This is a genomic window from Paraburkholderia sp. GAS448 (genome assembly GCF_050435685.1).
Lineage (GTDB): Bacteria > Pseudomonadota > Gammaproteobacteria > Burkholderiales > Burkholderiaceae > Paraburkholderia.
Window position 1 is genome coordinate 226054 of record NZ_JBNDKT010000004.1, and the last position, 114528, is coordinate 340581.

Consider the following 114528-nt stretch of genomic DNA (forward strand, 5'->3'; position numbering starts at 1 on the left):
CTGGCTCGCGAACATTCACGCTTCACTGTTCTATAACACCTATCTGTTCCTGAAGAAGGAAGCGCGCTGCTCGCATCTGGATGCGCTGACGAAGGGTTATCGCCTGTATCTGGAGCATTGCCAGCACAGCGATACGGACCCGGTACTGGATCTGACGCGCGCCTGGACCCTCGTGCGTTTCTTCGACGCCGACATCCTGCAGCTCACGCCTTGCTGCCGTTGCAGCGGCAAGTTCGTGGCGCACCGGCACGATCTGCAGCACAACGTCGTGTGTGGCGCCTGCCAGCCGCCGTCTCGCGCTGGCAAGACGAAGAAGGCCGCGGCCGCCGCGAAGCAGGAAGCACTGCAGGTCGCCGAAGCGGCTTGAGCTTCATCGTCCGAAGCAACACCCGCGGTTGTTACTTCAGTCACTTCAGTCACTTCAGTTTGTCACCTGCGTTTGTCACATGAGCCGGCGCGACTCGCCGGCTTGCCCTCCAGACGTTCCGAACGGGACGTGTCCGCCTCTCCCCAAAATTAACTCAACAATCCGATCGTCTGCGCCACGAGCCACAGGTTCGCCGCGCTGATCACGCCGAAGAGCGTCCAGGCGAGCAGTCTTGTCGGCAGCCGGTTGGTGAAGTCGCCCATCAGGTTGCGATCGTTCGTCATACGGATCAGCGGATAGAGCGCGAACGGCAGTTGCAGGCTCAGCGCCACCTGGCTTGCCACCAGCAGCGTGCCCACCGCACCGTTGCCCAACATCGACACGCCGATCAATGCAGGAATCAGCGCCAGCGCGCGCGTGATGAAGCGGCGCTGCCAGCAGGGAATCTTCAGGTTCAGGAAGCCTTCCATGATGACCTGCCCCGCCACGGTGCCGGTGAACGTCGAACTCTGCCCCGACGCCAGCAGCGTGACGGCAAACAGCACCGCGGCGAGGCCACCACCGAGAATCGGCGTGAGCAGCTTGTAGGCGTCCTCGATCTCGGTGACCTGATTGTGGCCGGTCGCATTGAACGCCGCGGCGGCCAGAATCAGGATCGCCGCGTTGATCAGCATTGCGAGCAGCAGCGAAACGATCGTATCGATCCGCGACAGCCCGATCGCCGACGCGATGCTCGGCTTGCCGCGCTTCACCACGCGCGTCTGGACAATCGACGAATGCAGATACAGGTTGTGTGGCATGACGGTGGCGCCGAGAATGCCGATCGCCAGATACAGCGGTTCACGCTCGCTGACCGCGTGCCAGGACGGTATGAGCCCCTGCGCGACCGCCGGCCAGTGCGGCTTCACGAGAATGAGCTGGACGATATAGCCAAGGCCGATCGTGGCGATCAGGCCGAGAATGATGGCTTCGAGGGAGCGGAAATTCTTGCCCTGCAAACCGAGCACGATCAGCGTATCGAACGCCGTCAGGATCACGCCGGTGGTCAGCGAGCAACCCAGCAGCAGGTGAAACGCCAGCGCACCGCCCAGTACTTCAGCGAGATCGCACGCGACAATCGATATCTCCGCCAGAACCCATTGCACCCGCGCGACGTTGGGCGAATAACGCGCGCGCGACAGCATCGCCAGATCCTGCCCTGTCACGATGCCAAGCCGCATGCACAGGCACTGCAGCACCATGGCCGCGAGGCTCGACAGCATCACCACGAACAGCAGGTTGTAACCGTAGCGGGAGCCGGCCTCGATGTCGGTCGCCCAGTTGCCCGGGTCCATGTAGCCGATCGAAATCAGCAGGCCCGGGCCCGCGAACTGAAGGATCTTCTTCCAGAAGGGCGCGCCTTGCGGTACGAACACCGAGCCCTTGACCTCGGACGGGCAGAACGGCGCGGTAGCGGTGGTGGGTAGTTTGAATGGCAAGCCGGTCGTCTCTCGAGGGGGATGGAACGCCTGCCAGCTGGCGTTGCAGGCGACCTCAAGTGTACAAAGAAACGTCTGGCAATGTCCCGTTGAGCGCGTACCGGCCGACGTCGCGCACGCGGTAGTCGAGCGGATCGTGCAGCGTGTGGACGCGCGCATTGCGCCAGAAGCGGTCGAGCGCAAGCGGCGCGTGCGTGGCCCGCGCGCCGCAGGCGTCGAACAGGTTCTCGCTGACATCGAGCGCGGCGCGGTGCGCGAGGATTTTCGCCTCGGACGTCGCGAGCGCGACCTGCGCACGCTCTTCGGCGCTGAGCGCAGCGCCCTTTTGCCAGGCTTCGTCGAGGGCCTGCGCAGCGCGCGTGGCGAGCGCCTCCGCACTGACCGTCTTCAGGCGCATTTCGCCGAAACGCTGAACCAGATACGGGTCATCGGTGGCCGCGTCGACGCCTGAGCTGATCCACGGGCGCACATGCTGCGTCACATAGCGGCGCGCCTCTTCCAGCGCACCCTCCGCGATGCCGACGAAGAGATGCGTCAGTACAAGTTGTGACACGAGCGTGCGCAATGTCGCGTGCGGCGTCGGTGGAAATTCAGAACGGTGCAGCACTTCTTCAGGTTCGACACGGACGTTGTCGAACGACACGCTGCCGCTATCGGTCTGGCGCTGCCCGATCGGATTCCAGTCTTCCTCGACCGTGATCCCCGCACGCGCTGTCGGCACCACCGCGAAAACCGGTTTGCCGGTAGCGGGATCGTGCCCGGACACGGTCATCATCTGCGAGCCGCGCGTGCCGGAACAGAAGCCCTTCCTGCCGTCGAGCCGGTAGCCGCCGTCACTGGTTGCCGTTGCAACGAGACGCGTGTCGAGCGGGTTGACGGCGTTGCCCCACCACCAGTTCGACTCCACGGTGCCCTTGAGATACTGCGCGCGCTGCGCATCGTTGCCCCACACGTTGACGCTGACCACCTGAAGGCACTGGAATCCAAGCAGATGGGCGAGCGCGCTATCGACCCGTGCAATCGCACGGATCGTTTCGTAAATCTGCACCCAGCGCGCACCGGCACCGCCGAATTCCTTCGGCACGGCGAGCGTGAGCAGACCCGCATCGGCGATCCACTGCTTTTCCCGTGCGGCATGGCCGCCTTCGCGGTCGCGCTGTGCCGCCGTCGCCTGTAAGGCGTCGAGCAAGCCGCCGAGCTCCTCTACGGGATTCGGTTCAGATGCCGCCAGTCCTGCCGGCGTACGTGGGTCGTTCATGCCGTCTCCGCGTTCGCGAGGTTCGGGATCCCGGCGGGCTTCGCCGGCAAAGCCCGATTGCGCCCGATCAGAAATTCGGACACGTCATCGCCTCTCTCCAATTGAAGTGCAAGCGATGATAGAGGCGCGATAACGCGGGGTCTACGAAGCGATTTTCGAAAGGAAATCGCCAAACGCGATATGTGAGAGGGGTTCGGGCCGTGCGAACGACGGCCGGCAAAGCGACTGCTGCCTTTCAATGCATTGAAACGGCGGCAGGCTGGACGATCCGTCCAGCCTGCCGCTTTACCGCGTAACGCGAGGCCAGGCCTATTGCTTCGCGACCTGCTGCGTACCGTTTGCCGCCACGTCGGAGTTCGCGTCGGGCTTCACGTCGCCCCAACCGCCGCCGAGCGCGCGAATCAGATTGACCGTCGACACCGCCTGCGTGCCCGCAAGATGGCTCGCCTGCAGTTGCGACAGCAGCACCTGCCGCTCGCCGTCGATCACGTCGAGATAGCTCACCTGCCCTTCCTGATACTGCGTGCGCGACAGATGCGCCGCGCGCTCCGATGCGTTCACCGCATCGTTCTGCTCACGCATCTGGTCGTCGAGCAGCCGCAGGTCGGCCAGATTGTCCTCGACTTCGCGGAACGCCACGAGCACCTGCTGACGATACTGCGCGACATCTTCGTCATACTTCGCGCGCGCCTGATCGAGCCCGGCCTGACGACGGCCGCCGTCGAAAATCGGCAGGGTCAGCGCCGTGCCTGCAAACGGGCCGAGCAGGAACGCGCGGCTCGACCACTTGAAGAGGTCGCCAAGCGTCGCCGACTCAAACCCGAACGCGCCGGTGATATCGAGTTGCGGGAAGAACGCCGACTTCGCGAGACCGACGCGTGCATTCGCCGCCGCCATCCCCCGCTCGGCTGCCGCGATATCGGGCCGGCGTTCGAGCAGCGCGGACGGCAATCCGGCAGGCACACGCGCCGTCACGAGCGCCAGCGGCGTTTCGGGAAACGAGAAGTCCGCCGGCGCCTTGCCGAGCAGAATCGCAAGGCTGTGCTCGGACGCCGCCCGCTGACGCGCAACGCCCACTGCATCGGCACGGGCGCTCGCCAGTTCGTTCTTCGACCGCGATACGTCGAGTTCGCTGATATCGCCTTCCTTGAAGCGCTGCTCGACGAGCTTCAGCGTATCCTCGCGCAACGCCACCGTGCGACGGTACAGATCCTGATCCGTGTCGAGCTCGCGCAGCTGGAAGTAGTTCTGCGCCACATCCGCCTGCAAGGCAAGCTGCACCGAGAGGAACAGCGCCTCGCTCTGCTGCGCATCGGCACGTGCCGCATTGACGTTCGAACTGACGCGACCGAACAGATCTGCCTCGTACGACACCGTGCCCTGGGCGCGCCACAGCGTCGTCGTTACCGGTCCGCTGCCCTGCGGCTGGAACTGCGAAGCGGACGACAGCCCCTCCCGGGTCGGCCCAAAACCTGCATCGAGCGACGGGAACCACGCCGCCCTCGCAGCCTGCTGCAACGCGCGCGACTGCTGCACGCGCGCCGCTGCCGCCTTCAGGTCCTGGTTCGCCGCCGCAGCCTGCTTCTCCAGATCGTTGAGCGTCGCGTCGCCGAACACCGTCCACCATTCGCCGCGGTGCGCGTCGTCGGCGGGCTGCGCTGGCATCCACGTCCCGGCATCCTTCGCGTCGATGACCGGCGCTTCCTTGAACGCCGTCGGTACAGGTGCATCGGGACGTTTGTAGGTCGGCTCGACCGAGCAGGCCGCCAGCAACATCAGCAACAGCCCGCTCGCTGCCGCGCGGCCCCACCCGCGCATGGATTCAAACCGTTTCATTTCTTTTTCTCCCTCAGGCGTCCGTCGCCGGCATGCCAGCGCCGGTGTAATGCGGCGCGTCTTTTTGTGCCACATGTATCGTGCCGCCTGCCAGCGTGCGCAGCACGACGTAGAAGACCGGCGTCAACATCAGGCCGAACAGCGTGACGCCCAGCATCCCGAAGAACACCGCGATGCCCATGGCGTGACGCATTTCCGAACCGGCACCCGACGACAGCACCAGCGGCACCACACCCATGATGAAAGCGATCGACGTCATCAGGATCGGACGCAGCCGCATGCGGCTTGCCTCGATCGCGGCGGACAGGGGCGTGTGGCCATCGTGTTCCAGTTCACGGGCGAACTCGACGATCAGGATCGCGTTCTTCGAGGCGAGCCCCACCAGCACCATCAGGCCGATCTGCGTGAAGATGTTGTTGTCGCCCTGCGTAAGCCACACGCCGGTCAGCGCGGACAACACGCTCATCGGCACGATCAGGATCACCGCCAGCGGCAGCGTCAGGCTTTCATACAGCGCGGCCAGCACGAGGAACACGAGCAGCACGCTGATCGGGAACACCCACATGCCGGCGTTGCCCGCGAGGATCTGCTGGTACGTGAGGTCGGTCCATTCGAACTTGACGCCGCGCGGCAAGGTTTCCGCCGCGATACGTTCGGCCGCGGCCTGCGCCTGACCCGACGAGTAGCCCGGTGCCGGACCGCCGTTGATGTCGGCCGCCGTGTAGCCGTTGTAGCGCACCACCATTTCCGGGCCAAACGTCGGCGTGACCGTGACGAGCGACGACAGCGGCACCATTTCACCGGCGGCATTGCGCGTCTTCAGTTGCATGATGTCGTCCGCGCGTTGACGGAACGGCGCGTCAGCCTGCACCCGCACCTGATACACGCGGCCAAAGCGGTTGAAGTCGTTCACGTACTGCGAGCCGAGATAGATCTGCATCGTGTCGAACACATCCGTCACTGGCACGCCGAGCTGTTTCGCCTTCACGCGGTCCAGGTCGACGTTCAGTTGCGGCACGTTGATCTGGTAGCTCGAGAACGTCGGGCCGAGTTCAGGCGCGGCCGAGGCGCGTTTGATGAACGCTTCGGTTGCCTTGTTCAGTTCCGCGTAGCCGAGCGCGCCGTGGTCCTCGAGCTGGAGCTTGAACCCGCCGAGCGTGCCGAGGCCCAACACCGGCGGCGGCGGGAACACGGCGACGAACGAGTCCTTGATGGCGCCGTACTTCTGGTTCAACGCCCCCGCGATAGCGCCTGCGGAGAGTGCCTTGCTGCCGCGCTCAGGGAACGGCTTGAGCGTGACGAACACGATGCCCGCGCTCGAACTGTTCGTGAAGCCGTTCACCGACAGACCCGGGAACGCAACCGCGCTCTCGACACCTGGCTGCTTCAGCGCGATGTCGCTCATATCGCGAATCACCTTTTCGGTGCGATCGAGCGACGCGCCGTTCGGCAACTGGGCAAACGCGATCAGATACTCCTTGTCCTGCGCGGGCACGAAGCCGCCAGGCACGATGTGCGACACAAACGCCGTCGCGCCGAGCAGCACCGCATAGACCGCGAGCATCGCGCCCTTGCGGCCCAGCACGCCCTTCACACCGCGGCCATAAGCTTCAGAACCGCGATGGAACACCTTGTTGAAGCCCCTGAAGAAGGGGCCGAGCACGCGATTCATCACACGCGTCAACCAGTCTTCCTTCTCGCCATGGCCGCGCAACAGCATCGCCGACAGGGCAGGCGAAAGCGTCAGCGAGTTGAATGCCGAAATCACCGTCGAGATCGCGATGGTCATCGCGAACTGTTTGTAGAACTGGCCCGTGAGACCGCTCATGAACGCGAGCGGCACGAACACGGCGACCAGCGTCAGCGCAATTGCGATGATCGGCCCGCTCACCTCCTGCATCGCCTTGTAGGTCGCATCTCGCGCACTGAGCCCGCTTTCGATGTTCCGCTCGACGTTTTCGACGACCACAATGGCGTCGTCGACCACGATCCCGATCGCCAGCACCATTCCGAACAGCGATAGCGCGTTGATCGAGAAACCGAACGCGAGCAGCAGCGAGAACGTCCCGACGATCGACACCGGCACCGCGATCAACGGAATGATCGACGCACGCCACGTCTGCAGGAACACGATCACCACGATCACGACGAGCGCGATCGCTTCGAGCAATGTGTGCACCACTGCCTCGATACTCGAGCGCACGAACTGCGTCGGGTCATAGACGATCTTGTAGTCGACGCCCGCCGGCATGTCCTCATGCAGTTCCTTCATCTGCTTGCGGACTTCGTCCGAGATCGCGAGCGAGTTCGCCCCCGGCGCCTGGTTGATCGCGAGCGCGACCGCCGGCTTGTTGTCGAGCAGCGAACGCAGACCGTATTCGGAAGCGGCAAGCTCGATGCGTCCAAGGTCGCGCAGGTACGTGACGCCGCCATCCGGCGCGGTCTTGACGATGATGTCGCCGAATTCGCTTTCCGTCGTGAGACGCCCGCGCGCATTCACCGACAGTTGCAGCGGCGTACCCGGCACGGAAGGCGAGGCGCCGATCTGGCCGGCCGCAACCTGGATGTTCTGCTCGCGAATCGCGTTGACGACCTCGGTCGCGGTCAGGTTGCGCTGCGCCACCTTTTGCGGATCGAGCCACACGCGCATCGCATAGTCACCCGCACCCCACAGCTGCACCTGACCCACGCCCTGGATCCGCTCGAGACGGTCCTTCACGTTCAGGAGCGCGTAGTTGCGCAGGTACGTCATGTCGTACTGGTTGTTCGGCGAGATCAGGTGGACCACCATCGTCAGCGTCGGCGAACTCTTGATCGTTGTCACGCCAAGGCGCTGCACGTCTTCCGGCAGGCGCGGCAGCGCCTGGTTCACGCGGTTCTGCACCAGTTGCGTCGCGAGGTCGGGGTTGGTGCCGAGCTTGAAGGTGACCGTCAGCGTCAGATTGCCGTCGCTATTGGCCTGCGACTGCATGTACAGCATGTTTTCGACGCCGTTGATCTGCTCTTCGAGCGGCGAAGCCACCGCTTCCGCGATCACCTTCGGATTCGCGCCCGGATACTGCGCGTGCACGACGACCGATGGCGGTACGACTTCGGGGTATTCCGAGATCGGCAGCTGGAAGAGCGAGATCACGCCCGCCAGCAGGATCAGGACCGATAGCACACCCGCGAAGATGGGCCGGTCGATGAAAAACTTGGATATGTTCATTGGAGGCTCTTGAGATGTGAGCGCTTGCGCGGAGCGAAGACGTCAAGTGCGCGGAGCTTCGTCTGCATGACGGGGTTCACGAACTCTTCGCTGCTTTCGCGCGCGCCGGCGTCTGCGTCTGGGCGAGCGGTGCACCGTTTGGGTCGCTGTCGCCGGTCATCGGCACCATGTGCGCGCGGACTTCCGCACCGGGTCGCACACGCTGCGTACCGTTGACGACAATGCGATCGCCTGGTTTCAGGCCGTCCACGACGACGCGCAGATTGCCCTGTTGACCACCGACCTGCACTTCGCGATAAGCGACATGGTTGTCCTTGTCGACGACAAACACGAACTTCTTGTCCTGGTCCGTGCCGATAGCCGCGTCATCGATCAGAAGCGCCGGATGCGGCCCGCTGCCGCCGACCTTGATGCGCGCATAGAGGCCCGGTACGAGCGCGCCGTCCTCGTTGTCGAAGCGCGCCCGCACGCGGATCGTGCCCGACGACGTGTCGAGCCGGTTGTCCACCGAGTCGATCCAGCCGCTGCGCGAATAGCCGCTTTCGTTGGCAAGGCCGAGGTCGACCGGCACCTTGTGGCCATCCTTGGCGCGGCTGATGTACTGGAGATACGTCTGTTCATCGGCATCGAACGATGCGTAGATCGGCGACACGGACACGAGGGTCGTCAATGGCGCCGCACTCGCGCCCGCCGACACCACGTTGCCCACCGTGAATTCCGCGCGCGATACGCGGCCCGACACGGGCGCCACGATCTTCGTGTAGCCGAGATTGATCTTCGCGGTTTCCAGCGCCGCCTGCGCGGCCTTCTGGTTGGCGCTCGCTTCGCGGGCGGCGTTCTGCTTCTCGTCGTAGTCGCGCCTGGCGATGGCGTTATCGCCGATCAGGCGTTGCGCGCGCTCCCAGTCGCTTTGCGTGTAGCCCATCCGCGCCTGCGCGGCCGCCAGTTGCGCGTCGGCGCGGTCGACTTCCGCCGCATACGGGCGCGGGTCGATCTCGAACAGCGTATCGCCCTTCTTTACCAGCGCGCCGTCCTTGAAGTTGACCGACACGATCGTGCCTGACACCTGCGGACGGATGTCGACCTTCTCCACCGCTTCAAGCCGGCCCGAATAGGTCTGCCAGTCGGTGATCGTTTTTTCGATGACGGTCGCGACATCGACCTCAGGCACGACGGTCGGCGCCGACTGCGCCGGCGCACGTGCATCCACCCGGATCGCGCCGAGCGTACCCAGCCCGGCAACCACGATGACGGTGACCACCGCGATAGTTAGACGTGAACGAGAAAGAGGAAACATGGACATGACAGACTCCCGGATTCGTTGGTTAAAGTTAGTTTTTGAAGTCGACTAGCGTTGAGGGCGTGCGGCAAAGCGGGACTGGAAAAACCGAACAGCCTCCTCCAGCGCCGCCGTGTGTCCCGCGAGCGCCGCGTGCGACACGCTCGGATAGCGGACGACCTGCGTCGGCACGCCGGCATCGATCAGGCTGCTGGCATATTTCTCCGCCTCGACGTGCAGCACATCGTTTTGCGCGGTGATGATGAGCGTCGCCGGCAGGCCCGCGAGCCGCGCCGATTCCAGCGGTGCGGCGTACGGGTGTATCCGTTGCGACGCCTTTGGCAGGTACGCGCGATAGCAGGCCGCGCACTCGCTTGCAGTAATGTCCGAGCCAAGACGTTTCTCGTCGCCGAGCCTTGTCAGGCTTGGGTCGAGCATCGGGCCGAAGAGCGCCTGCGCGTCGATCCGCACGTCGGCGCGATCGCGGGCGATGAACGCCAGACAGTTCGCGAGCTGGCCGCCCGCATCATGGCCGGCGACACCGATCCGCTTCGTGTTGCCACCGAAGGCCCGCGCCCGCGTCTGAACCCAGAGCGCGGCCCGATGCGCGTCTTCCGGCGCGGCCGGAAACGGAAACTGCGGCGCGAGCGAATAGCCCACCGACACCACGAGCGCCGGTAAGTGTTCTGCGAAATAACGCGCGGCCGGATCGGCTTCGTCGACCGAACCGCGCACGAAACCGCCGCCGTGGAAATAAAGCAGTACCGGCAGTGCGGTTTTATTCGGCCGTCGATAGAGGCGCAGCGTGATGTCCTGCGCGTATCCTTCGATCTCCACATCCGACACGGCAAGCGTCGTCACAGCCTGTGCTGGCGCGCCATCGGAGGCGATGAAGGGGTATGACGGCTTGAAAGCATCCATAGGGGCCAGCGCAATGCGCGTAGAACTCGAATGGTGCGAATTGTGGGTTCGGCAGACTCACAAATAAATGCCTATAATCCGGCAACACAATTCGGCGCCCCTGAACAATCGATTGGCTTATTCGCCTGAGCGATTCCAGTCCAGCAGCGCCAGCCCCTATCCGGAGGTTTGCCATGGATCGGCTTCAGGCCATGCAGGTGTTCACACGGGTTGTCGATACCAACAGCTTCACGCGCGCGGCGGAAACGCTCGACATGCCGCGGGCGTCCGTCACCACGATCATCCAGAATCTCGAAGCGTTTCTCGGCGTGCGGCTCATGCACCGCACGACGCGGCGTCTGTCGCTCACACCCGACGGCGCGGCGTATTACGAGCGCTGCGTGCGCATCCTCGCGGATGTCGAGGAAACGGAGGCCAGCTTCCAGCTCGGCAACCGGAAGCCGCACGGCAAGCTGCGCATCGACATGCCCGGCTCGATCGGACGGCTGATCGTCATTCCGTCCCTGTGCGAATTCCACACGCGCTATCCGGATATCGATCTGCAACTCGGCTTGACTGACCGGCCGGTCGACCTGCTGCAGGAAGGGGTCGACTGCGTGGTGCGGGTTGGCGCGCTGCAGGATTCGTCGCTGGTCGCGCGACGCATCGGATTGTTCGAGGCCGTGTCGTGCGCGTCGCCGGAGTATCTGAAGCGACACGGCACCCCGAAGACGATCGAAGACCTCGAGAATCACCGGGCCGTGAATTATTTCTCGAGCCGTACCGGCCGTGTCCTCGACTGGGTGTTCAAGGTCGACGACAAGGAAATCGAGGTGAAGATGAAGGGCCTCGTCTCGGTGAACGATGCGGATGCCTACGTAACGTGCGGCGTCGAGGGTTTCGGCTTGATCCAGCCGCCGGTTTTCATGGCGCTGCCGCATCTTCACTCGGGCCAGCTGGTTGAAGTGTTGCCCGACCTGAGGCCGCTGCCGATGCCCATTTCGGTGGTCTATCCGCATAGCCGGCATCTGTCGTCGAAGGTGCGGGCGTTTGTCGACTGGATCGCGGAAGTATTCGATCGCTGCCCGCTTCTGAGCGGCCGGGGCAGCCTCGACAAGACCTGCACCATGCGCACACTCGAAGAGCGCGAATCCGCGCCTGCGCACGATACGCCGGTCGATTCCGAGTGGGTCGCCTGATCCGCATGGTGTGTGGCAATCGCGGCCTCGTGCCGCGATTGTTCTGAAATCACGACAATTCATTTCGCGAAACCCGGGTTTATCCCAACGCCTCCGAGGCCTACATTTCCCCCTGTCGCAGCGCTGATGACAGCGCGGCAATCGAATCGACAGGAGTGAATCATGAAGCGCAATCTCGTTGCAGGTCTTGTTCTGTCGCTGCTCGCAAGCGCTCCGGCCTTTGCCGGCGGCGGTGGTGGCATCGGTCATGCCGGCACGTACAACGATCAGTGGTGGGCAGGTTCGAGCACGAAAACCCGTGCAGAAGTTCGCGCTGAAGTTGCTGATTCGTACCGTCAAGGCACGCTGCCTTCGCTGAACAAGACCAGCTATCCCGAGCAAGGCCTGACCGGCCGCACGCAGGCCGAACGCCTGGCTGTCCAGGCTGGCGACAACACGACGCGCGTAGCCGGCTCGGCACAACAGGCAGCGCAGTAACGACGACGCCGCGCGACCCCGTTGCAGGGTCAGGCGGCGCCCTCTGAAACTGCACTTCGTCTGCGGCTCGATGCAATGCCGTTCAGGCGATGACTTTCGTGGAGTAGATCATGAGCAATGCCACCCCCTCCGAACTCGATCACTGGAATTCCGACACACCCGTATGGGTGCCGTTTCGCCCGGCGCAGCACTAAGCTGACTTGACGATTCAACGGCGCGGCACACCGCCGCGCCATTCGTTCCAGTGCGTGACGATGTCCTGCACGAGTGGATTGCCGGCACGATACAGGTTGTCGATGGCCGGCACGAAGCCGCCCTGTGCCTGGTAGTTGAGCAGGTTATCAACACTGGACTGCCCGTTATACGGACGGTCGAAATCCGAGCCTGCGCGCAATACGGCGATGCGGTTCAGGTCGACGCGATGCGCGGCTGCCGCGCGCTTTAACGCCTCGTAGGTCGCGTTGTCTTCCTGCTGCGTCGTGCAGTAGACACCTTTGCCGTCGGTCAGGATTTTCGTCCATTCGCGCGCCCGGTCGCCGAGCGCTTTACCGGACCACCATGTGTCGCCTGCCAGCGTGTCGCACTGGACGACGGTGGGCGGCTGGTTCGCTGGCGCGTAGTGGTATTTTGCGCGGGCGGCCTGCGCCTGCGGATTGTCGGAGAGCGTCACGTTGCGCGACAGCGCGTAGGCCGCATCGGCAAGTTGCGGGTTGAGCTGGAAGACCTCGGTGCGATAGTCGAGCGGCGGCTTGTCGGCCGGGCTTTTTGTATTGATGCCAAGGTAGCCCGAGTGCCATTTCGAAGGCTTTTCCCGCGCGTCGATTTCCCACTGGATACCGAAGTCCACAAGATATTTTGCCCACGCTGCCGAACCGATCGTGCCGCGTAGCGGGTCGATGCCGGCGATGCCTGCGATCATAAAGTACGTGTCGTGCAAGTCGAAGCGCGGCGAGAATGCCAGCGCCATGATCGACGCGGCCGCGTTCGTATGGCCCATGCCGGTTGTGACAACGCAGATGTCCTGGTTGTTGCAGTGGACTGCCGGGTAATCGGGTGAGAGACCCGCGACCGGGATGTCCTGCCATGGGCCGAGGTGGTCGAGCCACACCTGGCCCTCGGGTGCGAACATCGAGATGATCATCACCTTGACGTGACGCGCGTGTGGCGCGCTTTCACTGTTTTGGGCGAAGGCGTTGGTGCTCTGGGCGCCCGGCTGTGATGCTGTCATGGCTGCGCATCCTGCCAGAGACAAAGCTGTCAGCGCCGTTAAGGTTCGGGTCAACATCCGGTTTGTCCTTTCCTTTTTTGTTTGCGTACTGGTGTTTGCGCTCTGTTGCGATACACCCTGTTTTTTCTGTCGCGGTCGATGGTGAGTATAGGTTGTCACGTCGCGAATCAGGCCACCAGTAGTATGCGCAACGAATATCCCATCCAGCCAGCCGAGGTGGCTCACCGGTCGACGGCTCACGTGCGGCAAGTCGCTGCACAGGCTGACGGGACTGCCGTGAGGCTCCTGAAGGAGCCATCTCCAATGTGAGCGGTAAACCCTATTTCCAGAAAAAAAACCTGTCGACCGCGAAGGAATATGCTAGAAAATAACAATCGTTCGGGGTACCAGATCTTGTTTGTGGCTTTCAAAAATCTTAATTGGCCGCGAGGTGGATCATGAGAATAGAGACGCTTTCAGGGGTAAGGCTGTCGGCGGTGGCACTGGCGCTATCGCTACAATTTAACCCCGCGTGGGCTGGCGTCCCTGAAGCCATGGGTAGCAGCGACGACGTGCCGGCTGGCTCGCTCAGTCCTGACGAGTATCAGGTCAATGCAGACGGCATGAAGGAAGATCCGAACGCGAAGATGTCCGATGTGGCCCGGGCTTATCGCAACGGCTACATCAACCGTGGCAAGCAGGATCAGGCGGATTACAACGCCATGATCGACTCGCACAACCACGGTCAACGACAACCCGCCAGCCAGCAGGTTGCCCGGGTGGATGTCCCTCCGCTGCCGCCGGGTGTTCCGGACGACGACAACCCGAACTACACGACAGTCCAGCCGCAACGGCAACCCCAACCGCGCCCATACGTGCAACGTCAGGTACCGCAGCCACAATACAGGCAGGTGTACCAGCAGCCGCAGTATGCGCCCGCGGCGCCGATGCAGTATCAGCAGGCGCCCGAATTTGTGCAGGCACCCACATTCGACGATGATAGCCAGCCGATGTACGTGCAACAGGCGTACGCACCACCGCCTCCGCCCCCTGTCCAGTACATTCCTGTCTACACCCAGCCCCAGTACGTGGAGGCGCCTGTCGTCCAGACAGTCATCGCTCAACCCGTTCCGTATCAGGCCTACAACCCCTACTGGGGCGCACCACGCGTGTATGCCTATCGTGCACCAATGGTGAGCTATCGCATGTGGCGGTGAGCGAATCAGGAAATTGATGACCGGGCGCCGTCGCCTTAACGTCGTGCAGGCGATGCACGACTATACCGACGAGTCCGCGGTGCGCACCTGAGCGCTTACTGATTCACGGTGTCAGCGGGCTCTGAATTGTCATCGATAATTTTTTCATCGTTATCCTAATAGATTAGTTTTGAATCTGGATATTACCTGTCCAATCGAAAAGGCACTGCATTCTAGCGGACAGTACCCACCAGGCAGACATGCCGCGACAAGAATTAACAAACAATTAAGTTTGCCGCCCTTAACTCTTTTCTGCGATTTGGTGGCTGCGCCCCACTCCAGAGGTTGACATAGAGCGGGATGTCCAAGACTAAAAACGTCAGAGCTACTGAAGTTGATTGCTTCAGAAACAAGGGCGGAGTCCAGTCTGGGCACGACCGGTTGCATAAGCGTCCGACCCGACAGCAACCCGCCGGAGAGGACCTGGCTACGCCATTGCCGTTGTCGCAACGCTTCATCGTGGCGGCCGCTCTCACATAGACCCCGCCCGCCTCGCCGGATAAATCTTCATATGTGAGAAAGGGCACATAAGTCTGCGGAATGCCGGAATAGTATTCGCTGGTACACAGGAATCCGCGCGCGCTCGATGGAATTGGGGGTCGGCAATGCAAGAATTGGGACGCGAGCTCACCAGACGTGCGGAACTGCCCACATTGCCCGTGGCTGACATCAACAGACTGGCCCAGACGATCGACACGTCCGGCGTTGCGGTTCTGCGCGATGTCATTCCGGCAGCGATGCTTGACCAGGCAAGGGACTACATCAAGTGCAAATTGCACCAGCATGACAACCAGTACTTCGGACTGGCAGGCCGTGAGTGGATCGTTGCGAGCCCGCTCGCTGAACTGGCCCGCTCGTCCGCGTTCCATGACATCCTCGCCGCATTGTGGGAACACGCGATGCGGCGTGCAGCCCCTGACGTCGAGGTCACCTCGTCTCTCAGAGTGCTGGCCGGAACAGTCGGCCTCAAGCACTCCGGTCTTTTTCATTACGATTCGTACGTCGTCACGGCGCTCGTGCCGCTCATCATTCCAGACGGCGCAGACGAACCGCGTGGTGATCTCGTCCTGTACCCGAACCTGCGTCGCGTGCGCCGCCACGCGATAGTCAACGTTCTCGAGAAGGCGGTGGTCGAGAACGCGTTGTCCCGTGCGATCTGGCGCCTGCCGCTTGTTCAGCGCTGGCTGTCCGCACGCGCCATTCCGATGCAGCCGGGGAACATCTATTTCTTCTGGGGCATGCGATCGTTGCATGCCAACCGGGCTTGCCTGCCGGAAAGCTTGCGCTGCACCGCGCTGTTTCATTTCGGCGACCCGCACGCCGCCAGTGTGCTCAAGCGATTCAGCGCACGACATCATCAGGCGAGGCTCAGGAGCCTGAACCGCGCCCCACACACTCGTGCTCCACACACTCGTGCTCCACACTGATCCTGTGAAGCGGGTCCGGCTGCCAACAGGCTGCGCGCACAAAAAGGCAATGACAACTGACCCCCAGCAAACCAGCAAAGCGCAAAACCTTCAACGCGCCACATCAGGCTCGAAAAAAACCCACTTGACCTGCGGAAACCGCGCCTGCAAATCGGCCTCGATCACATTGATCGCATCGACCATCGCGCGCCCGCTTGCATACTCGACCATCTCTGCCTGCACGGCGACCACCACATCCTTACCCCACTGCAGCGTAATCAGGCTAATCACGCCGCGAACCTCGGGCCTCCCACGAACAAACGCTTCAACCTCGCGCCGGACCTCCGGACTCGCCGACTCTCCGACGATCATCGACTTCACTTCTCTCGCGACAAGCCACGCGATCACCATCAACAGCACGCCGACTCCAATCGAACCCAGCGCATCATAGACCGGGTTACCGGTGACCATCGTCAACAGCACGGCGATAAAAGCCATCGCCAACCCGAGGAGTGCGGCCACATCCTCACCAGCGACAACCAGCAGCTCCGACTCACGCGTTTCGCGAAACCACCGCCACATCGACTTGCCGGGATTGCCCTTACGTATTTCCTTGACGGCGCCCGCCAGCGACAACGACTCCAGCACCACCGACACACCCAGCACGCCCAGCGCGATATACGCATGCGAGAGCGGCTCACGCACAAACAATCGGTGCACGCCCTCATAAACCGAAAACGCACCGCCGACAAAAAACAGCAGCAACGCCACCAGCAGAGAGTAAAAATAGATCTCGCGCCCTGCCCCCAGCGGATGCAGCGGGCTTGCCGGCCTGCGTGCCTGGCGCAGGCCAAACAGCAAAAGAATCTGATTCCCGCAATCGGCGGTCGAATGGATCGCTTCGGCGAACATCGCACCCGAGCCGGTGAAGGCGGCCGCAGCGAACTTGCACAGCGCAATCCCGAGATTGGCGGCAAGCGCGTAGAAGATAGCTTTCGGCGATTCTTCTTTCATCGACGCAGGAAGGTAGGGTCAGTGAACTGGACATGCGGTGAAACGGGAACCCGCGCGAAGCTCACCCCACCACGACCCGCGGCGCGCCGTCACGCATCTCGCCAATCACCGTCGCACGATCGAAGCCATCGGCATGGAACAGCGCCAGCACCTCGTCGACCGTATCGGGCACGCATGCGACAAGCAGACCGCCGGACGTCTGCGGATCGGTCAGCAACGGACGTGCGATTTCCGGCAAGCCGTCGCCAAGCGACACGCTCTCGCCATACGAAGCCCAGTTGCGTCCGGAGGCGCCCGTGAACACACCCGCCGACGCAAACGCCTCCACACCCGCGAGCCACGGCAGATCCGCATAGCGCAGGTGGGCGCTCAAGCCCGCCCCGCGGGCCAGTTCCAGCGTATGACCGAGCAGGCCGAAGCCCGTCACGTCGGTCAACGCATGCACGCCCGGCAGCGCGGCGAGGCCCGTGCCGGGACGGTTGAGCTTTGTCGTCGTGGCGATCATCGCGGCGTAGCCGGCGTCGTCCAGCAGGTCTTTCTTCAGCGCCGCCGACAGCACACCGACGCCGAGCGGCTTGCCAAGCACGAGCACATCGCCGGCACGCGCCGCCGCGTTGCGCTTCACGCGCTGCGGATGCACGACGCCCAGTGCTGCAAGACCGTAGATCGGTTCGACGGAATCGATCGAATGGCCGCCCGCAACCGGGATGCCGGCCTGCGTGCACACGTCTTCGCCGCCGCGCAGCACCGCCGCGATCACGTCGTGCGGCAGTACGTTGATCGGCATGCCCACCAGCGCCAGCGCGAGGATCGGCTTGCCGCCCATCGCGTACACGTCGGACAGTGCATTGGTCGCGGCAATCCGGCCGAAATCGTAGGGATCGTCGACGATCGGCATGAAGAAATCGGTGGTGGCGACAATGGCCTGCTCGTCGTTCAGTCGATAGACGGCGGCGTCGTCGGCGGTCTCGGTGCCGACCAGTAGGTCGGGGAACGCAGGCAGCGGCACGCTGCGCTTCAGCAGATCGGACAGCACGCCAGGCGCGATCTTGCAGCCGCACCCACCGCCATGCGAGAGGCTCGTAAGACGCGGAACAGCGGTGTTCGAAGAGGTGTTTTGAGTCATGGCTGGTTAACGGGCAAAAAACGGTAGGGCTAAAAACGGTGGGGCAAAATGCGTGGGCCAAAAATACAGTGCGAAATGGCGACAGCCCGTATTATGGGCAATCCGCGCGCGATGCGTACAGCCAGCGCGCAACACCGCGTCGCGCCGATGCTGTTTCACATCGGCGCGAACCTGCGTGAAACGTCGCCCGCTCCCGTCACGCCCGCTCCAGCACTGCCATTTCCCGCACGATCACGAGCAGCATCGACAGGCTCGCTCCGCCAGTCGCGCGCAGGTCGGCGAAGAGGCGCGCGAATCGCTCCAGCGACGCCTTGCGCTTCGCCTCCCACGTCTCAACCAGGGTCTGCGGCAAGTCGTGCGCGGATGCGTGGGCAAGCGCACTGGTCGTCAGCGCCCGCTTGAGCCGCGCCAGTTCCGCAAGCGACGCCGCGCGCGCCAGCATGTCCCAGTGCGTGGGCGTCGGCAACGCCATGGCGCGCTCGGCGATCCAGCCATAGTTGAGCCGCGTACCCAGCGCGAAGTACACGCCGGCAACGAGTTCCAGGCCCGTATTGGATGCGGCCGATACTTCGGCAATGTCGAGCAGCGCAGCCGAGATATCGCCGCCTGCGACCCGCATCGCCAGTTCGCTATCGACACCGGCGTCCACCAGCTCGCGTTGCCGTGCCGACAACGCCTCCATATCGGCCTCCGGCAGGAGTTGAGGCAACTGCGGCGTCAGGCGCTCGACCGCATCGCGGCACCGTTCGAGCAGCTCCACCACCCCACCGTCGTGCACCGCACCGGACTCGAGCTGACGGATGAACCACAACGCAGCGCGCTCCAGCAGACGGGTCACCTCGACGAACATGCGCGCCTGCACATCGTCGGCGACGCGATTGTCGAGCGCATCGATGTTGCGCCACACGTCGTCGAGATCGAACACATCACGCGCCATGATGCACGCGCGCACGATATCGCCAGGCTTCGCATCGGTCTCCTCCATCAGCCGATGCACGAACGCGCAACCGACACGATTGACGAGCGCATTGGTCAGATAGGTCGCCAGGATTTCGCGTTTCAACGGATGGTGCTTCATCGGCGCGCTGAACCGGTTCTGCAGGGGCTTCGGAAAATACTCGACCAGCATGCCGGCGACGAGCGGATCTTCCGGCATATCGGATTCGAGCAGCGCGTCGTACAGCCACATCTTGCTGTAGGCCAGCAACACCGCACGCTCCGGCGACGTGAGACCCTGTCTGGCGGCCTGGCGTTCGGCCACTTCCTCATCGGTCGGCAAAAACTCGATTACCCGATTCAGGCGCCCGGCGCGTTCGAGCCAACGCATCAGCCGCGCTTCCGGATCGAGCATCTCGACCCCGTAGCGCCCTGCGATCGAAAGCGCCTGCGTCTGGTAGTAGTTGTCCTGCAGCACGAGCAGGCCGACTTCGTCGGTCATCTCGGCGAGCAGTGCGTTGCGCTGCTTTTCGGTCATTTCGCCGTCCGCCACGACGAGGCCAAGCAGAATCTTGATGTTGACCTCGTGATCCGAACAGTCGACGCCTGCGGAATTGTCGATCGCATCGGTATTGATACGCCCCCCGCGCTGCGCGAACTCGATGCGCCCATATTGCGTGAGCCCGAGGTTGCCGCCCTCGGCAACCACCTTGCAGCGCAGATCCGCGCCGTTCACGCGCACCGCGTCGTTAGCCTTGTCGCCCACCTGCGCGTGCGTCTCGTGACTCGCCTTCACGTAAGTGCCAATGCCGCCGTTGTAGAGCAGATCGACCGGCGCCATCAGGATCGCGCGTATGAGTTCGTTCGGCGCGAGCGCGGCTGCATTGATACCGAGTGCCGTCTGCACGGCCGGCGAAAGCGGGATTGTCTTCGCCGTGCGCGGAAACACGCCGCCGCCCGTCGAGATCAACGACTGATCGTAGTCGGCCCAGCTCGAACGCTCCAGCGCAAAAATCCGGCCGCGTTCGACGATGCTCGTCGCCGGATTGGGTGTGGGATCGAGAAAGATATGCCGATGATCGAACGCGGCGACAAGGCAGATATGCGGCGACAGCAGCATGCCGTTGCCGAACACGTCGCCCGACATGTCGCCGACACCGACCACCGTGAAGTTCGTCGTCTGTGTATCGACGCCCATCTCACGGAAATGCCGCTTCACCGACTCCCATGCGCCGCGCGCGGTAATGGCCATTTTCTTGTGGTCGTAGCCCACCGAACCGCCGGAGGCGAACGCATCGTCGAGCCAGAAACCATACTCTTGCGAAATCGCGTTGGCGTAGTCGGAAAATGTGGCCGTGCCCTTGTCGGCGGCGACGACCAGATACGGATCGTCCGGATCGTGGCGCACGACTTCCGGCGGCGGCACGATCGCGCCGCCCACGCGGTTGTCGGTCACATCGAGCAGGCCGCGCAGAAAGGTCTGATAGCACGCGACGCCTTCGCGCAGCCACAGGTCGCGATCGGAAGGCGGCGGCGGATTTTTCACGACAAAGCCGCCTTTCGAGCCGACTGGCACGATGACGACGTTCTTCACCATCTGCGCCTTCATCAGGCCGAGCACTTCAGTGCGGAAATCCTCGCGACGATCGGACCAGCGCAAGCCGCCGCGGGCAACACGTCCGCCGCGCAGATGCACCCCTTCGACGCGCGGCGAATACACCCAGATCTCGAACATCGGCTTCGGTTCGGGCAGCCCCGGCACCTTCGCCGGATCGAACTTGAACGACAGATACGGTTTCGGGTGACCATGCGCATCGTGCCGGTAATAGTTGGTCCGCTGGGTCGCATTAATCACGCCGAGAAACTGGCGAAGAATCCGGTCTTCATCGAGATTCGGGACCTGGTCGAGCGCGCTGCCGATCGCTTTCAGCAACTCCTCTACCCGCGCCTCACGCGTCTCGCCCAGCACCGGATCGAAGCGTGTCACGAACAGTTCGACCAGCCGCTTTGCGATCTCCGGATTGCCCGTCAACGCCCGCTCGATGTAAGCGTCGCTGAAGGTTGACCCTACCTGACGCAGATATTTTGCATACGCGCGCAGGATCGTCACCTGGCGTGCGTCGAGTTGCGCGCGCAGCACGAGACGGTTGAAGTCGTCGTTTTCGATTTCGCCCGTCCAGACCTGCTCGAACGCGTCTTCGAACAGATCCTTCACGTGCTCGATATCGAATTCGACATCGTCGGCCAGCTCCAGCCCGAAATCGTGGATCCATGCGGGCGTCACACCCGGCGCTTCGATCAGATACGGCCGCTCTTCGTCGACCCGCACGCCCAGATGTTCGAGCATCGGCAGGCTGCGCGACAAGGCAATCGGCTCGCCCGCGCGATAGACCTTGAAACGGAACGCGCGCGGCCCCGCCTCGATCGGGCGATACAGATTCATCGCGAGCCGCTCGGTGCCCTGCAGGCGTTCGATCAGGTCGATATCGCGCACCGCCGTGCGTGCGGGATAGTCGTCTCGATAGCCCGCCGGAAAGGAATCGGCATAGCGTTGCAGCAGACGGTTGCCCTGCTCCTCGCCGAACGCGTCGAGCAGCGCGTCGGCCAGATCGTCCTGCCAGCGGCGCGTGACCTGCACAAGGCGCGCTTCAAGCTCGCGTGTGTCGACGTCCGGCATCGCGCCGGGCTCGGCGTGGACCACAAAATGAATCCGCGCGAGCGTCGACTCCGACAGCAGCGGCGTGAACTCGACGCTCGTGCCATTGAACGAGCCCGTGAGCAGCTTCATGATGCGGCGGCGCAGATCGGTGTTGTACTTCTCGCGCGGCACGAAGACGAGGCATGACACAAACCGGTCGAAACGGTCGCGCCGCACAAAGAGGCGTGTGCGCTGATGTTCCTGTAGACGCAGAACGCCAAGCGCGGCGTCATACAACTGGTCTTCCTCGGCCTGGAAGAGCTCGTCACGCGGCCACGTTTCGAGCACCGTCACGAGCGACTTCGCGAGATGCCCCTTGGGCAGAAATCCCGCACGTCTGACTATGGACTCGCACTTGCGGCGCACGATCGGAATATCCGCGGTCGATCCGAAATAGGCGGTCGACGTGTACAGCCCGATAAAGCGTCGTTCACCGTTCACCTTGCCGTCCGGTCCTACCCGCTTCACACCCACGTAGTCGAGATAACCCGGCCGGTGCACGGTCGCGCGCGAATTCGCCTTGGTGAGGAAGATCGGCGACGCTGCGCCGATAATTTCGGCCGCCGCGGGGGGCAGCGGCGCGATCTCCACCGAGCTCGCGGGGCGCAGCGTTTCGCGCAGGATGCCAAGGCCGGAGCCCGGCACACCGCGCAGCCCGTATCCGCCGTCGACCGACACCAGATCGTAGTCGCGCTGACCGAGGAACGTGAAATGATCGGCCACCATCCATTCGACGAAAGCGCGTGCCTCGGCGGCTTCGGCACCGGTTTCATGAGCCTTCTTTTCCTTGATGGTGTCGCGCGCGATCTCGACGATCTTCGGCCAGTCTTCGACGGCTGCCCGTACATCGACTAGCACCTGCGCGATGTCGCTGCGCAAGGCTTCGAGCTTCGCCGCGTCACCGCACCGGTCGACTTCGAAATGGATGAACGAGGCCAGTTGCGAGTGCGGATCGGCGGCGTCCGCGGCGCCCACGCTGACACGTACGATGCTGCCATCGTTGCCGCGCCAGATCCGGAACACCGGGTGCACGACGGAATGCAACGCGAGCCCAAGCCGGTTGACGGCCATCGAGACCGAGTCGACCAGAAACGGCATGTCGTCATTCACGATTTCGAGGACCGTGTGATCCGAATGCCAGCCGTGCTGTTCGAGAATCGGGTTGTAGACCCGCAGCCGCTCGCTGCCTGGAACAAAGCGCTGGGCGGTCTGCCAGTGCGCCATGCTGGCGCCGTACAGGTCGGCGATGCCGCGGCTTTGCAGGTCGCTTGCATCGACAAAGTCATAGTAATGCAACAGAAACGGCTCGACGATCGCGAACGCCGGTTCAGGCAGTCGCCCTCGTGCAAACTCGACGAGATCGTTAAGCAGATGGGCTACTGATTCTTCGTTCCTCGCTTGCATGATGTCCTCCACGGCGGGTGACTATCGATCGCATCGTCAGAAACGAATTATGCGCCCTTCGGGTGCAAAAGCACCGTGCATCCGCACATTGGTGCACTACCGTTTTCTCGTGTGTGGACGCGCCGTGTGAATGAGCAAACGAAGTATTCATCGATAAATCCGCGTGCGAAATGGCTATCGTCGCGACGGTTCGACAGCGTTTCTGAAACGATGCGCCGGTGACAGCACCAGTATGTGGTCTGGCGCACAGTGTTTTTCTCGATTCAAACCCGATGGAGTCCCAATCACTTTTCAAAAGGGTGTCAGGCTGTTGCATAAATAACGCATCTCAGGGTTCAACTGATTAGCGTTAAAGCCATGCATGCGCTAGTCTTTTATGGTCCGCTTAAAGGTCGATTGGCGGACCATAAAATCAGGATTTTTCATGGAGCGCGGTCAGATTTTCCGCTCACCTCCATGTGCGTGGCCGGGTACTCGCCGATGCTGCCGGAACACGGCGCCTGTGAGTTCCCGCTCATGCCCAGAGCCCGGCAACTGGACGTCATTGTCGCTAGCTCTGGCTTGCTGCCGAACCAAAACCGGGGTGGACCTGCAAGCCTGATCATGGAGACAGAACCATGAAGAGCGTGCCATACCGACGCATTGGTGTCGTAAGCTATGCGGCGTTGCTGCTATTCAGCGCCGAAGGCCACGCGCAGTCACTCGAGACGCAAGCCGAGCAGGCAAGGCAAGCCAATCTGGCCGACCAGCCGAATCAGCCCGATCAGTCGAATCAAGCTACTCAGGCGACTCAGCCCACCCAGGCCATTCAGCCGACCGGGGCGAACCAGCCGCCCCAGATCAGCCCGGCCAGCCAGGCTGACGTCAACGCGTTGCGCGAAGAACTCAATCAGCGCATGAAGGAAATCGACGCCCTCAAGCGCAAGCTCGCCGACGAAGAGGCGGGCATCGCGCGAATCAGCCGTGCGCTGGACACCGGCAAGCTCGAAACACAGCGCGGCACGGGCGGAGAAGATAACAACGGACTGCCGGTTGGGGCGGCGGCAACAGGCGGCGCGACTGCCGCGGCGCAAGCCGTCCAGGCGGACCAGGCACAGAACGCACAAAACGCACAGAACGCCGGCAGCGCCGGTCAGCAACCCGCCGCGGCTGCAGAGAATCAACCGGTTGGCCAGGCTCCCGTGGCGGACACGCGCCCGCCTGCCGTCGCGCCGATCTTCGACCAGCCAGGGGTGCTGACACCACGCCATACGCTGGTGGTCGAACCGTACTTCCAGTTTGCGTATTCGTCAGAGAATCAGCTCTCGCTCGTCGGGTACACAATCATCCCTGCGTTGCTGATCGGGCTGATCAATGTGAGCGAGGTCAAGACGACCACGCTGATTGGAGGCGTCGCCCTCCGCTACGGGATCACGAACCGGCTGGAATTCGAAGTCCGCGTACCGTACGTGTATCAGACCAATGATGCCGTGGCCCGCCAGATCTTCACGGGTGCGGCGTCAAACAGCGTGATCAGCAGCAACGGCAACGGCATCGGCGATGTCGAAATGACGTTGCGCTATCAGTTCAACCAGGGCGGTCCGGACAAGTTCTACTATGTCGGCTGGCTGCGCTTCAAGACCGCTACCGGCAAGAGTCCGTTTAGCGTCGTGACCGACTGCGTCGCGACCTGTATCGCCAATACGACCGGGACCGGTCTGCCGTTGCAGCAGCCGACCGGCTCCGGGTTCCTCGCGATCCAACCGGGTCTTACCTGGCTCTTCCCGACCGACCCGGTCGTGTTCTTCGGCAACTTCAGCTATCTGCACAGCTTTGGAAAAGACGAGAGCCTGACGCTCCTCAACGGCGCGGTGGAACCGCTCGGCAAAGTTCAACCAGGCGATATCTGGGGCTTCAACATCGGCATGGGTCTCGCGCTGAACGAGAAGGCGTCGGTCAGTATCGGGTATGACATGAGCGTGGTGCAACCGACCAGCCAGAACGGCCAGACCGTCACCGGCTCGGTGCGCACCATTCTCGGCACACTGCTGATCGGCTATTCATACCGCCTGACGCCGAAAACGACGCTCAACTTCTCGATCGGTGCCGGGCTCACACGCGACACGCCAGACGTTACCCTCACGATGCGCGTGCCGATTGCCTTCTGAACTTTCTGCGGGTTGCGAGCGCCGCCCGCGCCCGCCCAAACCCGGTCCACCTAGCGGGGACGCACGGCGGTCATGAGGGCGCTGTTCAACGTCGAACCTATGTTCATTGCCTTGAACGCGGCAAGCGAATTGACGCTCGTGTTGATCGTCGTGAGCGCCTGAATCTGCTGGTTGCTCAACGTATTCTGGATGACGGCCCCGGTGACCCCAGGCAACGCGCCCGGCTGCACACTGTTGTTCAGGCCGTTCTGGATCAGCGACCCGTTATTGGCATTCGCCAGCATCTGTGCCTGCTGCGGAGTCATCTGGGCGACGTTCGGAATGTTGAAGCTCGTCGACGAGACGAGATTGCCGTTGACGAATGCAGCCCGCGAAATGCCGAACGACACCACCAGACCAGACGGCAGGTCGAACCCACCGCGCATGTTGTCCAGATGGGACTCGTCGACCGCAACGAGGTCGGCGGAAGCCCATGCGGGATCCGCATCGTCGTGCTTTTGCGCTGCATGCGGCGAGGTTGACTTGCGATCGACGGTCGCGTCGGCCGCCTGACCGGTGGCTGCCGATGGCGCGCGTTGCGCCGACTGGACAGCCGTATCCATCGTGACCTTCAGGTTCAGCGCGGCACGTTCGAGCAGCCCGTCGCCCTTTGCTGGCGTAGACGCGACTTCCGTTGGCCTGGCAACGTTCGGTGCTGCGTTTGCCGTTGCCGGCCTCGCGATCCTTGCGGGAGAGACGACCGTCGGACTCACTGTGCGAGCAACCCGCGTCGAGGCACGCGGCGCCACTGGTGCGACGTCCTTTGCAGACGCAACCTCCTGTGGGCTCGAGTCGGGCACGACGACGCCAGCTGCAACGCTTGCCGTTACGGGCGCGGGTACCTCCGCAGACACCGCTTGCTTATCCAGCGCATGCACGACATCCGATGTTGTAACGTCCCCGGGTGTGAGTTGCCGTGCCGACGTAGCCGGTACGACGGGTACATCTGCGAAAGCCGGGACGACGCTCACTGCCGGGACAGGGACTGCACGCTGGACCGACTCAGCTGGCGCTTGCGACACAGGGCCAGAATCGGGGACAACGCTTATCACTGGAACGACAAGCTTTACCGACAAAGCCGACACACGCGCGGCATCCGGGACAGCATTCGTCGCCGGGGCAACGTCGTGTGCAGAGACAGTTGGCACGTCCGGCACACTCCCGGAGTCAGATACAGTGTTCATCACCGGAGCCACATCCGGTGCCGACTCAACCAGCACGTCCGGTACACGCATGGAATCCGGCGCTGCACTCTCGAGCGCAGCGACGTCCTGTACAGAAACAGCCGGTGTATCGGCCACACGTGCGGAATCGGGCACGGCACCCGTCACCGGCGCAACATCCTGCGCCGCTATAACCGACACGTCCGGCACACGCGTGGAATCCGGTGCAGCACTTATCACCGGCTCAACATCCTGCGCCGACGCAACCGGCACGTCCGGCACACGCAGTGAGTCCGGCACATCAGTCATCGCCGGCGCGGCATCCAGTGCCGACATCACTGCCGTGCGCGCCGCATAGACAACGTCGGGCGCAGAATTGCCCTGCGCCACCGGTACTGCATCGGGCTCCGGAGCCACACCTGTCGCCTGCGCCTGCACAGCATCAGGCGCATCACCTTGCATCACCGGTGCACTGCCCTGCGCCGCGTCATCGGTCATATTCGCCGCGGCGTCCAGCGCAGGATTGCGCATCGGTATGATCCGCCCGGTCGCGATAGTCGGCGAATCCCTACTCGCCGCGCCCGCACCCACGGACGACATTGCACCGCATACCAACGTGACGATGCCGGCGAGCTTTAGATGTTCGGGTCTCATCATGGCTCTCAGAATTGACCTGGGCTCAGTTTCGGAATCACCACACTGAACAGACCCTCACGCGGGATGCCCGTATAAAGCGGCGCATCCGGCGCGATATGCCAGTCGCGTAGATCGTTGAATCTCGACTGTTCATGCCTGTTGTGGATGACGAACACCACGCGGTCTTGCCACTTCTCTTCAAAACTCTCCTGCGACATGGCCCGCGTGCCGGTTGCAGGATCGCCTACCAGGATCCGCCCGTTGCGCACTCCCTTGATGACGACGAAGTGGTGATAGCCATGTTCGACGATCAGCACGATCGCAGGCGTTCGGGTCTGTTCGAGCTTTTCCAGCGGAACCTCATAACCATCGGCCTCGAAACCGCGCGATAGCAGAAAATTGCGGATATCGAGCAGGGAGAAGCCTTCCCTGCGAATCTTCTCCTGGTCGCCGTGTTCGAACATTTCGGCAAAGGCCTGCTGTTCGGTGACCGGAAAGTCGTACTGGTACGTCAGCAACGTCGCCAACGCCGCCGAGCCGCAACTGAAGTCGTACTGCTGCCTGACGGTCCGCTTGAAGCGGGCTTCTTTCAGGCTTGTCACATGCAACGCGTAATATCCGCCAGAGGGATCGGCAATGTCGATCGGATCCGCGTGTGCGGCCGACATGAAGACCCCACACGAGAGCGCGATGCACGCGGCGATGGGTTTCATTACTCATTCCCCAAAGCGTACGTTCAGGACCGTCGCGTTCTGGATCAGTACATTGGCACCGGTATTCTGGATGACCGTCGGCAATCCGCTCGAACTCGCGAACGAGCCCCCGCCTATCGAATTCGAGCCCGTTGAAATCTTGTAAGCGGTGTTGTCGGAGACCGTACCGGTCAGATTGTTCTGGCCGATCAGTGCATCGCCGCCCCGATGGGCGTCGAGCTGATCGGAAGTCATCGCGACACCGAAGTCGTCCCGCCTCGCCGCTTGCGGTGCGGCGGGTGTGGAACCGGCCGCGGTCGCGGTCGCGGTTGTAGTAGCAGGAGTGGTCGCTGGAGTAACGGATATGGACGCAGCCGCGGATACAGCCGGCCGCTCACCTGTCGCAGCGGCTTGCGCCGGTGGAGGTGGTGAAGGAAACTCATCCGCAGCCCGCGCGGAAAAGGCGGCCATCGTCATTACGACCGGCAGGACCAGCAGCGAAACGCTCTTTCGCGCTTGCATGGGGTGTCTCCTTGGTCTTCATGCAGCCAGTGGCGGCTGCATGAAGACCGGATATCTGTGACCTGTGCCCTGCGGACTGCCCGCCGTGCACCGGCCACGTTGTCCACCTGACGTTGGAATGGTTGCCGTGAGGCGCTTCGCTGAACGCCCCACGGCAGATTCCCCCGCATTCACGCATAGACGACTCTGGCTCAATGTCCGACAGTCAGATTCGCCTGCACGGTGACAGCCTGTTGCGCCAGGCCCGCCATAGCACTGCTCTGGTTCATGACCGAGATGCCCGCTGCCGACTGTGCCGCCGCCGTCATCGTATTGCCCATCTCGAACGTGCCGGCATTGACACTGTTCGTGCCGCCTGCACCGCCAGCGCCGCCAACACCACCGTTGCCGACACCGCCAGTCCCGGTGGCACCCGCAGCACCTGCTACACCCGCTGCGCCTGCTGCACCTGCACCGCCGGTTGCGCTGCCATTGGCCGCTGTCGACATCGCGCTGCCATTGGAACCGCTGCCGCCTGTGCCCGTGCCGCCTGCACCGCCCGCGCCAGCCGTCGCTGTCGCTGCGCCACCTGCGCCGCCGGTACCGGTGCCTGCACCGCCCGATGCCGTGACCGCGCCGGCCGTGGCCGCGCCGCCGGTACCGGTGCCTGCCCCGCCCGTGCCACCACCCGCACCGCCAGCGCCACCCGCTGCGCCCGCGCCGCCTGCCGACGTTGCGGTTGCAGTGGAGTAATGGCCAGCGCTTGCACCACCACCGTTGCCCCCGCCTCCGCCGCTGCCGCCCTTGCCACCGTTGCCGCTATCCTTACCGCCCACGCCGACGGCCAGGCCGCCTGCGGCTACGCTAACGCCCAGGGCCGAGCCGCCCTTGCCGTAGCCGTTGCCGCCCTGCGTGCCACCCGCACTCGCAGAGCCACCCTTACCGCCGTCGCCGCCATAGCCGGTGCCAGCCGTGGCGCTGCCGTTGGTGACGCTACCGGCGCTTGCGCTGCCGTTCTTCGCCGTGCCACCATCGCCACCGCTACCGCTGTTGCCGCTATTGCCGCCACTGCCACCGTAGCCGGCACCGCCATAGCCGTTGCCAGCCTTGCCGCCACTACCGCCTGCGGCGCTGCCCCAGTTCTTCGCTACGTTACCGATTCCTGAGACACCCACGTACGTGACCGAGCCCTCCAGCTTGCTCAACGCAACTACCTTCGAGCTATTGAAGGAGTCCTGCGTGACCGTGGCATAAGAAGCCACTTCGTTGGCATTGCTACCGGTAGTCGTCGTTTGACCCGAGGTTGCGGAACTGGTCAGACTGTTCGCTCCCGTCGTTGACTTCTGATCGCACGACTTCGCGTTGTCGCTACATGGGTTGGCCATTGCGTATCCGCTGAAGCCCAAGGCCAGGGCTACAGCTGACGCCATTAGAGTTCTTCGCATAACAGCCTCCTGATCTCTAGTGGCCGACGGTCAGATTCGCCTGAACAGTGACGGCTTGTTGCACAAGCGACGCCATCCCGCTGTTCTGGTTCATGACCACGATGCCCGCTGCCGACTGCGCCGCGCCCGTCATGGTGTTTGCCATGTCGAACGTGCCAGCATTCACGGTGTTGGTTCCACCGGCGCCGCCGGCACCGCCGACTGCTCCGTTACCCACACCACCCGTGCCCGTGCCGCCTGCGCCGCCCGCACCGCCAGCTGCTCCCGCTGCGCCTACGCCTGCCGTTGCGCTGCCGTTCGACGCCATGGTGCTTGCACCGCCGTTGGTCGCACTGCCGCCCGTGCCCGTGCCGCCTGCACCGCCCGCGGCAGCCGTCGCTGTCGCTGCGCCGCCTGCACCGCCCGTGCCTGAGCCCGCACCGCCCGTACCCGCAACTGCGCCGGTCGTACCTGCTCCGCCTGTACCAGAGCCTGCGCCGCCCGTGCCACCGCCGGTACCGCCCGCTGCGCCTGCGCCACCCGCACCGCCCGCCGACGTTGCCGTCGCGGTCGAATGCCTGAACGCATGAGCACCGCCACCGTCGCCGCCGGATCCGCCACCGCCGCCGCCGCCGCCGCTACCACCTACGGAACCGCCAGCGCCGGCAGCAAGACCGCCTGCTGCCAGGCTGCCTGCCGCTGCCCAGCCGCCCTTGCCAGAGCCGTTACCGCCCTGGGTGCCACCTGCGTGCGCGGTGCCGCCGTTGCCGCCGCTGCCCGCATTGCCGTCACCAGCCGTGGCGCTGCCGTTGTGGGCATTGCCTGCCGTCGCGCTGCCGTTGGTTGCACTGCCACCGTTGCCGCCGCTGCCGCCTGCGCCGCCGTTGCCACCGTCACCGCCAACGCCAGTGCCGCCCCAGCCTGATCCACCCTTGCCGCCACTGCCACCCGCAGCGCTGCCGAAGTTCTTGGCAACGTTGCCGATCCCCCAGACGCTGACGTTACTTACCGTCCCGTCCAGCTTGCTCAGTGCGACGACCTTGGTGCTGTTAAAGGAGTCCTGCCAGACGCTCGCGCCAGAGGCAATTTCGTTGGCATTGCTGCCCGTGCCGGTAGCTTGAGTGTTGGATGCGGTGCTGTTCAGCGTGTTGGCACCCGACGTGGATGTCTGGTCACAGGACTTTGCGTTGTCACTACATGGGTTTGCCATCGCGTACCCACTGAAGCCCAAGGCCAGGGCCGCAGCGGTCGCTATTAAAGTCTTTCGCATGGAATCCTCCTAATAGAGGTAGGGGTGGGCGGCTTGGCATACATCACCAATCCGCCGCACCTAAACGCATAGTCGATGCCATGCCTGTAAGTATTTGAAATTAAAGAGAAAGCAACATTTCCCGTAATGCGGAATATTTTTCTAAGGGTTTTCCCTGTCGTTTTATGTTGCGATTTTGAAACGCACGGCGATATCGAACCGGGGTACGTACAACTTGTGCAATCGCACAATCGTCGTTAATTCAACAAGTTAGCGCGCATTTCTCGTGCAGAACTGGTTCACGGAAAAACGTTTCGCTTTTGTCGGGCGGAATCAGGAGCTACAGACGGGCCCGCTGCCTCCAGCTCCCAACATTTGGGGGGGCGCCCTTGTCTGGCTTGGTTTTGGCGGGATAACGCACCTTTGTAAGGTGGCGAAAGAATCAGCCCGGACGACCTCGAAAACGTATCTTTTCGAGATAAAGCGCATTTACGACGCTGCTTCTATCCGGCCGTATCACTCATTTGCGGGACGGGTAAACCCGCTTGGCCGCAGCGCATTTTTATCCGTTGATTCGCAGTGCAACATATCTCACGAAATGCTTCATCAGATAATTTCAGTCTGACTTCGTACTGTCACTGAGCAATGGGCGTGTGCGTGGAATGGGGCGCCTCTGCAAGCCACGTCGCGATGGCTTCGCAAGTCCATTCGGGATCGTCGTGCGGCAGGTCATGCCCCGCCCATGGATGATGACGATGCGTCGCTCGCCACGCGTTGGCGAGCTGTGCGGAACACACCGGGTTCACGAGCTGGTCATCTTCAGATGAAAGAATCAAGGCTGGACATTGCGGCACGCTCTGCCCTGCACTGAACCGCGCGGCAGCGAAGAGCTGGCGCAGTGCGTTGCCCCGGCCGACTGGGGCACTGGCGCGAATCGCACGCCACGCGGCGAGATCGTCAATGACGCTTTGCCGGTTGTTGCATGTGAGCTGATGAATGAGCGACTCCGGCTCCTTCCCGTCGTCCGTTTGGCCCCAGTGCGCTGCAACACGCAGCAGATCCGCCCACGCTCCCGGCCGCAGGCGCTCCTGCGCGCAGCTGAACGGCCGCATGCTTGTATTGATGAGAACAATTCGTTCGATATCCTGCGGATGTCGCTGCGCCCACGCGGTCGCCACCATCCCTCCAAGCGACATCGCCAGAAGCCGGTACGGTCCCGGCACGCCGCTTTGCAGTGCAGCAAGGCGCACGAAACCGACCATATCGGCGACTTCCAGCGGCGCACGCAAACGCGTGTAGGCGCCGTTGCCAGGCAGGTCGGGTAGAAGCACATCGCCGGCCTCCGTCGCGGCGCGCAGCAGCCCCGGGAAAGGCCCCCAATGCCTCGCTTCGCGCGTGAGCCCGCGCAGCAGGATCCATGTCGTCATGTGCCCGCCTTCCGGTACCAGTGGTCGATTGCACTTCGCTGTAACTGCTGCCTGCGTTTGCCTTCCGGCAGCCAGCGTGGCGCGGAGAACGCGGCGCGCGTCAGGAATTCAAGCAGGTTCGCGTGCCGCCTCAAGACGCGCGCCGTCCGATGTGCCTTGACCGGGTTGAACATCCCCTGGCGCGAGAAGAGTTGCCACGGATTTTTCTTGATCCACAGCCACGAGCCGAGTTCGAGCGTCATCGGCAGCAGGACGTTGGTCGACGGGGTGCGATCGTATGCGTAGTCCCACAGGTCGCCGTGCAGCAGGTACTGATGGCTTTGCGGCTCGAACGTATAGCCGTGATGCGGGTGGGCGTGTTCGAACATCGTCTTCAACGCGAACATTTCCGGCAGGTGGCGCATCAGTTCGCGCGTACGGGCATACGGAAACCAGATGCTGTCGCCCCAGCCGTAACCCGAATGACAGTCGAGCGCAAAGCTGAGCGGACGCGCCGCCAGTTCGCTTTCGACGACCCGCAAAAGCGCCGCTGCCTCCGCTTCCATCGGCGCGCCGCGTCGCCCGCGATACCACGGCAGCCACGCACCGAGGCGCTGGCCACCCGCAAGAAACGGCACGTGTTCGTCGGCATCCTGCGGCGCGTTGCGCATCAGGTCGACGCCGTTCGGGTTGGCGCGCGTCCCTGCCCACATGCCGCCGGGATTGACGATCGGCATAAAAATCAGGCGAATCGATTGCAGCTGCCGCACGAGCAGTTCGTCCCATTCGAGCCGCGTGAGCAACGCGCGCATATAGTCGAGCACGAGTTGCGTGCCGATCCGCTCCAGGCCGTGAATGCCCCCGAAGAAACCGATGGCAGGCGCCCGTGGATCGGTCGAGCCAATGCTCGCCGTATGGACTGCAAAGGTGCGCCCTTGCACGCGTGTTTCGCAAATGGTCTGGATCTCGAAGCTGGCGCTGCCGTCGTCCAGAATTGCCTTCAGATCCTCGTACTCCGCAAAGCTGTCGGCAAGAAAGCTGAGTGGTTGCATGGCGACGCCGGGTATCGTTGGAAAAGTTTTCGGGGCGTTGGGACGGCACACGTCAATTTCGCCAATATATCCCGTCCGCAGCGAATGAAGCATGACAATGTGACAGTACCGGGCGTCATGTCATGGCGGTGTCACATGACGCGCGGACGTTTGCGCGCATCGTGCGTCAACAGATATAGTCGTCTAGATGTCTCAACACCTTCACTCAACTGTCATAGACGCTTTCTAGAATGTCCGTCAACTTTCCGGCTGTCGGTCGGAGCCCTTGACGGAGCATTCATGGAAGCCATCCGCATTGAGCGTCTCAGCAAGACGTTCAACAACGGCCGCAAGGCACTCGACGAAATCGATCTGCGCATCGAGCCGGGCGAAATGGTCGCGCTGATCGGCGCGTCAGGCTCGGGCAAGTCGACGCTCTTGCGGCACATTGCCGGCTTCACCGTATCGGACGCGCAACCGTCGCAGATCTCGATTCTCGGCCGGCCGATCCAGCAGAACGGCCGCATCGTACGTGAAGTGCGAAGCATTCGGCGCGATATCGGTTTCGTCTTTCAGCAGTTCAACCTCGTGAACCGGCTGTCGGTAGAGAGCAACGTGCTGATCGGCGCCCTCGCGCGGCTGCCGCTGTGGCGCCGTCTGACAGGCCGCTTTCCGCTCACCGAGCGCACGCTTTCGATGAACGCGCTGAGCGAAGTCGGCATCGCCGAGCACGCTTATGAACGAGCAGCAACGCTGTCGGGCGGCCAGCAGCAGCGTGCGGCGCTGGCACGCGCACTCGTGCAGCGCGCCCGCATCATTCTCGCCGACGAGCCGATCGCCTCGCTCGATCCGGAGTCATCGCGCCGCGTGATGGAAATGCTGCGCACACTGAACGCCGAATATCAGCTGACCGTCCTCGTGTCGCTGCACCAGGTCGACATGGCCATGCAGTACTGCCCGCGCACCATCGCCATGCGGCGCGGCAAGGTGGTCTACGACGGCCCGTCCAGCGCGCTTACGCCCGCACTGCTCAAGCAGCTCTATGGCGACGACGCCCGCGAACTGCTCGACGACAAGGGTAGCGGCGAGGGCGCTGTCGCGCAGTCCGCGCGCTACGCCTTCACGCTCGATCCCGCTCCCAGCGTTTAACCGCATCAGCCTTCCGGTCGCCGACCGGTCACGCTGATTGCACACGCTCATTACACACGCCCATCCAACGGAAACTCAAGCAATGAAACTCCTGCGCACACTGCTCGTCGGCGTGGCCGCTTTTGCCAGCCTCGCCACCCAGGCTGTCCAGGCCGAAGACCTGAATCTCGGCATCATTTCGACCGATTCGTCGGCGGTGCTGAAACAACGCTGGCAGCCGCTGATCGACGATCTCAACAAGCAGACCGGCCTGAACGTGAAGGCGTTCTTCGCTACCGACTATTCGGGCATCATCGAAGGCATGCGCTTTAACAAGGTGCAGATCGGCTACTTCGGCAACGCGTCGGCGATGGAAGCCGTCGACCGCTCGAACGGCGAAGTCTTCGCGAAGGCGGTGTACGCGAACGGCGACTCGGGTTACAACTCGGTGCTCATCACCAACGTCAACAGCCGCTTCAAGACGCTCGACGACGTGTTCAGGAATACAAAGGACGTCACGCTCGGCTTCGGCGATCCGAACTCGACGTCGGGCTCGCTGATCCCGGGCTATTACCTTTTCGCGAAGCACAACGCGCCGGTGCAAACTGCGTTCAAGACCGTGCTGCCGTCGAGCCACGAAGCAAACCTGCTGGCTGTCGTGAACAACAAGATCGACATTGCGACCAACAACACCGAGATGCTCGATACGCTGAAAAAGCAGCATCCGGACAAGTTCGCCCAGGTGCGCGTGCTGTGGACGTCGCCGCTGATTCCGTCGGATCCGCTCGTGTGGCGCAAGGATCTGCCGCAGGCAACCAAAGACAGGCTGCGCAACTTCTTCCTGAACTATGCAAAGAGCGATCCGCACGAGAAGGAAGTGATGGCCGGCATCACGGGCTACGCCGGTTTCGCGGCTTCGTCTGATGCACAGCTCCTGCCGATCCGTCAGGTCGCGCTGTTCCAGAAGAAGCAGAAGATCGAAAGCGATACGCATCTGTCGGACAGCGACCGCCAGACCCAGCTCGCCGCGCTCGATGCGCAACTTGGCGCACTCAACGCCGCTGCGTCGAAGCAATGAACGGCATCGACCTGACGGCGGCCCGTGAGCCGCAACACGCCGGCGCCGCGGGTCACGCGAGCGGGCATCCGGCTGCGCGCGCCGGCAAGCGCAGCTGGGTATCGCTCATCGGCTGGATCGTCGCGATCGCGGTGCTGGGCGCATCGTGGCACGGCGCGGACATGCGTCCGCTCGATCTGCTGACCGATTCCGGCAACATGGGCCAGTTCGCGAAAGACTTCTTTCCGCCGGACTTCACCGAATGGCGCACGTATGTGCACGAGATGCTCGTCACGCTTTCGGTCGCGGTGTGGGGCACGGCCCTGTCGCTCGTGTGCGCCGTACCATTCGGCCTGCTGTCGGCGACCAACATGGCGCCTGTATGGGTCGTGCAGCCGGTGCGCCGCCTGATGGACGCGTGCCGCGCGATCAACGAGATGGTGTTCGCGATGCTGTTCATCGTCGCGGTCGGTTTGGGCCCGTTCGCCGGCGTGCTCGCGTTGTGGGTCCACACGACCGGTGTGCTGGCCAAGCTGTTTGCCGAAGCGGTCGAAGCCATCGATCCACGCCCGGCGGAAGGGGTGCGCGCAACCGGCGCCACGAGTCTCGATGAAATCATCTATGGCGTGCTGCCGCAGGTGATGCCGTTGTGGATTTCCTACGCGCTGTACCGTTTCGAGTCGAACGTGCGCTCGGCGATGGTGGTCGGCATGGTCGGCGCCGGCGGGATCGGCGTCGTGCTGTACGAGGCGATCCGCTCGTTCAACTACGCGCAGACGGCGGCCGTGATGCTGATGGTGATCGTGGTGGTGAGCGCGATCGATCTCGCTTCCGCCTGGCTGCGCGAACGGGTGATCTGAAGCTGTTCCTGCGATATCGCGAGGCCGCGACGTGCGGCACGCACTCCTCTCCTTCCCCCTCTCTTCCGTGCTGCGGGCCTCGACGAGGCCTGCGGCACGCTTTCGCCGCGTTAAATAATCTGATAGAAAGGCATCTCCGCCGCCCCCCCCCGGCCAGCGCGGACTCGCCCCGTTGGGTCGCGGACGGCTTCGCGGCAACCGGGTTCTGCCGGAATAACAACACGCTTGCGGCTTTCGCCGCCCTCTTACGCCCTGGTCTTTGATGGAAACGTTTGTGGTACTGCTGGTCCTGTTGTCCTCGTTGCTTCACGCGACCTGGAACGCGTTTCTGCATCTCTCCGAAGACCGGATCTGGCTGCTCGGCATGATGTCGATTCCGTATGTCGTCGTCAGTGCGATCGGGGTCGTCGTCCTGCCATTGCCCGCGCCCGCCGCCTGGCCGTACATCCTCGCTTCCGTGGTGCTCGAGTTCGGCTATTGCCTCGCCCTGATCCGCGCGTACCGTAGCGGCGACTTCGGTCAGATCTATCCGATCGCGCGCGGCCTGTCGCCGATGCTGGTGTTCGTCGGCGCACTCGTGTTCGCGCACGAGGCGCTCAAGCCGCTGGCTGCCATGGGCGTGGCGCTGGTCTCGATAGGCATCGTCTCGCTGGCGTTTCGCCGGAACATGCGGTTTTCGGGCGAGAGCGTGCCATTTGCGCTGCTCACCGGCTTGTTTATCGCGACGTATTCGGTCGTCGACGGGATCGGCGCACGCGTGGCTGGCAATGGGCTCAGCTACATCATGTGGGTCTATCTGATCTGGAATGTTCCGCAGTTCCTGCTCGTGTGGCACTGGCGCGGCGGCTCGAAGGGGCTTTTCATCGGGCGCGACCAGATGCTCAAGGGCATGCTGTCCGGCGTGATCGCGCTCACCGCTTATTGCCTGATCATCGAGGCCTACCGCTATCTGCCGATCGCGATGGTGTCCGCGCTGCGCGAGCTCAGCTCGATCTTCGCGGTGCTGATCGGCTGGTTCGTGATGCGCGAAAAACTGACGACGCGACGCATCGCCGCCTGCCTGCTCGTCACGCTCGGCGCCGTGCTGATCCGCATCTGACTTGCGGTTCGTGGCGCGTCAACGGCTCACGCAAATTGCGTGAGCGTCGTATCGATCGCATCGGCGAGCGTATCGAACGCAGGAGCGATTTCATCGTCGGGCACGCACGCATAGCCGATCAGAAGCCCCGAGGGCGCGCGCGCCGGTTCCGCGTAGTAGCCGGACAGCGGCCGCACGACGATGTTGCGTTCCAGCGCGGCTCTCGCCACGGCGCGATCGTCGGTGCCTTCGGGCAGCTGCATCACGAGATGCAGGCCCGCGTCGCCGCCGACGGCGGGCAGCGCATCGCCGTAACGTCGCGCGGCGGCGTCGAGCAGCGTCTGCCGGCGCTGACCGTACAAGGTGCGCATCTTGCGGATGTGCGACGTGAAATGCCCTTCCGCGATGAATTCCGCCAGCACCGCCTGCTGCAATAACTGCCCTTCGCGATACAGCTCCGCGCTCGCCGTCGCGAAACTTTCGGCGAGCGCCTCGGGCACCACCAGATAACCGATCCGCAGGCCGGGAAACAACGTCTTGCCGAAGCTGCCGACGTAGATCACCTGCCCCGCCGTATCCAGCCCCTGCAGCGAAGCAAGCGGCCGGCTGCCGTAACGAAATTCGCTGTCGTAGTCGTCCTCGATGATCCAGCACTGATGCTGGCGCGCATACTCGAGGAGCATCCGCCGCCGCGCGAGGCTCATCACCATGCCGAGCGGGTATTGATGCGACGGCGTCACCAGCATCAACCGGGGCGGCGCCGCGAGATCGTCGGCGGACGGGTTGATCCCTTCTTCATCTATCGCAATCGGCCGCGATTGCAGGCCCGACACATGCAGCACACTACGCACGCCCCAGTAGCAGGGATCTTCGGTCCAGATCACGTCGCCCGGATCGGACAGCAGTCGCACGGCCAGATCGACGGACTGGTGGATGCCCGTCGTGATGATGATCTGCTCCGGCGTGCAGCGCACCGAGCGCGACGTGCGCAGGTATTCGGCCAGCACATGACGCAGCAGCGCGAGGCCGCCGCCCGGCGCGTAGGTCAGCAGGTCGGGACGCAGGCGCCGCCAGTACTTCGCGTGCAGGCGGCTCCAGACGCGCGCGGGAAAGCGCGAGACGTCCGGCACGCCGGGCATGAACGCGCCCCATTGCCGCTTCGATACCCCGGCGCCGGCGATCAGCCGCGCGCCGCGCGACGACAGCGCCCGCGCAGCGGGAAGCGGCTGAGACAGTGCGTCGGCCACGCTGGACGGTCCGTTCGGGGCCGCAGCATCCGGCGCACCGATGATTTCGTCCGGCGCGCTGTCGGCGACGAAGGTGCCGCGCCCGGTCGCCGAACTGACGTAGCCTTCGAGCACCAGTTGCTCGTACACCTGTGTGACGGTATTGCGCGCGATGCCAAGTTCGGCGGCCAGAAGACGCGAAGACGGCACCTTGCTGCCTGCCGGCAGTTCGCGCGACAGGATGGCCTGCTGCAGCAGCCGGTGCAGTTGCCGGTAGACCGGCTGGCCGTTGCCCCGATCGAGCCGCTGGGCCAGCCAGTCGGACAAAACGCTCGCACGCATGATTGGCTCCTACATTTTTATTGAAATGGCTCTGAAGTTAAGAGCCAAATCTGATTATAGTCGCTGCATGTGCCGCTTTGCGCGGCGCCCGACCGACCCCCCGAAGAATGCCAAGCGAAGGAGATGACCATGGCCAACACCAATGCAGGACTTCAAGCCCGTAAGGACGCCGCGACCCCACGTGGTGTCGGCGTGATGTGCAACTTCTACGCCGAGCGCGCGGAGAACGCGGAGCTGTGGGACATCGAGGGTCGCCGTTTCATCGATTTCGGCGCCGGCATTGCCGTGGTCAACACGGGCCACCGCCATCCGAAGATCGTCGCCGCGATCCGCGAGCAGCTGGATCACTTCACGCACACCGCGTATCAGATCGTGCCGTACGCCTCGTATGTCGAACTGGCCGAGAAGATCAACGCCCGCGCGCCAGGCGACCATCCGAAGAAAACCGCCTTCTTCACGACCGGCGCTGAAGCCGTCGAAAACGCGATCAAGATTGCGCGCGCGGCAACCGGCCGTCCGGGCGTGATCGCGTTCACGGGTGCCTTTCACGGCCGCACGCTGATGGGCATGGCGCTGACCGGCAAGGTCGCACCGTACAAGATCGGCTTCGGACCGTTCCCGTCGGACGTCTTCCATGCCCCGTTCCCGAACCCGCTGCATGGCGTCTCGGTCGCCGATTCGCTGCGCGCGATCGAACATCTGTTCAAGGCCGATATCGATCCGAAACGCGTCGCCGCGATCATTTTCGAGCCGGTGCAAGGTGAAGGCGGTTTCTATGCGGCGCCGACCGAGTTCGTGCGGGCGCTGCGCAAGCTGTGCAACGAGCACGGCATCCTGCTGATTGCCGACGAAGTGCAGACGGGTTTTGCACGCACCGGCAAGCTGTTTGCGATGCAGCATCATGACGTCGCGCCGGATCTGATGACGATCGCCAAGAGTCTGGCGGGCGGCATGCCGCTGTCGGGCGTGGTCGGCCGTGCAGAGATCATGGATGCGGCAGCGCCTGGCGGGCTGGGCGGCACGTACGCCGGCAATCCGCTGGCCGTGGCAGCCGCGCATGCTGTGCTCGACATCATCGACGAAGAAGAGCTGTGCGAGCGTGCGACGGTTCTCGGCGAACGCCTGAAGACGAGGCTCGTCGCGCTGCGCGGCGAAGTCGCGCAGATCGCCGACGTGCGCGGCCCGGGCGCGATGGTCGCGGTCGAGTTCAACAAGGCGGGCACCAGCGAGCCGGATGCAGACTTCACGAAGCGCGTACAGGCACGCGCACTCGAGCGCGGTCTCCTGCTGCTCACGTGCGGCGTCTACTCGAACGTGATCCGCTTCCTGTTCCCGCTGACGATCCAGGACGCCGTCTTCGAGGAAGGGGTCGCGATTCTCGAAGAGGTGCTGAAGGAAACCGTCGGCGTTGCCGCGTGATTCGCGTTCTTTCCCGAAACCTACGCAGACCCGATCATGACGCAAGCGCTTGAAAATCTGAAAGACCCGAAGCTGTTGCAAACGCGTGCCTGGCTCGCGGGCCAATGGCAACAGGCGGACGACGACACCACGTTCGACGTCGTCAACCCGGCAACCGGCGAGCGCATCGCCAAAGTGCCGCGCATGGGCGCGCAGGAAACCCGTCGCGCGATCGAAGCCGCCAATGCGGCGTGGCCGGCGTGGCGTGCAAAAACGGGCAAGGAGCGCGCAAAGATCCTGCGCGCCTGGCACGACCTGATGCTCGCCAACGCCGACGACCTCGCCCTCATCCTGACGACCGAGCAAGGCAAGCCGCTCGCCGAAGCGAAAGGCGAAATCGTCTACGCAGCCTCGTTCCTCGAATGGTTCGCGGAAGAAGCGAAGCGCGTCAACGGCGACACGATCCCGACGCCGTCTCCGGACAAACGCATCGTCGTCACGAAAGAGCCGGTCGGGGTGTGCGCCGCGGTCACGCCGTGGAATTTCCCCGCTGCGATGATCACGCGCAAGGTCGGCCCTGCGCTGGCGGCAGGTTGCCCGATCATCGTCAAGCCGGCGGAAGCCACGCCGCTGTCGGCGTTTGCGCTTGCCGTGCTCGCCGAACGCGCAGGCGTGCCGGCCGGCATTTTCAGCGTCATTACCGGCGACCCGAAAGCAATCGGTGCGGAAATGACCGGTAACCCGATCGTGCGCAAGCTGTCGTTCACGGGCTCGACGCCGGTTGGCCGTCTGCTGATGGCGCAGTGCGCGCCGACCGTCAAGAAGGTCTCGCTCGAACTCGGCGGCAACGCGCCGTTCATCGTGTTCGACGACGCGGATCTCGATGAGGCCGTCGCTGGCGCAATCGCATCGAAGTACCGCAACAGCGGACAGACCTGCGTCTGCACCAACCGCTTCTATGTTCACGACCGTGTCTACGACGCGTTCGCGGCGAAGCTGCGGGACGCCGTCGCCGGTCTGAAGGTCGGCAAGGGCACCGATGAAGGCGTCACCCAAGGTCCGCTGATCAACGAAGCGGCCGTGCTGAAAGTCGAATCGCACATCGAAGACGCATTGGCAAAAGGTGCGCGCATCGTCGCCGGCGGCAAGCGGCATGCGCTCGGCCACGGCTTCTTCGAGCCGACGATTCTCGCCGACGTCACGCCTTCGATGAAGGTGGCGCGCGACGAAACGTTCGGCCCGCTGGCGCCGCTCTTCCGCTTCTCGTCCGACGAAGAAGTGATCCGCCTCGCAAACGACACCGAGTTCGGTCTCGCCGCGTATTTCTACAGCCGCGATATCGGCCGCGTGTGGCGGGTCGCCGAAGCGCTCGAATACGGCATGGTGGGCATCAACACCGGCCTGATTTCGAACGAAGTCGCACCGTTCGGCGGCGTCAAGCAATCGGGACTCGGTCGCGAAGGATCGCACTACGGCATCGATGACTATGTTGTCATCAAGTACATGTGCATCGGCGGGATCTGAGCCTTTACTTTAAAGGCTCAATTTCAAAACCTACGCTGGGACCTACGCTGTCATCACGAACGTTTGGAAATGGACGCGCGCGAGCGCGCCGAAATCCCGATGCACCAGATCATTGCCTTCGCCCTCTTCTCAACGAGGCGGCAAGAGGAAATCACGACGATCACCTGGGAAGATTACCGGGGTGATCGCGTCATGGTGCGCGACATGAAACATCCGGGACAGAAAATCGGTAACGATACGTGGTGCGACCTGCCGACCGAGGCAGCTCGCGTCCTGGATTCAATGCCGGGCGGTGAGGGTCGCATCTTCCCCTTTAACCACAGGTCAATCAGCGCCAGCTTCACCAGGGCGTGCAGCTTTCCAGCCATCGACGACCCACATTTTCACGATCTCCGGCACGAGGGCACGTAGTGGCTGTTCGAACTCGGTTGGAACATTCCGCACGTCGCCTCCGTCACCGGGCATCGCAGCTGGACGTCATTGAAGCAATACACCCACCTCAGGCAGAGCGGCACTGGATAGTTACTTCGCCGGGCTTACCCATCGCTCCGCAGCGTTGCCAGCGCGAATCGATGGGAACGTAGTACGGGGCGATGCTGGAGCGGATCAGGGATCATGGGGAGTGGATGGTGGTGCACGAGGAAGTGCACCGGGCAGGAAGGCTTAGATACACACCATTTGGCCGTTGCCGCAGGCGGGGCAATCGCGTAACGACCTGCCGGTGAGTCGCTGGTGACGGTCAGGGTAGTCGTCCGCTATGCTGGAAGTTTCTTTTGCGGGGGCAACGACGCCGGGAAGCCGGCGACAGGTGGCAAGCCTGGCTGCGCGGTGGCGATTGGCGAACAGGCCGTAACTGCGGATGTGCTTGAAGCCGTCGGGCAGCACGTGTAGCAGGAAGCGACGGATGAATTCGTCGGCCGCAAGCGCTGACAGCAAATATGCGACCGGCAGCCACGGGCAATGACGGGCAGCGGCGCTCCACCGGATCGGATCGGAGACTTGAAGGCGGCGTAACTCAGGCAGTTGTCCGGCGTGGACGCGCACCAATGGCGCTCTTTGTCTTGTAGCTAACGCCGTGCTGCTCAAGGTATTCGCGGATCAGTTGCCGAACCACCTGTGAGGGTGTCAGGTCCTGCGCTACGCACAGTTTCTCGAACGCTTCCTTCTTCACAGGATCGATTAGAATCGTGAGTCGAGCGCTTTTCGTTTCCATGACGGGCAGAGTCCAGATATGTTAATTTGATTATAATACATCGTGCGACTCGGGTCATCTTGGTGCCATCAACGGTGTCTGCGAGGCAGAGTCCCGTACACCTATCCATGCTTCGCCATTGGGTGGCCGGAAAGCCGGCAACAGCGCAGCGGCGGCACCCTGAAACCCCGCTCTTGAACGCAGGAATCCTGTCCGGCCCGCGTGATCGACACGCCGCCCCACCCCTGCACCGGGCCGGATACAAACCCGGCGTTACGCAGTTCCTGCGTGACCGACCAGTCAAGTGAGCGCGCGTCGCGCCCGTATCGCTGCTGGGCCAGACGCTCAAGCCTCCTGATGGCCGCACGGGTCAAGGTGCTGCTTTCGTTGTCGCGCCCTGCTGTCATCTTCCTTCCTCGAGAGTGCACCTGCTCCCAACGGCCCGGGCTGTGAGAGTGAAACCGTCTGCACATAGCGGACAATTCGCTCAACCCGTCTGTCCATATCGACTCCAGTTAAATCTTTTGCCGTACTCAATGCGCTTGGCCGTGGCATGAAGATTCACCGCGTACCGGGCCTGAAGTGCGTGCGCCCGATCGAGCATCGCTGTAAATGCCGGAAGTCCGCCGGCGCCCTTCCACGCAAAAACGGTGACGTTGTGCTCACTGCCTTCCGATGGCGCCAGAGCAACTGCGCCGGCAAAGACTTCCCAGAGCGAGCGCAGGTAGCGATGGAAGTCGGGTTCGTCCGTCACCAGATTGGCCACCAATACGCCTTCGTCGCTCAGCCTGCGGCGACAGGCTTCATAGAACCTGCTGCTGCCCAGCCTGGCTGGCAGGCCGTCGGCATTGAAGCCATCGACCAGCAGCACGTCGGGGCGATGATTCGGGACGGCGACGTACTGCGCACCATCTACACAGACCACCGTGAAACGCCCATCGTCGCGCGGCACGTGGAACCGGTCACGCAGCGCGATTACATCCGGATTGATTTCGACCGCTGTGATGGTGGTGTCTGGCAAATGGCGGTAACAGTATTTCGCCAGTGAGCCGCCGCCCAGACCGATCATCGAAACGCGGCTTGGGGACGGCCGTAACAGCAGGAAACCCATCATGGTCCGCGTGTACCCCAACGCAAGAGCGTAGGGATCGTGCCGGAACATCGTGCTCTGGACCCCACGCGCGTCAAAGTACAACGAAACAACCTGATCGTTCTCTATGACCAGTGGCCTGTCCGGATTTTTCTTTCCTTTCCTGGGCATCATCGGGTGCGAGTTGTGGCGTGATCAGTTGGCGAGTGGGCGCGGAATGGAGTGCACTGCCTGAAGCAAATCAGGAAGATCCTGCGAGGAAAGTGCGTAACTGCGAGTCCCATCTTTCATCCCGCACGGCAATGTCGACCGTACCGAGCCGCCTCAATTCCCGATCCAGACGAACTGCCCGAAGTGATTTTGGACGCAGTGGAGCGCGAAAGAACTGTCCGTCGTCGTCCAGAAACAGACAGGGCCGTTGTCTGTATCGCGCCCCGAAAAGTGAGGTTGAGTCGTGGACATGGCGGGCCGATTCCTTCTGATAGACGAAGATGACATTGATCCCGCAATCTTCCAGCCTGTCGCAGATGTCAGAAAACCGGTACAGCATCTGGAATCCACGCTCGTTCGCCCTGCCCACACCGATGACAACCAGTCCGCGACGGCCCACGAGGTCTCGCAAGAACCGATGCGTGTAGTCATGGGACAGAAGCGAGATACTGGTGTCAATCACGTCAATCTCCCCTCCAGACGCGGGTGAACACCCGTGTCGCACGATCTGGGCATTCAGGTTCGGGACCGTGAAGGGCACCAGTCAATAACTACCATTATCATTGTAACGCACCTAATGATAATCCAATTATCATAGTATGCGCATCAAGGTTCCGCAGTTCGTTCTCCGTCCCGGCGGCCGCGCCGCCCGAGGCGTAAACGGCCCGCAGCCAACTGCCGCACTAGTGATCGAGCCGGTAGCTCCGGCCGCGGAGATCGTCAATCAACGGAAGGATCGCCAGCGCGGTCAACAGTGCCGCCAGCGGAGTCGTCGCCGCATACCCGACATGCCTGAACCCCACCGCCCCCGTGAGGCCCCCGACAAGGAACATGGCCAGCATCGTCCCGTGCACTTTCAGCTTCGCACGATTCGCCAGCACGTGAGGCGTGGCGATGTCCACCCTCGAGGAATTCCAATAGAAGAGCTTGCCGAGCTCGATGCCGATATCCGTCACGATGCCCGTCATGTGGGTGGTACGGATTTCAGCACCGGACAGCTTGGTGATCATGGCGTTTTGCAAACCCATGATGAAGCAGAGGAGTACGACCGTTGCCGGCACAAACAGGGTTTCCCACAAGGCGAGATGGCTGCCGAGCAAGCCGAAACACAGGAGCAGGCTGGCTTCGATCAGCAGGGGCAATGCGTACTGGCTGTTCAATCGCCTGCGTCGCCCCCAGTTGACGAGCACCGCCGAGCAGGCGGCGCCCAGCAGGAACGAGATCAGCGACCCGGCACCTGCCAGGACCAGTGAAAAGTCGCCCAGCGCAGCCTGGTCGGCAATCGCGGATACCACGCCGCTCATATGGGACGTGTATTGCTTCACCGCGAGAAAGCCGCCGGCGTTGGTCGCGCCGGCCACGAAGGCGAGCGAAAAACCGAGCTGCCGGTCGCCCCCTGCAGTCCGGTCCCTCCCCGTGAGGGTCCGGAAATAGTCTGCTGGCATCAGGTATCCACTCCTGCGTTTGCTTGCGCCGAGCCGCGCTTCGGCGCATGCGGGAGCCGGTGCGGCAAGCTGTTTCTGAAATTCCATGCGTTACGTGAGGCCCGCGTTGCCAATGCCCAGAACGCACGCGAGCCTTTTCCACGGATATTGCCGGAGCGTCATCTGTAGAACCAGATCAATAAAGCTGCTAGGATGATAACGCCATTATCATAAACTGGTAACTCGATGCACCTGCTGGTCGGGCGGATTGAGCAATGCGTACACACCCGGCCCAGGCAGTTTCCGGAGACGATTGATTTGTCGGCCAATCACCATCACTTCAGGCATGCGCTGGCGGAACTGTTCAAAGGGCCGCCTGGAAAGTCCGTGGTACGCGACGGGCTGCGCACACGATCACTGCGTTTTGGGCAATTCGGCATACAAGGCTCGCTGCGCAAGAGCGACCCATTCGAGCCCGACCTCCCGTACACGCAGACCATGATGACCTTTGAGCTCTTTCACCACGCCCCCGGTTTTTACGATTCCTGCCGTGCGGCGCTGCGTGACAAAGGGGTTCCCGTGTCCAACCTGCTGAACAATGACGCCCGGCTCGCCACGCACCTCAACCGGATGCGCCGGGCGTGCGACGGAAACCTGTTCTGTACCACGACGCAGTGTGGGGGTAACGTCATTGCCGTCGGCCTCAAGCGGAGAGCCGTGCCGGGGTGGGATGACCTTCATGGCCGCGCGAAGGCCATGACGACATCGATGGATCTCGACCTGTGTTGCCACGTCAAGAGAATGGAACATCATCACCGGGGGGAACCTGTATCGGGATACCCTTCGTCCGGCAAGCTTGCCGTCGAACAAGACATTTGACAGCACCGGAGACAACGGCGATGGAACACCTTCTGGTCATCCACTACGTGCTGCTGGTCATCGCGGGCTGGCTGGTCGTTAGCGTTCTGGGACTCGCCAGCCTGCGACGAACACGGGTGGTGGCGCACGGGCTGTTTCCGGTCGGCGCAGTGCTCGGCCTGGCTCTGTTCGGGCTGGGCCTGACCGGCGTTTTCGCTGGTCCTCAGGAAATCATCCTGCCACTCGGGTTGCCGAACCTCCCCTTCCATCTTCGGCTTGATGGCCTGTCGGCGTATTTCCTCGCTGTGTTTGGCGTGGTGAGCACAGGCGTGAGCGCGTTCTCCGCCGGCTACTTCCGCAAGGGTGAAGGCACACCGCCCGGATTACTCTGCTTCGAATATCACGTGTGCCTCGCGAGCATGGCGGCGCTGCTGCTGGCAGACGATGCGTACAGCTTCATGGTCGCGTGGGAAACGATGACGGTTTCGGCTGTTTTCCTTGTAATGAGCAATCACCGCATCGCGGAGATCCGTCGGGCCGCTTACCTCTACTTCCTGATCTCCCATGTCGGCGCGCTGGCGCTCCTGTTGTGTTTCGGCCTGCTGCAGGCCAATACCGGCGACTATACGTTTGGCAACATGCGTCAACAGCATCTCGACGTATTCTGGGCATCCGTCGCATTCCTGCTGGCGCTGTTTGGCTTCGGCGCAAAGGCGGGCATCTTCCCACTGCATGTCTGGCTACCCGAGGCTCATCCGGCAGCGCCGTCACCGGTGTCGGCCCTCATGAGCGGCTTTATCCTGAAAGCGGGTCTCTACGGCATTCTGCGCACGGTGTTCGACCTGCTGCACATCCAGCTCTGGTGGTGGGGGGTATTCCTGCTGGCGCTCGGACTCTTCACCGCCCTGTTCGGCGTCGTGTTCAGCGCTATCCAGACAGACATGAAACGGCTGCTCGCCTACTCGTCGATCGACAACATCGGCCTGATGTTCGTCAGCATGGGACTGGCGATCCTGTTTCGCGCGTACGGCATGAACACCTTGGCCGCGCTATCGTTGACGGCGCTGTTCTACCAGATCGCAAGCCACGCGACGTTCAAAACTCTGCTGTTTCTCGGCACGGGTTCCGTGCTCCATGCCACCGGCGAACGCAATCTAGGGCGTCTGGGCGGATTGATCCGCGTCATGCCGTGGACCGCATGGGCGGCGCTCGTGGGCGCATTTGCAAGCGCCGGGCTGCCGCCGTTGAGCGGCTTCGTCTCTGAATGGTTGCTGCTGCAGAGCTTTCTGTTCACGCCGGGCTTGCCGAACCCGTTCCTGAATATGGTGGTGCCGCTCGTTGCGGCACTGATCGCCCTGGTGGCCGCACTCGCGGGCTACACGATGGTCAAGTTTTTCGGCATCATCTTTCTCGGTCAGCCTCGCGAAGCGAAGCTGACCGGGGCGCGCGATGCCAGCCGTTGGGAACGGGTCGGCTTCGTCTGGCTGGCGGCGATATGCGTGTTGCTCGGGCTTCTGCCGGTGCAGTTCGTGGCCGTGCTGGATCGCGTGACCCAGATGCTGGTGGGAGCCGGCATCGGTGCAGCCGTCGCCCGCAATGGCTGGCTGCTGCTTGCGCCCACCAGCGTAGACCGGGCCAGCTACATGCCGGCGGTTTTTCTGCTGTTTTTCTTCGCGTGCTGCGGGCTCGCCTGGCTGCTGGTCCGCCGTCTTTACCATGGACGCCTGCGGCGCGCGGCGCCATGGGCCTGTGGCTTTCCGTTCGTGACCGCGCGCATGCAGGACACCGCCGAAGGGTTCGGGCAGCCCATCCGCGAAATCTTCTCGCCGCTATTCAAAATCGAGCGGCGGCTTCCTTCGCCGTTCGACAAACACCCCGTGTACAGCGTCACCGTGACGGATCGCGCGTGGACCCTGATCTACGCGCCACTGGAACGGCTGATCTCGCGCATCGCTGCGCTGGCGGGGCGGCTTCAGACCGGCCGCATCGCCGTGTATCTGATGCATAGCTTCCTTGTATTGATTGTGCTGCTGATGCTGGTGAGACGATGATCACGCTCTCCGGACTGATCTCGCAGGCACTCGAAATCCTGCTCGCACTCGCGGCCGCTCCGTTGCTCACGGGCTGGGTCAACATGTGCCGCGCCCGGCTGCAGAACCGTCGTGCGCCGAGCATCTGGCAGCCTTACCGGATGCTTCACAAGCTGTTCAACAAAGAGTCCGTGGTCGCCAGCCACGCAAGCCCGATATTCCGCGGCGCGCCTTATGTCGTCTGGGCGTGCATGACGCTCGCCTGCGCGATCGTGCCCACGCTTTCCACCGATCTGCCGCTGTCGCCTGCCGCGGACGCAATCGCGCTGGTGGGCCTCTTCGCGCTGGCTCGTGTGACGCTCTCGCTGGCCGCGATGGACATCGGCACCGCGTTCGGCACGCTCGGCGCGCGCCGCGAGATGCTGGTCGGCTTCCTCGCGGAGCCGGCCTTGTTGATGGTGCTGTTTTCGGCGTCGCTGATCACGCAGTCCACCCTGCTGACCAGCATCGTCTCCACGCTCAGTCATCGCGAGCTGGCGATCTACCCGAGCCTCGCGTTCGCGGGCATCGCATTCACGATGGTGTCGCTCGCCGAGAACGCGCGTCTGCCGGTCGACAACCCGACCACTCACCTCGAACTCACGATGATCCACGAGGCACTGATCCTCGAATATTCCGGCCGGCATCTCGCGCTGATGGAGTGGGCCGCGAGCCTCAAACTGTTCGCGTACTCCTGCATCGGCCTCGCACTGTTCATTCCGTGGGGCATCGCCGAAGCCGGCAATCCGATAGCGCTACTGCTCGCGATACCGGCGCTCTTCGTCAAGTTGCTCGTGGGAGGGGCGGCGCTGGCGGTAGTCGAGACGACCAACGCGAAGATGCGCATTTTCCGTGTGCCGGAGTTTCTCGCGACAGCTTTCCTGCTCGCTGTCATCGGTATGCTCGTTCACTTCCTGCTGGGGGCGTGAATGCACGGGTTCGCCACGCAGATCATCAACTTCCTGGCCGCCACCCTGCTGCTGCTGTCGTTTGCCATGCTCAGCCAGCGCCGGATCCTGTCGCTGATCCACCTCTATACGCTGCAGGGCCTGGCACTTGTGTCAGCCAATGTCATCCTGGGATACGTCACCGCCGACGTGCACCTCTATATCTCCGCCGCACTGACCCTGGTGCTCAAGGTCGGCCTGATCCCCTGGATTCTTTACAGGCTGGTGCAGCGTCTCAACGTCAAGACGGACGTCGAGCCCCTGCTCAATATTCCCGCGACCCTTCTGGTCGGCATCGTGCTCGTGATCATCGCGTTCAACGTCGCGTCGCCGGTCAGCCAACTCGCCTCATCGGTCGCGCGCGGCACGCTCGGCATCGCACTCGCCTGCGTGCTGTTGTCGTTCATGATGATGATTACTCGCGCAAAGGCAATCCCTCAGGTGATCGGCTTCCTGTCGATGGAAAACGGCCTGTTCTTTGCCGCTGCCGCGGCGACGAACGGCATGCCGATGATCGTCGAACTCGGCATCGGACTCGATGTGCTGGTGGGCATCCTGATCCTTGGCGTCTTCATGTTCCAGATCCGCGAGCAGTTCGACAGTCTGGATATTCACCACCTTGAAAAGCTCAAAGATGACTGAGGCCTGGGTACTGCTGCTGGTTTTCGCCATTCCGCTCTTCGCGGGCGCAAGTCTGGCGCTCGTGGGACAGCACCATGTCGCTGCGGAACTCAACGTCGGGTTCAGTTTCCTGACCTTTGCTGCCGCGATACTGCTCGCCGTGCAAACCGTGGCGCACGGACCTGCATTCGCGCTCGGCAAGCTCTTCTTCGTCGATCCGCTCAACGTATTTCTGGTTACGCTGACGGCCTTCGTCGGCTGGACCACCTCGATCTTTTCACGGCCGTACATGCGCATCGAGCGAGACCGGGGCAAGATGTCCGGCCCTCGCATGCGCCTCTACCACAGCATGTATCAGCTGTTCATCTTTGCGATGCTGCTCGCGCTGCTCACCAACAATATGGGCATCCTCTGGGTTGCCATGGAAGCCGCCACGCTCGCCACGGTGCTGCTGGTCAGCGTCTATCGCACAGCGGCAAGTCTCGAAGCCGCGTGGAAGTACTTCATCCTGTGCGGCGTCGGCATCGCGCAGGCGCTGTTCGGCACAATCCTGCTCTATCTCGCGGCGAGCCGGCAGCTCGGCGGCGGCGATGCGCTGCTCTGGACCAGTCTGAACGCGGTCAAAGGGAGTCTCGATCCAACCATCATTTCGCTCGCGTTCGTGTTCCTGCTGATCGGCTATGGCACGAAGGTCGGCCTCGTGCCCATGCACAACTGGCTGCCCGATGCGCATGCTGAAGGCCCCACGCCGATTTCGGCCGTGCTCTCCGGCCTGCTGCTCAACGTCGCGCTCTATGCGGTGCTGCGCTGCAAGGTGCTGGCCGACGGCGCACTCCACAACGGCCTGCCGGGATACCTGCTGGTTGGTTTCGGACTGGTCTCGGTGCTGGTCGCAACCTTTTCTCTGTTCCGGCAAAAAGACGTCAAGCGGCTCTTTTCGTATTCGTCGATCGAGCATATGGGCCTGATGACGTTCGCCTTCGGGCTTGGCGGCCCCATCGCGACCTTTGCGGGCCTGCTCCACATGACGGTGCATTCGCTGGTGAAGTCGGCCATCTTCTTCACCGTCGGGCATGCGGCCCAGAAGGCCGGCACCCAGGCGATCGACGACATCCGCGGGTTGTTACGCGTGAGCCCAACCGTTGGGTGGGGCATGATGCTCGGGACGCTCGCGATCCTGGGCATGCCGCCATTCGGCGTCTTCGCGAGCGAGTTCCTGATCCTGACCACCGCGACGAGCAAACTCCCGTGGGCCACGTCCTTCCTGTTGCTCGCGCTTGCCGTAGCATTCGCGGCCATCTTCGTGCGCGTGCAGGGCATGGTGTTCGGGGACACGACGGCCAAGGTTCTTGAGCACTCGCCGGCGTTGCTGCCGGTATTCGTCCATCTCGGCATTGGGTTGATGCTGGGACTCTACATTCCGCCCTATCTTGCGACGTGGTATCGGCAGGCGGCGGCCATGATCGCGGGGTGACACATGCGCATCGAGGCATTCGGGTTTCCCAACCAGGTCCGCCTGTCCGCGTTTGCGGGCAGGTCTTCAGCCTTTCTCGCACGGGTCGATTCCGACACGTGGACCCGCACGGCCACAACGGTGCGCGAGGCGGGTGGCCGTCTCATCTCGCTGTGGGGCGCCGAAGAGACGGCAGGCGCGTTCGTGATCTCCGCCGCTTATGCGCTGGAAGACGGCATCCTGTGGCTTCAGTTGCCTGCGGATGATGGGCATGAGAGCGGGTACGGATACCCGGATCTGTCGGCCGTCTTTCCATGCGCAACGCGTATGCAACGCGCCGTCTACGATCTGCTCGGACTGCGTGCGATCGGCGCCGAAGATACACGGCCGTGGCTGAATCATGGCAACTGGCCTGCCGATTACTTTCCGTTGCAGATATTGTCCTCCGGGACCGAGCGGTTTCAATCCCGGGAAGCGGACTATCCGTTCGTCCATGTCGACGGTGACGGTGTCCACGAGATTGCCGTGGGCCCGATCCACGCAGGCGTGATCGAGCCCGGACACTTCCGCTTCTCGGTCGTCGGCGAAAAGGTGTTGCGCCTCGAGGAGCGGCTGGGCTATGCGCACCGGGGAATCGAGCGGCTGTTCGCGCACGTGCCCGCGCTCGACGGACACCGTCTCGCAGGACGCATCGCCGGAGACACCACGGTCGCCTTTACCTGGGCCTATTGCATGGCGGTCGAGCGCGCGCTGAACGGACGGATTCCGCCACGCGCGCAGTGGCTGCGCGCGCTGTTACTCGAGCGCGAGCGCATTGCCAACCATCTGGGTGATCTTGGAGCGCTCGGCAACGACGCGGGGTTCGCGTATGGCCTCGCGCAGTTTTCCCGTCTGAAGGAAGACTGGCTACGTCTGAACAATCAGGCTTTCGGACATCGCTATCTGATGGACCGGATCGTTCCCGGGGGGATATTAACGGACCTGGATGCGCGCTTCATCACCGCGATACTGACGCAGTGCGACCAGATTGACGCGCAGGTCCGTGTGATGCAGAAAATTTACGACGACCAGTCAGGGCTGCAGGATCGCTTTGCAGGTGCGGGCGTCCTCTCCGAAAGCGTGGCGGAGCACTTCGGCGTGTGCGGGCTGGTCGGACGGGCAAGCGGCCGGAAGATCGATGTGCGTGTCGATCACCCGTACGCGCCTTACCAGGAGGTTCAGGTGCAGGCGGTCAGCGATGACCGGGGTGACGTGGCAGCCCGGGTCGCGGTGCGGTTCAACGAGATCTACGAATCGGTCCGGTTGATCCGGACTCTCCTTTCCGACCTGCCGGGCGGTAACATCGTCACGCCGATTGAACACGAAGGCGCGCCATCCTGTGGGGTGGGGTGGATTGAAGGCTGGCGCGGCGATGTGTTCATCGCACTCGAGACCGGGGCTGACGGGACCATTTTGCGCTGTCACTGTCATGATCCGTCGTGGCAGAACTGGCCGGCACTGGAACACGCGATCATCGGCAATATCGTTCCCGATTTTCCACTGATCAACAAGTCATTCAATCTGAACTACGCGGGACACGACCTGTAATGTGGCAACTTCTCAAACAGATCGCGAGAACTGACACACCGGATGAGCGTGTGCCAGAAAGTGATGACGCATGGCGCACTGAAAGCCAGCAGATCCAGCAGGACATACTCGACGTACTAGGCCGGGCGCTGTGCATTCGCGAGATCGACGCGGGCTCCTGCAACGGATGCGAACTGGAAATCCATGCGCTCAACAATCCCTACTACAACATCGAAGGTCTGGGTATCAGGTTCGTCGCGAGTCCCCGCCATGCCGACATGCTGCTCGTCACTGGCCCGCTGACACTGAACATGAAGGAAGCGGTGCGGCGGGCATACGAAGCGACGCCCCACCCCAAGCTCGTCGTCGCGGTCGGCGAGTGTGCGTGTACGGGCGGCATGTTCAGGGATAGCTATGCCGTCTGTGGGCCACTCTCGAAACTCGTTCCTGTTGACGTCACGATCCCGGGATGTCCACCGGCGCCCATCGATATCCTGAAGGGTGTTCTCACTGCACTGCGGGTGAAACGGGCAACCCTTCAGCCATGATCGAGGTCACGCCAACGATGGATGGAACAGATTCTCAATATGGGTTGTGAACCGGACAAGTGCATCAGGACCGTCCCGCGCTCAAGACCGGGACCAACGAGAGCAACAAGCAATGCGTGATCGATTGGCCCGCCTGACTGCCGCCGCCAGCGCCTTGCTGCGCAATGCGTGGCCACAGCTACTGACGATGATCGTCTTCATGGCAGCGGTATGGCCTCGGTTGCGTTGACGCTGAAGTGGTGGCTGGTGGAAAAGCAGTCGAACCTCCCGTCCGGCGTCCTCCTCCATCCGGCCGGCCATTCTGAAGCAGCCTCGAATTCAACTCTGGCATGGTCGGGCATCCTGACCCAATGGGGTTCCTGTGCGGTCTTTCTGGTAATCGTAGCGGTATGGGCGCTAAGCGGCAGGCACGTGAAATGAACGTCGAACATCCCGGGCGCGATCGATATGCACGCGCTTTGCGTATCGGCGAACTATGTGGCAAAGTGCCGCGCACTGCACGGATCAGGCTTCGGTATAGTCAGACGGCACAGGGAGTAGCCACCGGTTCGCAGTACGCGTGGTGTCTGGCCTCGCACCCATCGCGGACCGCCTCTCTTCCGGTCATTGACTTCCCACGGTACGCGCACAACCTTTCTGTGCGTCAGACGCGCCTGTGTGTCGGCAGTCTGCGCAAAACCCTCTCATGACACCCGTCAAGTTCATTCTTCGCTACACCGTGGTGCCGCTGATGGCGGTTATCGTCGTTGTGTGCTGGACTTCGTTTCGTTCGTCCGGCGAAATCGATGCACGTCAGTACGCGTCCCTCTCGGCAGCTTATGCAAGTTTCCCCCCCGATCTCCGGCACGACGTCGCGGACGCAATGAAATCCGGCAAACTGCACAAATCGGACTATTCATCGCTAGTGCGGGAATCGCTCGACGATGGAATTGTTCTGAACTGGCCACAGAGAAACAGCACAGATGTTGCAGAAGAACGAGCGACGCTCGCCGCGCTTCTCAAGGCAGACAGGTTCTGATTCGCGCTGTCCTCGAGGGATTTTCCATGTAGATACATTTGCTACAACCACTGCGCGGCATGCGCCCTCTCCCATTCGCTGGCTACGTGCCTCAACCGCCTCGGTTCGTGCGTTCCAGATACGTCTGATTTCACACTGAGCAGCTCATCATGCATTTTATCGTCGCCGTCGCATTCCTCCTGATTATTGGCAGCATGGCTTCCGCGCTCTATTTCATGATGCACGACCGGGGCACAACCCAGCGGATGGTCTGGTCGCTAGCCACGCGCGTGGGGCTTTCCATTTCACTGTTCCTCTCGATCCAATTTGCGCACTGGATGGGGTGGATTCAGTCCACCGGCATTCCATTTGGTCGATAGCGCGGCCACCACCACCGGAACCCGCGACGCAATACCTCGCATACGCCCACATACGCTTTGGGCGTCGTACGGTACTAGCGGTGACCAGTTGACGACCATTGCGAACAGACCATGACACCGACCAGGAAAGGGCGGTTCCGACGAACACGCGATCCATGAGATCATTTGCCGGCGCGGACTCGTCGCCGCTGCCGATATCCGTGACCGCATGGACCTATCCTCGCGGCGAACGCCGGGGGTACGCCCGCAATGCGTCGATTTCGTCCAGCAGGTCGAGTATGAGGGCGACGCCCGGCGCGTTGATCTGGAGGTCGTGCGCCAGCCGCTGCGCGGTCCGGACACGGCGCAGCGACGCGCCACTGAAGCGCCAGTCCTGCGGTCCGTTGCCGTCTGGATCGAACACGCCTTCGGATACCCACAGCGTCAACTCGTCTTCTGATGCTCCGGTTACCCGGCACAGTTCGACGAGCGTGAACTCGACCTCTTCATCGACAAGCTGGCCTTCCAGATGGGTCGTCTCAGATTCTTTCATGATGAATCACCCGTAAAACCGCGCGCGCGGGTCGAAGTTGAACGCCTTCTGCATCGCTTCGTATGCCGCCCTGGCAGGCTCGCTGTCGGCCGGCGGCAACACGATGTTCAAGACAACATACAGGTCGCCGGGTGGTTTGCTGGGGATTCCCTTTCCTTTGAGCCGCAAGCGCCTGCCGCCAGTCGACCCCTTCGGCACCGTCATTTCGACCGCGCCGTCCGGCGTCGTCACCGTCACGTGAGCACCGAGCGCGGCTTCCCAGGGGGCGACCGGCAGGTCGATCGAGACATCGCGGCCGTCGACGTGAAAACGCGGGTGTTCCCGGAAAGCGATTTCCAGATAGAGATCGCCGGCCGGTCCGCCCACCGCTCCGGAACCGCCTTGCCCCGCAAGACGGAGATGCTGCCCGGCGCGCACACCTTTCGGAATGGAAACGTTCAGCGTGCGCGACTGCAGCGCGACATGGCCCTGCGCATCGACAACCGGCAACTGCAGTACGATCGAGCGCTCCGCGCCACGATAGGCGTCCTCCAGATCGATCAGCACCTTCGCGTGGTGATCCTGACCCATCGCCGGCGACGATCCTGCGTAAGCGTGCGCGCCGTGGCCGCCGCCAAACATCGCCGCGAAGAAGTCGTCGAGGTTTTCCTGCGGGCCGCCCTGACCGCTGAACTCGAAACCTTCGTCCCAGTTCGGCGGGGGCTGAAAGTCCTGGCCGTTTCGCCAGTCGCTACCCAGACGATCGTAAGCCGCGCGTTTTTCCGGGTCCTTGAGCACCTCGTAGGCTTCGCCCAGTTCCTTGAAACGATCTTCAGCGTCCGTGTGCTTGCTGACGTCCGGATGATATTTGCGTGCGAGCTTACGATACGACCGTTTGATGTCCTCCTGGGTCGCGGTGCGTTCCAGACCGAGAACCTCGTAATAGTCCTTGTATTTCATTTTGAAAGCCAGACTTGAAGGGATATGGAAGACCGCGCGCTCGAAGGACGCCGGCGGAATACGATAGATTGACTTTACATCTGAATCTGGCGCCTGAGGAGGGTTCTGGCCCGTCCCGTGTCCGACTGCCCATCCGCGCGTCGCGGGTCCGGCCCGGACAGGCGCTGACGGAAGGCGCGGCGCGATGCGATTGCAGCGCGCGACGCCAATGTGCCCTTCCTCAGTTGATCTGCAACCGCTTCTGTTCGGAGGCAGCCTGCTTCCACGAAATCGCCGCTTTCAGCGCGATCAATCCGGTGACCGGCCATTCCGTGTCATTCGCCGGCCGGATGGTGTGTTTTGGCAGCCGCCGCGTCGCCGCGATCCGGCAGCGATCCGCGTAGCCCCTGCATTTCTCTATGCAGCACCGCGATTTCCTCGTGGAGACGCTTGATGTCACGATGCATCTCGCGACGCAGCAGCTTTTCTTCCTGTCCAACGAAGATCGCGGCGATGCTGGCAAAGACCAGCGATAACATTCCATAGCCAAGCAATACAACGAACGCGGCCAACACGCGTGATGCTGGCGTCGTTGGCGCAATGTCTCCATACCCAACCGTGGCACTGCTCTCAAAGGCGAGCCATACGCCCTCGGCATAGCTGTGAACGCGTGGCTCCAGCCAATAGAAACCGGCGCCCCCGAGAGCGAGTATCGCGACTCCCGTGGCGAGTAGCAGAAGCAATCGATTGGATGCGAGCATATTGCGCAGTGACAACACGATGCGCGTAGCCACGATACACATGAACGCCATGCGCAGCACCCATTCCAGCGATGACCATGGAGTAGCACCCCACCCGGCGCTTGCCGCGGCCCCGAGCACGATCAAAACGTCAAACCGGTTGCGCAGCACAACCTGTTTTGGCTTGCGGCTCAGAGTCAGGAGCCAGGCGAACGAAGCTGTGAATCCAGCGAATATGCACACGTACAGCATGCGGGCCGTTGCGATCAAAGCGGGTGCACCGGCAGTTAGTTCGACGTAAAGGCAGGAATGGCGAGCGTGCTGAGCGCGACCAGAATCCAGTGAAGCCACCTCCATGCACGCACGACTCTCGGATCGTCGTGCGAGTCGATACCGTTCAATCCCAGACAGGAAACGCTATTGTCCATTTCTTGATACGCGGTTGCATCGATACCTACCGGGCTCCCGTCCGCCGTCGAACGGCAGCGCGCTCATAGCACCGCCGGCTGACTCGGCAATTCGTCGAACCTGTTCTGTTCAGCCACCGCGATAGCAATCTCAGCCTACCCGGCACGACCGGACATGCCTTGACGCAAGTCAAATGGGAGATAGACGGAGAATTGAGGCTCGATGGGGCCGAAAGTGGAAGCGGCGTGTGAGTTCGCGGCGCGCACGAGGCGGCCCGCGGTCATCGGCTGGAACATCGAAGCCGGCGTGTGGCAAAACCCGGCCGAAGAACCGTCCGCACCCGTACTGTTCGTCTTATTTCCGTCGCTGAAAGATCCGGCGCACGCACCTGGCGACCGTCAACGTCATACCGCTGAGGTCGTGGCAATAATCAACTGGGAGCGGTTCGCGAACTGGAGCGATTCAAGCCTGCAACACCGGCCGGACGAATACACAGATTTCAAGGCGGCGATCGGGCGGAGCCTGCTGGCGCAGTTCGAGCGATATTTTCCCGAGCTTGCCTCGATGGTTGTGTTTCATGAGGTCTCCACACCCTTGACCATGTCTGCCTATAGCGGGGCTCAGCGGGGCGCAAGCTACGGGCTTGAAGTCAGTCCGCGCAGGTTTCTTTCGGAAAGTCTGAAGGCCAGGACGCCGGTTCCTGGGCTGTTTCTCACCGGGCAGGATGTAACAAGCCCTGGTGTCACCGGTGCCATGATGGGCGGCGTGCTCTCCGCAGCCGGAATCGCTCATCAGATCTATTCCCACCTTCGCTAAGACCGAAGCGCCGGCCTGCCTGGTATCCCCGTGATTTCTGTACAAATCACGGGGATACCAGGTTCAAAGAAGATCAGATCGCGTTTGCACTGACGGCACTTCGGTGCGGGCTTGATCAGGATCAACGGAGACGCGTTCAGCTGCTCTCGCGCTCAACGATCAATGACTAGCATGGAACCATAAAGGCCATGAAAGGGGGCTGAAATGCAAGCCGCTCATCATTTTCATCTGGAACTGCGGCACGCAACGATGCCGACCTATGTTGCCAGCTATTTGTTTCCCGTTGTGCTGCTGGCCTACGAGGCTCATCGGGTTGGGAGATGGATTTTCGATTACGGGATGAACTTCGCCAACTTCAGGTTCATGGGTTACGAGTTCCTGCTGATGCTGGTCTTTGTAGCGCTTCAGGCGTACTTTGGCGCTGTTTTCCTGATTGGCGCGTGGATGAGTCGGGATCACGATTTCGAACACCGGGTCGCCAATGTGCTGGCCGGCCTCGGCTGCTCGCTGGCGATCATCACCTTCGACCTGGCGTTGCAGTATGCGCTTTAGTGCGAGTTGTCCGGGGGTCGACCTTATGGACTCTGCAGGCAACGCGATGGGGCAATCGCTGCGCTTCGCGACGGGTTCCCGGCGACACCTCATGCTCGTTCCCATCACCTGCAGAGATTCCGGCCGGTGACGGCGACGTAGATTTCGTCAGCGCTGCGTTACCGATGGCATGGGGCCGGGAACCAGCGTTGCGCAACACCGAAGAGGCCATGGCGGGTAACTGCACCGAACCGGCGTGCGAGGTCGTGAGTTTCGATCATGGGTTGTTGCATCGCCAATCCGGATCCGGAAGAGAGAAATCTGACGGCGTTAAAGGGAGCCCCTGTTCGCGGCCAGCTTCCAATCTATTGCCTTTGACGGCCGTTCGATTGATCCTGATCAACCATGGTGCAGGATCGTCAAGCCGGCCGTCGGGGACAGATGACCGGCCAACGTCACAATACGATCGCGCACTTCGACACCGACACCGGCTGCGTTGATCGCTGGGTCGAACTCAAGCTCCTGCTCGACATCCTGTTTGAGTTGCCTGTCGGTCTTCATGATTTACCTCCGAAGTCTGCGAGCGTAATCTCACTGTGAGCGCCCTGCGCAAGACGGGTTCATGCAGGGTTGTCTTCCCTTTGTCAGCCTGTTCCCCGTGAGTGCCCGGCGATTGATCCGCATCAAATGCCGGTGACCTGCGCGGCGACACGCTATCCGTGACGAGGCAATAGCGCCATTTCGCGCGCCCGACATGCGCTCTGACGGGCACGGTTCACAGAATCCGGTCATCCGCCTCCCGAATTCGACACGCCCGGCATGCTACCGTCCGGTGCCGCAGTGATCGGCGCGCGCTGTCGGAATTCGCAGGGCCGGAAGCGCTCTCACGCAGGAGTAGGCATGTGGTACGCGTGGCTTGAAGCACAGCACAAGCTGCTGCAGATGCTCGGCGGATGGCCTGTGCGTTCGGACGACGCTAGCCGGTTGACGCAATTCCCTGGTGCATCGCCTGCTGCCGGCAGCTCCGGCTGGCTGTCCACCGCGTTCGGACCCGCGCCAGAGCCGCCGCCTTTTGGCATCTCGTCAGTCCGGATCGGTCACAGCGAAGTGCCAATCATCGAGCGTGTGATCGACAGCACGCCATTTTGCGCACTGCGCAAGTTCACCCGTGCCTCCACCCCGATGGCGTCTCCACGCCCCGGAAACGGGCTCGAGCCGATGGAGATATTCGTATGCGCTCCGCTCGCCGGACACCACGCCGTGATGCTGTGTGAAACCGTCGAATCGCTGTTGCAATGCGGCAACGTCTGCATCACTGACTGGACCAACGCGCGTGACGTGCCGTGCACCGATGGTCCATTCGGCCTTGACGACTACGTCCTCACCATCGAGCGCTTTTTACAGTCGGCGGGCGCCGCCAGTCTGCACGTGCTCGCTGTGTGCCAGGCGACGGGACCTGCGCTCGCGGCGACCGCGCTGCAGGCAAGCGCAGGCAAAGCGACGCCGCTTAGTCTCACGCTGATGGGCGGACCGATCGATGCTCGCCTGAACCCCACCAGCGTCGACCGGTTCGCCCGCTCCCACAGCATCGACTGGTTTCGCAACACCGTGATCGACACCGTCCCGCTGCCCTACCGGGGCGCGGGACGCCGGGTCTATCCAGGTTTCATCCAGCACGCGGCGATCGTCGCGTCTCATCCTGAACGTCAATGGGCCGTTCAGTCGCGCTACTGGGCAAGCCAGTGGTCGGGCGACCCGGAAGCCATCGCTCAAAGCCTGCATCGGCTCAAAGAGTACACAGCGGTGCTCGATATGGCCGAAGCGTATTTTCTTGACATGATCCGCGTCTTTTTTCATGAAATCCGACTTGCACGGGGGACCTGGCAAGTCGGCACGCGCCACGTCCGGCCGCAGGATCTGGCTGCCCCCGCGCTGTGTACGGTGGAAGGGAGTCGCGACACGATCACTGGCGCGGGGCAAACTCATATCGCGCACACACTTTGCAGCGGTATTCAGGAGACAGCACGTCGGCAATTGACGATCGCCGATTGCGACCACTACGACCTGTTCACAGGACCGAGATGGTCCCAGCTTATCTATCCCGCGCTCGTCAAGTTCTGGCAGGCACACCAGTAAGGATGCACCGCGCCTGTATCAAGGCACCATCAAGGCGGGGAGAGGTCCAGCGCCGCCTGTGCTGCCTCGTAACCTCGCTGCTGGAGCTCGCGCACTGTCGTTGCCGAAAGCATGAAGGTTGATCCGGCGTCTGATCAGCTCTTCGGCAGCCGGTTCATTTTCCGTCAGAAGTTTCAGCAATGTCTCGCGATCGGGCACTTCGCATTCGAGCAGCCGCCTCGCAATGCGGTCCAGTTGCTCGCGCCGCTCAACGAGCGTGCGCACGACGCGTGCGTGTGCTTCGGCGAGGACCCTGCGCACTTCGTCGTCGATAAGCTTCGCCGCGTTATCGCTGCCAGTTGGCGCCGTCATGATCGAGATCAACCGGCGTTACGTGACGCAGACACCGGAGCGACGGGGCAGGTTCGCTCACAGGCCGAACCCGCCACGCTCAGACAGCTGATGTGTGCTAAACCCTCCCCGTTTCGGAAGATGCATCGCTGCGTACGAGCAGGACGGGGCACGTCGCCATGTGCAGGAGGCGCTCGGCGACGCTACCCAAAATGGCTTTACGTAATCCGCGCTTTCCGTGTGTTCCCATGACGACAAGCTCCGCGCCCTGACGTTGCGCGCAACGCTGCAGGCAATGTGCAACGTCATCGGATCGATCGTGCGTTTCGTCGATTTCCGTATCGCATTCGACGCCCTGTTTGGCAAGCACCTCGCGCGCCGAATGCAGAACCCCATGACCGTCTGCGTGCAGCACGCGGCCGAGGGCTTCCGGATCGTAATAGCCTGCATATGGAGAAAGCCCCCATTTGTCGACCACATACACGGCGTGTACGCGCGCCCCTGAGAGCACAGCGACCCGGCATGCCTCGTCTAGCGCGCGTCGTGATGGATCGCTTCCGTCTATGGCAAGCAGAATCTTGCTGTACATGGTGGTCACTCTCCGCAAAAAGCGTGCTCTGCGGATCTCAACCAATGCTCGCAAGCCAGGAGGGATCCGGATCCAAGGCTCGCCGCATCCCTGTTCGGGCGTAAGGACTTATGAAAGGAGCGGCGGATATTCGACGCACTCCGCTCACGACGAGGCATCGCTATTGTGCGTCCCCGATGGAGCCAACACTTGATGTCTATCAAACTTATGTCGCTCCACGGGGTTTAGATCATACGATTTGCAAGCCGAAACAAATTTTTTCTCCGTTGATCTGCGTCAAGCAACATCGTCACTGAAAAGGCGAGACTCATCGTACGCGCCGCGATTGGCTGCCTCCATGATGCCCGGGCTGTGGCCGAGCACAGCGTGTTCGCGGACGACCCCGGTTAGCGTGCCCAGCTTGTCGAAGGCTGCCGAAACCGGCGCTCGAAGCGAAGGGGGTGCCATGACACTGGCGGTCAATCTCGATGGCGTGCGCGACGTGTACAGGCTCTGCTTTGTGTGCTCACCGTGGGCGCATTTTACGCGTCGGCGGCTCGATCTCCAGTGGGGAACCGCTGGGAGCTGACACCTTGCGACGTGGATACCGGCGCACCGTATAGCGACAGTCCTGATCAGATCCTTAAAGTCGCCTTCGTACTGATCGAGAAGCCCAACCGAACTGCTAACTTTCCGTCTCCGGAATCGTTTCGACGATCATAGAGAATAATTTGCCGAGATCGTCTTCAAGTTTTACGCCGTCGAACGGATCACGATTTGCTCCAAAGGCGGCGTCGACTTCCGCCCAGTCTTCGTTTGTCAGAAGACGTCTGGCGGCTGGCAAAATTAACGTCTCTTCCATACACCGGTGGTCTGCATAGAACTCTGCATAGTCATCCACCACGGCTCGCAGCTCCCGAAGTGCCGGGGCGCCCTTCAATTCATACCGGGTCAGCGCGTGCTCGATATTTCTCAACTTCATGTCACCTCGAGCGTGCTGGGACTCCAGTTCCGTAAGGACGTAGTCAAATTCATCCGTCCGGTCCCGCAGCGGCGTAAACAGGTAACGATCCTCTTTAGGATGATGCACCTGCTGAGGGTACTCGCGGATGTAATAGAGCATCGCCCGAAGCACCATGAGGCCCGGTACGGGTGCACCTGCCGCCAGGAGACGCACAAAGCGCCGCATGCCCTCTACCACAGTCGACATCTGCTCGTGTTCATGAAGGATGACGGTTATGGCACTACGCGGTCCCAGAGACTGCATATCAAACTCCGCAGCAGTACATGAAAAGCATCGGCGAATCGATTTGCTGCTTCACACCAGAAACATGAGCAGGAAGCTGTGCCGATACCTTAATGCTAGTCATCCTCCGCTCGACATCAAAGCGCACTAACGCCACTGCCTTGATGGAGATCAACGGTTGCGCGGACATGGTGGCGCATGGGGTCAGCGCCCGTCGACCGCAGGAATTGGCAACCGCCTATCTGGATTGAAGATAGGCGGTAACGGCCTTGGCCTGCTCGGAATTCAACGTATGAGCAACGGCGGTCATTACGGGTGCGTTGCCGCGGGTACCGTTCTGGAAAACCTCGATCTGATGCAGCAGATACCACTGATGTTGCCCTGCGAGGCGCGGAATCGTACCGGCCCCCTGGGCCTGCGCGCCGTGGCATGAAGCGCAGGCCGGCACGCCCTTGTCCGGCACGCCGTGTTCGAAGATTTCCCGCCCCGTGGCCATCAAGGTGGGGTCACCCGCCGCGCCCCGGGTTGCGGTCTGATGCGAGTAATAATCGGCCAGTGATTTGACGGCTGCCTCGTCCAGCAGTGCGGCTAGGCCCCACATATAATCGCGGGCGGCGGTTTCGCCACGCGCGTGTTCGCGGAATCCCTTGAGCTGGGCTTCGATGTATTCAGGTGTCTGGGCGTTGAGCTTCGGAAACATCGGCGATTCGCTGCGCCCGTGTACGCCGTGGCAGCCAGAGCAAATCTGCCCGGCAATGCGGGCGCCATCCTCGGCGTGTGTGAGGGCTGGTATCAAGGCGATGCCAGCGGCGGCAAGTAGCGCGACCGCGGACATCCGGGGAGCAAATATCTTTTTCATGGACGTTCTCGTGAGGCTGAGCGGATTGAAAATATCAGTGGCCGGGCCATCTGGTCAGCATATGAGCTATCCAGGCTCCGCGCGCAGGGAAACTTGAAGGCTGACGTGCGGTTTCACACATACGAAACGGCGCGGGTACTGTTCCCCATCAAACTGGAGGGCAACGAGGGGTGGGTCGACGGCACCAGTCATGCGCTAAAGCGTCGACTGCGTCCTGCGCGCGGGGGAGATCTTCGATCAATCGCTTGCGGCGCGACAGATCGGCGCCGTCAAGCAGATTCTGTGCGCGACGCCGGCGTACTGGGACAAACACGGGCGGCCTTCGCATCCGTCTGACCTCGAGCATGGCCATGTCGTCATCCGAACCATCGCTTCGCGAACCAACCGGCCCTTTCCGATTGTGGTAACGAAAGATCGTGAACGCGTGGAAGTGCAGAATCGGCGCGGACTCACCTCGAACGAGATCATGGCGTGTCTGACCATGAGCCTGGCCGGTCTCGGTGTCGTACACGCGTTGACGTTTTCCGCCACTACACACCTTCGAAGCGGCGCGCTCGAAGCCGTCCTGAACGACTGGGTATCGGATCCCGTTCCCGTTTTCGTCGCGTATCAGCCAAACCGGCACCTGAGCACGAAGGTTCGCGTGTTCATCGACTGGCTCGCCGCACTGTTTGCGAGCAATGAATCGACCGCGAAGAGCGGGCGCGGCGCGAAGACGTAGCGGCTATCGCTTGACGTCAAACGCTTAACGGAAATCGCTCGATGAAGAAGACCGCTTGAAGGAAGTGCGAAAAATACAGAACCTTCGACCGTCTTCATTTAGCCGGCACGTCGATCTTATTTCCATCGACGGAGACGATCCCGCCGGCGGTCTTGATGATCGGATGTCAGCACGCCATCGCGCGATGAGTGCCACACCCGAATATATCGGGAATGATTGCTTGCCTGGACTCCAGGGAGGGTCGATGGCAGGCGCGAGTGGCCAAGGCGCGTGCAGCGCGACATCTAGAAGGAGGTTCTTGTGAAATCGTTGATTATCGCAGTCGCAACCGTATCGGCTTTTGCCGTCCCGCTCGCCGCGTTCGCACAATCGGATGCAACGCCGACGCGCGCGCAGGTGCAGGCCGAACTGCAGCAACTCGAACAGGCCGGGTATCACCCCGGCGTCGAAGACCCCAACTATCCCGCGAACGTTCAGGCAGCCGAAGCGCGCGTGTCGATCGAAAACGGAGCGACAGGATATGGCGGCGTGATGCCGGGTTCATCGGCGTCGGGGTCGCGTAGCGGCGTTCCGCCTGCCTCTGACGAAGTGTTGAAGCAAATCTATATGGGCGGTCAGTGATCGCGGGCGCATGCAGCAGCAAAGAAGCACCGTCAAACCGCTGGCGACGCATTGTCGTGTTGAGCAAAAGCATCGACGCATGCCAGCGGTGAAGCTTGCACGTAGGAAACAGCGGCTACACGCCGATGCGTTGCGGGCGCAATGGAGATCATCATGACGATTTTTCAGTGGACCGGAAGTGCGGGCACAGGCGATTTCTCGACAGCCGCAAACTGGACGCCTGCAGCGGGTGCGCCGCCCGGACCCAACGACATGGCAAAGATCGAAGGCGCCGCCGTGCCGATCACAGGAACGGGCAACCCGAAAATCCTGTACACGTCGGGCACGGTCAAGCTCGCAGGGCACTTCACCGAGACGTATGGCAGCCCCGTCAACGCACAACAGTTGACGCTGCTGCCGGGCGCGGTGCTGACCACGCCGATGCTTCACTTCGTCGTGGGTATTGAGTCCAACCCGCCGATGATCGGCAATATGAAGGTCGATGCGGGCAGCATTGTCGTGATCGTCGGAAGCCACACGCCGGATAACTACGCGATCGAGATGCCGGAGCTCGCCGGCTCGGATGCGACGCTCGTGGTCGAGGGCGCGGGCGCCGTCGTCAACGGCGGCGATCTGCCGATGTCCATTGGACAGAACGGCCCCGGTGTGCTGACGATCAGGCACGGCGGCGTGATGAGCGTCGGGAATGCCGATCCGCTCATCTACCCGTGGTGTCTGGTGATCGGCAACCACCCAGAATCCAGCGGCACGGTCGACGTGCAGCACGCGGCGCTGCTTGCGCGCGGTCAGATCATCGTCGGCCGCAATTCGACGGGCACGCTGAACGTGGACGAAGGCGGTCTGGTCGTGGCAGAGAATCTCGCGATTGGCTGGGAACCGAAAAGCCAGCAAGTGACGCCGAGCGGGGCTACGACGACGACGGAGGGCATCGGCTCGGTGACGGTCAAAGGGCGCGACGCCCGCCTGATCGTCGATAACCAGCTGGAAGTCCAGCACATGGGAACCGGCTCGCTGACGGTCGAGGATCACGGCTTCGTGTCGGCGGGTGTCGGGATCATCGTGAATGGCGCGATATCGCTGGCGAACGGGATGATCGATACGCTGGCGTTGGGTGTCTACAAGGGCGGGACGCTGTTGGGCAGCGGAACCGTGATCGCCGCGCAGGGCATCGACAACAGCGGCGGAACGATCACGGCCGACGGCAAACTGATCCTTGTAGGCGACATCGATAATGCTGACAACGGCAACGCTTACTCGATGACGGTCGCCGCCGGCGGCGAACTGCAATGTTTCGGCGCTTTGACCGATGACGGCAAGCTTTCGCTTCAGGCCCACAGCCTGGCGTCGCTCGAAGCGGTTGAATCCGGGCAGACCGTCTCGTTCGACGGTCTGCACGCGAAGCTCGTGCTGCGAAGTCCCGGCGCGTTCGCGGGCGCGATCAGCGGCTTTGCACACACTCACGAAATCGTGGTGAATGCTGAGGTGACCGGCATCGTGTTCGGCAGTGGTGTGCTGACCGTGCATGGGCTCAGCAACCTCGTCGTCGCGCAGCTTCAGATGATTGGCCCGTATAACCCGTCCAGCTTCCAGCTAGTGCAGGGGTTCCCTGGTGTGATTACGGTTTGAGGGTTGATGTCGGCGCGGAATGTCTGGATGTACGTCGACAGCACTCGGCCAGGTCTATGTGCCCTTCCAGGCCGGCGCGGCAGGATTCCCGAATGGGGGCATTTCGGTATTTTCCACCCACTAGTCTTATCGGTGCCTCCCCTCGGTGTCTCGCCTTCTAACTGGCGGGATTGACTCGGGATGCCGCAGACACGCTCCAGCAATGATTGGGGGGCGGTCAGCGGCATGGGCATGTCAGTGTTCGCAGTTTCTCGCAGCCATCGACGTGAGATGCGGAGCGTAAGCACGTCCGAACACGCGAGCACGGCTAATGCGCCTTCTGCAGATCCGCAATCGTCGCGGCGAGAAAACGCGCCGCCTCACCGCCCGTGACGACCCGATGGTCGAATGTCAGACTCAGCGGCAGGATCCGATGCACGGCGGGAACGCCGGCTGCCGCCACGACCTGCTCATGAATGCGCCCGGCTCCGAGAATCGCGACAGTGGGCGGCACAACCACGGGAGCCGCATATTTACCGGCGATCATGCCGAAATTCGACAGCGTGATCGTATTGCCGCGCAGTTCCTCCGGCGGAATCCTGCGTGCCCGGATGTCGGCACGCATCCGGTCGAGCCCGCCGCGCAGATCCGCTGGGTCGCGGAGCGCGACGTTGCGCAATACCGGCACGAAGAGGCCATCCGGCAGATCGACTGCGATGCCAAGATCGATCTTCTCCAGCACGTGGCGCCGCCCCGCATGTCCGTCGAACCATGTGTTGAGCCCCGGTTCGGCACGGCATCCTGCCACCAGCGCGCGGATCAGCCGGATCGTGACATCGGTATGCGGCGGCCACGCATCAATGTCGGCGTCGTCGATGACGGTCGCCGCCGCCACTTCGCTCTGCGCGCGCGCCATGTTCTGCGCCATCGCGCGCCGCACGCCGCGCAGCACTTCGGGCGGCCCGAGCTCGGCGAGGACCTTCGCGACGCGCTGCACGTCAGCCGCCGTGATGACACCCTCCGGACCGGATGGCGTCACCATCGCCAGATCGACATCCAGCTTGCGTGCGAGCGCCCGCGCCGCCGGGATCGCCTTGATCACACCGACACCCGCACCCATGCCGCCGCCAGGCGCTGCCGGCGCTTCCTGCACCCCATGCTGGCCGACCTCCATGTGGCCGACCACGGTGCCGGCATCGGCTTCGTCGCCCTCTCCTTCGAAGGCGGCGAGCGGCGCGCCCAGATGCACGACGTCGCCCGGCTGGCCGAACAGCTTCGCGATACGGCCGGATTGAGGCGACGGAATCTCGACGATCGCTTTCGCCGTTTCGACCGACAACAGCGGTTGATCCGCGCGAACCTCTTCGCCGCTCCTGACGTGCCACTCGACGATCTCCGCTTCCTGCAAGCCTTCTCCGAGATCGGGCAGTTTGAAGACTTTCATGGCTTCACGACGCCTCCAGAGTTTGCCTCGCCGCGGCAACGATGCGCTCCGTGCCTGGCATATATTGATTCTCAAGTCTGTACAGCGGCACCACCACGTCATATCCGGTGACGCGCTGCACCGGCGCGAGCAGCGAGTACAGTCCGCGCTCGGCAATATTGGCGGCAATTTCCGCGCCAACCCCTCCGGTGCGCGAGCCTTCGTGCACGATCACACAGCGTCCGGTTTTCGCCACCGACGCGAGAATGGTGTTCATGTCGAGCGGTTTGAGCGTCGCCACGTCGATCACCTCGGCCATCACGCCTTCCTGCGCAAGCAGATCGGCTGCGGCCAGCACGTCCTGCAATGCTCCCCCCCAACTCACCAGGGTGATGTCCGACCCATCGCGCAACGTCAGGCAGCTGTCGAGCGGCAGCGCTTCGCCGTTATCCTCAACCGGCTGCCTGAAGAGCCGGTAGAGTCGCGTCGGCTCGAAGAAGATCACCGGGTCCGGGTCGCGGATTGACGCGAGCAGCAAACCGTATGCGCGTGCAGGAGACGACGGCGTCACGACACGCAATCCGGGGATGTGGGTGAACAAGGCTTCAGGGCTTTCGGAATGATGCTCCGGGGCGTGAATCCCTGCGCCGCACGGCGCACGGATCACTAGCGGGCACGTCAGCCGTCCGCGTGTTCGATGCCGCAGACGTGACGCGTGGTTCAGAACGTGATCGATGGCCGGATAGATGAACCCGCTGAACTGGATCTCCACGACCGGCTTCAAGCCCATCGCCGCCATGCCGATCGCGCTGCCGGCGATCGCGGTTTCAGCCAGAGGCGTATCGATCACCCGCTGCGCGCCGAATCGCGCCTGTAACCCGACCGTCGCGCGGAATACGCCGCCGTTCACGCCGATATCCTCGCCGAGCAGCACGACGGCTGGGTCGTGCGCCAGTTCGTAGGCGAGCGCCTGATTGAGCGCTTCGACCATGTTGAGGTCAGCCATGGCGGTTCCCCGCAGGAGGCGCGAATCGCTGCGCCATCGCCAGTTGCTCACCCATCGCCAACGGCAAGGTCTCGTGCAGATGATCGAACATGGCGGATGTGTCCGGCGGCGGTACCGCCAGATACGCGTCGACGGCCTGCTCGACCTGCGCAAGACACGCGCGGCCGAGTTGCTCGTCCTGCGCCTTGTCCCAGACGTTCATGCGCATCAGGTAAGTGCGCAGGCGCAGCAACGGTTCGTATGCCCATTGCTTGCTGAGGACTTCGGCGTCGCGATAGCGCGTCGCGTCATCGGCTGTCGTGTGATCGCCAAGGCGATAGCTGAGCGCTTCGATCAGCGTAGGGCCATCGCCGCGGCGAGCTTTGGCGAGCGCCGCGTGGACCACCTGGTGCACCGCGATCACATCGTTGCCGTCGACCTGCAGCCCATCGATTCCCGCAGCGATCGCTTTTTGCGCGAGCGTTTGTGCAGCGCTCTGGCGGCTGCGTGGCACCGAGATCGCCCACTGGTTGTTATTGACCACGAGGACAAGCGGCGCCTGCCAGACGCCGGCCATGTTCATTGCCTCGTAGAAATCGCCTTTGGACGTGCCGCCGTCACCGAATATCGCCACCGCGACGCGCGGCTCGTGACGCAGCAGGAACGCGTAAGCCGCGCCGGCGGCATGACACACCTGTGTGCCGATCGGCACACAGTTCGGAAAATCGTGGCGGGGCACGCTGAAGTCGCTGCCGCGTTCGTCGCCGCCCCAATACAGCAGACTTTCCGTCATCGTGACGCCGCGCAGCAATTGCGCGGCGTGATCGCGATACGAAGGAAACAGCACGTCGCCGGGCTCCATCGCGCTGGCGACGCCGACGCCAATCGCCTCCTGGCCGACCGACGACGCGAAGGTGCCGAGCTTGCCAGTACGCTGCAGCGCGACCGCCTTCGTGTCAAACGCCCGTGTCAGCACCATCGCGCGATAGAGCGGAATCAGCGCCGTCGGGTCCTGTGCAAAGGCAGGTAACGGCTGGGCAGGCTCGCCGTCGGAGCCAAGATATTGCGTGTAGCCGATCTGAAAACTGGCAGCCGTGCTCATGACACGCCCTCCATGTTCATTCAGATATCGTATCCGTGCCGGAGTTCACGCGCACGAGCGGCACCGCACGAACACTGCTGCGCTTGCGCACTCAAACCGCAGCGCGTCCAGACTCGATTCCGGACGATGCAGGCGCGCAAAAGGGGCCAGTGCCTCGCCTCGTTAATCACACGCTGCAAAGTGGCCGGGAATACGAACTGAACGCTCGATTGTCGCAATGCACCATCGGATGGGCAGCCACGCGGTATCGGCCGGGTTTCCCAGATGCATGCTTTCCGGCTCCGCGTATGCCTGCTGCGATCGATGCCGGGACCCGTGCGCGACGATCATCAAACACAGCCACTTTTGCTCGGGCGGAACTTATGTCACGATAAAAGCCTTGCTTCGATTTCCGTCGCGACTCGCGCAGAGCGCGCACCAACTAACGGCCGCGGTCACGGACAGGGTACGAAGCGTGGCGATGAGCGACTTCAACGTGCCGGACACCACCTCAAGCGCCTTGAAAAAAGCCGCTCGGGCATCAGCCCCGCGTTGTCTGTTGGCACTCTTGCTCATCGCGTTGATCTTCCCACCGGGACCGGCATCCACCGTTGCCGCCGAGGAGCGCGCCATGACTCTCACGCTGACGTCGCAAGCCTTCCGACAGAACGGGGAGATTCCCCCACAACATACTTGCCAGGGCGCCGATGTTTCCCCGCCGCTCGCGTGGTCCGGCGTGCCCTCGAACGCAAAAAGCCTGGCGCTGATCGTCGACGACCCTGACGCGCCGGACCCGGCCGCGCCGAAAATGACGTGGGTACATTGGTTGCTTTACAACATCCCGCCGACGGCAATCGGGCTGCCCGAGGGCGCTGCTGCGGGGGGATTGCCGGGCGGCACGCTCGAAGGCACCAATGACTTCGGACGTGCCGCTTACGGCGGCCCGTGCCCGCCCGTGGGACGCCACCGCTATTTTCATAAGCTGTATGCACTCGACACCGTACTGCCCGATTTGAAAAGCCCCAGCAAGGCGGCGCTCGAAAAGGCCATGCAGGGGCACGTACTGGCGCACGCCGAACTGATCGGCACCTATCACAAGCGATGAGCGAAAGCGTTGTTGCATGACTCGAGCAAGAATCAGAATAGTTCGTGACCTCAGTCCCGGTTCGTAAAGACCGTCAATACGCCGGTGTAGCCGTAAAGGTGACTCCTTGCAATCTCGCCGCCAGCGAAGAATCCCACCAGCGGTACCTCACCTAGCGCATTTCGCACCGTCTGCAACTCCGCATGCCGCGCTCCGAAGTGTGGACCGCCCCGTCCCGAGCAGCTGACATACAGCGCACCCGATATGTGCCTCGCCGTGTCGCATTCCAGTTCCGCGCGGATTTCCGTTGCAATGCGCACCAGGTCGGCCCGGGCGGCCTCGCGATTGCGCGTGCAAAAGGCCAGATGCATGCCGGGCTCGACCAGATCCGCAATCGCCAGGACCCGGTGCTGAGGATCCACGCCCACCAGGTGCCGCACGAGTGTATCCGCGCCGAACTTTCCAGGCCATTTCGGCACGTCCTCGGCGCCGGTGCTCAAGCCCGCCAGGGTAGTAGACAGCGCCTGCGACAACGCATCGACTGGCAGATCCCGGTCGAGTCCAAGATCTTGCAACACGCAATCGAGTGCGGGTTTGCCGTCCAGCGCGAACACCAGATTGCGTTCGGCCTGGGTGACGGTGCGCACCGGCCCGACAGGCTGGCAGCCTTGCGTCACGCGCGAAATCAGACCAACCTCGGGGCCGAAGAGCACGCCGGACAACCCCCCGGTAAACACGCCTTCCGCCATGTGTAGCGGACGGTTTCGCGCCGAGGATAGCCCGCCGAAGAGATAACCAGTGGTCGTGCGGTCGCTCAGTTCGTGCAGCAATTCCTGCACATCCGGCGTGCTGCCTTCGGCGTGGACCAAAGCGGTATGGGCCACGAACCCGGAGGATGTCGCAGGCAGTGGCTGCTGGCCGGAGAATAGCCGAAACGATTCCGGTGGGAGCGGAGCGACCATCAGCACGAGGGCCGGTTCGTCGATGTATTCGATGCCGCTTGCCGCGACCCCGACACCGACCGTACCGACCCAGGCGACGCCAGGCAGGCTCCGGTGCAGTTCATCGAGGATTGCCTCGGACGCGGGTGCGTAATAGTCGCTCAGGTAACACCAACCGAGCGTGAACGGTGCGGGTTCATCTTGCTGTGCCGCACGGGTCGCCATTTGAGCTTGAACTTGCCTCTGGCACTCGGCGAGAGCCACTCGCCACTCAGCGTGGGCAGCGTGAGCGTGGACAAACGAAGCGGAAAACATGGCGGAGACCTGTCGAAGACAACAATAGCTTGGACCTCCGCTGGCATGGCGTGTTCAGCTGGACGAAAGTCGGAGCAGTCATTGAGGTAATAAAATATATTAGCCTGGACCGGAGCCGACAGCGTGGTGTTCATCCCGGGCCTGTATCTCTTCCAGCCGATTGCGGACGGAGCCGCGACACATGGATGCTCACGAACCTGTCACGCGGCCGACACAGCCTGTCCGCCGCCCGGTGCTGGTCTGGGACGCGCCGGTGCGACTGTTTCACTGGCTGGTGGTCGTGCTGGTCACGGCGGCCTGGGTCACCTTGAAACTGAACTGGATCGACTGGCACGTCCGGGTCGGCGAGACGCTGCTCGCGCTGGTTATTTCCCGGCTGCTGTGGGGCTGCTTTGGCAGTGAGACCGCGTGCTTTCGCAGTTTCGTGGCGTCGCCCGCGGCTGCACTTCGTCATTTGCGTCACCTGTTTCGCCGCGAGCCGGATGTGCAGGTGGGCCACAATGCGGCCGGCGGCTGGATGGTCCTGCTGCTGCTCGCGTTGTTGCTGGCCGAGACGCTGAGCGGGCTCTACGTCAACAACGACATCGCCGACGAAGGGCCGTTGAGCGAAGTGGTGCCTGCGTGGCTCGCCAACGCGATCTCGACGTTGCACGGGGTTGTTTGGGACGTGCTGCTCGCCGCGGTGGCGCTGCACGTGCTCGTGATCGCTCTCTACGCAGTAGCGAAGGGACACAACCTGCTGCGCCCGATGCTAACCGGCTACAAGCTTTTGCCCTTGTCCATCGACGCGCCGCGGCAGACGCCAGCGCTGCTGGCGCTGCTGCCGCTCGGCGTCGGCGCTGCCGTGGTGATGCTGCTCGCGGCTTATCTCTGAGTTTGCCGCGAACCCGATTTCAGGGCGCGGCTTCAGTGGTTGCGTCAGTTGCTCTTCGGCGGCACCACCTGGCCGCGGATCTCGCCGTTCGGATGGTCCTTGCTGTGAACGTTGATGTACATGTCACCGGCTTCGAACATTTTGGCGTCGTCCGGGGATAGCGTGGCCTGACCGCTGATCGGGCTCGTCATCTCCATGTTGCCTTTCTGAGAGAGCCAGATCTTCGGGCTGGCGTTTTTGCCGGCCGGGGCGGGCCCGTGGAAATGGGCCATCGTGGCCTGACTCGACAATCCGCTGAAGCTGATGTTCCAGGTTACGACCCGCGTGCTGGCGTCGTACGTGAGGGCTGCGCTGCCGCTGCCTGGCGTCTGCACCGGCGGAACCTGTTGGGCGCCCGTCAACGGCACTTCAAATGAGACCGGCGCCGCTTGCGCCAAGGTCAGCGTACCCGCTAAGGCCAGCCCACCGAACACCATGAAAGCGCGCTGCGAGATGGATCGTGACATCTGGTTTTCTCCTTTTGGGTTTGCCCTTGCTGGGCGGTAGCCATTATCGAAGAGTGCGAAAGACACCGTCGGCGCCGCTGGCAGCCAAGGCGCTGAGACAAGGATAGACGCAAGCCGCCGGTAACTCCAGGTGGGGTCCCGGAAGCCTTTGGCCTTGAAGCGCCTGATCCTGATCCTGGCCATTTTTGTCCACCCTGCAAAAACTGAAAATACGCCTTCGAAAGGCACGAGGAGCCGACACAATCCACCCAGGTCAAGAAATCGGATTATTTAGCAACGCTTCTCGGCGCGCGTCCAGACGACTTTGTAATTTGCTTGTGATGCGACGCGCATTGAAATCTTATGAGGCTCCACAGTCAATGCTTTATTTTTCGCATAGGTAGGAATAGTCGCTGAAGTAACCAGCCAAGGAATTCCCCTCTCATCCAATCCTGCGAGAGGCAATAAAGTGAACTGAGCCCTCACCGTTCTCACCGATGCTTTTCTCGAAATGTTCCTGCCTGTCCAACTGTGCGTTGGGCGATTTAGCCTATAACAGATCCAGTGGGATCTTCACCTCACTGACGATGACGCTGATAAGGAACCCTACGATGTAGTAAAGCTCGCACGGACCATAGCCATTAAACCAGAAGCACGAGCGACGCTCCCCCGAACGTGGACCCGGCAATGGAGGGGCAACGGTGTCTCGACACCACCCGAAGATTGCTGTCTTGCAGCGGGCATCCGGGCGGGAAGTCGCGTGCATATCGAACCAACCAGGGGGAGAACACGATGCTGAGGATCTGCAACACCTGTCATGCCATCCAGAAGAAGAACTCCAGCGGCAAGTGCAACCAGCGCGGTTGCAGCGGAAAGCTCGAGAAGGCCTGGAAGTGCAGCGCTTGCGACAAGGTGCAGGAATCGACCTTCTCCAACAAATGCCGCGAGCGCGGCTGCAAGGGCGTGCTGCAGAAGTTGAAGGACGAAATTGCCCACGGGAGCGCTCCCCCGAGGGACGTCATGCCGTCGTCGCACGTCTACATGGGCACGGCATCCCAGGCCAGCTCGCTCGTGGTGGAAAAGGACGAGTCGAAAAGCAGCGAGCCGATCGGCAACATTCATGACAGGCTCAACCTGATGCTTGCCAAAGGGCCCCCTCCCGTGCGACTGCCGGCGAGCTCCCCGACAACGCCCGTGCTTCAGACGGAGTCCGCGCCCAAGGTGCTCAGGAGCGAGATTCCCTCGCGCAGCCCCCACCTCAAGCTCGACATCGAACGCGACGCCGGGATCGCGCGCGCCCTCATGGCTTCCAGGGAAATGCGCCGGATCGTCGTCACCAACATGCTGGCGGACTACGATCCTTCCGACGGCGCCAGGAAGGCTCTGAAGATGACGCAGTCCTCCTCGTCGAAGATGAGCGAGATGACGGCCACCATGCTAGTGAATCCGACGGATGCGCCGGGCTGGGACCTGATGGGCGCGAAGGCCCTGAGGTCGCAGTTCGCCGCGTGCCAGCAGTGCGTCGCGATCGTGTTCCACAAGCTGATCCAGAATCCGGCCTTCTCCTCGACGATCCGGTTGATTCATGTGCCGGGACACCACTTCCTGGTATTCGGGGATTTCAGCGGGTCCTCCTCGGGATGGCGCGTCTACATCGTCGACCTGTGGCTGCAGAACCTGCACCGTCCCGATTGCGATTCCGTGGGCGATCTCGACCGGGATTCGAGCGAATGGCAGGTGCTGGTCATCCGTCTCGATGACGACAAGCAGACCTGGTACCGAGATCGCTTGTCACAATGGGTGACGGACCTCGAGCACGATCCCATGGCCTGATGGCGGCTCGCAGGCGCCTGTCGCGACACGCATGACCAAGGGCGCGCCCGCGCGAGGCGCGACGCAATGCAACGCAACGGTGAGCCTGGCGGTCCCGCGTCGCGCCGCGAGCCCAGATGCGTCTACGCCAGTCGGGTAAATCCGTCCCCGCTCCATCCCGGTGCATGGCCGTCAATGTAATACGCAACAGTTTCTGAGAGCGAATGCTTCACGCTCCTCGGCACGCAAGCTGGCAGTTCAAGACTGCGCAGCGGATCCGAGATTGGCGAAGCCGGTTGCAAAAGCCTTGCCGCACCCCGCGTTCGTATAGTCAATTGCGCGCCGCACGCAAGCGTTGCCGGGTGCGTAGGGGGATAGTCGATGCAGGCGGAATCAGAGAGATGGGCAAGTCGATCATTGACGACGGGCGGTGAACGCTGATCGAACCGCTGTTGCCTGGGCCGACCCGCATGAATCATTCGAGCATCGTCAGCTTGTCCGCGCGGTCTTCAGCGCTTTGGTCCACCACAGCAGGTCGTCGATCGTTTGTTCGGCGACAGCATCCAGTTCGGCCAAGTGCGGGGTGATGTCCTGGCCTTGAAAATGCGCGTATATCGCTGCAGCCGGAACGTGGACCGCCGACCGAATCGGTGCAAGCTGCATTTCGACCGCGATCTCGCGCAGTTGCTCGATTGCACGCGCGCCGCCGACGCTGCCGTAGCCGACAAAGGTGACCGCCTTACGGCTCCATTCCGGATACACCCAGTCGATCGCGTTCTTGAGCACCGCCGACGGTCCGTGGTTGTACTCAGGTGAAACGATGACGAAGCCGTCGGACGCTGCGATCGCCTGGGTCCAGCGCTTCACGACCTCGTGCCCGTATGCCGGCCGGCCCGGCATCGCGGGCGGTACCGGCGCGTCGAAGAACGGCATCGGATAGTCTTTGAGGTCGAGCAGGCGCGCATCAACGCCTTCGCGCTTCTTCAGATGGTCGAGAATCCAGCGCGCGGGTTTCTCGGAGAAACGTCCCTGACGGACGCTACCAATGATGACGGAAATAACGGCCATGATGTGCTCTGGTGGAGTGGACTAATATCGGCCTACGACAGGGCGGATCAACGCACCACGCCCTTGGCGCGCAGCTCGTGACCGATGCGCGCGATTTCACGCTCGCCCTCGATCAGCGCTGCGGGGCTGGTGTGCACCGAGTAGTAGCCAAGGTGGAGATCGTGCGGATGCGAAATTGCCGTACCGAGCACGAAGCGCGCATCGGTCACTGCTTCGAATTCGATCGCCGCATCGGACTGGTCAAATACGGCCAGTTCACCTTTGTCGACTGGATCGGGCGTGCACAGGCTACCGTCCATCACTGCGATCCAACCGACCCGGTAGTCCCGTGGCGGCTGGTGGGTCCAGCGCTGGCCGGCCTTGAGCTCCACAACGAAATAGTTGATGCCCGGAGGTGCATCAATCGGGCTGACCGCTTCGCCGCTACGGCCGAGCAGGACGCGCGCCGGGCCGTCCGACGGGATTTCGTTTACCGAAAGATGCTGGCTGAACGCGGGAGCCAGTTCGCGCTCTGGCGGCAGGGCGACCCACAGCTGGAAGGCCTTGATCGGGGGCTCGGCGAAGCCGGAATGCCAGACGCCACGACCGGCGCTCATCCATTCGATGTCGCCCGCCACCATCGTTCCTTCGTGGCCGATGGATTCGACAAAGCGACCTTGCCCTTCCATCGCCAAGGTCAACGTAGCGATGCCCGAATGCGGATGCCAGCCAAAACCCTGTTCGCCAATCGCCTCCTGCGTATCGATGAGATCGAGAAATACAAACGGCTTGATCATCTTGCCGACGTCGGAGGGGCTGACCATGCGGACGACCGGACCGTGCGCGCGGCCGCGCGTGCGGAAGATTACGTTACGGCCGACACCGACGAGCGGGGTAGGCGGAGTTTGGATGACGGCGTTCATGAGGCGTTCTCCAGGTATTTGACTTGCCATAGATGAGGTGTCTGGCAGATGTCTGTATCGGTTTGATGGCCTTGTTTGGACTCGGATACGGCAGCGGCGACTCGCCCGCTCTTCGTGCGCATCAAGGATGCCTTCCCGTTCGGAGAGGTGTGTTTTCAGGCGGTTGCCGGGATCGCGAAGTTCGCTTTGGCCCATGCGGCAAACTTCGTCGGCTGCTGGCCGGCGACTTTGTTGGCGAGCGCGATCGCGTCGCGCGAATCCGAGCCGAGATAGGTGTGCGCTTCGAAGTAGGCGAGCATCGCCGCGATACCGTCGGCGTGCGGAAACCAGCCGGCAAAAACCTCGCGCGGGACTTGCTTGAACGAGAGCGTGTTTCCTTGTTGATTCAGGGTGGCGATGATCTCGTTGAAGCTCAGGAAATCGCCGACAAGCGGCAAATGTTCACCGTGCCCCGCGAGTTCCGGCTGCGCGAACGCGGCGACCACGAGGCGGCCGAGTTCAGTGATGTCGCCCATATGGATGACGCGCCGCTCCGGGTCAAGCGGCAGCGCCCAACCGACGGTGCCATCCGCCTGTTTCTGCGGAGCCATCAGGCCGATCAGGTTTTGGTAATAGAACGGCGCGATCACGAACGTGTGGTACGCAAATCCGGCTTCGCTCACGATGGGTTCTATTTTCGCCTTGGCCGTGAAGTGCGGGACATTGATCGTGCCGCCGGTGATCGTCTCCACATTGGGAAGCGTCGACCAGATGACGTGCTGTACGCCGGCGTCTTTCGCCGCGTTGACGGCGGCGAGCGCCTGCCTGGGTTCGTCCGCACCTGCTTCCCAGGCATTGGTCACCAGGAAAACGCCGTGTGCTCCGGCAAACGCGGCTTTAAGCGTTTCCGGACGATTGAAATCCGCCAGAACGACTTCGTCACCCAGCTTCGGATGCCTGGCCGGATTGCGCGTCAACGCGCGCACTTTGAATTGACCGCTCGCCTGCAGCGCGCGCACAACGGCGCCACCTTGCTGACCGGTTGCGCCGACGACGGCAATGAGCTTCCGGGTGTTCGACATGGTTGTTCTCCAGTGAGTATTCTGCCGAGGCGGTGCTACCTCACGCAGCGAGCGCGGCGGTCTCTTTCTTCGCCGAGGCGATGGCCCCGCTGCGTGCCTCCTGACCCATCGCCACATCTTCCGCGCGAATGAAGGTGATATCCGTGATGCCCAGCAGGCCGAAGGCCGCCTTCAGATAGGTTTCCTGATGATCGAAGTCGGCGGCCGGCGAGCCTTCGCTGTAAACGCCGCCGCGCGACGAGGCGATGACCAGCTTCTTGCCGCCGCACAGTCCGACCGGGCCGTGCTCCCCGTAGCGGAACGTCTTCCCGGCGACGGAGATGCGGTCGATCCAGGCCTTCAGTTGAGAGGGCACGCCAAGGTTGTACATCGGCGCGCCGATGACCACGATGTCGGCTGCCAGGAACGCCTCCAGCGCAACCTGGCCCATGGCAACGTCGGCATTCAATGCATCGTCGACCGGAGCGCCTTGCGCGGCCGCGAGGTGTGCTGCCGTCAGATGGCCGATCGGTGTGGCGGCAAGGTCGAGACGGGTGACCGCAAGGTCGGGATGGCGGCCCCGGAAGGTCGCGACGACATCCGCTGACAGATCACGGCTGACGGAGCCTTGCCCGAGGATGCTGGAATCTATGTGTAACAGTTTCATGAGACTTATCTCCGAACGGGATTACTGCTTGAGTGCTTCTGCCGAGATGAGCAGCCTGGTCTTCATACTGAAGCCGTACGTCTTGCCAAAGTCGACGCCGAAGTCGCTGCGGTCGAATTCGCCCACCGCGTCGACGCCGCACACTTCGCGCTTGAGCATCGGATGCGGCATGCACTTGAACGAGTCGATATTCAGCGTCAGCGGTTTGGTCACGCCGTGCATCGTCAGATTGCCGACGACCGCGGCCGGCTTGTCGCCCTTGAACTTGATCGTGCCCTTGTAGGTCGCTTCGGGGAACTTCGACGCGTCGAAGAACTGATCCGCCTGCAGGTACTGGTCGAGCTTCGTGCTACCCGTGTTGACCGACGCAATGTCGGTCGTCACTTCAACGGTGCCGGTCTTTGCCGCGCGATCGAGCGTCACCGTGCCCTGCGACTTGTCGAACTTGCCACGCCAGACCGACACGCCGCCCATGTGGTCGGCCTCGAAGCTCGGGTACGTGTGGTCCGGATCAAACTGGTACGTCGACACGTCCGCGAATGCCGACAACGACAGCGTGGCGGCCAGCGCGCCCACGGCAATCATCAGATGCTTCTTCAAATCAATCTCCTTGAAACGTTAAGTTGCCGCGCCCGTGCGCGGTATCGGGTGATGCAACGCTGCCGTACTTACTTCGCGGCAACGATATGAAACTTGATCTGCACGTCGTCGGCGACGACCGACGTGTCCTTCCACTCGCCTGTGCCGACGTTGAACACCGAGCGCTTGATCGGCAGCACGCCGTCGAACGTCTGCGTCGCGCCGCTCTGCGTAATCGTGACCGGCACCGTGACGGTCTCGGCCTTGCCCTTGATCGTCAGCTTGCCGGTCACGTTGTACCTGGTGCCGCCCGCGGGCTCGATCGCCGACGACACGAAGGTCGCCTGCGGATACGTCTTCGCATCGAACCAGTCCTTGCCGGCAACCTGATCGTTGTACATCTTGTCGCCGAGATCGAAGCTCGCGACGTCAATCGACATCTGCGCGCTGCCTTGCGCGGCATTCGCCGGGTCGAACCTGATCTGCGCGGAAAATCTCTTGAACATGCCCTCGGTCGGCACGTTCATCTGCTTCGAGATCGCGGACACCTTGCTCTTCGACAGGTCGACGTCGGCCAGCGCTGCGCTCGACGCTACGAGCGACACTGCGGCCAACGCTGCCACGATGGAGCGGGAAACTGACATTTTCATGGGATCCTTCATTTGGCAAAGGGAAGCATTCGCGACAGCAGGCCATCACGGTCCAACACTTGATGCTTGACCACCGCAAGCAGGTGCAGCACGACAAGGGAAAGCAAGACGTAATTCAAGATCACATGGAGCGTCTTGAAGGTTTCCTTCAGCACCGGATCGGGATCGATCAGGCGCGGCAGCGGCACGATGCCGAGATACACGACCGGGATGTTCGACGCCGAGCTGTAGAGGTAGCCGGTCACGGGAATCGCGAGCATCAGCACATACAGCAGTGCGTGCACCGCATGCGCACCGATCCGCTGCACCGCCTGCATGTCGGCCGGCAGCCGCGGCGGCACGTGGGTCGCACGCCACAACACACGCACGATCGCGAGCGCGAACACGGTCACGCCTATCCACTTGTGCCATGAGAAGTATTTGAGCTTCGTCGGCGTGAAGCCGGGGATGTCGGTCATCACCCAGCCGAGCGCGAAGCCGCAGATGATCAGCAGCGCGATCAGCCAGTGCAGCGCTACCGCGGTCCTCGTATAGCCGGCTGGCGCGGCCGGCACAGAATTCGAAGCCATGAGTTCCTCAATTTAGCGAAAGATCGGGATCGTGTCGGCCGGGCGGTCTCCCGTCTGGCTGACTCGTTCACGCGTCGGCAGTGTCGAATGGCGACTGACGTTCAGCCGGACAGCCTGTTTGCCGTCCTGGCGATCAGTTCAACCTGATGGCGCGCGCCGGCGAGCTCGATCGCGAATTGGCCTGCCCTGCCGGCAGTCTGGAAAGGGCCGCCTACTGTGTGACACATCAAGTATGGGGATTAAAAGCATTTCACACTAGATGGTAAAATAGGATTTTATTAATCCATTTATGGAGAAATGTCATGCTCGATCTGAATGATCTGGCGATGTTCGTCCAGGTGGTCCGCGCCGGCAGCTTCTCCGAGGCGGCGCGCCGTCTGCGCATGCCGGCGAATACGCTGAGCCGGCGCATCGATCAACTCGAAGGGCAACTCGGCACACGTCTGCTGCATCGCTCGACACGCAAACTCGCGCCGAGTACGGAAGGTCAGGCGCTGTTCGAGCGCTATGCGCCGGCGCTTGACCAGATCTTCGAGATCGGGCGGCTCCATGCAGATGAGCAGGCACCTTCCGGCTCGGTTCGCGTCACCGCGATGGCAGGCCTGTTCGAACTCATCGGCATCGAATGGCTGGTCGAGTTCTACACGCGCTACCCACACATCAGCCTCGACTTCCTGCTCGACGACACGCCGACCGATCTGATCGCCGAGCGCGTCGATCTTGCCTTGCGCATGGGCATCGAGACCGGTAGCGGCTTCAAGGTACGTCGGCTGGCGCCGAGTGCAATGATCCTCGCGGCGAGTCCGGCCTATCTGGAACGGCGCCCTGCACCACGCACGCTGCGTGAACTGGCCGAACACGACTGTCTGACGATTTCCAATCGCCAGGGTCGAACCACGTGGCGTCTGCAGGGTCCACGCGGAAGTCAGGAAGTGTCGATCAACAGCCGGTTCGCGGTCAACGACATGCGAGTGCTGGCGCAGGCTTGTATAACTGGACTGGGTATTGCGTTACTGCCGCAGTTGATAGTTGAGCCAGTCATCGCGCAGGGGAAACTGGTGCGCGTGCTGCCGGCCTATCGGCGCGCGAGCACCGGCCTCGGCCTGCAGCTCGTCTACACGAGCCGCCCACCAGTGCCGCCCGCAGTAGCGGTCTTCGCCGAATTTCTTTTGGAGAAACTGGGCGAAGCGATGATAAACCCCTCACAGAACGATGCCGGCCGATAGGTTCGTCACCTTACCCACGGCGGGCGAAGCGTAAGGGTCGATTCACCGGACTTGCATGGTCAGCGGAAGCGCAGCTCGTCCGATGCATTAACAGCCCCTCGACTCACTTTGTTAGCGCTATATTTATTGACACCCCCGCGGCACACGAGCCAGATCGGACCTGGAGCATCAAATGAAGCCCACACGCAATACCGACTCCGTCCCAGGGGAGTGGTACATCGACACGGCGTGCATCAATTGTGGTGCATCGCGTCACGTCGCGCCCGGGCTGATTGTCGAACGAAACGACAAGAGTGTCTTCGCCCGGCAGCCCGACACGCCGGAAGAGCAGCTTGCTGCCTGGCGTGCGGTGCTCGTATGTCCTACAGCATCGGTACGCAGCGAAACGAAACAGCCTCGTCCGAACGCCGCGATCTTTCCGCAGCAGATCACATCGGAGGTGTGGCGCTGCGGATTCAACGCGCGGTCGTCGTTTGGCGCACATTCTTATTTTGCAGCGCGTCCGGACGGCAATCTGCTGATCGACTCACCGCGCTACGCGGCGGAGCTCGTGAAATGGTTTGACGACGCCGGTGGTATTGCGCACATCCTTCTGTCGCATCGTGACGACGTCGCAGACGCAGACAAATACGCGCGTCAATTCGGCGCGCGCGTCTGGATTCACCGGGAGGACTTGTCGGCTGCCCCGTATGCTACGGATCTGCTCGACGACGGATCAGCACCGAGCATTGCGGCCGGCGTGCAAGCGATCCCTATGCCCGGGCACACTCGGGGTAGCGTCGTGTACCTGCTCGATGATCGCGTGCTGTTCTCGGGTGATTCGCTTGCCTGGAGCCCACGCGAGCGGGACCTCGTCGCGTTCAGGGACGCGTGCTGGTACTCGTGGACAGAGCTCACCGAATCGCTGGGCAAGCTGACCGCGTATCGCTTCGAATGGTTGCTTCCTGGTCACGGTTGGCTCGCGCACTTGCCGGCCGAGGAAATGAGTGCTCGCTTGCTCGCGTTAGTTGCGCGCATGCGAAAGGATTGAAGTCGCCGATTGTGAACGATGGGACGATGAATAGCGCCGCATACTTTGCGGCAGCACTCTCCTGCCATGCCTGCCAAGAATGGAAGTTATTCGTCTCGACTATCTACCGACACCTGCCCAGTTCCCGGAACATGCAGCGCAAGACGAGCCTACGGTTCGCCTACCCCTGAATCGAGACAACCCATCAACTGATCGGAGACTTATCATGTCGCTCCAGGACAAACTTGACGCATTCAAGGCAGACTTCCGCGCGGGCAAACCGCCGTATAACGCGCCCGCAGAGATCCACCCAATCATGGAACGTGCCACGGCAGAGCTTATCGCGAGCGGTCAGGCTTCTCGCGCCGTCAAGGCTGGCGACCACGCCCCGGAGTTCCGCTTGACAGATCAGGACGGTAACGGGGTTTCGTCGGCTGAGCTGTTGGCCAGGGGCCCGTTGATTGTCAGCTTCTATCGCGGCGTCTGGTGCCCGTACTGCAATATTGAGCTGCGGGCCCTGAATGAAGTCTTGCCTGAGATCCAGGCCCTGGGCGCTAGTCTGGTCGCGATCTCGCCGCAAGTCGCCTCCAATAGCAGGAAGTCCGTGCGCGACAATCATCTGAACTTCCCTGTGCTGAACGATAGCAGGAACGAAACGGCCGCCGCATTCGGTCTGCGTTTCAATCTGCCTGACTATCTGATTGAACTGTACAAGAAGCTCAAGAACGACCTGCCGGCGTTCAATGGCGATCCCAGCTGGACGCTGCCCATCCCCGCGCGCTACGTGATTGGCCAGGACGGCGTGGTGTTGTACTCCGAAGTCAACCCGGACTACACGCATCGCCCTGACCCGTCGGAGATGCTCCCGGTGCTCGAAAAGGCTGCACAGAGCGCGTGATCCGCAATCAGCCGCGCCGCTCCCGGCGGTGCGGCTTTCCGGGCCAGCGAGTTGGAAAGGCAAACGAAGCTCGGACCAGGTGGGAGCCAGTTAGCAACGTGAATGGTCCACGTGAAGACCAGGCTGCTTCCTGATGCGGACAAAACGTCTGAACTGTTCCAACCTGCGGGCACAAACTTGAACTCAACCGCTGCATCCACACTGCCACGGTTGAGTCTCATTGCGACAACTTCACGACGTCAACCGACGCGGCGAAAGCGAAGCCAGAAGCAATGTGAGGCATGCTGCCAGCAACGCGACATCCTTGATCAGGAACTGCTCCACGAGTGTCGAGATGATCGGGAAGCCATTCTGGCTATGCAGCGTGATGCCTGGCGTGCTGAAAACGAATGAAGTCGTCAGCGCGAATGTCGCGCTGGCCAATGCCGCTCCCAGTGCAGAAGCAACCGGAACGACCGAACCAATAATCAGCGCTGCCGCGGTTAGCAGTTCGATGGTCCCGACAATCTTCGCTTGTCCGCGTACGCCGAACACACCCAGCCAGCTCATGAACGGACTGTGTGAAATCAAAGGCGCTATCGCATCGGCCGCATAGGGGGTGAACTTCTGGATACCAAACCAGATGAAGATGAACACCATCGTCCATCTCAGCAACGCAAGATGCCAATAGGCGCCGCCGCTCTTTTCTGCAACATGGAAATCAAGTTTCATGGCTTTCACTCTCAATTCGTGAACACGGCGATGCACGCGCCAAAGATATTGACCAGGTGAAGCATCGCACTACGTCGCAAACAGCACAGCCTCTGCGTGCCTTCTCTATTACCCGTTTCACCGAACGCGCGGACGCCGGGAAAAGCGTCCGCGCACCGTGGCCTTAGCGAACCGGCGGGAAATCCACGTCGGTGTCGTTGATGCGGTTGAACGTGTTGGTGAACACCGTCAGCGCGATGGCCAGCGTGATCTCCACCAGTTGCGCGTCGCTGTAACCCGCCGCCTTGATCGCCGCGAACTGCTCCGCGCTGATCGTGCCGCTCGTCGTCTGCAGCTCACGGACAAAGCGCGCCAGCGCATCGCGCCGTGCGTCGCCCGTCGGCTCGCCCGCCCGGATCTGCCGCAGCGTCTGGGCCGACAGCCCCGTCATCTTGCCGATCACCGTGTGCGCGGCCACGCAGTAGTCACATCCGGTCTGCTCGCTGACCGCCAGCTTGATCGTCTCCGCTTCCTGCCTGCTCAGCGTGCCCGCGCCCAGCACGCCCTCCGCGTTCAGCACCGATTTCAGAACCTGCGGGGCCAGCGCCCCCAGCGCAACAAACATGTTCGGCACACTGCCGGCAGCCTTCTTGACCTCGGCATAGACTTCTGCGGTCGCGCCAGTTGCAGACTCAACAGCAGGAACATTGATACGGCTCATGGTGATACTCCTTTGTCAGGTGGGTGAGGCGTCTCCACTTTAAGCCCGTCATTTGATCTTGATTAGTCTTTCCAGGCTCAATAGAATGCTCTTTCGTATCATCTATGGGCTGCTCACAAACAAGCCCTGAGCGCCTGTCACGTTCACCGGGTTTGACGGTGCGCCGCGGGTGCTTCTACTATTCACGCAGCAAGGAGGGGTGCCGTGGACCGACTAACATCGATGGAAACTTTTGTGTGCGTGGTGGAGTCGGGTTCCTTCTCGGGTGCTGCGCGGCTGCTGAACATAGGACAGCCGGCCGTGTCGAAATCCATTGCATTACTCGAAGAACGGCTCTCCGTTCGCCTGTTGTTGCGCTCGACACGCGGCTTGATGCCGACCGAAGCGGGCCAGGCATTTTACGAACGGGCGAAGCGCGCGATCGAAGAGGCAGATGAAGCGGAACTGGCGGCCCGCGGGGCGGGTTCCAATCTCACGGGACGTCTGCGCGTGAGCGCCGCCGTTACGTTTGCCCGGCTGCACATCGTGCCCGCCATTGGACGGTTCCTCGAAGCGCACCCCGATCTGAACGTCGACATGGTCCTCGATGATCGTAATGTCGATTTGCTCGAAGAAGGCATCGACATCGCATTGCGCATGGGGCAGCTCGAGGACTCAAGCATGACCGCACGCAAGATCGGCGAAGTGCCCCGCCTCGTCGTGGGCACACCCGCCTATTTCAAGCGGGCCGGGGTCCCCGCCTCTCCAGCTGAGCTGACTTCCCATCAGGCGATCATATATACCCAGCGCGGTGGCGGCGGGACGTGGACGTTTCGACGTGAGAGCTCAGAGGTAGCGGTCGTCGTATCCGGACGCATTGCCATTACCGCGGCTGAAGGAATCCGTGCGGCGGTTCTTGCCGATCTCGGTTTAGCAGTCGTATCCGAATGGATGTTCTCCCCAGAACTGAAGAACGGCGAGGTCTGCTCGGTGCTCAACGACTGGCACCTGCCGCCCATCGATCTTTGGGCCGTGTTCCCGGCAGGCCGTATGGTCAGCGCTAAAACACGCGCATTCCTCGGCTTCCTTGGGGACACCTTGGGCTTCGGCGCAGATACCACAGACTGACACGAACCCTTAAAAGTCCGCAATGCGCACTGCACGCGGGGGGCGAGCGGCCCACGCTGAAGAGCTTCAGATCGCTGCCTTACCGATGGACGCCCCGCCATCAACGAAGAGTGTCTGGCCGGTCATGAACGCTGCGCCATCAGACAAGAGAAACGCGATCACGGCGGCAATTTCCTCAGGCTTGCCGAATCGTCCCATCGGAATGCCAGACAAATAGCGCTTCTCGCCTTCGCTGCCGGACGGATTGTTGGTCCTGAAAAGCTCCGTTTCGGTCGGCCCAGGCGCTACCGCGTTGACCGTAATGCCGGCCGAGGCCAACTCGAGGGCCCATGATCGCGAGAAGCTGACCAGCGCCGCCTTTGCGGCCGCATAGGCGGTACGTTCGATCGCACCCAGTACGGTCAGGCTCGAAACGTTCACGATCCGGCCACGGCGCAGCTCACGCATGGCGGGCAGCACGGCCTGCGTTGTCAGCACGGCGGGGTGAAGATTCAGCGCAAGTACGTCATCGAGCTCCTTCAAGCCGATGGATCCCAGCCGTTGCGGCCGCACGAGTCCCACGTTGTTCACCACGCCGTCGAACGTGTGGGTCTTCGTGAGCTGGTCCAAAGCAGCTTGAGTGGCCTCGCTATCGGCCAGATCGACGGATACCAGCGTGCCGGGAAAACTGCGATCTGATGCATCGCGAACCAATCCCACGACATGGTGTCCGTCGGTTGCCAGGTGTGCGGCCAGCGCACGCCCGATGCCCTTGCTCGCACCTGTAATCAGGTAATGGCGTTGCGTCATGTCGTTTCTCCTTGCAGATAAGAGTCCGCGAACTGCAGGAAAGCACCTTCAGGTTGTCGCGGTGTTCAGTGCCGCGATCGCCGCTATATCGGCGATCGCGTGCTCAAAGAGCTGGCACACATGTCTAATCTGCTAATGATCCACCACAGGGCGAACTGAGAATACCCTGCAATGACGCATAACAGTCATTCCCGCTGGGCATATCAACCGCACGCAATCGACATCACACGATGGGTCCTGGACGCGCTAGAAAAGGTACATGCCGGCCACGAAGACCAACCCTGAAAAGAGCAGCGCGGTCACACAGTAACCCATGATATCGCGCACCCCCAGTCCCGCAATCGCCAGCGCCGGGAGCGCCCAGAACGGCTGCGCCATGTTCGTCCACGCTTCGCCGTACGCAATGGCCATCGCGGACTTGCCGAGGTCCGCGCCCAGAGCCTTCGCGGCCGGCATCACAAAGGGGCCTTGCACCACCCAGTGGCCACCCCCGCTCGGCACTGCGAAATTGATGACCGCCGAACTCAGAAAGGCAAGCAGGGGGAACGTATGTACGTTGGCCACGTCGACGAACCACCGGGTAATGACTCCGGCCAGGCCCGAGTGATCCATCAACGCCTGAATGCCAGCATAGAACGGGAACTGAATCATGATGCCCGAAGCGCCTTTCGCGGCTGTGCCGATCGCACGGGCGTAACCCATCGGAGTCTTGTGAAGGATCATGCCGGCCGCCAGAAACATCAGGTTCACCGTATCGATATCGAGAACGAAGCCTTTCTCGATGGTCCGGATGATCAGATAGGCCGCACAAACAAGCGCAACCAGAATCGCCAGCGCGCGGCTCTCTTCCAGACGTTCGGCGAACGTCGCGTCGGGAGACAGCGTTCGCTCGACCGTCGGCGGCTCTTCGAGCAACCGCGGATCGACTGACACCACGTCCTCAGGTCGCGGCATCATAAGCCTCGCGAGAATGGGCAGCAGAACAATCAGAGCAAACGTGATGAACGCGTTGTAGCCCGTAAAGATCGTGTGCGAAACCGGAATGAGGCCGATGGTTTTCTCCATCGGGTTGCCCCTGGTCGCCGCAACCAGCGGCACCGAACCCGAAAGCCCGCCGTGCCAGGTGAGAAAGCCCATGTAGGCACACGCGACAAGCAGGCGATAGTCAGTGCCCTTCACCCTGCGCGCGACCTCGCGAGACAGCATGGCGCCCAGCACAAGCCCAAAGCCCCAATTGATCGCACAGGCAACCGCTCCAACAAAGGCAACCAGCATAACCGCCTGACCCGGCGTCCGTGCCGAACTCGCCAGTGCAACCAGCATGCGCTTGACCAGAGGGGAGCTGGCGAGCGCATGCCCGGTCACGAGAATCAACGCCATTTGCATCGAGAATGCGAGGAGATTCCAGAAACCCGCCCCCCACAGCACAACGAGCTCCGCAGGCTGTGTGGGCGTCAGCCCGAACGCGAGCACGAAGGTCACGACGGTCAGCAGAATCGCGAAGATGAGGGGGTCGGGCAATATACGGTGGACGATTGCCGTAAAAAAATGAGAGATACGCTGAATCAATTGTTGCTCCTGGTCGCCTTGATTGCTAGCCTTAGCCGGCCCTTGCGTTCGCAAGGTCCACGTGATGCCCCGGATTCTTGCATATCGCAGATATCTCTGCTCTGGGCCCGTGCGAGCGGCAAGCCTGTTCGCAGAGGTGATTCGATCTACCGCCCGCGGGCTCACAAAAAATGCATGCCGCTGAACCGCCACGAGATGATTCTCGCCTCGGAACTCCCGAGTCTTCAAGGCGACAATCCCTCACATATCGTTGATACCTCAAGTGCATCTGCAGGGCCCAGACACGCCGATGCGCGATATGTGCAGCATCGGGGCGATGTCGAGAGCTGACGGGCACATCGTCGCGCACGTCATTGATCGGACCATTCGAATACGTCGTCGAGAAAACGCATTTAGCGGCGCTCCAGGGCACCCGCAGTTGTGCGATACGGGCGAGGCTCAATAAAATGCTCACTCGTATCAATGGAACGACCGCTATGTCTACTCCCCTGGATTGGCTCAGCAGCCTGCTCGTCATGATGCCGGTCAGCGGCCAGCTTGAAATCCGCTGCTCCTATGGGGCGCCGTGGCGCGTGACGTATGACCGGGCCAATGCAGGAGAAATGCCCTATCACGTTGTGCTGGCCGGGTCAGCCATCCTCGAGAGCCCGCAAGGCAGTGCACCGCAATATCTGACGGCCGGAGACATCGTGCTGCTGCCACACGGCTCCGAGCACATGCTGCACGACGGCAGTGGCGCCCCGCCCTCGCCCGTCCATTCGCGCAACAGCCTGAACGTGGAAATCAGCGAGAACGCTGGAAGCGGCGATCGTCTCGACATGCTATGCGGCCGCTTTGTCCTCTCGCCGCAGCACGACCGCCTGATGCGCAGCTATCTGCCTGCCACGCTGGTGGTACGCACTGCCAGACGGGACGACCTGTCGGGCGAGAGCACAACATCGGCTCAACTCGCAGCACTCGTCGGACTGATGCGGGTCGAATCGGCCGCGGATAGTCTCGGCGGCCACGCGATGCTCAACGCCCTCTCGGCAGCGCTCTTTGCGCTCACCTTGCGCATGGCAAGCGAACCGGACACTGCGCCCGTCGGCCTCCTCGCCATGGCCGGTCAGCCCCGGCTCGCACCCGCCCTCACAGCGATGTTCAATAATCCGGCCCACCCCTGGACCTTGCCGGAGCTGGCAAAGCTCTGCAACATGTCGCGCGCAACACTGATCCGGCACTTCCGGGAGAAAGTCGGCTGCACCGTCAATGACCTGTTGACCGATATCCGCATGACGCTCGCGGCCAACGAATTGAAAAAGCCATCGACCTCGACTGAGGCAGTGGCTGAGGTGGTCGGCTATCAGTCGCTGGCCGCTTTCAGGCGGGCCTTTGCGCAGCGCATGGGCATGACGCCGGGAGAATGGCGCCGCTCGGCGCACGCATCGACGTAAGCCCAATGCTGGCAGGCACATTGTCCGAGCCGGCGGCATGCGCACGGGCAACGCAGCGAGCACGTACGCCCAGCCCGATCCGCACGTTTATCTTTCGCCGAGCCTCAGAATGGACGCTGGATACAATCGGACCATCGTTGCCTCGAATGACGCCTTCGAAAACCGGCCGAGATGCATTTCGAGCAGCCGTCCCGCTGCGTCGTAGAACAGCGTCGTCGGATACGCGCTCACGCCGGTCGCCCTGGCCACGCTCAGCGTGGGATCAAGCAGCGAGTTGTCGACACGAAGATTCAGATCCGTCATGAACGTGTCCACAGTGGAACGCGCCTCTGCCTGGTTGACGAAGACCAGATCGACCCCGCGATAGCGCGCCTGGGCATTCGCCAGCACGGGCATTTCCGCCTGACAGGGCGCGCACCACGTAGCCCAGAGATTGACGATGAGCGGTTTGCCGTCATGCGGAGCCAAAGCCTGCTGGCCACCCTCGGCGTTCGGTAATGACACCACGGGCACAACGGCCAGTCGCGCCGGCGCACCTGTAGCGGCGACTGCCGCACCCCACGCTGCCAGACCGGCAGTCGTGGCACGCAGAAGCGGACGGCGAATCTCTTTGCGACGGACAAGAAAGAACACCACCATGGCGATGCCGGCCGCCAGTCCGGCAAACGTGTCGAAACCGCCGTCCCTGAAGTCGAGCATCCTCAGGACGCTTCCATCGTAGCCAGGCAGAAAGCGCAGCACAAAAAGAATTCGTGCCGCAATCAGACCCACTACGATGCTCGTCGAGATTGCCGTCTCGGCTCTCCCGTGTTGATTATCGAAGAGCCACGCTATTAGCATTGCGATGGCCACGCTCAGGAGAAATATGAGCGGTCTGACCGGAAAAGCAAAAGGTCCGATGTTCATGCGGCAAAGTCCCCCGTCTCCCTGATGACGATAAAGCCTCAATGTGATTGCGCGGACGCCGGGAAAAGCGTCCGCGCACCGTGGCCTTAGCGAACCGGCGGGAAATCCACGTCGGTGTCGTTGATGCGGTTGAACGTGTTGGTGAACACCGTCAGCGCGATGGCCAGCGTGATCTCCACCAGTTGCGCGTCGCTGTAACCCGCCGCCTTGATCGCCGCGAACTGCTCCGCGCTGATCGTGCCGCTCGTCGTCTGCAGCTCACGGACAAAGCGCGCCAGCGCATCGCGCCGTGCGTCGCCCGTCGGCTCGCCCGCCCGGATCTGCCGCAGCGTCTGGGCCGACAGCCCCGTCATCTTGCCGATCACCGTGTGCGCGGCCACGCAGTAGTCACATCCGGTCTGCTCGCTGACCGCCAGCTTGATCGTCTCCGCTTCCTGCCTGCTCAGCGTGCCCGCGCCCAGCACGCCCTCCGCGTTCAGCACCGATTTCAGAACCTGCGGGGCCAGCGCCCCCAGCGCAACAAACATGTTCGGCACACTGCCGGCAGCCTTCTTGACCTCGGCATAGACTTCTGCGGTCGCGCCAGTTGCAGATTCAACAGCAGGAACATTGATACGGCTCATGGTGATACTCCTTTGTCAGGTGGGTGAGGAGTCTCCACTTTAAGCCCGTCATTTGATCTTGATTAGTCTTTCCAGGCTCAATAAGATGCTCATTCGTATCACATGAGGGTTTTTGCGACGCCCGCCGAAGGCGGCGCCTGCTTCCACGATCGCGCGAACGCGGCCAGGCCTCGCCGGCGAAAACGTACCGGACGCGACGCCATCGATCTGACGGGTATTCCCGGCCGGGATAACTGCTATGCCTGCGGGTGCGTAGTGCCGTGATCGTGCCGAAGATAGACTGCTTCGAATCATAAAAGACCCTCTTTGCAAGATTCGATATGCAGATCCTCGTCACAAGTGCGTCCGGCGCCAACGGCGACGGGTATGGTTCTCTTCTCTCTTTTGCCCTCGACGGGACGCCACGTGGTTCGTTCAGTGCCGATCCGCGCATCACGGACCCTCGCGGCCTGAGCGTGAGTCCGGATCGACGTCTTCTCTATGTGAATAGCGGCAGCGATCGAATCCTCGCACTCGATGCGGCCGGGCATGTTGTACGCGACACAGGAGCGATTCCAGGGCTTGATGCAGGAGGCGGCAACCTTGTCCCCGATGGGCGCTACCTCGTCGGAATGCGTGGCGCACGAACAGTCGCCGCGTTTGCAGCCGATCTAACCGGCGCACCACAGAACGTGCTAGCTGCGGGCATCGTTCCGTTTCCCCGCGGTTTCGCGTCGGGCGAAGACGGAACGCTTTATCTGGCCTCGGGCATCGGGCCGGGGGGTGAAGGGGAAAACAACATTGCTGTATTCGATGCAGACGGTTCACCGCTAGCGTCCAGATTCATCACGGACGATGCCGTGAGTCCGCTGGACCTCGCGATTGCGCCCAATGGAAACATCATCGTATCCAGCGAGTTTCCGTTTCGCGCACGCGACGCCGTCACGAGCATCCGTGAATATGATCGCTCCAACGGCGAGCTGGTTCGTGTATTCGCCCCACCTTCAGCGATCGGCTTCCATCAACCACGGGGTTTACGGTTCGGACCGGATGGGCATTTGTATTGCGTCGCGCGCGACAACGTCGTCGCATTCGACTTTGCTAACGGACGCTTCCTGGATTCGGTAGTGCGTATGCCACGGCTCAATGGCCAGGCAGTCATTTTCTTTCCGCTAGTCGCAGATTGAGTTTGCCCGCCCGCGACTGTGACATAGCGCAACCGTATGCCTCACCTTCCCCGACGATTCAGACCCGTCAGGTTAGGGGCCGAATTTTCGCGGCCGGCCATCCACCCGCGAAATCAATGATGCTGCCAGTGAGAAACCGTGCTTCCGTCGACGCCAGAAAACAGATGAGCTCCCCCATTTCCTCCGTGCTTCCGAGCCTGCCCACCGGAACCTCGGAGGCGACGAAAGCGCGACCCGCGGGATCATCAATGAATCGGGAACGAGGATAGTAGGCCTCGCTGTAGAAAAAATTTGGCGCTACAGCATTGACGGCAATGCCCAACGGAGCAAGCTCAACCGAGAAAGAGCGGACGAGCGCGTTTGCCGCGGCTCGGGCTGCGTCCGGGATTGCACCGCCTGGCATGGGCAAACGGGTTCTGCAGGAGGTGATCATGACAACGTTCCCGCCGCCCTGCGTCTTCAAACGTGGGACTGCGGCTTTTACCAGCATAAACGGTGCGACCACCAGTTTCCCGAGCGTTGCCAGTAAGTCCTCAGCGGATGCCTGCTCCAGAGAATTGTGTATGGCGGGAAAGTAGTCGTTGGACACAATGGCGTCCACGCGCCCCGCAACTTTCCACGCTGCCCCGACGATCAGGTCCGGTGTCTCATCAAGCAGGCGTTCAGCGGTCGGATGAGCAGATGAAAACTCCGACCAGGCATCTTCGTCGGCAAAAGCTTCGTCGCAAACCAGCACTCGAAAATTCGCGCTGGTCAGCGCCGTTACCGCCGCGGGTCCAGCGTAATCACGGGCATTCATGACCAACGCGGTTTTACGGTCGTTATTCATGGCGCTCTCCTAAGACCACGTTTTTGGGTAGCAGCGGCCGGCTGACCGTCTAATGCGATGGTAAGCCGGTAATCTCGCCAGGTACTCTGGCACGTATATTTCCCTTCGCGGGTGACGCGCAGCAGCTAACTGTACATGGTACGGCTACTCCCTTCGCAGCGCACAACCCAAATCCCAATGGAACCATCGTACTTTCCTGTGAGAGTACGGGTCCGGAGGGTTCATTCCTGTTGGATATAACAGGTATTCCGTAAGCAAGCCTACCAGTCGGTAATGCCGATGAATAACATCAAACCGCCCCCTTCGTTCAATCATCAAGCGAACGTTGGCTTTGGCCGGAGATCGATTGCACTCGATTCGAGCAGTTACCCGACGCAGGGACATCGGTTCGATGTACCACTCATACGCCGGGCAACGCCAATCTCAGTCAGTGAACTGCGGTCCCTTGTCATTCATTGACTCCAGATTGAGATCATGAACGGCGGTAAGCGAGCCGGTGTCGCCACGATTCGTCTCTGCGACTTGAGCCATTTCCGCAACAGGCGACACTCATTGCACCGCGAGCTAGCGACCGACATCGTGGAACGAGTCGCGCTCTCAAACCGAGGTTCCTTCATTCATAAACCTCATGCAAAGGCCGACCAAAATGCGTTTGATGTCGTTTCGGCTCCCACGCACACTACGGATACCGCCAGTGCGAATACCGGTTCGGAATGTTGAATTCCTCGGCGTGAAGGCGGCACTCCCTGGGGAACATTACGTATGGATCGCCCCGCAGGCGCCAGGTTAGACCTGTGTCGATAAGGAGACTTGAAATGCCCAGTTTGTGACGGAAGGGCGCGGTGCAACCTTGGACCGCTCCCACGGCATCCTAACGTCGAAGTAAGGTCAAAACGTCTCATCATGTCGACAATTCAATCTGCGCCACCGGATATGACTTCCGGCGGCCAATCGCCCGCCGGGAGCAATGGGTCGCGGGACCCATGGGTCAAGCTCCGCCACGAACTGGTCGCCGCCCTGGGTGCGTCAGTACACTTCGGCGCGGGTCACCTGGCCGTGTACGCGGCCGACGCCTCCAATTACCGACAGGTGCCGCTGGCGGTAGTCATCCCCAGGTCGATCGACGAACTAATCGAAGGGATAGAGGTATGCCGGCGCAACAACGCACCTGTCCTGATGCGAGGGGCCGGTACCTCGATGAGCGGGCAAACCGTCAACACCGCCGTTGCGTTCGACGTATCCGCCCATTGTTCGAGCATTCTTGAGTTAGACCCCTTCTCACGTACGGCTCTTCTTGAACCCGGCGTGATATGCGATCAGCTTCGCGACGCGGCCGAACAGCACGGACTCACGTTTGCGCCGGATCCGTCGACTCATAGCCGGTGCACGCTCGGTGGGATGATCGCAAATAACTCCTGCGGTCCACACTCCGTGATGGCCGGAAAGACGCTTGAAAACGTCGAAGAAATCGAAGTACTGACGTACGACGGGGCTCGGTTCTGGGTGGGGCCGACCAGTGAGGAAGAACTCGAGCGCATCATCGCAGAAGGTGGACGGAAGGGAGAAATCCATGCAGGCCTGCGGGCACTTCGTGACAGGTATGCCGACCTTATCCGTAGCCGCTTTCCGGACATCAAGCGTCGGGTCTCGGGTTATAACCTGGATCAGTTGCTACCTGAAAACGGTTTCAATGTCGCCCGTGCCCTTGTAGGAACCGAGGGCACATGCGCGCTGACGCTTCGCGCTCGTGTCCGTCTGGTTCACAGTCCCGCGCATCGCGTCGTTCTCGCACTGGGATTTCCCGATATCTATGTCGCCGCGGACGCGGTGCCGGAATTTCTGCAGTGCTCCCCGCTTGCGATTGAAGGCCTCGACCGTCAAATCATTCGAGGACTCGAAGCACGAAAACTGGCCGCCGCCGAGATTGCGATGTTGCCTGAGGGCGATGCGTGGGTTCTCATGGAATTCGGTGGCGAAAGTCCTGAAGACGCGCTTGCCAACGCGAATCGCGCCGCAGCAAAGATTCTGGATCGGGGCAACGGACCGGTTCCGACCAGCAAACTCCTTGTGAGCCGCGAGGACCAAAGGCGGATCTGGTCGATCCGCGAGAACGGCGCCTCCAGTACACAACTGTCGATCACCCCGGGGGAGCCGGATCCCAAAGTCGGTTGGGAAGATGCGGCCGTGGATCCTCATCGACTCGGGGACTACCTGCGTGCTTTCCAGGCATTGGTAGATCGTTACGGATACAGGACATCGCTGTTCGGACATTTCGGCGATGGGTGTGTCCACGCACGTATCACCTTTGACTTGAGGGATGCACAAGGGGTACTTGGCTATCGACGGTTCGCACGGCAAGCCGCGCAGCTCGTCGTCGATTACGGCGGCTCGTTGTCAGGTGAACACGGCGATGGCCAGGCAAAAGGTGAACTGCTTCCAATCATGTTCGGTGACGAACTGATAGAGGCGATGCGTACCTTCAAGAAGATCTGGGATCCGCAGGGTCGCATGAATCCCGGAAAAGTGGTGGATGCTCGCGGTCTCGACGAAGATCTGCGCATGGGTCCGGCCTACAAGGTCGTGAACTTCTCGACCAGACTTCAGTTCAGGAGCCCGGAAGGAAACGGCTTCCAGCGAGCGGTGGAGCGTTGCGTTGGGATGGGGCGTTGTCGCGCCGAGAAGGGGAACACGATGTGCCCCAGCTATCGTGCGACGCACGACGAGCGTTTTTCGACTCGAGGCCGCGCAAGAGTTCTTTGGGAGATGTTGCAGGGCGATCTGATTCACGAAGGCTGGCAAAGCGAGTCAGTGAAGGAGGCGCTGGATACTTGCCTCTCGTGCAAAGGTTGCCGGAGCGACTGTCCGACACACACGGACATGGCCTCTTACAAGGCCGAATTTCTCTCCCACTATTACGAAGGTCGCAGACGTCCTCGGCAGGCGATATCAATGGGCCGCATCGGCGACTGGGCGCCCCTCGCCGGCCGCTTGCCTGGTCTCGCGAATGCGCTGACGCAAACGCCGGTCATTTCGTCCGTTGCAAAGCGGATCGCCGGCGTTGCTTCGGGTAGGACGCTGCCGCGATTCGCGACGCAAACGCACAGCAGAATGCACAAACGTCGCCATGCAAAGCCTTCGCGATCACTGAAGAAGGTGGTGCTTTGGGTGGACACCTTCTGCGAGCACTTTCATCCAGAAATCGCCAATGCCGCAGTCGACATACTCGAGATTGCTGGCTTTGACGCGCAGTTGCCCTCGCGACGCCTCTGTTGCGGTCGGCCTCTCTACGACTATGGTTACCTCGACGCAGCCCGTGAGCGTTTGCAGGCGATTCTCGATACGTTGTCTCCCATGTTTGATGGAGACGATGCGGCAGTCGCGCTTGTCGGCCTCGAGCCCGGATGCATGTCGGTGTTCAAGGACGAACTGCTGAAGATGTTCCCGGATGATCCGCGGGCGAAGGTCCTCTCCGACAACGCTTTCCTGCTTGGCGATTTTCTCAATGTGAGCGGATATCGACCGCCCGAATTTGACGCCGAGGTAATCGTCCATGCGCACTGCCATCAGAAGTCCCTCTTCGGCGTGACGGGTGAAAAAGCCATTCTCACTGCGATGGGTGTAAAGGCGACGTGGCTCGATAGCGGGTGCTGCGGGATGGCGGGTTCATTTGGTTTTGATCCAGGGCACGAGGAGATCTCGACGAATGTGGGAGAACTCGTGCTGTTGCCCGCTGTGCGGGGGGCCCCGAAGCAGGCGTTCATTCTGACAAACGGCTTTAGTTGCCGGGAGCAGATCCAGCAAAAGACCGGTCGCCAGGTCGTGCATTTCGCTGAGCTTCTAAAGATTGCGCACCACCGTGCCGACGCCCAGTCGGACGGCGGGAATGCCGTGGCTGCGGAAGCGTCAGCGGAAGGTGCATAAAACTGGGCCAGCGACAGCGACGTACCGTACTTTCAAGGAGTGCATTGTGACATCCACCCTGACGACCCATACGCACCAGCCCATTCGCGGCTTACTTGCTCCTGTCGTGACTCCGTTCGGATACGATCTGGAAGTAGACACGCGCGCATTCATTGCGCACTGCAGATGGCTTGTGGACGCCGGCGCAGGCCTGGCTGTGTTTGGAACCAATTCGGAAGCAGCGTCGCTGTCGTTTTCCGAACGAATGTCGCTGCTTGACACATTGATCGGCGCTGGACTGCCGGCCGGAAAAATGATGCCCGGCACGGGCACATCTTCGCTGAAGGAGACGGTGGAGCTAACCCGCCACGCCGTCAACATGGGAGCGGCCGGTGTTCTCATGTTGCCACCGTATTATTTCAGGAATCCGTCGGAGAACGGCCTGTTCGACTATTTTTCCCGGGTCATCGACTCGGTTTCGGACTCGCGCTTAAGAATCTATCTCTACCATATCCCGCAATTCACCCAGGTCCCGATTACCCTGACACTCATCGAGCGTCTGATCAGCCGCTATCCGGGAGTTGTTCGTGGCGCAAAGGATTCTTCAGGAGACTGGGCGAATACCGAGTCGATGATTCGCACCTTCGGGCCGGATGGATTTGACGTCTTTCCGGCAAGTGAAGCGTTCCTGGCTCGGGCCGTAGAAATCGGCGGTGCCGGCTGTATCAGCGCAACGGCAAACATGAATCCGCGCGGCCTCGCCGAGCTATACACCGCACTGATTTCGGGTGAGCCGACGAATACATTGGCTGCAGCGTTGGCCATCCGCGAAATCTTTACGTCGGTGCCGATGATACCCGCCATGAAATACGTGATTTCGAAAATCACTAACACGTCCACATGGTCGGTCGTACGGCCACCACTGACTTCGCTTGCAGACGAGTTGGGCCGGGACCTGATGAAGCGGCTAAACGACGTTCGGTTTGTCATGCATGGTCTGAACTCTTGGCAACCTGTCCTGCTCCACTAAGCTGGGAAAGGGACGACAGGCCCTTGCCACTCCCTGATAGCAACAAGCCTGCGGCGCGCTGTATAGACGTAAGTCGACGCGACAGACAAGAAAGCTGGAGACATCCTGGATCCGCACGAGGATTCAATGAGGAGACAAGCATGAACAGTTTAGAAAGTTACGCTGGGCAGGCGCCTGCGTCTGTATCAGCCAGAAAGTTGACGAAGACTTCCCTTGTATTCGTTATGGTTTTGCTCGGCGTCTCGTACATGTTTAACGCCATGGACCGCCAGGTGTTCCCCGCCTTGCTCGGCGAAATTCGGGCCACCTATGGCTTGACCCTGGCTCAGTCAGGATTCGCCAGTACCGTGTTTACGATCAACGTCGCCATTTTCGGGGCGGTCAGCGGGTGGTTTCTTGCACGCTTCAAGCGCCGATCGATTCTCGTCGGGGGTCTCATTGGCTACTCGCTCTTTACACTCGCCACACCGTTCGCACAGGGTTTCATCAGCCTGTCGGTCTTTCGTGCTTTTACGGGGGTTGGAGAAGCGCTGCAGATTGCGACAATCTTTAGCTGCATGGGGAGCTATTTCGGCCGGAGCCGCGGTGCAGCAATGGGGGTCATGCAGGCGTTTTTCGGCTTTGGAGCGCTCGTAGGCCCGATCGCCGGCACACGTCTGAGTGCGTGGTTTGGATCGTGGCAGATCCCGATGTACCTTTTCGGCGCCGCCGGGATTCTCATTGCCGTCGCGGTCCTGTTCCTCATTCCTTCCGATTTTATCGAGGCTTCGGAACCGGGTAGCGGTACTACTGACGCGGTTCGGACGACGCGTGAACAAGTTCCCCGACTGCTCAATCGAAACGTGCTCCTTGGTTCAATCTCGTTTGCGCTAGTCGGACTGGCTTTCTTTTCGTACTCGGCGCTTTACGCGACGTTCCTTCGGGAGCATCTGAGTTACTCGCCGGTAGCCGCGGGCTCCGCATTGGGGATGTACGGACTTGGCGCAATGGGTGCGGTCGTTGGTGGCTGGGCGGGTGACCGCCTCGGAAAAATGGGTGTCTTTGCTTGTCTCGCGGTCCTGGCAGCAGTGAGTTTTGCCCTTTTCAATGGTGCGTCACGCCTGCTTACGCACTCGGTTCTCTCCTTCGTGTTCGGTCTGATGGTCAGTGGCTTTTTCTATGCCCGCTTCGTGTCCATCATTCAGCGCAGCGCCCATCCCGCACAAATTGGATACGCCGTATCGGCGGCGATGGCCGGATTCTATATAAGCGGGCCGTTCGCAGGATTTCTCTTTGGGAAGCTCGTGGAAATGTGGGGCTGGTCCGTCGCCGCCAACGTGATGGTATTCGCGCCCCCGTGTGTCGCCATTGTGCTCATGAGCTTCTTTGATTTCTCCCGGCTTCGATGAGTGCAGAGAACAGGCCGCCAGTCGTAGCCGGCCGCCACGGCCACGTAGTTTCAATCAGGAATTCCGGCAAAGCCGACAAACGTCGTCATCAAAAACGCATTTTGTGGTGAGGTGAAGCAATGAATCAACATCAAAATCCGTCGTCCCCGCGGCGGGCGCTGGTCATCGGCGCTTCCATGGCTGGACTCTTTGCGACCGCGTTGCTACGCAAGGCCGGTTGGTCAGTCGATCTGTTCGAACGTTCTGACGTGGAGTTGTTTGGACGCGGGGCGGGAATTGTCACGCACCGCGAACTTCTGGACGCACTGGTGGAAAGCGGCGCAAACATCGACCAGCTTGGTGTCGCGATCAACGAGCGAATCGCAATTGACAAAAATGACCAGGTGATCGAACAGCTGCACTATCCGCAGATTGTGACTTCGTGGGATAGGCTCCACCAGCTGATGCGCGCGACGATCCCGGGTGGGCATCATCATTTGCGCTGCAACCTGCAATCCGTCGAACAGTCCGCCTCAGGCGTGACGGCCCGCTTTTCGAACGGACGCGTCGAGAAGGCCGATCTTCTGATTGCAGCAGATGGATATCGCTCGGTCATTCGAGACATCTATATGCCGGATGTTCAGCCAATCTATGCTGGCTACGTGATCTGGCGCGGTGTCGCAGATGAGAGCGCCATGCCAAAGTCCGCGAGAGACATGATCTTCGACAAGTTCGCGTTCTTCCTGCCGCCGAACAACAAGATCATCGGGTACCCGATTCCCGGACAGGATCACGCGCTTGAGCGAGGCCGCCGGAGGTACAACTGGGTCTGGTACCGACCGGTCGACAAGGAAACACTCGAGACAATGCTGGTGGACGAAACTGGAGCTTACCACCCGGTTTCGATCGCACCTCCAAAGGTTCGCCAGGATCTGATCGACGAGATCAGGCGCGCCGCCAAGGCCCAGCTTCCGCCGTCGTTTAGTGACACGTTGATGGCTATCCCCCGCCCCTTCTTCACGCCGATCTATGACCACTTCTCTCCACAGATGGTATTCGGCCGCGTTGCACTGATCGGCGATGCCGCTTCCGTTGGCCGTCCGCACATTGGTATGGGCGTCGCCAAAGCCGCAGCGGATGCGCAAGAACTCGCCAATGTTCTGCGTGACCCTTCAGTGCCGGTCGAACAGGCACTGGAGAAGTTCGAAAAGCACCGTTTGGACGTAGGTCTAAAAGCGGTGGAGCGTGGCCGGACGCTCGGCGAGTATCTGCTGATGCCGCAGCACGCTGATAACGCGCCTCACGACCCGCATTGGGAAGAGTTTCATAGTGTCCACGGCATTCTTAAGAACACGGCTTCTTCCGACTTTCTCAAAGCGCACTGATTGTTGGCTGCACTGACGTCCCGGCGACGCCGGACATGCAACGCAACTAGAGAGATTGAGATGCCTATTTTCGACCTTCCAGTCCCCGATTTTTCGAGAAACATGCGCATCATTGGTCACTCAGACCAGGGTGGTCGCCCTGACGGCGTACAGCTCATGGTGCATCGCGGCTACGCATACGTGGGCCACATGTTCTCAAAAGGATTCAGCGTCATTGACGTACGGGATCCTGCGAAACCGACCCCGGTCAACTATGTACCGGCTGCGCCTGACACCTGGAATATCCACCTGCAGACGCACGATGATCTGCTGCTCGTGATTAACGCCAAAGACATGTTCGCGGCGACCGAGTTTCAGGACGAGCGCGCGTACTATAGGGGCGCGCTCGGTCAGAAGGTAGGCACGGCCAGCAGACCGAGCACTGGACGTCATTGGCGCGCAGGACTCGCCGTCTATGACATCTCAAAGGGGGACGCTCCGCGCGAAATCGGCTTTATGCCCGTGGAGGGCGGCGGAATTCACCGTCTGTGGTACACCGGAGGCCGCTGGGCCTACGCGTCGGCTCTGCTTGATGGATATACGGACTATATCTTCATCACCATCGATATGTCCGATCCCCGGAACCCGAAAGAAGCGGGCAGATTCTGGTTGCCTGGCATGCATGTCGCCGGTGGAGAGGTGCCTACGTGGGATGGCTCCAGACGGAATGGTCTGCACCACCCGATCGTTCACGGAGATACGGCGTATTGTGCCTGGAGGGATGCCGGGATGGTCATCCTGGACGTGGCTGATCAATCGGCGCCGAAATTGATCGCACATCGAAACTGGTCGCCCCCATTCGGCGGAGGCACGCACAACTGCTTGCCACTCCCGGATCGTGATCTGCTGGTCGTGCTCGACGAAGCGGTTCTTGACCATCAAGAAGATGGTGAGAAGTTTATCTGGATGTTCGACGTCCGTGAGAAACGCAATCCGGTAAGCATCTCGACATTTCCAACGCCGACGGAGTCCGACTACAAATCGAAGGCCGGACACTTCGGGCCCCACAACTTGCACGAGAACCGTCCGGGGTCGTTTGTCAGCTCCGAAATTATTTTCGCAACATATCAGAACGCCGGCGTACGTGCGTTTGATGTGCGAGATCCGTACCGGCCAGTGGAAATCGCCGCGTGGGTGCCACCCGTACCGACGCGTCTGATCGATCAGCGTCCGAACCGTCCGCGAGTTATCCAGTCTGCCGATGTGTTCGTGGATTCGAACGGCATCGTCTATTCCACCGACTACAACGGCGGCCTTTACGTCCTGGAGGTCGAGTCGTGGCGATAAACGCAGCGATTGTCGGGCTCGGGTGGTGGGGACAGCATCTAATGCGTCAAATGGCGGGGTCCGACGTGCTCCGCTTCGCTGCTGCGGTTGGTAGTCGAAACGCTCAGCGGGCAGTGGCCGACGCCTACAGCGTGCCATTCACAATAGACTTCGAGAGCGTTTTAAACGACGAAAGCATTCAAATGGTGGTGCTGACTACACCGCACGCCCTGCACGCCCAACAGGTCATGAACGCTGCTGCGCGGGGAAAGCACATCTTCTGCGAGAAGCCGCTGGCGCTCACCGTCGACGATGCGATCAAGTGTGCCGCGGCGTGTGAGAAGGCAGGCGTCCGATTGGGCCTCGGGCATGAGCGTCGCTTTGAAACCGCGATGGTGGAGTTGCGCGCGCTCATAAATCGCGGTGATCTGGGAACCGTCCTTCACGCCGAGGCGAGCTTCAGCCACGACAAGCTGGCTAACGTTCCAGCTGAAAACTGGCGATTTGCCGACACTGATCTTGCCCCCCTGCCGATGACCGCCACGGGCATTCACTTGACGGACCTCTTGCTAGATATGCTCGGTGACGTCACCGAGGTGTACGCCGTATCGCCTCGCCGCGACGCCGACGCAGTGAGCAAGGCGCTTTCACTACATCTTCGTTTCTCGAGTGGAGCAACCGGATACGTCAGTTCCATACTTGAAACGCCGTTGTATATGCGGTTCGCTGTCTTCGGGACCGCCGGCTGGGTGGAGGTTCGAAACCTGGCGCATCCTGACGCCCGTGGCGCCAGCCTCACCACACTACGTCGTGCGAATGGTACGGAAAGGACCATCGTGCACGGTTGGAACGATTCGGTGAGGGCAAATCTGGAGAGCTTTTGCCACGCCGTGACCAGCGACGCGCCCTATCAGATTTCTGTAAGCCAAATGATTCGAAACGTGGCTGTGATGACGGCGGCCTCTGAATCGCTAAGGAGCGCGCGACCCGTTGAATTGTCAATGCAGTGACGACGACAACCATGTTGTTAATTCGAATATCAATACTTTCGCGACTAGTTGATTCCCATGCCAAGCCGCACCATGGATGGACAGGAGACGAACCGGTCAATCCTCGACGGAGGCTTCGCCGTCCATAGCCATCGACAAAATCCAGTGTTTGAACGTCAGCAATTGTGGCAACGGCGCAGATTGTGACGGAAGAAGCAGAAAGTAGCTCAACCCAGTCTTAAGGGGCCGCTCGATGGCGACCCGCACTGCACCGCTGCGAAGCTCGTCCTGGACGAGGAAGCTCGGAACCAGGCCGACGCCGATACCGCACGATACTGCCTCAATCAGGTGAGAAGTCAATTCAAATTGTGGCCCGAGGTTCATCGCTTCAGAAACAAGCCCCTGAGCTTCGAACCATCGCCCCCAGACATCCGGTCGCGTGGCGACGCGCAAAAGCAGATGCCGCGACATATCCGCCGGTTCATTCACTGGCGCCGCAGCCGCGAGTGCTGGGCTGATGATCGGTAGGAGCGTTTCGTCTCGCAGGCGATACGAAGTCAGACCAGGCCATGCCCTATCACCTACGCTGATCGCAGCGTCCATCCCCTCTTCCGCCAGATCGAACTGGCCGATTCTGGAATGAAGATTGATCAGGATACCGCTGTGTTTGGCGTAGAAATCACTTAACCGGGGAACCAGCCATTTGCTTGCGAACGTGGGCAGTGCTGCAAGATCTATTGTGCCGCGCCCTGTTGCTGAAGCAATCGCGTGAAGCGATGCACTTCGGACCCTCTGCAACGCACCACTGATCTCCCGATGGTAAGCCGAACCGATTGCTGTGACGAGTAGTTTGCGATTGATACGCCGAAACAACACCACTCCAAGCAGTTCTTCGAGCGCTTGAACCTGGCGGCTTACGGCGCTCTGAGTCAGCGCCAGCTCAGCTGCTGCGCGGGTAAAACTCGAGTGCCGAGCTGTCGCGTCGAATGCCATGAGCAACGACATGGACGGTGTCAGGCGGCGCGGGTTCATTCATAGACCTCAGGCAGTAGGCACGCGTCACTGCGTTCAACGATTGTCGCCAGGCGGAAGCAATATTCGCCTGGATAGCCTGAATGTCGGCAGGCGGCGTCGAATTCGCAAAGGACCCCTTCGATACACTCAAGGTGACGGAGCCGTCGAAGACTGCCCCACCCCGCTGCCGTCCCCATGAATCCGATCAGGCCGCTACATCCTCGGACAGAGGCTGATAGTCTGTGTAACCAGGTGCGTCGCCACCGTAAAACGTCGAACGATCATAGCGATTGAGCGGCGCACCGGTACGCAGCCGTTCGGGAAGGTCCGGATTAGAAATGAACATCCGCCCGAAAGCGACAAGGTCCGCATGCCCGTCGCTAATAATCTGCTCAGCGTTCTCGCGCGTGAAGCCGCCGGCGGCGATGATTGTGCCTTTGTAAATCCGGCGAATGTCCTTCGCTGAAACGTCTGACTCGCTCGTTTCCTGCTCCACGATGCCCCGGATACGAGGCTCAATCACATGCACGTAGGCAAGATCGTACTCATTCAGCCGCTCGGCCACATAACCGAACGTCGCATGCGGATTGCTGTCAGACATCGTGCCGTATGTACCGCTCGGCGAAAGGCGAACCGCCACGCGGCCAGGACCCCACACGGAAACGACAGCATCGAGCGTATCGAAAAGAAACCGGGCGCGATTCTCGATCGAACCGCCGTACACGTCGTTGCGGTGGTTCGTCCCATCGAGCAGAAATTGCTCGAATAAGTAACCGTTGGCGGCGTGGAGCTCGACGCCGTCGAATCCAGCTTGCTTTGCAAGCACGGCACTCCGACGGAATTGCTCGACAATGCCCGAAACCTCATCCGTCGAGAGCGCGCGGGGAACGACAAGTTCCGCCTCGATAATCTGGCCATTTTCGTCGCGAATGGCGGCGTACTCAAGCGAACGCAATGCGGACGGCGCAACGGGCGTGACGCCGCCGGTATTGGCTGGATGCGCCTGACGTCCGGCATGCCACATTTGCAGGAATATGCGGGCACCCTTGGCATGAGCGGCGTCGATTACCCGCTTCCAGCCCTTGACGTGTTCCTCGGTATAAATTCCGGGCGCGTCAACGTAAGCAATGCCGAGTTGCGATACAGCCGTCGCGTCGGTAATGAGCAGCCCACCGTCCGTCGCACGCTGCGTGTAGTACTCGACCATGAGATCACCCGGGACATTCCCCGGTTCAGTTCGCATTCTCGTGAGCGGAGCGAGCACAACACGGTGTTGCAGCTGGAAATGTCCGACCTTCGTATGGCTGAAGAGCTTGTTCATGACGTCACCCTCAAAAGTGTGTTGAATTGACGACATATTGGCTCCAAGCGTAGTTGGACAGTAGAGGTTCCGAGGCAATAGTTACCATTCCGGGAGGGAATGGGGAGTTCAGTGGTTGGCCGAGATTGCTGGAGATTCCAGGGGCCACGAGGAGCAATCACGCGCGTTGTTTTCGGATCAACGCCGACGCACCAGACGACACTGCTACAGTTTCTGTGTTGGGTCTGACAAGCGTCGCCGGACGAATGAGACTACGTCATCGAGAAGAGCGGGTGAGACATCAGCTCCCGATGATTGACCTCCCTGTGTCGCGCAGCCTCGACCGGCGCGAGCGATTAGACGTACGGTCCCCCCTTTTTAGGAGGAACCGTTCTCTCGGGCTCAGCGAACCGCGATATACATCGTAATTTCAAAACCAAACCGCATGTCAATATATGACGGCATCGTCCATTCCATGTTTGCTCCTTCAAGTCCCTGGCGGGATAACGTTACGGAAATAAACTCCTTACCTTGCAACATCAATCAGCCGCAGCTGGATTGAAGCGCAATCTGCGGGATCGTATCTGCCCATCTGAATCTACAATCCGAGTGGATTCCGGTAAGGATCCACCAGAACACAGAGCCGCCCACGTACGTGGTGAATTTCAAACCCTGTGCCCCACAGACTGACCTAGTGTAGCCTGTTCCAGGCATCCGTAAAGATAGTAATTTCCCGATGCTCTGATCTTATATACTTTGGAGTGCTTCGTTTTTAGATTCAAAACAAGACTCACCAACATTGTCGTGGAGAGCGCGCTGTGTGTTCCCGAACGCTAATTGTTCGGATTTGTCTCTGTTGTCGTCGTGCCTGCGGGGGCCGTCAGGCTGCGGAAATAGTTCATCACGAGACCTGCATCGTCTATTGCTTCATTTGGATCCGACGCTGCCCAAGCGCCAACTGCCAAAACAATCACCGCAAGTAGCGATAAAACCATGCGATTCTTCGAAATGCGTCCTCTAGCCTTGGGAATACGTCCTGTGTCCATTGGAAACTCCTGAGTTAAAGTGAATGCCAGCGGAGCACGATCGCCCCGCAAGAAACCCGGGGCGCTTACGTGAAGCCGACCGCGCCGGTCGAGAATTGCATTCCGAGACGGTCCGCCATGCGCGCGAGCTGCACGCCATTATTGGCGCCGAACTTATTGCGGATCACCGACTGATGGTTTGCAACAGTCTTTTCGCTTAAACCAAGTTTCTCGGCGATGATCGGCAGCGTGTACCCCTGCATGAGCAGCCGGAGTACCTCAAATTCACGCGCGGATAGACTGCGACCCGACGTCGCTTCACGAAGCGCGTCGCTTGTCGCCAGCCCCTGAATAACATCAGCGCTCAAATATCGGGTACCGCGCGCAACCGCGCGGACCGCCTCCACGAGCATCTCGGGACCGCTCGCTTTTGTGACGTACCCCAGCGCGCCAGCGTTCAGTGCGTGCCGCACGAAGATCACTTCGTCACGCACACTAAACATGAGAATACGCGCCGCGGACGATCGTGCGAGCATGCGCCGCGTTACCTCGACACCGCTCGCTCCGGGCAACGATACGTCCATAACCACGACGTTCGGGCTTAGCGCGCAGAAGCGTTGATAAGCCTGCGTGGCGTCGGCAGCCTCGCCGCATATATGAAGATCCGCTTCTGACTCGAGCAGCCGCCGATAGCCCTCGCGCACGACGGCATGATCGTCGACGAGCAACACGGAGATACCTGGATGGGTCATTGCCGCCCTCTCTCAGGTTCCGTCATTGCGCGACCCATAGTGTCTCGCAAGCTCGCGTGAGATGTCGCCCTCTCCGTCATGCTATCCACTCCACCCAGCCTCGCGCGGTTGCCTCTGCCAGAAATGCGTTGATTGGATGGGCAAGGCCGACCCTGTTAAAGGTCGATTCAACTTCAGCTACAAGCTGTTTCACCCCGCGTGTACCATCGCAACGCTTGATGATTTCAGAAGCGCTCTGATTGAGCTTTACCATGCCTTCCGGATACAGCAGTACAAACGCGTCCTGGGCCGGCTCGAACTGGAGGCGAAACAGCGCGCGTAGCGTGGGACGCGCAGATTCCGAGTCGCTCTCGGAAAGCCCCTTCGATGTATCTTTCATTCCGGGCAATCCCCTTAGAATCAAAGCTCAAACGTCATACCGTCGCTACCAACCTCGATACCGTGATCGACAAGCACGCCGCGCTCGGAACCGTCCTCGACAAGAATGGGGTTCGTATTGTTGATATGGATAAGCACCTTGCGCACTGGCTGCGGCGATGCAACGCCTTTGACGTCTTCGACATTACGCGGTCCGATGGAATCGAGCACCTCGATCATCCCGCCGCGTCCCGACTGCGGCAAATGGCCCATGTCGGCGGCAGTCTTGTCCGAAAGGTCCAGACGGATCATCTCGTCGCTAGTCCAAAACGTGCCGTCCACAAGTAAAAGGTCTGCGTCGCGCATCGCTTTGAGCACCTGAGGGCCGACCACACCAAGCCCGGGTGCGTAGAACACGCGCCTGCCGGTATACCGGTTTGTAATCACGAGGCCGATGTTGTCGCCGCGCACTGGTGTCTCGCGATGCGGCGAGTAAGGCGGCGCCTTACTGTTGAGGGGGAGCGCCGTAACCTGCACTCCAGACAGACCGGCAACTTCAAAAGGTTCGCCGTCGAGCGCAACGCTTCGACGCTCTATGCCGCAGTAATGCGACAAGATCGGTGCGACAGGGAAGCCGCCGGTCAGGTCGTCCCATACCGCGTCGGTGGTATACAGTGGCAACGGCGTGCTCCGCTCGCGCAGCATTAACAGCCCTGTTACGTGGTCTATCTGCGAGTCCACCACGAGGACCGCTGCGATGCCGCTGTCCCGGATCCGTCGCGCCGGTTGCATGTCGGGATTGGCGGCGGCCTGCGTGAGCAGGTCAGGTGATGCGTTGACAAGCAACCAGTCCTCGCCGTTCGCGGTGACTGCAATTGACGATTGCGTGCGCGGCGTCGCACGAACGGAACCCCGCCGCACGCCTTCACAATTGCCGCAGTTGCAGTTCCACTGCGGAAAGCCGCCGCCCGCGGACGACCCGAGTATCTTGATCTTCATGTTAAGCGGCGCTGCAGCGCCATCGATAGATTGAAAACGATGTCCACCAACAGAGTGCCAGGTGCGCACTTTAAGCCCATGGTTCCGGAACCCGCCGCGACTCCAGTTTGCCAATGCGGCGGGCCGCGCCCTTATGAACTGTGCGACCTTCCCCGGGCTACAAGCCCAATACCACGACCTTCCCCGTCGCGACCTTTACAGGCCAGACCGGCGACGTCATTCCGGCTGCAATCGCTACCTTTTGACTACCGGCGTCAACGTAAGTGATCACCCCCCCGCCGATAGCCGCTCCACCCAGGTCCACCTTCAACAACTGTTGCCCAGTCGCAGCGTTGTAAGCATAGAAGTTACCGCCGATATCGCCGAAAAAGACGACGCCGCCAGCGGTCGGTGTCACCCCACCAAGAATGGGGAAGTTGGTCTTTACACGCCACTTCCACTTACCTGTTTCCGCGTCACTGGCATACAACCAGCCAGCCCATTCGCTCGCCGAGTCATATTTCCCCCAAACGTCCAGCGGATTTTTCGTCTCCATACCCGGCCAGATATCACCCTTCTTAACGGCTTTTACCTCGGCGCCGGTCTGCGTGACGACCATGAAGCAATGCTCCACCTCACCGGTGAACACCAGGTCGTTCTTTGGATCGTAAGCGGGGCCGTTCCATTCGGCGCCGCCGATCGAGCCGGGACAGACGTGTTCCTTCTTGTCGGGAGAGAAACTCGCGTCCGTATTCTCCATGCGAGTGACGGGAACCTTGTACGAAATCTTTGATGACGCCACGTCGATCCCATACAGGTAGCCATTCTTTGGGGCCTCGAACAGCATCTCTTTGCCCGACTTCGTCTTCACGATCGATGGCGCCGTGTCCACATCCCAATCGTGCCAGTCATGCGGCACAAGCGACCAATGATGTCGATAGGCGCCCGTTTTTGCATCAAGCGCGACTAACGAACCCGCGAACAGATCGTCACCCTCTCGCACAGCAGCAACAAAATCCGGGGCCGGATTTCCGCCAGGTATGTAAAGCGTCCCGGTTTGCGGGTCGATCGAATAAGACGTCCAGGTTGCGCCACCGGAAATCGGAATGTCCGGAGTATTCTTCCAGCTGGCCGCCGCGTACGGAAGTTCAGGGGCGGCCGGCCCGCGAGCGACGTCCCCGGGTCTCCTCGGCACAAGATATGCCTCCCACACGATGCTTCCTGTGGCCGCATCGAGGGCGTACATTCTTCCCTTCACCCCTTTGTTATCGCCGCCAGCCTGGCCAATAAAGACCATGCCATCCCACGCGATAGGTGCCGCAGGAACCGACTCATGCAGCGTCGCTGCATCGGCGATGGTAGTCACCCACAGCCGTTTGCCAGTCTTGAAATCGTAGGCTATGACCCGGCCGTCCTGAGTGCCCCGAAAGATCCGCCCGTCAAGGTACGCCGCGCCGCGGTTGACCTTTAGAGGACTTGCCGGCGTATATTCCTCGTGCACACGCCAGTTCTCCTTGCAAGTCGAGGGATTGATCGAGAAAGTGTCTCTTTCCGTCGTCCCGATCAATGCCCCCTTTACAACGATGATGCCTGTCTGAAAACTCGTATGCTCTCCTGTGTCGTAGGTACAAAGCACCTTCAGCTTACTGGCGTTTCCAGTTTTGATCTCCGTAAGTGGTGAATACCGGTCTGAGTTCAAAGTCCGGTTATAGCTTGGCCAGTCCCCTTCTCCTGCCACGACTGCCGAAGTCGCACAGGCAAAAGCCGCTACTGCGAGCGACGCTCTCAGATATCGTTTCAATTTGCTCCTCCATTGATTTATGTGTCGAGGGCCAAATCCCATTCAGCCGCCAACATTGATGCGGTCTCCGCCAACAGCGGATTCCCATGTAAATGTTTTCTGCCAAAACGCCTATACGCTCGAGTTCTCTTCAACTCGATCCATCTGCACTACTGATTGTCTCTCGCGATTCTTGGATCCGCGGGCAGCACGAAAGTGCGCAGTCTTCAGGTTGCCTCACCACCCCTCAGGCGGCGCGTTCCTCGAGCACGGGGTAGTCCGTGTATCCCATTTCGCCACCGCCGTATAGCCCCACGTAGCGCAAGTCATTGTATGGGCCGCCCTGGGCGATTCGAGCTGGTAAATCAGGATTCGCCAGAAACATTCGGCCAAAAGCCACCGCGTCCACGCCCTTTCCCGCAATCAACTCTTCAGCCGCTTCCGGCGTTATGCCCGCATTCGCGATGATCGGACCACTATAGTGGGGCCTCACCATCCTGAGCAGTTCCGGAAGATCCGGAGAACCGGTCCACGCATTGATATCGCAAATGTGCGTGTATGCCACCTCGTACTCCAGGAGTATCTGCGCAACCCGTTTATACGTGTCGGCAGGATGTGGGTCGCGAACGTTGTTGTAGCCTGCTGTCGGCGAAATCCGCACACCCACCTTGCGCATCGGCACTACCGTCCCGATGGCGTCTAATACATCGCGGAGGATTCTGGTCCGGTTGTCCGTCGATCCGCCGTATTCGTCTGTCCGCGTGTTTATCGTTGGCGAGAAAAACTGATGCGGAAGATATCCATTCGCGGCGTGCACCTCAACGCCGTCAAAGCCCGCGTCGATCGCGTTGCGAGCCGCTACTCTGTATTCCTCGACCGTTTCGTGAATCTCCTTCAAGCTCATCGCCCGCGACGGCGTGGCTGCGATCCTCACGTAATTTCCATTTCTCAGCAGCCCGTACACCTGCAAGGCATCGAGATCATCATTCACGCCTGAAGGTGACAACGGCTGTTGCCCGCCGAGAAGGCCCTCGGCGCCAACTCGCCCGCAGTGCCAAAGCTGAAGAAATATTCGACCGCCTTCTTTATGAACGGCGTCTGTGACGAGTCGCCAGCCATCCACCTGGTCGTCATTCCAGATACCCGGTGCATACTCAAACGCGCAGGACCGAGCGCTAATGTTCGTGGCTTCGGAGATGATCAGACCGGCACTCGCGCGTTGAGCGTAGTACCTTGCGTTGATCGGCACCGGTACCCCGCCTTCTCCAGCCCGGCAGCGTGTGAGGGGCGACATTATGATCCGGTTGCGTATCGCGACGTCCCCAACTTTCAGTGGCTCAAAGACGGACGGCATTGCTTATCTCCAACGACGTTAAAGTTACTATTGCGAAAAGCGCCCTGGGGCGACCAGATTCTTCGACATGGGGCGGCTCGTCGATCATCGCTCGCGCACCCCGCCCGTCTGACTTCGGGCGAGGCATTCAGGTCCAATCGACGGAAAATTGGCGCTTACCCGGCACCATCCCTTTCTCACATACCGCATCCCTGTTTAGTCGGAGCCCTCTACGATGAAGACGCGGTACCTTGCCCCGCTATGCCGATGCGCGGCGGCCCTCTGATAGGCTGGACTTACGTACCATTGCTTTGCTTCTTCAAACGTCGGAAACCGGAGAATGACGGCCCCTTCAATTGCCGAGCCCTCAAGCATCTCCTGCTTTCCGTATAGGGCCAGGAACGAAATCCTGTGACCCTCGGCGGCCGCCGGAGCCTCCCTCGCATATGCCTCGAGCTCTGCCGGGTCTGTCGTTTCCTCTCGAGTTAGTACAACGTAAGCAGTCATTCTTCCATTCTCCTATGGACCCCTGATATTTTCAGTATTTCACTGGCCCGGATTTTCGACATTTCGTCAGGACCTCACATACGCATCGATAGAGGTGGTTCCGTCTCTCAACCATGCATTACTTATCGATTGACCATTTAAGCATAGTCATCGAAGCTCTCGCCTCCAAGTCCTTTTCTGCTGGGAATTACCCTAAGCTCGTGACCCAACCTCTTCACCAGGTCTTCACCGCGTAACCCCAGGTTGCGGATCGGCATTTGGGGTGAATTGATCTGACGAGAATTGCACCTCTTCCGCGTCGTCGTGTTACGCCGGTCCAACGGGAAGTTAAACCACATTCCATTAACCGCGACCGGCTTCCCGCTACACCCTATTGCTTCGATATCCTATGCGAACGGAACGCGCTCTATGCCATTCCTGACCGGAATAACTACTATGCCGAATATCCACCGGTCGGCTTCGCGAAACACGACCTGTGTCCGCGCCGAGTGCCGAGCGCGCGCGCCGAGTACATCTTCTTCCATGCCAATAAAAGGAGTCCAACTACGGTATTAGCGGCCTGGCTCATTCGTCCGCAGCGTTGGCTTTGTCCGGAAGTACACGGACCACTAGCACCTGAGGCAAATACCCGTGTAACAGTCGACGACCCCATGAGATCAAGATCAAGTCAAAAAAATGTTCATGCGCGTCGTACCTCCGCATCGCGACCAATCACATGTCTGCCTCGTC

Annotated in this window: 102 protein-coding genes and 3 pseudogenes (1 of these 105 only partly in view); 44 read left to right on the forward strand and 61 right to left on the reverse strand. The window is 61.4% G+C overall.

Features of this window, described 5'->3' with window-relative positions; genetic code table 11:
• Positions 1-367: the 3' portion of a flagellar transcriptional regulator FlhC gene (flhC, locus tag P3T23_RS09955; protein WP_429315989.1), read on the forward strand. It extends 197 nt beyond the left edge of the window; 367 of the gene's 564 nt are visible here — the last part of the coding sequence; its start codon lies beyond the left edge, outside the window; the stop codon is at positions 365-367.
• 149 nt (positions 368-516) lie between these two features.
• On the opposite strand, the gene P3T23_RS09960 is transcribed toward flhC, so the two are convergent.
• From P3T23_RS09960 to P3T23_RS09985, 6 genes are all read right to left on the reverse strand, one after another.
• Positions 517-1845: an Nramp family divalent metal transporter gene (locus P3T23_RS09960; protein WP_429315990.1), complete on the reverse strand. Its 1329-nt coding sequence runs from the start codon at positions 1843-1845 to the stop codon at positions 517-519.
• 55 nt (positions 1846-1900) lie between these two features.
• Complete coding sequence (locus tag P3T23_RS09965) at positions 1901-3103, reverse strand: acyl-CoA dehydrogenase family protein (protein ID WP_429315991.1); 1203 nt, start codon at positions 3101-3103, stop codon at positions 1901-1903.
• A gap of 309 nt (positions 3104-3412) precedes the next feature.
• On the reverse strand, positions 3413-4939 hold the full coding sequence (locus P3T23_RS09970) for an efflux transporter outer membrane subunit (RefSeq protein WP_429315992.1): 1527 nt from the start codon (positions 4937-4939) through the stop codon (positions 3413-3415).
• Positions 4940-4952: 13 nt separating this feature from the next.
• Positions 4953-8147 (reverse strand): efflux RND transporter permease subunit, encoded by a 3195-nt coding sequence (locus P3T23_RS09975; RefSeq protein WP_429315993.1) that lies wholly within the window; start codon positions 8145-8147, stop codon positions 4953-4955.
• A 76-nt stretch (positions 8148-8223) separates the two neighbouring features.
• On the reverse strand, positions 8224-9450 hold the full coding sequence (locus tag P3T23_RS09980; protein ID WP_429315994.1) for an efflux RND transporter periplasmic adaptor subunit: 1227 nt from the start codon (positions 9448-9450) through the stop codon (positions 8224-8226).
• Between the two features lie 45 nt (positions 9451-9495).
• A complete protein-coding gene (locus P3T23_RS09985) occupies positions 9496-10347 on the reverse strand; it encodes an alpha/beta hydrolase (protein ID WP_429315995.1) in 852 nt (283 codons plus the stop codon).
• Between the two features lie 173 nt (positions 10348-10520).
• Between P3T23_RS09985 and P3T23_RS09990 the strand changes: the two genes are divergently transcribed.
• Together P3T23_RS09990 and P3T23_RS09995 are read left to right on the forward strand one after the other, a co-directional pair.
• Entirely contained in the window at positions 10521-11525 is a 1005-nt protein-coding gene (locus tag P3T23_RS09990) for a LysR family transcriptional regulator (protein ID WP_429315996.1), read from the forward strand.
• A 162-nt stretch (positions 11526-11687) separates the two neighbouring features.
• Positions 11688-12002 carry a DUF4148 domain-containing protein gene (locus P3T23_RS09995; protein WP_429315997.1) on the forward strand — a complete coding sequence of 105 codons (315 nt, stop codon included), beginning with the start codon at positions 11688-11690 and terminating at the stop codon, positions 12000-12002.
• Positions 12003-12210: 208 nt separating this feature from the next.
• On the opposite strand, the gene P3T23_RS10000 is transcribed toward P3T23_RS09995, so the two are convergent.
• A complete protein-coding gene (locus P3T23_RS10000) occupies positions 12211-13287 on the reverse strand; it encodes a purine-nucleoside phosphorylase (protein ID WP_429315998.1) in 1077 nt (358 codons plus the stop codon).
• Positions 13288-13667: 380 nt separating this feature from the next.
• On the opposite strand from P3T23_RS10000, the gene P3T23_RS10005 reads away from it, so the two are divergent.
• Together P3T23_RS10005 and P3T23_RS10010 are read left to right on the forward strand one after the other, a co-directional pair.
• Positions 13668-14426, forward strand: coding sequence for a hypothetical protein (locus P3T23_RS10005; protein WP_429315999.1), 759 nt, complete (start codon positions 13668-13670; stop codon positions 14424-14426).
• Positions 14427-15070: 644 nt separating this feature from the next.
• Positions 15071-15892 (forward strand): hypothetical protein, encoded by an 822-nt coding sequence (locus tag P3T23_RS10010; protein ID WP_429316000.1) that lies wholly within the window; start codon positions 15071-15073, stop codon positions 15890-15892.
• Between the two features lie 90 nt (positions 15893-15982).
• On the opposite strand, the gene P3T23_RS10015 is transcribed toward P3T23_RS10010, so the two are convergent.
• The 3 genes from P3T23_RS10015 to P3T23_RS10025 all read right to left on the reverse strand — a co-directional run bounded on the left by P3T23_RS10015 (position 15983) and on the right by P3T23_RS10025 (position 23049).
• Positions 15983-16885: a cation diffusion facilitator family transporter gene (locus tag P3T23_RS10015; RefSeq protein ID WP_429316001.1), complete on the reverse strand. Its 903-nt coding sequence runs from the start codon at positions 16883-16885 to the stop codon at positions 15983-15985.
• Between the two features lie 61 nt (positions 16886-16946).
• Positions 16947-18011 (reverse strand): selenide, water dikinase SelD, encoded by a 1065-nt coding sequence (gene selD / locus P3T23_RS10020; RefSeq protein ID WP_429316002.1) that lies wholly within the window; start codon positions 18009-18011, stop codon positions 16947-16949.
• A 196-nt stretch (positions 18012-18207) separates the two neighbouring features.
• Positions 18208-23049, reverse strand: coding sequence for an NAD-glutamate dehydrogenase (locus tag P3T23_RS10025; RefSeq protein ID WP_429316003.1), 4842 nt, complete (start codon positions 23047-23049; stop codon positions 18208-18210).
• Positions 23050-23666: 617 nt separating this feature from the next.
• On the opposite strand from P3T23_RS10025, the gene P3T23_RS10030 reads away from it, so the two are divergent.
• A complete protein-coding gene (locus P3T23_RS10030) occupies positions 23667-25196 on the forward strand; it encodes an acetate kinase (protein WP_429316004.1) in 1530 nt (509 codons plus the stop codon).
• 50 nt (positions 25197-25246) lie between these two features.
• Here the strand turns inward: P3T23_RS10030 and P3T23_RS10035 are convergent, their stop codons facing one another.
• The 7 genes from P3T23_RS10035 to P3T23_RS10065 all read right to left on the reverse strand — a co-directional run bounded on the left by P3T23_RS10035 (position 25247) and on the right by P3T23_RS10065 (position 33358).
• Positions 25247-27052 (reverse strand): hypothetical protein, encoded by a 1806-nt coding sequence (locus P3T23_RS10035; RefSeq protein WP_429316005.1) that lies wholly within the window; start codon positions 27050-27052, stop codon positions 25247-25249.
• Between the two features lie 8 nt (positions 27053-27060).
• Positions 27061-27747: a C39 family peptidase gene (locus P3T23_RS10040; protein ID WP_429316006.1), complete on the reverse strand. Its 687-nt coding sequence runs from the start codon at positions 27745-27747 to the stop codon at positions 27061-27063.
• Positions 27748-27750: 3 nt separating this feature from the next.
• The gene (locus P3T23_RS10045; protein ID WP_429316007.1) at positions 27751-28248 is read right to left on the reverse strand and encodes a hypothetical protein; all 498 of its coding nucleotides are present in this window, start codon (positions 28246-28248) and stop codon (positions 27751-27753) included.
• A gap of 191 nt (positions 28249-28439) precedes the next feature.
• On the reverse strand, positions 28440-29672 hold the full coding sequence (locus P3T23_RS10050; protein WP_429316008.1) for a hypothetical protein: 1233 nt from the start codon (positions 29670-29672) through the stop codon (positions 28440-28442).
• A 16-nt stretch (positions 29673-29688) separates the two neighbouring features.
• On the reverse strand, positions 29689-30921 hold the full coding sequence (locus P3T23_RS10055) for a hypothetical protein (RefSeq protein ID WP_429316009.1): 1233 nt from the start codon (positions 30919-30921) through the stop codon (positions 29689-29691).
• A gap of 614 nt (positions 30922-31535) precedes the next feature.
• Positions 31536-32327 (reverse strand): alpha/beta fold hydrolase, encoded by a 792-nt coding sequence (locus P3T23_RS10060; RefSeq protein WP_429316010.1) that lies wholly within the window; start codon positions 32325-32327, stop codon positions 31536-31538.
• Positions 32324-33358: a M14 family zinc carboxypeptidase gene (locus P3T23_RS10065; protein ID WP_429316011.1), complete on the reverse strand. Its 1035-nt coding sequence runs from the start codon at positions 33356-33358 to the stop codon at positions 32324-32326. Before P3T23_RS10065 ends, P3T23_RS10060 begins: the two co-directional genes overlap by 4 nt.
• A gap of 279 nt (positions 33359-33637) precedes the next feature.
• Between P3T23_RS10065 and phnC the strand changes: the two genes are divergently transcribed.
• The 4 genes from phnC to P3T23_RS10085 all read left to right on the forward strand — a co-directional run bounded on the left by phnC (position 33638) and on the right by P3T23_RS10085 (position 37481).
• On the forward strand, positions 33638-34486 hold the full coding sequence (phnC, locus tag P3T23_RS10070) for a phosphonate ABC transporter ATP-binding protein (RefSeq protein WP_429316012.1): 849 nt from the start codon (positions 33638-33640) through the stop codon (positions 34484-34486).
• Between the two features lie 82 nt (positions 34487-34568).
• Positions 34569-35543 (forward strand): phosphonate ABC transporter substrate-binding protein, encoded by a 975-nt coding sequence (phnD, locus tag P3T23_RS10075; protein WP_429316013.1) that lies wholly within the window; start codon positions 34569-34571, stop codon positions 35541-35543.
• Positions 35540-36382, forward strand: coding sequence for a phosphonate ABC transporter, permease protein PhnE (gene phnE, locus P3T23_RS10080; RefSeq protein ID WP_429316014.1), 843 nt, complete (start codon positions 35540-35542; stop codon positions 36380-36382). The genes phnD and phnE overlap by 4 nt, the downstream gene beginning before the upstream one ends.
• A gap of 262 nt (positions 36383-36644) precedes the next feature.
• Positions 36645-37481 (forward strand): EamA family transporter, encoded by an 837-nt coding sequence (locus P3T23_RS10085; RefSeq protein ID WP_429316015.1) that lies wholly within the window; start codon positions 36645-36647, stop codon positions 37479-37481.
• A 26-nt stretch (positions 37482-37507) separates the two neighbouring features.
• On the opposite strand, the gene P3T23_RS10090 is transcribed toward P3T23_RS10085, so the two are convergent.
• Positions 37508-39028 (reverse strand): PLP-dependent aminotransferase family protein, encoded by a 1521-nt coding sequence (locus P3T23_RS10090; RefSeq protein WP_429316016.1) that lies wholly within the window; start codon positions 39026-39028, stop codon positions 37508-37510.
• 129 nt (positions 39029-39157) lie between these two features.
• Here P3T23_RS10090 and P3T23_RS10095 point away from each other — a divergent pair, with 129 nt between their 5' ends.
• The 3 genes from P3T23_RS10095 (at position 39158) to P3T23_RS10105 (ending at position 42361) form a co-directional block, all read left to right on the forward strand.
• Complete coding sequence (locus P3T23_RS10095) at positions 39158-40447, forward strand: 4-aminobutyrate--2-oxoglutarate transaminase (protein WP_429316017.1); 1290 nt, start codon at positions 39158-39160, stop codon at positions 40445-40447.
• Between the two features lie 36 nt (positions 40448-40483).
• The gene (locus P3T23_RS10100; RefSeq protein ID WP_429316018.1) at positions 40484-41950 is read left to right on the forward strand and encodes an NAD-dependent succinate-semialdehyde dehydrogenase; all 1467 of its coding nucleotides are present in this window, start codon (positions 40484-40486) and stop codon (positions 41948-41950) included.
• 69 nt (positions 41951-42019) lie between these two features.
• On the forward strand, positions 42020-42361 hold the full coding sequence (locus P3T23_RS10105; RefSeq protein ID WP_429316019.1) for a hypothetical protein: 342 nt from the start codon (positions 42020-42022) through the stop codon (positions 42359-42361).
• Between the two features lie 252 nt (positions 42362-42613).
• Here the strand turns inward: P3T23_RS10105 and P3T23_RS10110 are convergent.
• From P3T23_RS10110 to P3T23_RS10135, 6 genes and pseudogenes are all read right to left on the reverse strand, one after another.
• Positions 42614-42874 (reverse strand): annotated as a pseudogene (locus P3T23_RS10110) (transposase); the annotation flags it as partial.
• A gap of 91 nt (positions 42875-42965) precedes the next feature.
• Positions 42966-43163 carry a CopG family transcriptional regulator gene (locus tag P3T23_RS10115; RefSeq protein WP_429316020.1) on the reverse strand — a complete coding sequence of 66 codons (198 nt, stop codon included), beginning with the start codon at positions 43161-43163 and terminating at the stop codon, positions 42966-42968.
• Between the two features lie 101 nt (positions 43164-43264).
• The gene (locus P3T23_RS10120) at positions 43265-43549 is read right to left on the reverse strand and encodes a hypothetical protein (RefSeq protein ID WP_429316021.1); all 285 of its coding nucleotides are present in this window, start codon (positions 43547-43549) and stop codon (positions 43265-43267) included.
• An 80-nt stretch (positions 43550-43629) separates the two neighbouring features.
• Complete coding sequence (locus P3T23_RS10125; protein ID WP_429316022.1) at positions 43630-44403, reverse strand: fused MFS/spermidine synthase; 774 nt, start codon at positions 44401-44403, stop codon at positions 43630-43632.
• Positions 44404-44473: 70 nt separating this feature from the next.
• The gene (locus tag P3T23_RS10130; RefSeq protein WP_429316023.1) at positions 44474-44905 is read right to left on the reverse strand and encodes a hypothetical protein; all 432 of its coding nucleotides are present in this window, start codon (positions 44903-44905) and stop codon (positions 44474-44476) included.
• A gap of 220 nt (positions 44906-45125) precedes the next feature.
• Positions 45126-45887, reverse strand: coding sequence for a YoaK family protein (locus P3T23_RS10135; protein WP_429316229.1), 762 nt, complete (start codon positions 45885-45887; stop codon positions 45126-45128).
• Between the two features lie 225 nt (positions 45888-46112).
• Between P3T23_RS10135 and P3T23_RS10140 the strand changes: the two genes are divergently transcribed.
• The 9 genes from P3T23_RS10140 (at position 46113) to P3T23_RS10180 (ending at position 55305) form a co-directional block, all read left to right on the forward strand.
• Positions 46113-46745 (forward strand): hypothetical protein, encoded by a 633-nt coding sequence (locus tag P3T23_RS10140; RefSeq protein ID WP_429316024.1) that lies wholly within the window; start codon positions 46113-46115, stop codon positions 46743-46745.
• A 20-nt stretch (positions 46746-46765) separates the two neighbouring features.
• A complete protein-coding gene (gene hyfB, locus P3T23_RS10145; RefSeq protein ID WP_429316025.1) occupies positions 46766-48775 on the forward strand; it encodes a hydrogenase 4 subunit B in 2010 nt (669 codons plus the stop codon).
• Complete coding sequence (locus P3T23_RS10150; protein WP_429316026.1) at positions 48772-49722, forward strand: respiratory chain complex I subunit 1 family protein; 951 nt, start codon at positions 48772-48774, stop codon at positions 49720-49722. Before hyfB ends, P3T23_RS10150 begins: the two co-directional genes overlap by 4 nt.
• The gene (locus tag P3T23_RS10155; protein ID WP_429316027.1) at positions 49723-50382 is read left to right on the forward strand and encodes a formate hydrogenlyase; all 660 of its coding nucleotides are present in this window, start codon (positions 49723-49725) and stop codon (positions 50380-50382) included. It abuts the gene before it with no gap.
• Positions 50375-51835, forward strand: a complete 1461-nt coding sequence (locus P3T23_RS10160) for a hydrogenase 4 subunit F (protein ID WP_429316028.1) — start codon at positions 50375-50377, stop codon at positions 51833-51835. The genes P3T23_RS10155 and P3T23_RS10160 overlap by 8 nt, the downstream gene beginning before the upstream one ends.
• Positions 51836-51838: 3 nt before the next feature.
• Positions 51839-53401 carry an NADH-quinone oxidoreductase subunit C gene (locus tag P3T23_RS10165; RefSeq protein ID WP_429316029.1) on the forward strand — a complete coding sequence of 521 codons (1563 nt, stop codon included), beginning with the start codon at positions 51839-51841 and terminating at the stop codon, positions 53399-53401.
• Entirely contained in the window at positions 53401-53928 is a 528-nt protein-coding gene (locus tag P3T23_RS10170; RefSeq protein ID WP_429316030.1) for an NADH-quinone oxidoreductase subunit B family protein, read from the forward strand. Before P3T23_RS10165 ends, P3T23_RS10170 begins: the two co-directional genes overlap by 1 nt.
• Positions 53929-54613: 685 nt before the next feature.
• Entirely contained in the window at positions 54614-54946 is a 333-nt protein-coding gene (locus P3T23_RS10175; protein WP_429316031.1) for a hypothetical protein, read from the forward strand.
• Between the two features lie 149 nt (positions 54947-55095).
• Positions 55096-55305, forward strand: a complete 210-nt coding sequence (locus P3T23_RS10180) for a twin transmembrane helix small protein (protein WP_429316032.1) — start codon at positions 55096-55098, stop codon at positions 55303-55305.
• 214 nt (positions 55306-55519) lie between these two features.
• Here P3T23_RS10180 and P3T23_RS10185 read toward each other — a convergent pair whose 3' ends face one another.
• From P3T23_RS10185 to P3T23_RS10195, 3 genes are all read right to left on the reverse strand, one after another.
• The gene (locus P3T23_RS10185; RefSeq protein ID WP_429316033.1) at positions 55520-55837 is read right to left on the reverse strand and encodes a chaperone modulator CbpM; all 318 of its coding nucleotides are present in this window, start codon (positions 55835-55837) and stop codon (positions 55520-55522) included.
• A 6-nt stretch (positions 55838-55843) separates the two neighbouring features.
• A complete protein-coding gene (locus P3T23_RS10190) occupies positions 55844-56776 on the reverse strand; it encodes a DnaJ C-terminal domain-containing protein (RefSeq protein ID WP_429316034.1) in 933 nt (310 codons plus the stop codon).
• 314 nt (positions 56777-57090) lie between these two features.
• A complete protein-coding gene (locus P3T23_RS10195; RefSeq protein ID WP_429316035.1) occupies positions 57091-57765 on the reverse strand; it encodes an ion channel in 675 nt (224 codons plus the stop codon).
• Between the two features lie 360 nt (positions 57766-58125).
• On the opposite strand from P3T23_RS10195, the gene P3T23_RS10200 reads away from it, so the two are divergent.
• Positions 58126-58719, forward strand: a complete 594-nt coding sequence (locus tag P3T23_RS10200; RefSeq protein WP_429316036.1) for a hypothetical protein — start codon at positions 58126-58128, stop codon at positions 58717-58719.
• A gap of 204 nt (positions 58720-58923) precedes the next feature.
• On the forward strand, positions 58924-59271 hold the full coding sequence (locus tag P3T23_RS10205) for a hypothetical protein (RefSeq protein WP_429316037.1): 348 nt from the start codon (positions 58924-58926) through the stop codon (positions 59269-59271).
• 420 nt (positions 59272-59691) lie between these two features.
• Here the strand turns inward: P3T23_RS10205 and P3T23_RS10210 are convergent.
• Positions 59692-59811 (reverse strand): annotated as a pseudogene (locus P3T23_RS10210) (BON domain-containing protein); the annotation flags it as partial.
• A 339-nt stretch (positions 59812-60150) separates the two neighbouring features.
• Between P3T23_RS10210 and phaZ the strand changes: the two are divergent.
• Positions 60151-61386 carry a polyhydroxyalkanoate depolymerase gene (gene phaZ, locus P3T23_RS10215; protein WP_429316038.1) on the forward strand — a complete coding sequence of 412 codons (1236 nt, stop codon included), beginning with the start codon at positions 60151-60153 and terminating at the stop codon, positions 61384-61386.
• A gap of 18 nt (positions 61387-61404) precedes the next feature.
• On the opposite strand, the gene P3T23_RS10220 is transcribed toward phaZ, so the two are convergent.
• Positions 61405-61737: a hypothetical protein gene (locus tag P3T23_RS10220; protein ID WP_429316039.1), complete on the reverse strand. Its 333-nt coding sequence runs from the start codon at positions 61735-61737 to the stop codon at positions 61405-61407.
• A 97-nt stretch (positions 61738-61834) separates the two neighbouring features.
• Positions 61835-62305, reverse strand: a complete 471-nt coding sequence (locus P3T23_RS10225; RefSeq protein ID WP_429316040.1) for a universal stress protein — start codon at positions 62303-62305, stop codon at positions 61835-61837.
• 445 nt (positions 62306-62750) lie between these two features.
• On the opposite strand from P3T23_RS10225, the pseudogene P3T23_RS10230 reads away from it, so the two are divergent.
• Positions 62751-62941 (forward strand): annotated as a pseudogene (locus tag P3T23_RS10230) (hypothetical protein); the annotation flags it as partial.
• Between the two features lie 28 nt (positions 62942-62969).
• Here P3T23_RS10230 and P3T23_RS10235 read toward each other — a convergent pair.
• Positions 62970-63551 carry a hemerythrin domain-containing protein gene (locus P3T23_RS10235; RefSeq protein ID WP_429316041.1) on the reverse strand — a complete coding sequence of 194 codons (582 nt, stop codon included), beginning with the start codon at positions 63549-63551 and terminating at the stop codon, positions 62970-62972.
• A 217-nt stretch (positions 63552-63768) separates the two neighbouring features.
• Complete coding sequence (locus P3T23_RS10240) at positions 63769-64389, reverse strand: c-type cytochrome (protein WP_429316042.1); 621 nt, start codon at positions 64387-64389, stop codon at positions 63769-63771.
• 214 nt (positions 64390-64603) lie between these two features.
• Here P3T23_RS10240 and P3T23_RS10245 point away from each other — a divergent pair, with 214 nt between their 5' ends.
• The 3 genes from P3T23_RS10245 (at position 64604) to P3T23_RS10255 (ending at position 67357) form a co-directional block, all read left to right on the forward strand.
• On the forward strand, positions 64604-65110 hold the full coding sequence (locus P3T23_RS10245; RefSeq protein ID WP_429316230.1) for a LysR substrate-binding domain-containing protein: 507 nt from the start codon (positions 64604-64606) through the stop codon (positions 65108-65110).
• 300 nt (positions 65111-65410) lie between these two features.
• Complete coding sequence (locus P3T23_RS10250) at positions 65411-65731, forward strand: DUF4148 domain-containing protein (RefSeq protein WP_429316043.1); 321 nt, start codon at positions 65411-65413, stop codon at positions 65729-65731.
• A 153-nt stretch (positions 65732-65884) separates the two neighbouring features.
• Positions 65885-67357, forward strand: a complete 1473-nt coding sequence (locus tag P3T23_RS10255) for a hypothetical protein (protein ID WP_429316044.1) — start codon at positions 65885-65887, stop codon at positions 67355-67357.
• Between the two features lie 307 nt (positions 67358-67664).
• Here the strand turns inward: P3T23_RS10255 and P3T23_RS10260 are convergent, their stop codons facing one another.
• From P3T23_RS10260 to pdhA, 3 genes are read right to left on the reverse strand one after another with little or no spacing between them, the layout of a single operon-like run.
• Positions 67665-68780, reverse strand: coding sequence for a dihydrolipoamide acetyltransferase family protein (locus tag P3T23_RS10260; protein WP_429316045.1), 1116 nt, complete (start codon positions 68778-68780; stop codon positions 67665-67667).
• A gap of 4 nt (positions 68781-68784) precedes the next feature.
• The gene (locus tag P3T23_RS10265; protein WP_429316046.1) at positions 68785-69765 is read right to left on the reverse strand and encodes an alpha-ketoacid dehydrogenase subunit beta; all 981 of its coding nucleotides are present in this window, start codon (positions 69763-69765) and stop codon (positions 68785-68787) included.
• Entirely contained in the window at positions 69758-70846 is a 1089-nt protein-coding gene (pdhA, locus tag P3T23_RS10270) for a pyruvate dehydrogenase (acetyl-transferring) E1 component subunit alpha (RefSeq protein ID WP_429316047.1), read from the reverse strand. The genes P3T23_RS10265 and pdhA overlap by 8 nt, the downstream gene beginning before the upstream one ends.
• A gap of 610 nt (positions 70847-71456) precedes the next feature.
• Between pdhA and P3T23_RS10275 the strand changes: the two genes are divergently transcribed.
• Entirely contained in the window at positions 71457-71930 is a 474-nt protein-coding gene (locus tag P3T23_RS10275) for a YbhB/YbcL family Raf kinase inhibitor-like protein (RefSeq protein WP_429316231.1), read from the forward strand.
• Between the two features lie 50 nt (positions 71931-71980).
• Here P3T23_RS10275 and P3T23_RS10280 read toward each other — a convergent pair whose 3' ends face one another.
• Positions 71981-73165 carry an FIST signal transduction protein gene (locus tag P3T23_RS10280; RefSeq protein ID WP_429316048.1) on the reverse strand — a complete coding sequence of 395 codons (1185 nt, stop codon included), beginning with the start codon at positions 73163-73165 and terminating at the stop codon, positions 71981-71983.
• A 181-nt stretch (positions 73166-73346) separates the two neighbouring features.
• Between P3T23_RS10280 and P3T23_RS10285 the strand changes: the two genes are divergently transcribed.
• Complete coding sequence (locus P3T23_RS10285; RefSeq protein ID WP_429316049.1) at positions 73347-74039, forward strand: cytochrome b/b6 domain-containing protein; 693 nt, start codon at positions 73347-73349, stop codon at positions 74037-74039.
• A 44-nt stretch (positions 74040-74083) separates the two neighbouring features.
• On the opposite strand, the gene P3T23_RS10290 is transcribed toward P3T23_RS10285, so the two are convergent.
• Positions 74084-74545 carry a CHRD domain-containing protein gene (locus P3T23_RS10290; RefSeq protein ID WP_429316050.1) on the reverse strand — a complete coding sequence of 154 codons (462 nt, stop codon included), beginning with the start codon at positions 74543-74545 and terminating at the stop codon, positions 74084-74086.
• A gap of 771 nt (positions 74546-75316) precedes the next feature.
• Between P3T23_RS10290 and P3T23_RS10295 the strand changes: the two genes are divergently transcribed.
• Entirely contained in the window at positions 75317-76357 is a 1041-nt protein-coding gene (locus tag P3T23_RS10295) for a hypothetical protein (protein ID WP_429316051.1), read from the forward strand.
• Between the two features lie 468 nt (positions 76358-76825).
• Here the strand turns inward: P3T23_RS10295 and P3T23_RS10300 are convergent, their stop codons facing one another.
• The 7 genes from P3T23_RS10300 to P3T23_RS10330 all read right to left on the reverse strand — a co-directional run bounded on the left by P3T23_RS10300 (position 76826) and on the right by P3T23_RS10330 (position 81811).
• A complete protein-coding gene (locus P3T23_RS10300) occupies positions 76826-77404 on the reverse strand; it encodes an NADPH-dependent FMN reductase (protein ID WP_429316052.1) in 579 nt (192 codons plus the stop codon).
• 47 nt (positions 77405-77451) lie between these two features.
• Positions 77452-78306: a pirin family protein gene (locus P3T23_RS10305; RefSeq protein ID WP_429316053.1), complete on the reverse strand. Its 855-nt coding sequence runs from the start codon at positions 78304-78306 to the stop codon at positions 77452-77454.
• A gap of 155 nt (positions 78307-78461) precedes the next feature.
• Positions 78462-79367, reverse strand: coding sequence for an NmrA/HSCARG family protein (locus P3T23_RS10310; protein WP_429316054.1), 906 nt, complete (start codon positions 79365-79367; stop codon positions 78462-78464).
• Between the two features lie 40 nt (positions 79368-79407).
• Positions 79408-80013 carry an FMN-dependent NADH-azoreductase gene (locus P3T23_RS10315; RefSeq protein WP_429316055.1) on the reverse strand — a complete coding sequence of 202 codons (606 nt, stop codon included), beginning with the start codon at positions 80011-80013 and terminating at the stop codon, positions 79408-79410.
• A gap of 21 nt (positions 80014-80034) precedes the next feature.
• Positions 80035-80613, reverse strand: a complete 579-nt coding sequence (locus tag P3T23_RS10320; protein ID WP_429316056.1) for a YceI family protein — start codon at positions 80611-80613, stop codon at positions 80035-80037.
• Positions 80614-80681: 68 nt separating this feature from the next.
• On the reverse strand, positions 80682-81242 hold the full coding sequence (locus P3T23_RS10325; RefSeq protein ID WP_429316057.1) for a YceI family protein: 561 nt from the start codon (positions 81240-81242) through the stop codon (positions 80682-80684).
• An 8-nt stretch (positions 81243-81250) separates the two neighbouring features.
• Complete coding sequence (locus P3T23_RS10330; RefSeq protein ID WP_429316058.1) at positions 81251-81811, reverse strand: cytochrome b; 561 nt, start codon at positions 81809-81811, stop codon at positions 81251-81253.
• A 302-nt stretch (positions 81812-82113) separates the two neighbouring features.
• Here P3T23_RS10330 and P3T23_RS10335 point away from each other — a divergent pair, with 302 nt between their 5' ends.
• From P3T23_RS10335 to P3T23_RS10345, 3 genes are all read left to right on the forward strand, one after another.
• On the forward strand, positions 82114-83037 hold the full coding sequence (locus P3T23_RS10335; RefSeq protein WP_429316059.1) for a LysR family transcriptional regulator: 924 nt from the start codon (positions 82114-82116) through the stop codon (positions 83035-83037).
• 172 nt (positions 83038-83209) lie between these two features.
• On the forward strand, positions 83210-84067 hold the full coding sequence (locus P3T23_RS10340; RefSeq protein WP_429316060.1) for an MBL fold metallo-hydrolase: 858 nt from the start codon (positions 83210-83212) through the stop codon (positions 84065-84067).
• Positions 84068-84272: 205 nt separating this feature from the next.
• Positions 84273-84944 carry a peroxiredoxin-like family protein gene (locus P3T23_RS10345; protein WP_429316061.1) on the forward strand — a complete coding sequence of 224 codons (672 nt, stop codon included), beginning with the start codon at positions 84273-84275 and terminating at the stop codon, positions 84942-84944.
• A gap of 231 nt (positions 84945-85175) precedes the next feature.
• Here P3T23_RS10345 and P3T23_RS10350 read toward each other — a convergent pair whose 3' ends face one another.
• A complete protein-coding gene (locus P3T23_RS10350; RefSeq protein ID WP_429316062.1) occupies positions 85176-85655 on the reverse strand; it encodes a DUF417 family protein in 480 nt (159 codons plus the stop codon).
• Positions 85656-85818: 163 nt separating this feature from the next.
• The gene (locus tag P3T23_RS10355) at positions 85819-86355 is read right to left on the reverse strand and encodes a carboxymuconolactone decarboxylase family protein (protein ID WP_429316063.1); all 537 of its coding nucleotides are present in this window, start codon (positions 86353-86355) and stop codon (positions 85819-85821) included.
• A 204-nt stretch (positions 86356-86559) separates the two neighbouring features.
• On the opposite strand from P3T23_RS10355, the gene P3T23_RS10360 reads away from it, so the two are divergent.
• Positions 86560-87462: a LysR family transcriptional regulator gene (locus P3T23_RS10360; protein WP_429316064.1), complete on the forward strand. Its 903-nt coding sequence runs from the start codon at positions 86560-86562 to the stop codon at positions 87460-87462.
• A 66-nt stretch (positions 87463-87528) separates the two neighbouring features.
• Here P3T23_RS10360 and P3T23_RS10365 read toward each other — a convergent pair whose 3' ends face one another.
• Positions 87529-88251: an SDR family oxidoreductase gene (locus tag P3T23_RS10365; protein ID WP_429316065.1), complete on the reverse strand. Its 723-nt coding sequence runs from the start codon at positions 88249-88251 to the stop codon at positions 87529-87531.
• Between the two features lie 246 nt (positions 88252-88497).
• Positions 88498-89820 (reverse strand): TIGR00366 family protein, encoded by a 1323-nt coding sequence (locus P3T23_RS10370; RefSeq protein WP_429316066.1) that lies wholly within the window; start codon positions 89818-89820, stop codon positions 88498-88500.
• 476 nt (positions 89821-90296) lie between these two features.
• Between P3T23_RS10370 and P3T23_RS10375 the strand changes: the two genes are divergently transcribed.
• Positions 90297-91253, forward strand: a complete 957-nt coding sequence (locus P3T23_RS10375; RefSeq protein ID WP_429316067.1) for an AraC family transcriptional regulator — start codon at positions 90297-90299, stop codon at positions 91251-91253.
• An 87-nt stretch (positions 91254-91340) separates the two neighbouring features.
• Here the strand turns inward: P3T23_RS10375 and P3T23_RS10380 are convergent, their stop codons facing one another.
• Entirely contained in the window at positions 91341-92159 is an 819-nt protein-coding gene (locus P3T23_RS10380; RefSeq protein WP_429316068.1) for a redoxin family protein, read from the reverse strand.
• A gap of 86 nt (positions 92160-92245) precedes the next feature.
• Positions 92246-92782, reverse strand: coding sequence for a carboxymuconolactone decarboxylase family protein (locus P3T23_RS10385; RefSeq protein ID WP_429316063.1), 537 nt, complete (start codon positions 92780-92782; stop codon positions 92246-92248).
• A gap of 320 nt (positions 92783-93102) precedes the next feature.
• On the opposite strand from P3T23_RS10385, the gene P3T23_RS10390 reads away from it, so the two are divergent.
• A complete protein-coding gene (locus tag P3T23_RS10390; RefSeq protein WP_429316069.1) occupies positions 93103-93948 on the forward strand; it encodes a hypothetical protein in 846 nt (281 codons plus the stop codon).
• Between the two features lie 67 nt (positions 93949-94015).
• Here the strand turns inward: P3T23_RS10390 and P3T23_RS10395 are convergent, their stop codons facing one another.
• A complete protein-coding gene (locus P3T23_RS10395; RefSeq protein WP_429316070.1) occupies positions 94016-94777 on the reverse strand; it encodes an SDR family oxidoreductase in 762 nt (253 codons plus the stop codon).
• A 933-nt stretch (positions 94778-95710) separates the two neighbouring features.
• Between P3T23_RS10395 and P3T23_RS10400 the strand changes: the two genes are divergently transcribed.
• The 6 genes from P3T23_RS10400 to P3T23_RS10425 all read left to right on the forward strand — a co-directional run bounded on the left by P3T23_RS10400 (position 95711) and on the right by P3T23_RS10425 (position 104774).
• Complete coding sequence (locus tag P3T23_RS10400; protein ID WP_429316232.1) at positions 95711-98698, forward strand: FAD-binding and (Fe-S)-binding domain-containing protein; 2988 nt, start codon at positions 95711-95713, stop codon at positions 98696-98698.
• Between the two features lie 46 nt (positions 98699-98744).
• Positions 98745-99707: a dihydrodipicolinate synthase family protein gene (locus P3T23_RS10405; protein WP_429316071.1), complete on the forward strand. Its 963-nt coding sequence runs from the start codon at positions 98745-98747 to the stop codon at positions 99705-99707.
• Between the two features lie 140 nt (positions 99708-99847).
• The gene (locus P3T23_RS10410) at positions 99848-101095 is read left to right on the forward strand and encodes an MFS transporter (protein WP_429316072.1); all 1248 of its coding nucleotides are present in this window, start codon (positions 99848-99850) and stop codon (positions 101093-101095) included.
• A 119-nt stretch (positions 101096-101214) separates the two neighbouring features.
• Positions 101215-102459, forward strand: a complete 1245-nt coding sequence (locus tag P3T23_RS10415; protein WP_429316073.1) for an FAD binding domain-containing protein — start codon at positions 101215-101217, stop codon at positions 102457-102459.
• A 60-nt stretch (positions 102460-102519) separates the two neighbouring features.
• The gene (locus tag P3T23_RS10420) at positions 102520-103785 is read left to right on the forward strand and encodes an LVIVD repeat-containing protein (RefSeq protein WP_429316074.1); all 1266 of its coding nucleotides are present in this window, start codon (positions 102520-102522) and stop codon (positions 103783-103785) included.
• Positions 103786-103835: 50 nt separating this feature from the next.
• The gene (locus P3T23_RS10425; RefSeq protein WP_429316233.1) at positions 103836-104774 is read left to right on the forward strand and encodes a Gfo/Idh/MocA family protein; all 939 of its coding nucleotides are present in this window, start codon (positions 103836-103838) and stop codon (positions 104772-104774) included.
• 96 nt (positions 104775-104870) lie between these two features.
• Here the strand turns inward: P3T23_RS10425 and P3T23_RS10430 are convergent, their stop codons facing one another.
• From P3T23_RS10430 to P3T23_RS10475, 10 genes are all read right to left on the reverse strand, one after another.
• Positions 104871-105785, reverse strand: a complete 915-nt coding sequence (locus P3T23_RS10430) for a LysR substrate-binding domain-containing protein (RefSeq protein WP_429316075.1) — start codon at positions 105783-105785, stop codon at positions 104871-104873.
• Between the two features lie 187 nt (positions 105786-105972).
• The gene (locus tag P3T23_RS10435; protein ID WP_429316076.1) at positions 105973-107088 is read right to left on the reverse strand and encodes an alkene reductase; all 1116 of its coding nucleotides are present in this window, start codon (positions 107086-107088) and stop codon (positions 105973-105975) included.
• Positions 107089-107469: 381 nt separating this feature from the next.
• On the reverse strand, positions 107470-107544 hold the full coding sequence (gene pqqA / locus P3T23_RS10440) for a pyrroloquinoline quinone precursor peptide PqqA (RefSeq protein ID WP_429316234.1): 75 nt from the start codon (positions 107542-107544) through the stop codon (positions 107470-107472).
• A gap of 356 nt (positions 107545-107900) precedes the next feature.
• On the reverse strand, positions 107901-108113 hold the full coding sequence (locus P3T23_RS10445) for a hypothetical protein (protein ID WP_429316077.1): 213 nt from the start codon (positions 108111-108113) through the stop codon (positions 107901-107903).
• A 65-nt stretch (positions 108114-108178) separates the two neighbouring features.
• Positions 108179-108844 (reverse strand): response regulator, encoded by a 666-nt coding sequence (locus P3T23_RS10450; protein ID WP_429316078.1) that lies wholly within the window; start codon positions 108842-108844, stop codon positions 108179-108181.
• A 76-nt stretch (positions 108845-108920) separates the two neighbouring features.
• On the reverse strand, positions 108921-109223 hold the full coding sequence (pqqD, locus tag P3T23_RS10455; protein ID WP_429316079.1) for a pyrroloquinoline quinone biosynthesis peptide chaperone PqqD: 303 nt from the start codon (positions 109221-109223) through the stop codon (positions 108921-108923).
• Between the two features lie 20 nt (positions 109224-109243).
• Positions 109244-110200, reverse strand: coding sequence for a pyrroloquinoline quinone biosynthesis protein PqqB (gene pqqB / locus P3T23_RS10460; RefSeq protein ID WP_429316235.1), 957 nt, complete (start codon positions 110198-110200; stop codon positions 109244-109246).
• Between the two features lie 157 nt (positions 110201-110357).
• Positions 110358-111980, reverse strand: a complete 1623-nt coding sequence (locus tag P3T23_RS10465; RefSeq protein WP_429316080.1) for a PQQ-binding-like beta-propeller repeat protein — start codon at positions 111978-111980, stop codon at positions 110358-110360.
• A 226-nt stretch (positions 111981-112206) separates the two neighbouring features.
• A complete protein-coding gene (locus P3T23_RS10470; protein ID WP_429316081.1) occupies positions 112207-113313 on the reverse strand; it encodes an alkene reductase in 1107 nt (368 codons plus the stop codon).
• A 195-nt stretch (positions 113314-113508) separates the two neighbouring features.
• Complete coding sequence (locus tag P3T23_RS10475; RefSeq protein ID WP_429316082.1) at positions 113509-113799, reverse strand: DUF1330 domain-containing protein; 291 nt, start codon at positions 113797-113799, stop codon at positions 113509-113511.
• Positions 113800-114528 lie beyond the last annotated feature (729 nt).

Excerpts from the sequence above, each read along its gene's own strand:
- phnD (WP_429316013.1), top strand. The coding sequence starts at position 34,569 with ATGAAACTCCTGCGCACACTGCTCGTCGGCGTGGCCGCTTTTGCCAGC.
- P3T23_RS10035 (WP_429316005.1), bottom strand. The coding sequence starts at position 27,052 with ATGAGACCCGAACATCTAAAGCTCGCCGGCATCGTCACGTTGGTATGC.
- P3T23_RS10430 (WP_429316075.1), bottom strand. The coding sequence starts at position 105,785 with ATGAACCCGCGCCGCCTGACACCGTCCATGTCGTTGCTCATGGCATTC.
- phaZ (WP_429316038.1), top strand. The coding sequence starts at position 60,151 with ATGTGGTACGCGTGGCTTGAAGCACAGCACAAGCTGCTGCAGATGCTC.
- P3T23_RS10205 (WP_429316037.1), top strand. The coding sequence starts at position 58,924 with ATGCAAGCCGCTCATCATTTTCATCTGGAACTGCGGCACGCAACGATG.
- P3T23_RS10330 (WP_429316058.1), bottom strand. The coding sequence starts at position 81,811 with ATGGCTTCGAATTCTGTGCCGGCCGCGCCAGCCGGCTATACGAGGACC.
- P3T23_RS10265 (WP_429316046.1), bottom strand. The coding sequence starts at position 69,765 with ATGGCTGACCTCAACATGGTCGAAGCGCTCAATCAGGCGCTCGCCTAC.
- P3T23_RS10290 (WP_429316050.1), bottom strand. The coding sequence starts at position 74,545 with ATGTCACGATCCATCTCGCAGCGCGCTTTCATGGTGTTCGGTGGGCTG.
- P3T23_RS10365 (WP_429316065.1), bottom strand. The coding sequence starts at position 88,251 with ATGACGCAACGCCATTACCTGATTACAGGTGCGAGCAAGGGCATCGGG.
- P3T23_RS10475 (WP_429316082.1), bottom strand. The coding sequence starts at position 113,799 with ATGACTGCTTACGTTGTACTAACTCGAGAGGAAACGACAGACCCGGCA.
- P3T23_RS10390 (WP_429316069.1), top strand. The coding sequence starts at position 93,103 with ATGCAGATCCTCGTCACAAGTGCGTCCGGCGCCAACGGCGACGGGTAT.
- pqqB (WP_429316235.1), bottom strand. The coding sequence starts at position 110,200 with ATGAAGATCAAGATACTCGGGTCGTCCGCGGGCGGCGGCTTTCCGCAG.
- P3T23_RS10050 (WP_429316008.1), bottom strand. The coding sequence starts at position 29,672 with ATGCGAAGAACTCTAATGGCGTCAGCTGTAGCCCTGGCCTTGGGCTTC.
- P3T23_RS10065 (WP_429316011.1), bottom strand. The coding sequence starts at position 33,358 with ATGCAACCACTCAGCTTTCTTGCCGACAGCTTTGCGGAGTACGAGGAT.
- P3T23_RS10380 (WP_429316068.1), bottom strand. The coding sequence starts at position 92,159 with ATGAACATCGGACCTTTTGCTTTTCCGGTCAGACCGCTCATATTTCTC.
- P3T23_RS10115 (WP_429316020.1), bottom strand. The coding sequence starts at position 43,163 with ATGGAAACGAAAAGCGCTCGACTCACGATTCTAATCGATCCTGTGAAG.
- P3T23_RS10090 (WP_429316016.1), bottom strand. The coding sequence starts at position 39,028 with ATGCGTGCGAGCGTTTTGTCCGACTGGCTGGCCCAGCGGCTCGATCGG.
- P3T23_RS10030 (WP_429316004.1), top strand. The coding sequence starts at position 23,667 with ATGAAGAGCGTGCCATACCGACGCATTGGTGTCGTAAGCTATGCGGCG.
- P3T23_RS09980 (WP_429315994.1), bottom strand. The coding sequence starts at position 9,450 with ATGTCCATGTTTCCTCTTTCTCGTTCACGTCTAACTATCGCGGTGGTC.
- P3T23_RS10280 (WP_429316048.1), bottom strand. The coding sequence starts at position 73,165 with ATGTTTTCCGCTTCGTTTGTCCACGCTCACGCTGCCCACGCTGAGTGG.
- P3T23_RS09965 (WP_429315991.1), bottom strand. The coding sequence starts at position 3,103 with ATGAACGACCCACGTACGCCGGCAGGACTGGCGGCATCTGAACCGAAT.
- P3T23_RS10040 (WP_429316006.1), bottom strand. The coding sequence starts at position 27,747 with ATGAAACCCATCGCCGCGTGCATCGCGCTCTCGTGTGGGGTCTTCATG.
- P3T23_RS10285 (WP_429316049.1), top strand. The coding sequence starts at position 73,347 with ATGGATGCTCACGAACCTGTCACGCGGCCGACACAGCCTGTCCGCCGC.
- P3T23_RS10395 (WP_429316070.1), bottom strand. The coding sequence starts at position 94,777 with ATGAATAACGACCGTAAAACCGCGTTGGTCATGAATGCCCGTGATTAC.
- P3T23_RS10445 (WP_429316077.1), bottom strand. The coding sequence starts at position 108,113 with ATGGACACAGGACGTATTCCCAAGGCTAGAGGACGCATTTCGAAGAAT.
- P3T23_RS10300 (WP_429316052.1), bottom strand. The coding sequence starts at position 77,404 with ATGGCCGTTATTTCCGTCATCATTGGTAGCGTCCGTCAGGGACGTTTC.
- P3T23_RS10420 (WP_429316074.1), top strand. The coding sequence starts at position 102,520 with ATGCCTATTTTCGACCTTCCAGTCCCCGATTTTTCGAGAAACATGCGC.
- P3T23_RS10255 (WP_429316044.1), top strand. The coding sequence starts at position 65,885 with ATGACGATTTTTCAGTGGACCGGAAGTGCGGGCACAGGCGATTTCTCG.
- P3T23_RS10375 (WP_429316067.1), top strand. The coding sequence starts at position 90,297 with ATGTCTACTCCCCTGGATTGGCTCAGCAGCCTGCTCGTCATGATGCCG.
- P3T23_RS10310 (WP_429316054.1), bottom strand. The coding sequence starts at position 79,367 with ATGTCGAACACCCGGAAGCTCATTGCCGTCGTCGGCGCAACCGGTCAG.
- P3T23_RS10055 (WP_429316009.1), bottom strand. The coding sequence starts at position 30,921 with ATGCGAAAGACTTTAATAGCGACCGCTGCGGCCCTGGCCTTGGGCTTC.
- P3T23_RS10045 (WP_429316007.1), bottom strand. The coding sequence starts at position 28,248 with ATGCAAGCGCGAAAGAGCGTTTCGCTGCTGGTCCTGCCGGTCGTAATG.
- P3T23_RS10435 (WP_429316076.1), bottom strand. The coding sequence starts at position 107,088 with ATGAACAAGCTCTTCAGCCATACGAAGGTCGGACATTTCCAGCTGCAA.
- P3T23_RS10260 (WP_429316045.1), bottom strand. The coding sequence starts at position 68,780 with ATGAAAGTCTTCAAACTGCCCGATCTCGGAGAAGGCTTGCAGGAAGCG.
- P3T23_RS10190 (WP_429316034.1), bottom strand. The coding sequence starts at position 56,776 with ATGAAATACAAGGACTATTACGAGGTTCTCGGTCTGGAACGCACCGCG.
- P3T23_RS10295 (WP_429316051.1), top strand. The coding sequence starts at position 75,317 with ATGCTGAGGATCTGCAACACCTGTCATGCCATCCAGAAGAAGAACTCC.
- P3T23_RS09990 (WP_429315996.1), top strand. The coding sequence starts at position 10,521 with ATGGATCGGCTTCAGGCCATGCAGGTGTTCACACGGGTTGTCGATACC.
- P3T23_RS10355 (WP_429316063.1), bottom strand. The coding sequence starts at position 86,355 with ATGAGCCGTATCAATGTTCCTGCTGTTGAGTCTGCAACTGGCGCGACC.
- P3T23_RS10155 (WP_429316027.1), top strand. The coding sequence starts at position 49,723 with ATGCACGGGTTCGCCACGCAGATCATCAACTTCCTGGCCGCCACCCTG.
- pdhA (WP_429316047.1), bottom strand. The coding sequence starts at position 70,846 with ATGAGCACGGCTGCCAGTTTTCAGATCGGCTACACGCAATATCTTGGC.
- P3T23_RS10305 (WP_429316053.1), bottom strand. The coding sequence starts at position 78,306 with ATGAACGCCGTCATCCAAACTCCGCCTACCCCGCTCGTCGGTGTCGGC.
- hyfB (WP_429316025.1), top strand. The coding sequence starts at position 46,766 with ATGGAACACCTTCTGGTCATCCACTACGTGCTGCTGGTCATCGCGGGC.
- P3T23_RS10450 (WP_429316078.1), bottom strand. The coding sequence starts at position 108,844 with ATGACCCATCCAGGTATCTCCGTGTTGCTCGTCGACGATCATGCCGTC.
- P3T23_RS10200 (WP_429316036.1), top strand. The coding sequence starts at position 58,126 with ATGGGGCCGAAAGTGGAAGCGGCGTGTGAGTTCGCGGCGCGCACGAGG.
- P3T23_RS10225 (WP_429316040.1), bottom strand. The coding sequence starts at position 62,305 with ATGTACAGCAAGATTCTGCTTGCCATAGACGGAAGCGATCCATCACGA.
- P3T23_RS10120 (WP_429316021.1), bottom strand. The coding sequence starts at position 43,549 with ATGACAGCAGGGCGCGACAACGAAAGCAGCACCTTGACCCGTGCGGCC.
- pqqD (WP_429316079.1), bottom strand. The coding sequence starts at position 109,223 with ATGAAAGATACATCGAAGGGGCTTTCCGAGAGCGACTCGGAATCTGCG.
- P3T23_RS10275 (WP_429316231.1), top strand. The coding sequence starts at position 71,457 with ATGACTCTCACGCTGACGTCGCAAGCCTTCCGACAGAACGGGGAGATT.
- P3T23_RS10140 (WP_429316024.1), top strand. The coding sequence starts at position 46,113 with ATGCACCTGCTGGTCGGGCGGATTGAGCAATGCGTACACACCCGGCCC.
- P3T23_RS10185 (WP_429316033.1), bottom strand. The coding sequence starts at position 55,837 with ATGAAAGAATCTGAGACGACCCATCTGGAAGGCCAGCTTGTCGATGAA.
- P3T23_RS10415 (WP_429316073.1), top strand. The coding sequence starts at position 101,215 with ATGAATCAACATCAAAATCCGTCGTCCCCGCGGCGGGCGCTGGTCATC.
- P3T23_RS10125 (WP_429316022.1), bottom strand. The coding sequence starts at position 44,403 with ATGCCCAGGAAAGGAAAGAAAAATCCGGACAGGCCACTGGTCATAGAG.
- P3T23_RS10095 (WP_429316017.1), top strand. The coding sequence starts at position 39,158 with ATGGCCAACACCAATGCAGGACTTCAAGCCCGTAAGGACGCCGCGACC.
- P3T23_RS10025 (WP_429316003.1), bottom strand. The coding sequence starts at position 23,049 with ATGCAAGCGAGGAACGAAGAATCAGTAGCCCATCTGCTTAACGATCTC.
- P3T23_RS10220 (WP_429316039.1), bottom strand. The coding sequence starts at position 61,737 with ATGACGGCGCCAACTGGCAGCGATAACGCGGCGAAGCTTATCGACGAC.
- P3T23_RS10350 (WP_429316062.1), bottom strand. The coding sequence starts at position 85,655 with ATGAAACTTGATTTCCATGTTGCAGAAAAGAGCGGCGGCGCCTATTGG.
- P3T23_RS10335 (WP_429316059.1), top strand. The coding sequence starts at position 82,114 with ATGCTCGATCTGAATGATCTGGCGATGTTCGTCCAGGTGGTCCGCGCC.
- P3T23_RS10150 (WP_429316026.1), top strand. The coding sequence starts at position 48,772 with ATGATCACGCTCTCCGGACTGATCTCGCAGGCACTCGAAATCCTGCTC.
- P3T23_RS10315 (WP_429316055.1), bottom strand. The coding sequence starts at position 80,013 with ATGAAACTGTTACACATAGATTCCAGCATCCTCGGGCAAGGCTCCGTC.
- P3T23_RS10470 (WP_429316081.1), bottom strand. The coding sequence starts at position 113,313 with ATGCCGTCCGTCTTTGAGCCACTGAAAGTTGGGGACGTCGCGATACGC.
- P3T23_RS10005 (WP_429315999.1), top strand. The coding sequence starts at position 13,668 with ATGAGAATAGAGACGCTTTCAGGGGTAAGGCTGTCGGCGGTGGCACTG.
- P3T23_RS10165 (WP_429316029.1), top strand. The coding sequence starts at position 51,839 with ATGCGCATCGAGGCATTCGGGTTTCCCAACCAGGTCCGCCTGTCCGCG.
- P3T23_RS10000 (WP_429315998.1), bottom strand. The coding sequence starts at position 13,287 with ATGTTGACCCGAACCTTAACGGCGCTGACAGCTTTGTCTCTGGCAGGA.
- P3T23_RS10235 (WP_429316041.1), bottom strand. The coding sequence starts at position 63,551 with ATGCAGTCTCTGGGACCGCGTAGTGCCATAACCGTCATCCTTCATGAA.
- P3T23_RS09970 (WP_429315992.1), bottom strand. The coding sequence starts at position 4,939 with ATGAAACGGTTTGAATCCATGCGCGGGTGGGGCCGCGCGGCAGCGAGC.
- P3T23_RS10100 (WP_429316018.1), top strand. The coding sequence starts at position 40,484 with ATGACGCAAGCGCTTGAAAATCTGAAAGACCCGAAGCTGTTGCAAACG.
- P3T23_RS10105 (WP_429316019.1), top strand. The coding sequence starts at position 42,020 with ATGGACGCGCGCGAGCGCGCCGAAATCCCGATGCACCAGATCATTGCC.
- P3T23_RS10170 (WP_429316030.1), top strand. The coding sequence starts at position 53,401 with ATGTGGCAACTTCTCAAACAGATCGCGAGAACTGACACACCGGATGAG.
- P3T23_RS10340 (WP_429316060.1), top strand. The coding sequence starts at position 83,210 with ATGAAGCCCACACGCAATACCGACTCCGTCCCAGGGGAGTGGTACATC.
- P3T23_RS10060 (WP_429316010.1), bottom strand. The coding sequence starts at position 32,327 with ATGACGACATGGATCCTGCTGCGCGGGCTCACGCGCGAAGCGAGGCAT.
- P3T23_RS10385 (WP_429316063.1), bottom strand. The coding sequence starts at position 92,782 with ATGAGCCGTATCAATGTTCCTGCTGTTGAATCTGCAACTGGCGCGACC.
- P3T23_RS10325 (WP_429316057.1), bottom strand. The coding sequence starts at position 81,242 with ATGAAAATGTCAGTTTCCCGCTCCATCGTGGCAGCGTTGGCCGCAGTG.
- P3T23_RS10175 (WP_429316031.1), top strand. The coding sequence starts at position 54,614 with ATGACACCCGTCAAGTTCATTCTTCGCTACACCGTGGTGCCGCTGATG.
- P3T23_RS10180 (WP_429316032.1), top strand. The coding sequence starts at position 55,096 with ATGCATTTTATCGTCGCCGTCGCATTCCTCCTGATTATTGGCAGCATG.
- P3T23_RS10425 (WP_429316233.1), top strand. The coding sequence starts at position 103,836 with ATGGCGGGGTCCGACGTGCTCCGCTTCGCTGCTGCGGTTGGTAGTCGA.
- phnC (WP_429316012.1), top strand. The coding sequence starts at position 33,638 with ATGGAAGCCATCCGCATTGAGCGTCTCAGCAAGACGTTCAACAACGGC.
- P3T23_RS10240 (WP_429316042.1), bottom strand. The coding sequence starts at position 64,389 with ATGAAAAAGATATTTGCTCCCCGGATGTCCGCGGTCGCGCTACTTGCC.
- selD (WP_429316002.1), bottom strand. The coding sequence starts at position 18,011 with ATGACTCAAAACACCTCTTCGAACACCGCTGTTCCGCGTCTTACGAGC.
- P3T23_RS10010 (WP_429316000.1), top strand. The coding sequence starts at position 15,071 with ATGCAAGAATTGGGACGCGAGCTCACCAGACGTGCGGAACTGCCCACA.
- P3T23_RS10160 (WP_429316028.1), top strand. The coding sequence starts at position 50,375 with ATGACTGAGGCCTGGGTACTGCTGCTGGTTTTCGCCATTCCGCTCTTC.
- P3T23_RS10015 (WP_429316001.1), bottom strand. The coding sequence starts at position 16,885 with ATGAAAGAAGAATCGCCGAAAGCTATCTTCTACGCGCTTGCCGCCAAT.
- P3T23_RS09975 (WP_429315993.1), bottom strand. The coding sequence starts at position 8,147 with ATGAACATATCCAAGTTTTTCATCGACCGGCCCATCTTCGCGGGTGTG.
- P3T23_RS10135 (WP_429316229.1), bottom strand. The coding sequence starts at position 45,887 with ATGCCAGCAGACTATTTCCGGACCCTCACGGGGAGGGACCGGACTGCA.
- P3T23_RS09995 (WP_429315997.1), top strand. The coding sequence starts at position 11,688 with ATGAAGCGCAATCTCGTTGCAGGTCTTGTTCTGTCGCTGCTCGCAAGC.
- P3T23_RS10345 (WP_429316061.1), top strand. The coding sequence starts at position 84,273 with ATGTCGCTCCAGGACAAACTTGACGCATTCAAGGCAGACTTCCGCGCG.
- phnE (WP_429316014.1), top strand. The coding sequence starts at position 35,540 with ATGAACGGCATCGACCTGACGGCGGCCCGTGAGCCGCAACACGCCGGC.
- P3T23_RS10410 (WP_429316072.1), top strand. The coding sequence starts at position 99,848 with ATGAACAGTTTAGAAAGTTACGCTGGGCAGGCGCCTGCGTCTGTATCA.
- P3T23_RS10085 (WP_429316015.1), top strand. The coding sequence starts at position 36,645 with ATGGAAACGTTTGTGGTACTGCTGGTCCTGTTGTCCTCGTTGCTTCAC.
- P3T23_RS10400 (WP_429316232.1), top strand. The coding sequence starts at position 95,711 with ATGACTTCCGGCGGCCAATCGCCCGCCGGGAGCAATGGGTCGCGGGAC.
- P3T23_RS09985 (WP_429315995.1), bottom strand. The coding sequence starts at position 10,347 with ATGGATGCTTTCAAGCCGTCATACCCCTTCATCGCCTCCGATGGCGCG.